This window comes from Bradyrhizobium sp. (assembly GCF_035935975.1).
In the GTDB taxonomy this organism is placed as follows: Bacteria; Pseudomonadota; Alphaproteobacteria; order Rhizobiales; family Xanthobacteraceae; genus Bradyrhizobium.
This window is the reverse complement of sequence record NZ_DASYWN010000064.1, coordinates 57,046-171,060: the sequence shown is the minus strand read 5'-3', so window position 1 is coordinate 171,060 and position 114,015 is coordinate 57,046. Positions and strand designations below refer to the sequence as shown.

The window sequence follows — 114,015 nt, the reverse complement described above, 5'->3', positions numbered from 1 at the left end:
GATCTGGTCGACGCCGATCTCGGAGATGGTCAAAAAGTCGTCCTTGCGGGTTGCCAGCGATTCTAGCCGTTCCTGTAAGCCCTCCTTCAAACGCTCGAGGCGCTTGCGCGAGACGCGGTCGTCGCTCTCCACTTTCATCAGGAGCTGCTCGTAGAGCTCGAGTTCGTCCTGGATCATCTGCTGCTCGAAGGCCGAGGGCACGCTGATGAAGCGGAACGCCGAATGGGTGATGATGATCGCGTCCCAGGTCGCTGTCGCGGCGCGCGACAGGAAGCGGTGCCGCTTGTCCTTGGTGAAGTTGGTCTCGTCGGCGACAAGGATGCGCGCGTTCGGATAGAGCGCGAGGAACTCGCGCGCCGCTTGTGCCAGGCAGTGGCCGGGCACAACGAGCATCGCCTTGGCGACGAGGCCGAGCCTGCGCTGCTCCATGATTGCGGCGGCCATCGTCATAGTCTTGCCGGCGCCGACGGCGTGGGCGAGGTAGGTCGAGCCCGCGGCGATGATGCGCCAGATGCCGCGCTTCTGGTGCTCATAAAGAACAAAGGCGCCAGAGGCGCCGGGCAACTTCAGGTGCGAGCCGTCGAACGCTCTGGGCGCGATGTTGTTGAAGCGGTCGTTGTAGACGCGCGCCAGCCGGTCGGTACGATCGGGATCAGACCAGATCCAGCGCTGGAAGGCATCCTTGATCCTCGAGAGCTTAGTCTTTGCTGCTTCCGTGTCGACGACGTTGAGCACGCGCCGCTCGCTGTCGCCGTCCATGATGGTGTCGAAGATCTGCGGCACGCGGCTGTTCAACGCGTCGGCGAGCAACTCGCCTGCGTGCCGGCGGTCCGTGCCCCATTCCGACGTGCCGGCTGCCATCCATCCGAGCTGGCGGGCTTCCACGGTCCACGACGCTAGTTCCGGCATGTGATGGATCCTGATCTCGGCGTCCATCGTCTCCTTGACGAAGGCGACGATGTCCGCCACCGGAATCCACGGCGCACCGAGACGCGCCGTGATGTCGGAGGGCCTGAGGTCGGCAGGCTGCACGGCTTGCAGCGCCGTGACGTTGCTCGCATAGGCCGGGTCGAGCGCGGCTGCGGCCTCCGCCTCCTTGAGCTTGTCGCGGACGCGGCCCGAGAGGTACGAGTCGGCCGTCTGCCACGAGCCGTCGGTGGGGTGGCGGAAAACGGCGCTGCCGAGTTCGGCGACGACGTGGTCGCGGTCGCGGTGCAGAAGCTCGGCGATGTGCTCGATGTCGACGTGTCCGCGCTCGTTGAGCACGACGGCCAGCGCGTCGGCCGCGCTGCTGATGACAGGCGCAGCCGGTGGCGCGATCACCCGCTCGGTGAAGACCGGGCCAGGCTTCGCGGTGTTAGTCTCAAGGTCATAACCCTCAATCGAGGCGACGAGCCAGCAGTCGGGGTCATCGAGGAAGGGCTGGATGTTCGGCCGGCGATGCGTCTCGCGCACCTCGCCAGTCTCTTCGTCTTCCGTCATGGAGACGGTCGTGAAGTTAATCGGACCGAAGTCGCGGACGAAGTTCGACCAGGCGATGCGCAGCCTGACCTGCGCGTCTTTCCACGGCTGGTCGAGCTCCTGCGCCTTCAACACCTCACGGACTGCATCGCGGACCGGGATCAACTTCCGAATGACGCGAACATGCTTCTCGGGAATGCCCTCGGCCATGCGCCCCTTACGGGCCTTCACGGGGACAGGCACGCCGTCGAGGACTTGCATCAGGCCGTGTGCCCTATCGAAGAAGTAGCTGCCCTCGCGCACATACCGATCGGACGGCAGATCTAGGACGCTCTGATTATCCGCATCCCCCAGATCGTACTCAATCACATCGGGCTCGCCGTCGTAGCGGCCTTCGGGAAGGAGACTGACTAACGCCGCCAGCGCCGCTTCAAGATCCTCGCTCTCGCGCGGCAGGCAAGTATAGGTCTCGCCGAACGGGCCTGAGGCAAGAGCGTGCGTGCCAAGCACCAATTTCGGGTGCTTCGCGAACCAACGGTTCACGCGGATCGCGCTCTCGTCTTCTGTCGCGGGCCGCAACTCGTCGAGGTCAAGCCAAGAGGGATCGCCCTTCGCTTCGCCGATCTTGCGCTTGCGGAAGAACAGGATGTCGACGACGACGTCGGTACCGGCGCTGGCGCGAAAACTCCCCTCGGGCAGCCGGATCGCCGCAATCAAGTCGGCCGACTTCGCGATATGCTCGCGCGCCGATGCATCCGCCTTGTCCATTGTGCCCGAGCTCGTGACGAAGGCGCCCAGCGCCCCCGGCTTCAGAAGGTCGATCGCACGCGCAATGAAATAATCGTGCAACCGCAGCCCCATAGACCGATAGGCGCGGTCGGAACGCACGGTGCGGTCGGAGAATGGCGGATTGCCGATGGCGAGATCGAAACTCGCCGGCAATTCGGTGCGCGCGAAGTCTCCGGTCACGATCCGCGCCCGCGGCTGCAACAGGCGCGCGATGCGCGCCGTAACGGGATCCAGCTCGATACCGGTGACGTCCGAGACCTCACGAAGTCCTTCCGGCATCAGCGCGGGAAACAGGCCGGTGCCGATGCCGGGCTCGAGCACGCGGCCGCCGCGCCAGCCGAGGCGCCGCAGGCCTGCCCAGATCGCACGGACGATAAACTCGGGCGTGAAGTGCGCATATTGGGTGCAGCGCGCGAGCGAAGCGTGGTCGAGATCGCCGACGGCATCCTCCAGCTCCGCTCCGATCGCCTCCCAGCCCTTGCGGAATTCCGCCTCGCCCGAGCGCCGGAATACGAAGTTGGCAAGATCGGAGGCTCCGAATCCGATGAAGCGGATCAGTTGCTCCTGCTCTTCGACAGTCGCCACACGCCCGTCGGCCTCGATCGACGCGGCGAGCCGGATCGCCACGATGTTGTCGCGGGCACGGTTCTTCCATCCCTTGGCCAGGGCGCGCTCGCCCGCGAGATGGAAGTTCGTCCTGCGCCCTCGAGGAGCGGATGAAGCAGAGCGTGTGACCGCCATGACCGGAAGCGCCGGAGCCGGCGTCGACGGATCTGGATCCTCGCTGTCGTCCGGGTCATCGGTGATGCCGCCAGCAAAGGCGGTAACGCCGAGGCCGGACGAAAGGGCGGTCTTGTTGAAGAGGTCGAGGGTGAAGGGATCGTCTTGAGCCATTGGAAATTGTCCTTGAGATGAGGGCACGTGCCGTCGTCCCGCCGAGCTGCCTCGGCGGGGGGCGGGTGGTCACGGTGGATAGGGATGGGATGCGCTAGCGCACGATGAGCGACAGCGAGATGTCTGTCTCGCTCAGCTGCACCCGCAGATGGGTGTATCGAAAATCACGATTGATGAGCGCCATGAACCGCTCGGCCTCGATGAACTCGATGCTGTCATCGCCGCCGAAATGGCGTCGCTTGTAATCGAACCAGTCCGGATTGCCGACCGGATGACATTCCTCGGAATAGACCACGAGCGGTCGATCGCCGTCACCGAGCTTGCCGTTCGACATGATGTAAACGCCCTTGTCACCCACAAGCCAGAGCCCGGGCTTCTCGCCCTTACCCGGTTTTTGGCCGTAATAGGGATTGCGGAACCCGCCGTTGGCGGCGGCGTCGGACTTTCCGCGTTCGATAACCCTGCGGACAGCGGGGATGGGGAATGTGAACATTGCGCTCTCCCTCACGCCGCGATCGCGTCGGGCAGGTAGCGCAGGTGCACCGGCAGCTTCGCTGAAATCTCCGCCTCGGTGAGCTCGTCGAGCAGCTTCAGCAAGGTGCCGCGCTGACCGCCGTAGAGCAGCACGGTGCGCCTGCCACGTAGATGATCGGCCCATCGCTCGCCAGCGTAGCCGCGGTAGTCCTCGTGCGTGCACGACCAGATGTGCTCGAGCCGCTCTTCGCGCGTCATCGCCATCACGGGCCGCGATTCTCGTTCGACGATCGCGGTCCGCATCCGGTCGGGTGAAGAGCGCTCCGAGAGATTGCAATAGCCGTGGAAGTGACGGACGCGACGGCCGATCGTCAACGCGAAGAAAACGCTGGTAACGCTGGCGGTGAGAAATTCGCGCATCGCGAACATCCCACAACGCATCCAAAGCGGTGGCAGGAGGTCGAGCATGTGCTCGTATTCGCCTTGGCCGATCTCAAACCATTCGCCCGAATAGAGCGCGGCCGCGTCGACTTCGGGGCGGTTCGGCCGCTGCGCGTGGCGATCGAACATGCGGAACATTTGCCGACGGTCGGCGATGCCCTGGTAGACCTTACGGATCGGAGAGGGGATCATGGGAGGGCTCCTTTCAGCCTCGTCGGACTGAAGCGCGGCTCACCCTTTCGGCTCGCCATCTTCTTCAGCCCTTGACCCCTTCTTCGCGGCCGCCTCTCCGGTCCGGAGGGTCAAGGGCCGCGTAGCGGGCGAAGCCTCCCTTGACGCGCCGGCCGGGCATGCGGCACGTCATTTTTACTTTCTGATTTCCCGCCTCTCTCTCGCGCTTTTCCTTTATCCGTCCGCTCGGTCCGCCTGCTCGGCCTGGCGCAACGCACGACCGAGTTCTCCCGGACATCATGGTCATCATTGATTGGCCGCAAGCAGCCCATGGACCGTTCCGGCGAGCAGACCTCTTAGATCTTCGTTCCAGTCAACGGCTTGCGGTCGTGATCGCGTACATTCAATGCCAGTTTCGCCGGCAATTCTGCGAATACGCTCGGCGTAGACGTCACCTTGCCGATTGTTATCGGTCGCAGCCACAAGCCGAACGTTAGCACGCTCAGCCAAACTGCGGATGGCTTGCTCCGTGGCCGGCGACCAGCCGCCACCAGTGCTGACATACAGCGTGTGGGAGCGCTGGAACTCGATTGCCGCCAGGCTCATGGCATCGATTGCAGCCTCGGTGATGCAAATCCGCGCGGCGCCCGTCGGCCCGAAGCGAAAGAGTTCTTTGGTCCCGGCGGTGGCGAAAGCGCGCCAGTGCGGACCACGCTCTTCCCAACCAATGATGTGACCGGCAACATCATCATGTGCCGCCCACATGCTACCTTGCGGGCCCTCCCGCAACCGGCCTTGAGCAACCGCGGCGGCGATAATGGTGTCGGGAATGCCGCGCTGTTCGGCGAGATAGTTCCAGGTCGCCGAGCCATGCCTTGGCGGTCGCCGGCGGGCCCATCGGCTGACGATGGATGCCGTCGCCGCCGGTTTGGGTGCTCGCGTCCAGACCGGCGCGGTCATAACGAAGCCGACAAGCGCGGCGACGCGATCGCAGGCTTCAGGGAATCCGCTCGCGCCAAGGTGCTCTGCGAGATCGAAGACATCCCCTTTGGCAGGCGACAACGGATCGAACCAGCCGCGTCCTTCGTGGATGACGATGATAATGTCGGCACCGCTCCGGTATTTGAGCGCCCGCCGGGTACTCTCCTTCAAGTCGATTTTCCACCCCTCGTTCTCGAGCACGGCGGCGCAAGCCACCTTGCTGCGCAACTCTTCGATGTCCTTCTTTTCCATATTTCCCTCCGAGCGCGCTCGACGCATCACCCGGCCCTTTCTTCAGTTGTCTTCTGATCCGCGTAGCTCGGATTGGGGCCGGCCGGCCGCGAAGCCTTGCCGGAGGCAAGGGCGCACTGACAGCGGTCCAGCACATGGGATTCCGGGTGCGGCGGAGCCTCCCTTGCCGCCGGCAGGGCGCCAGCGGCACACCGGTCACCCGGCTCAATGAGCCGGGGACCATGGGTCGTACTCGTGCACGATGGCATCCTCTTCGCCGTCGTATTCGCTTGAAACCATGACGCCGAATTCGTCCTCGACCTGGAAGAGAACCACTGAGACCATCAGGGTGCGGGCGAGATCGAAAGCGTGATCCTGAGCGAGGGTGAGATTCTGCGACATCGTGCGGCTCCCGTTTGCGGCGGGGACCATCCCCGCTCGACAGGCGCCGATGTGTTCGGGAGCGGCCGCGGTCACCTCGCAGGCGAAGCCGAAGAGGTCGCACGCTTGCGTAGCGAACCCCTCGCGGGTTGATCGTAGAAGGCCTCGCCCGAACCAAGGAAAGCCCATTCGAGAGCGGGGTGTTCCTCCTTCCGGAAGCGAGATGCCGAACGTCAGAGCTTCACCGGGGACGCTCCGCAGCACGTGGTCTTTATCAATCGAAGACAGGTATTTGTCAGCGAGGTAGGGTCAGCCAAGTTGCGGCGAGTATTGTTCGTTGAGCCGGTAGAGGTCGCATGTCGAGCTCGCAAGATCAAAGAAACGGGTGAACTCGTCCTGAAAATACAACAGCTCCGACCAGCTTTTCGCGCAACGGTCTACCTCTTGCGTCAGGGATGGACGCCCGCAAGGGGGAAGACCGCTTGCGGGCTTCAGCGAAGCCGCCAGCCCGGCCCGCAAGGGCGACGCCCTCACGCTTCCTATATTGATTTGGCCACTCACCCTCTGTCGTCAATCCGTTGTCCGCCCCCTCTCAACCGATAAAAGGCCTTAGAATAGTGGGTACGGGATACTGAACCGCGCGAAGCCGGCCTAACGGCTCGATCTGGCACATTCAGAGCAACCCTTGCCGGAGGGCGAGCGCTACGGCATGCGGAAGAGTCAAAGCAGAAAGATTCCGTCTCGCATTGTCCAGGTGAAACTTCACCCCGCGAGGGCTAACGCCAAGCAGATCGGCGATATCCTGCATGGTCTTTCCGTCAGACGTCCAAGCGAGACACTGTCGCTCTCTTTGACTGAGCGGAATGTTTGCTCGAACGCTAGCATTAGTGAGCTCAATCCTGGCGCTGACGTGCGCATGGTAGTTGAGCCCCAACATGTGAAGAACTTCGTGCGACGACGCAATGAACCGATCGAGCGCCAGGCTGCGATCGTCGACCGCTAGTGTAAATGCGGCGAGTTGATTTTTCCCTGTGGGTATCCTGATCGTTAGCCCCGTTCTAATCCGAAAACTCATCGCGTCGTGGAACATTCGGCGCTCCTTTGCAGAGCTTGCACTCCTCGCCTCACGGCCATCCCAAAATGCCAGCCGATCATTGACTCGTGACCTCTGAAGCACAGGATCGATCTTATCGTAGCCCTCCTTGAAATAGTGCTCAGTCCAACTCTTTGGATATGAGGAGATTAGGCGAGAGCTATCTGCATTGCGTTCCAGATAGGCAAACCATCGAAATCCCAAAGCGTGTGCAGTTCGTTCCGCTACGCGGCGAAAATCGTTCTCAGTGATTGCGGTGTGAAGGCAATCAAAGAACTCATTACACGCTCTCTCAACGTTTTTCATCGCGCCCCTGTTGGTATGTTCCGTGCGATCTTGACGGATCGTTCCCGTATTACGTGTGCGGTGTATCGAGCGGTTGCGGCAACTTTTGGGCGATCCACGCCACTTTAGAGAGCCTGTCAGAACTGACAGATCAACATCGTGGTCGCCGCTGCTTTCTTGGCTCCCAAGTTAATGATTCGTAGCTTTGGGGACCAAGATGAAAGTCGTCGCGCTCTCGCGCTCTGCTCTTTTGAATCATTCTGATCTGACTTTCGGAATGCACCGCCTACGTCGGCGCGTCTTCCGCGAACGCTTAGACTGGGATGTGTCGGTTTCGAACGGACTTGAGATCGACCAATACGACGCGCTATCGCCCACATATCTTTTGGTCGTCGATCAACGGCGTGTCGTCGGCTGTGTTCGTCTCCTGCCAACCACCGGATGCAACATGCTGGCCAATACGTTTCCGGTTCTGCTGGACGGCCGGGATGCTCCGAACAGTACTACGATCTGGGAAAGCTCAAGATTCTGCGTCGACACCCAGACTTTGGAAAGTCCGACTACAAATGGGCTGAAGAGCGCAACGTTTCTCCTCTTCGCTGCGATGATTGAGTGGGGGCTGCAGCGCCACCTCCATGCAATCGCAACTGTTACCGATTTGCGCATGGAGCGCATCCTGCGGCGAGCGGGATGGCATTTGGACCGCCTCGGCTCTCCCAGGCAAATCGGTAGCACCATGGCTATCGCCGGACTGTTGCCTGTCACCGAAGCGGCACTCCGAGCGGTTCAAGTAACGGGGAAGATCCGCGAGCGTGCGATCATCACGCCATCAAACACCGCGCTCGCAGCATAGCCGTCACATCTCATCCTTCTCTGATACTAGTTCAAGGTTCCAGAATGGATCCGACAGCTTTCGCGGCAATGATCGAACGGTGCGCTCCAACGGCGGCCTACATTCAGCCGTTGACCGCAATCGTAAAGCAAGCAAGCGCCTTTGAGCCGCTACTCATCACCATTGCCCAGCGCAAACCGGTCCCAATTCAGGCATCCGACCGCAGCGAGGCCATTGAACTTGCGACCGAGGCGTTATCGAGCGGCCAAGCCACCCGAACCGGCCTCGCTCAACTCGATGCCAAGGACATGCGGGAAGCAGGCCTTACGGTCACCACGACGTTTGACGCGTGTAAGCACATCGCCGGCTTGAGCAGATTGTTCGAGGCCCGGCTGCGAACCGCACAGGCGACGAAAACCAATCACGACGAGGCGATTGCCAGCGTCATAGCCAGCTTCACAGCCGCTGCTACCGCATCGAAGCCCCCTACGAAGCCGACTGCATCCGCCACGATTACTGCCCCTCCGGGCGCTGACGTGGGGACGATGGACACATCGGCAGGACCCAGCACCGCGCCACGCTGGGACGTCTATCGCGCGGGGATCGGCGAGACAGCGCTCGTCTACAAGCGCTGAAATGCGTCACTTCACCCCAACCGGAATCGCGCATCCCAGCCTTTCCAACAACCCTGCAATTGGAGCTCATGTCATGATTTCTCGTCTTAAGGATTCCGGTGCCCTGCTGGTCATCGCCGTCGTCCTCAGTGTCGCCCTCGTTGAGCCCGCTATGGCGCAAACGGCAAACATTGAGGGCGTGTTGCAAAATATCGTCAACATGCTCACCGGCAACGTTGCACGCCTGCTGGCCACGCTGGCCGTGATCATCGTCGGCATCGCCTGGATGTTCGGGTATCTGGATCTGCGTAAGGCCGCCTATGTCGTGCTCGGAGTCGCCATCACCTTCGGCGCCTCCGAGGTGGTCTCGACCTTGACCGGTGGTCGCTGATGATCGAGGCCACGCGTCTGACGGAAGACACGTTGTTCCTCGCGTGCACGCGCCCCGCCATGATCGCCGGCGTGACCGTGGAAGCGATGGCATTCAACGTCATGTTTTCCTGCATCCTGTTTCTCGCCGCGGGAAGTATCGTTTACGCCCTGATCGCGCTCCCGATCCATGGGCTCTGCAGGGTCATCTGCCAGCGAGATCCCAACATGTTCAGAATTCTGCTTGCCTGGCTGGAGACACGCGGCCGCGCCCGGAACTCTAAACTCTGGGGCGGATCATCCTGCACGCCGCTTAGGCTCATCCGCCGGCATCAGGCGACGGACCTCGGCTATGCGTAAGTCAGCCGCGAAAGCCCGGGAGATCGAGCCCACCACCTACTTACCCTTCAGTCGCCATGTGACCGATACGGTCATCAGCCTCACGACCCGGGCCCTGCTCACGGTCATCCGGATCGACGGTATCTCGTTCGAGACGGCCGAAACAGCCGATCTCAACGACTTGCATGCCAAGCTGAACCTGACGTTACGCAACATTGCCGATCCGCGGTTGGCACTTTGGACGCATCTGGTGCGGCGGCGTACGGCGGCCTATCCGGAAGGCATCTTCCGCTCGCCCTTTGCCGCTGATCTCAATGCCGAATACCGCGATCGGCTTCGGACGGAAGCGCTGTTCCGCAACGATCTCTACCTGACGCTGGTGTTTCATCCCGGGCGCGGGGCAACGGATGTCGCGGCCGACTTCTTCAAGCGTCTCGGCCGACGCACCCAAGGTGCCGCCGAAGTCGACCAAGATGCCCTGAAGCGACTGAACGATGCGACGCGCGATGTCGTCGCGGCGCTCGACCGTTACGGCAGCCGTGTGGCCGGACTGATCGAGCGCGACGGTATCGTTTTCTCGGAGCCGATGGAGCTGCTCCACGGCATCGCATCCAGCGAGTGGATACCGATGCCTTTGCCACAGGGACCAATTGGACCGGCGCTTTACTCAAACCGCATCATCTTCGGTCGCGAATCCCTCGAGATCCGAGGCGCAGGCGGATCGCGCTTCGCCGGCATGTTCGGGCTCAAGGAGTATCCAGCGTCCACGCGGCCGGGGCTGCTCAATACGCTGCTGTCCGCACCGTTCGAGCTGGTCCTCACGCAATCCTTCGCATTCCTGTCGAAGGCCGACGCCAAGACGGTCCTGACGCGGAAGCAGAATCAGCTGGTGTCCGCGCAGGACCCGGCGGCCTCGCAGATCGACGAGCTCTCGGATGCCCTCGACGATCTCGAATCCAACAGATTTGTGTTCGGCGACCACCATTTGTCGCTTCTGGTCTATGCCGACACGCCTGCGCAGCTGCAGAACCAGATGAGCGTGGCCCGGCGCTCCCTGGCGGATGCAGGCGCCGTTGTCGCCCGCGAGGATCTGGGACTCGAGGCGGCCCACTGGGCGCAGCTTCCCGGTCTGTTCAAGTACCGGGCGCGCTCTGGCGCCATCAGCTCGCGCAATTTCGCAGCGTTCTGCCCGTTCCACACCTATCCTACCGGCAAGCCGGCCGGCAACCATTGGGGCCCGGCGGTCGCGATGCTCAAGACCGCGTCGGGCTCGCCATTCTACTTCTCGTTCCACCATGGCGACCTCGGCAACACATTCATTTGCGGGCCGTCCGGATCGGGCAAGACCGTCGTTCAGAACTTCCTGCTCACCCAGGCCGAACGGCTGGGCGCCACTTATGTCTTTTTCGACAAGGACCGGGGTGCTGAGATCTTTGTCCGCGCCACCAGTGGAACGTATCTGACACTCCAAAACGGCACTCCAACCGGCTGCGCTCCGCTCAAGGCCATGGAGCTGACGCCGGCAAACCTCTCGTTCCTGGGCCAACTCATTCGGCAACTCGTTACGCCAGGCAATCGTCCGCTCTCCGTGACCGAGGGCGAGCGGATCGATTCCGGATTGCGCGCGCTCGGTCAGCTGCGACGGGCTGAGCGTTCGTTCGGAGCCCTGCGCACGTTTCTGGGCCAACAGGATCGCGAGGGCATTGGCGCGCGGCTGGAGCAATGGTGCCGGGGCGCACCCTTCGGCTGGGTGCTCGACAGCGAGCGCGACGAGATCCAACTGGACGCGCGATCCATTGGCTTTGACATGACGAGCCTCCTGGACCATCCGCCCGTCCGCACGCCCCTCATGATGTATCTCTTTCACCGTGTCGAGCAGCTGATCGACGGCCGGCGGCTGATCATCGATATCGACGAATTCTGGAAGGCGCTCGGCGACGACGCATTCCGGGATCTCGCCAACAACAAGCTCAAGACCATCCGCAAGCAGAATGCGCTGATGGTGTTCGGCACGCAATCTCCGCGCGACGCGCTCGCGTCCTCGATCGCGCATACCATCGTCGAGCAGTGTCCGACCCAGATCTTCCTGCCCAACGCGCGGGGCACGCGCTCGGACTATGTCGATGGCTTCCATCTGACGGACACAGAGTTCCGTCTGATCAAGGAGGAGCTCTCCCCCGAAAGCCACCGGTTTCTGGTCAAGCAGGGCCACAACTCGGTCGTGGCGGAGCTCGACCTTCGCGGCTTCGACGACGCGCTGGCCGTGCTGTCGGGACGCACCGAGACCGTCGAACTGCTCGACGGCATTCGCAGCCAAGTCGGCGACGATCCGGCGCGCTGGCTGCCCCTGTTTCATGCACAACGAAAGTCCGCCAAATGATCCGTCAACGCACTCGATCCGCCTCTGTCCTACTGTCCCTCCTGGCGACGGCGATAGCTTCGCCTGCCGCGGCTGACATCGTGTTCGACCCCAGCGTCTTTGCACGGCAATTCGATCAATTGATGGAGATGAAGAAGCAGGTCGATACCCTGACCTCGCAGCTCGCTGTGGCCCAGGACCAGCTCAAGCAGGCCAAGCAGCTTTACGACAGCTTCAACAAGCTCACGAACGCAAACGACATCGGAGCGCTCCTCAACACGCCGCAGTTCCGCAAAGTGCTGCCGCAACAGTTTTCGGACATCGAGCGCCTGACCTCGGGGCAGGGGAGCGGTAACTTCGCAGACGCAATCGACCATTACCTGTCGCAGAACCGCTACTATTCCGGCAACAGCGGCAACTCGTATTACCAGAGTGAACTCGACCGGATCGCGCGTCAGACCGGGGCGAAGCACTCGCTCGGCCAAGCCGTCTACGACACCGCGTCCCAGCGAATCGATGCGCTCGAGGAGCTCAGAACACGCATCAGCTCTGCCACGGACGTCAAAGACGTTCTCGATCTGTCGGCTCGCCTGCAAGCGGAACAGGCTCTCCTGCAAAACGACGTGCTGCGGATGCAGGGGCTGGCGATGATCCAGCAGGCGCGCACGGATATAGATCGGCAGCGCGAGCGGGAAAAAGACCAGCAACTCACTGATGAGATACAGGCGGCGCTTCGATGAAACGAACAACTTACATCTTGTTGCTCACGGCAGCGGGTCTCCTAACAGGCTGCAACGAGGCTCCCAAGATCGAAACAAGGACGGTGGGTTGGTATCTCGATCACAAAAACGAGCTTGAGGCCACGCTCAACGCCTGTGGCGAGAATCCCGGAGACCTCGGCAGCACCCCGAACTGCGTCAACGCGAATGAAGCGCGAAATAAACTTACCGTCCAACAGATGGAAGACGCGCTAAAATAAGGATTGCCGCAATGGCCATAAACGTCTTCGACAGTTTTTTGAGGGAGTTCGAGCAGCCGATCACGACCTTTGTGTCGACATCGGTGTCGAATCTGGCCTCGTATATCGACGGTCCGCTCCGCGTCGGCGTGACGCTCTACGTTGTTCTCTATGGCTTTGCCGTGATGCGCGGATCGATCTCCGAACCGATCATGGAGTTCGCCTGGCGGGCAATGCGGATCGTTCTTGTGGTCCTGCTTGCGACCAATTCGAGCGCGTTCCAACAATACGTGACGAATCTGTTCTTCGACAACCTCCCCAAGGAGATTGGCAATGCTTTGGCCGGTTCTGGCTTAAATACCCATTCCGGGGCGCCATTTGATCAGTTGCTGACCAAGGGTATCGACGTCGCCAACAAAATCTATAAGCAAGCTGGTCTAACCAACATCGCGCCTGCGCTGGTTGCGGCCATTCTTCTAGTGTTTGTGGCGGTTGGTTCATTTCTACAATTTGCGATCCTGCTCTATGCCAAGGTCGGGCTTGGCGTCGTCATCGCACTCGGTCCGGTCTTCATCGCGATGGCTCTGTTTGAAGCGACGAGGCCCTTCACGGAGGCCTGGCTTCGGCAGGTCGCGAATTTCGTGATCCTGTTGGTCCTGGTGGTGGCTCTTGTCGGCCTCATGCTGACGACCGTCACGGGGTTCATCGACCGCTTCGGGAACAACGCGGGAACAGCCGGCGAGATGGTCGTGGCTGCGGTTGCGATCAGCGCGGTGCTCGGGCTGTCCGGCTACATATCTCTTCAACTCCCAATCATTGCAGGCGGTCTCGCTGGCGGCGGTGCTTCGCTTGCAAGCCGCCTGGTGACAAGCCCGCTGATTGCCAATGCTACGGCCGCGGCCAGCGGTGCTTATGCCGGTGCCCGCTGGTCAGCCAGCCGGGGCCTCGCTGCCGTGCGAGCAGGCCGCCAGGGCGGCAGCCTTCGTCGTACCCGATCGCAGGGGAGCTCGGCCACATGAACAGGAAGGGCGCATTCTCACGCACGCTGCCGAAGGTGCTGATCGTTTCCGTGATCGCGTGCCAGCTTGGCGGCTGCGCAAGCTGGTCGAAGGCGCCACCATCATGCGACGGCTCAGTCCGCCGGCCGCTCAATCGTTCGCTGTGGGACTGGGAGAGTGGAACGCCGCTGGCGGTCCCCGAACAGGTTGCTCCACCAGCCGCGTCCGACCCACTCATCCGGAAGCGGGATGCCAGTTCTTCAGCGCCGTCTACGCGGCTTCACGCTACCGGCAGCCACGTCGACATCGCCGCCTCCTACCACGCTTGCGGCAAGGAGGCGTGAGATGGTTGGCCCTGATGACCTAAAGACGTATTTCGACAACGCGCGCCGGTGGGAACAGGATCTGTTGCTGTCGGCTCACCGCTCGCGACGAACGGCATGGTTCATTGCGGCAGGCGCCTGTGCACTGGCGATCGCCGCAGTGGGAGCCGTTGCGGCGCTCGCGCCGCTGAAGACGGTCGAGCCCTTCGTTGTTCGGGTGGATAATGCCACTGGCATCGTCGACACGGTTTCAGCCCTCACGGCAACGCCAGCGCGCTACGACGAAGCCGTGACAAAATATTTTCTCGGACGCTACGTGCGCGCGCGCGAGGGTTACAGCTATCCCGAGGCGGAAACGAACTTCCGCACGATTTCCCTGCTTTCGGGGTCAGGCGAGCAGGCGCGTTTCGCGGCCTGGTATCGAGGGTCCAATCCGGAGAGTCCGCAAGTAGTCCAGGGACGGTTTGGCGTCGCCACCGTCCGGATCAAGGCGATTTCGCTCCTCGCCGACAATGTTGCCTCCGTTCGTTTCATGAAGGAAATCCGAAAAGGTGAGGAGACCCGCACCACCCATTGGGTCTCGACGCTCACCTTTTCCTATGCCAATGCGCCGATGTCCTCCGCCGATCGCCTGGTCAATCCCCTCGGCTTTCAGGTTTCGGAATATCGCGCCGATCCGGAGGTCGTGCCATGAAACGTCTCATCTTTCCGATCGTCTTGTCACTTGGACTTGCAGGCCCGGTCCTGGCGCTGCAACAGCCGTCACCGGGCCAACATGACGCCCGGGTGCGCACCGTCACTTACGACCCCACCAATGTGGTCCGTGTCAACGGCGTTATCCGCGCCTCGACCCAGGTCATGTTCGGCGATGACGAAGAGGTCGCCCATGTCGCGATCGGCGATTCAGTTGCATGGGAAGTTGCGCCGGCCGGCTCCATCCTGTTTCTCAAGCCGCGCGAGAAACATCCGCCGACCAATCTTCAGGTCGTCACCACCCGTGCCGATGGACGAAAGCGTTCCTATCAGTTTGAGCTGTCGATCGCCGAGACCACGCTGGCCGACAGCTACTTTGTGGTTCGGTTCGCCTATCCTGGCGATGAAATTGAACGACGCCGCGCTGAAACAGCCGCCCGGAGCGCTGAGCGGGAAGGGGCCCTGATCGATCAGACCTTCGACCTCCACCACGCCTATGGTGCGCGAAACTGGCGCTTCTCGGCACAGGGGTCGGTCGATCTCGAGCCCGAAGCCGTCTTCGACGATGGCAAGGAGACCACATTTCGCTTTGCGGGTAACCGCGAAGTCCCCGCCATTTACCTGATCAATTCTGATGGATCGGAAAGCCTGGTGCCGAAGGACGTCCGCGGCGAACTGGTGGTCGTCCACGCAACCGCGCGCGAATTTCGGCTGCGCAAGGGCAACATCGTGCTCTGCATCTTCAATGAAGCGTTCGACCCGGTCGGAATCAATCCAGGGACCAACACCACGAGCCCTTCGATCAAGCGGCGCGCCAGGAAGTCAGCTCCAACCGTAAAGCCCCGATAGGCCGACCAGAATGACCGAGCTTCACAACGAGACAATTGATGGCGATCGTGGCATCACCCCGGTCGGCCAGGCCGACCACGCACGAACGACGATGCTCAAGCGCGGATTTGGCGCACTCGGGCTCACCGCATTCGCCTTTCTCATCATATTGAGCACGTGGAAAGGCGATAAGCCTGTCACCGAGTCCGCCCGCAAACTCATGATCCGTCAGGCCGCAGCGTTCGAGCCGGCCACGGAAGCGCCGGGAGCTCCACTCACCACAGCTTCAATTCCGGCTGCAGCGCCACCTACCGCACCGGCGGTCACCCCGCCCGTGCCGGACCAGATGCTCGAAAGCGCACGTCGTGCACCGGTCCTGGCTTACAACCGGCCGGTCTCGGCCGGGCGCGCAACCCACAACGGCATGACGGGGACTGGTGCTGCCGATCCCTATGCCTTTGGACGGGCGGAGCCGCCGAATGAGCTGGCCGACAAGCTCAAGCCCACACCGATCGAAGGCGTCCGCGCAGCGCGGCTTCCAAACCGTAACCTTCTGGTCACGCAGGGCACGTCCATCCCGTGTGTGCTGGAGACGGCAATGTCCTCTGACGTCGCCGGCTTCGTGTCCTGCGTCGTGATCCGCGATGTCATCTCCGATTCTGGCAACGTCGTGCTCATGGAAAAAGGCACCCAAGTGGTCGGCGAATACCGCGGCAATGTCCGGCGCGGCTCAAAGCGCATGTTCGTTCTGTGGTCCCGTGCCAAGACGCCTACTGGGGTCATCGTCGCGCTCGCGTCGCCCGCTACAGACGCGCTTGGTCGGGCTGGGTTCGACGGCGATATCGACACACATTTCTGGGAGCGATTTGGATCAGCACTGTTGCTGTCGATCGTGGGCGATGCCGGCTCCATCGGGCGTCAGCAGCTCCAGGACAGCTCGATCCAGATCAACAATACTTCTGGCTCAGCGAATACCGCGGCCGGCATCGCCGTCGAGCAATCGATCAACATTCCGCCCACGCTGAACAAGAACCAGGGCGAACTGGTCAATATCTTTGTGGCGCGGGACCTTGATTTCTCGTCAGTCTATCAACTGAAGCGAGTTGAAACACGAAGCCAGATCTTCGACCGCACGGTCGGGGGCACAGTCGTCGGGCCGGCCGAGGTCACGAAATGACACAGGCCGCATCAATCGAGCGGGATGGCGGCCGTTTGGTGCTGGCCCGCTATCTCGAGCCGTTGAACCGTTATCTGGCTGACGAGTCCCTTACCGAGATCGTAATCAACCGTCCCGGTGAAGTCTTTGTGGAAGGTCCCGAGGGCTGGACCCGCCACACGGAAGCAGCTCTCACATACGACTACCTTTCACACCTCGCAACAGCGGCCGCCGGGCATACTCGCCAGGACATTGGACCAGAATTCCCCGTGGTGTCGACAAGTCTGATCGGCGATGAGCGCTGCCAGATCGTGGTGCCGCCGGCCGTCCCGGCTGATCAGGTCAGCTTCACCATCCGCAAACCGTCGAAGCTCACCATGAACTTGGCCGCTCTTGAGCGGACCAGGCTGTTTGATGAGGTCCGATCAGCCGGTGACGAGCTGCATCCCGACGAGCACCGGTTACTCGCTCTGAAGGAAGCCGGTCTCTGGCGTGAATTCCTGGAGCTTGCCGTCCAGACGCGTCGCAACATCCTCATCTCGGGGGCGACCGGATCAGGAAAGACGACCCTGTCCAAAGCCTTGATCGCGGCCATTCCGACGCATGAACGGCTGATTACCATTGAAGACACCATCGAACTCGCGATCCCGCACGAGAATTCCGTCCGACTGCTCTATGCCAAGGACGGGCACGGCGTAGCCAAGATCGGGCCTCGCGAGCTTCTGGAATCAACCTTGCGCATGCGGCCCGACCGAATCCTGTTGCAGGAGCTGAGGGACGGCACGGCCTTCTTCTATCTCAGGAATGTCAATTCCGGGCATCCGGGGTCGATCACGACGGTCCACGCGGATAGCGCGCGGCTTGCCTTTGAGCAGTTGACCCTTCTGGTGAAGGAGAGCGCGGAAGGGCGAGAGCTCCATCGCGACGATATCCGCTCGCTGCTGCTGCACCTGGTCGATGTTGTAGTCCAAATGCAAAAGCGCAACGGCCGCTACCGCATCTCTGAGATCTATTATGATCCCATCCGCAAACGCGATCACGCCCATTAAAGCTGCACGTGGCACTGCGCTCGCGCTTTGTGCCGGGGCGGTCTTTCTGCTGGTCGCCTCAAACGTTCTGCTGCTCGGGCTCAGAGTTCACGATGGCGGATTTCACTGGTTCGAGATCGCGAGCGGCTGGCCCCGATACGGCACCGACCCACGGTTCGACCGCTGGCTGACGCTCTCCACCCTCGCCGGCACCATCGCGGTCTTTGGCCTGCTCGGTATCCTCCTCCGGCAGCGCCCCTTGCCGCTTCACGGCAAGGCACGTTTCGCGACCGAGCGAGAGATCAAGGGTGCGGGTCTGCGGTCGAAGGAAGGCATCCTGCTTGGTCGCAAGGACGGCGCGATGCTCTGCTTTGGTGGATCGGAACATGTCCTGGTCTATGCGCCGACCCGAGCAGGCAAAGGGGTCGGCTACGTGATTCCAAATCTGCTCAACTGGGCAGATTCGGTCGTCGTTCTGGACGTCAAGAAGGAGAACTGGCAACGATCCGCAGGCTTTCGTGCGGCCCACGGACAGACCGTCCATCTGTTCGATCCCCTCGACGAGAACGGCTGTACAGCAAGGTACAACCCATTGGGCTACGTGCGGAGCGATCCAGCCGACCTTTATGATGACCTGCAGCGAATCGCGGTCATGCTGTTTCCGGCCGAGAGTCGGGGCGATCCGTTCTGGTTTGAGGCCGCGCGGACTGCGTTTGTGGCGATCGGCGGCTACATTGCTGAAACCCCCGGATTACCTTTGACCATCGGCGAGATCCTGCACCAGCTCTCCGCTGTTCCCGATCTGAAATCGCATTTTGAGAAGATCATCGCTGCGCGACGATCGAGCAGTCCTCCCTTGTCACGCTCCTGCATCACCGCTTTGAACGACTTCCTTTCGGCTTCCGAAAACACCATGAACTCGGTGCGAAAGACGGTGACGGCAAGGCTTGGCCTGTGGCTCAACCCCCGCATCGATACTGCGACGTCAGCCAATGACTTCGACTTACGCAAGCTGCGGCAACAGCCCATGTCGATCTATCTCGGCGTCACGCCGGACAATCTGGAGCGCATGGCGCCTTTGCTAAACCTGTTCTTTCAGCAGGTCGTCGATCTCAACACCCGCGAGCTGCCGGAACATAATTCGACGCTTAGTCGCAAGGTTCTTCTCTTGCTCGACGAATTCCCAGCCCTTGGCAACGTAAATGTTCTGGCGAGATCGGTCGCGTTTGTTGCCGGATACGGCATTCGCCTTCTGACAGTCGTCCAAAGCCCAGCGCAGCTACGCGCGATCTACGGCACTGACGTCGCTCGCAACTTCATGACGAACCACGCCGTGGAGGTCGTCTTCGCTCCGAAGGAGCAAGACGTGGCAAACGAGCTTTCCGAGCGCATTGGCTATGATACGGTGAAGGCGCGCAGCCAAAGCGGGCCAAAGGGCTTTTCGGCACGATCCATGAGTCAAACGGTGTCAGAGCATCGGCGCGCTCTCATGCTGCCCCAGGAGCTCAAGCTTCTGCCCAGGTCCAAAGCGTTCATCCTAAGCACTGCGATTCCACCGCTAATCGCCGACAAGCTCGTATACTACGAAGACAGGGCCTTCCTGCAGCGACTGCTGCCAGCCCCGATTCAGGCGATGCCGAAGGGGCTTTCGAATGCCTTGCTTGATGCCGAAATCAAGGAGCTTCGCTCCGAGGTTGCGGAGCTTCGCGCAATATTTCGATCGCGACCGATGACCGACGAGGAGGTGGCCGAACCCTCGACGATTCCTGACGATGTCAGTTTCGACTTTGGCGGGGTCGATGTGGATCTCGAAGGCTTATCCGAAGAGGACCTGAAAGCCTGGACCCTGAAATACATCGACGCTCAGGTCGTTCCACCGCCGCCGCAGACCCGCCGAAAGCAGAGGGGTGAGCATCATGAACGACAAGCATGACGCGAGCCAGGAATTCAGTCTGGAGCGGCAACGTCGCGCGGGGCCCGCGTCCGCCCGAGAAATGGGGGAAGACGAGTCCAAGGCAACAGCTCCCAACCAGCCTTCATCCGCGGAGGTCACCGATACTGCTTTCCCGGACCGTATCCGTCGAAAATATTACGTGGTTGCCAGTCGCATCGAAAAGGATGGATCCGACCGCGAAGCGCGGCTTTATGCCGATGAGCGGAAAGAATACCTCGCGTTCAAGACCACTGAGGATCGCCTGGTCACCCGCCTAGCTGCCGCCGAAGTGATCCGGGACATGGTCAGCGTTGCACAACATCGCCGGTGGGAGGCACTGCACGTCCGTGGTTCCGTCGAGTTCCGGCGAGAGGCGTGGCTCGAGGCAAGCGCGCGCGGAATGGAGGTACAGGGCTATCAGCCAAACGAGCTTGATCGCCAGGCGCTCGCTGACCGACGAGCCGCATCGGATCGAGCCCACGCCCGGACCGATGGTGCCAAGGCTCGCTCGGCCTCCAACAGGTCAGTGCAGGCGGATAAGCTCGATTACGACCAGGGCGTTTCCGGACGTCTCCTGGAAGTCGGTTTTGGCCCGTATCGCAACCGCGCCGACGCGGAGCCGTCAACTTATGCAGCCATCGAGCTGGATGATGGCCGGCGACATCAAGTGTGGGGCGTCGGCGTTGTGCCGGACGTCGCAGATAGTGGCGCGAGGCCGGGCGACCGCATCTCTCTACGAAGGGATGGCGTCGAACCTGTCATCAGGGCGATCAAGTCCATCGATCCTGAGACAGGTACCGCTAGTGTTGAACGGCGCCAGATGTGGCGCAACATATGGAATGTGACGGTGGAGGAACGCGGTGCAGCCCGACCGGTGCCAACGCATGATTCCGACCTGCTCGCGGCCCAATCCCAGATTGTCGCCATCAACAGGCTTGTCGAACGCGCTCTACCGAACGATGAGAAAGCTCGACAGAGCATTATGGCCTTCGCCAAGGGGCGCATAGCCCAGCATCTGCAAAAAGGGCAATCATTTGCGCGAGCGATGGTCATTGAGCCTCTCCGCGATCGTCATGAACGGCCCGCTCGCCCGAAGGAGCAGCCTTTCCAGAGTCAAAGCGGCGAACGTATCAGGTTGCGGGAGCAAGAGCGCTAAGCGCTCAATCATCCGTCGCGCAGCGGCAAGCCCCGCGTCTCAAGGAAAACTATGCGCGTCTCAACTTCTCGCCTTCGGAGCTGCGGTAGTCGGCAGATCGAGCTTTCCCATCCACCGCAAATGGCTTGCCACGCTCCTTGACTCTGGTCCAATCGACAATCGTTTAATGCGAACCACGTCTCGCAATTTGACCTTGATCTTGCGGCCGATGTCGCGGATGATCCGGCTGCGCAGGATGCGCAACTGCTGCTGATGCCGCCTGAACTGTTTGGCATGGATGTAGCGGCGTGCCATCATCGCCGCGGCTTTGGCCGCGCGAGAATAGGATTGCCGCAGCCTGATGCCGTGTCGTCGCGCCAAGCGGTTCAGCCCCCCGGATCGCCGCATGCAGGAGCTTGGCATCGGTTGGAGAGGCGATGGCCTTCGGCTGCACCGTCGTGTCGACCGTGACCCGCTTGAGGTCCTGGCTGCGCAACGCGCCAGCCTGATGTGCCACCCGCAGGCTCTCGGCCAGCAACACTTCCAGCTTATCGCCGAGCCGTTTGCGCCAATGGCTCAGGTCCGAGCGCTCGTGCGGGAAGGCATGCTGGAAGACTTCTTCGCCGGTGAAGAACTGAAAATACGGGTCGTGAACCCAGCGCTCGCACACGCCCTCATCGCCGCAACGCTTCGGCCAGCGTTGATCCCGTTGCCTGATGCTCGTCCGACGCACATCTGCTCACTTGGCGTCCCCAATAGACAGCACAGGCCCACTCGACAGCCGATATGGCTCATGGGCCTCCTGGCCGCGCATCAGCGATGCGCTCATTGCAGCCGCATTTGGACCGATGCGATATTTCTGGTCCTGCGGCAAATACTCCAATTGACCTATTCGGGTGAGAGTAAGTGTCAGACGAGAGACGGTTGATCGCGGCAAGTCGCAGCGGTCTGCGATTTCGCGATTGCCGAGCCGAGTTGCGGGACTCGCGAAACAGCGCAGCACGTCGAACGCGCGCGACACGACTTGTATGACGTCTGTCCCGTCTGCAAGGAATGGTCCTTGTAGTTTTTGAGATCCACGCGCCATTTAACACATCCCCGGCTTACACAAGTGCTCCCAGATCGACGCTACTTTCCAAGAAATTTTGTGTTCTTGTCGACGTTTTTAGCTCCAAGAGTGAGCACTGTCTTGACGCCATGCGGCATATCATGAGTCTCGAAGAGGAGCGGGGCGATGTCCAGGCAGAGGTTGTCGGCTGATCGCACGCCTGTGTCCTGCTGAGCGCGTACGAGCTGCTTGGTCACCCAATGCGCCTTTGTCGGCCCGCACGACATTTGTTCTGCAAACTTACGCGCTTCGTCGTGAACTGCACCATCGTCGACGACATAATTGATGATATTCCAGCGCTCAAACGTTTCAGCGTCATACCGCTTCGTTGTGAAGCAAATCTCTTTCGCACGGGCTGATCCGCATCGCTCGGCAAGGCGCTGAGCACCGCCCAACAGGGTAGACGTACCAATCTTTGCTTCGATCTGTTGAAATTTGGCCGAACGTCCAGCGAACACAATGTCGCCGCAGAGGATCAGTTCCAAGCCTGCTGCAACGCAAAGTCCTTGGACCGCAAAAACCACAGGCATTTGCAGATTCTCGATGCCCTGGATCACGAGCGGAAATCCACGGGTAAACTGCGATCTCATCTCCCGCGCGGTGCGGCCGTTGAAGTCATTTAAATCAACCCCTGCGCAGAAATCATTACCGACACCCTCAATGAGGAGCGCTCTTACATCTGACGCCGCGGCCTTGCTAACGGCCTCGCCGATCATTTCGAGCAACTCGAAATGCAGGAGATTCGCGAACACGTTCCAGAAACGTATAATGCCAAGGGAGCCAACTTGTTCGAAAGTTGCACCAAACTTCTCAGTGTTGTTCATTTTCGTATTCCATATTTGTGATGGCGGGAGACCGGCGGATCACGGGATGGCCTTTTTGCCGACGGCCTTCCCGCCTATCCTACGGGCGATTGTGAGTTGATCTCGATCGAGGCGTCAGGCCGGTCTTTTTGCGAAAACGAGCTTTGCCGAGAAGAACAAAGTACCGATGTTTCCGAATTCGGGAAACTTGGCGGACATTGCATCAACCAACTCGCGCTCGGTGGTGGCCGTTTTGGATATCGCAGCGAATAACTTGATGTAGGAGCGGGACTCTTCGATGATCCTGTGAGCGTCCGTGTCGGGCAGCTCATGCTTTTTGTGTCCTGCGACGATCGCCTTGGGTTTAAGCTTTTCTATTTTGTCAATGCTGTCGAGCCAAAGGTCCCATTCTTTAGGGCCGCCAAGTCCCAACATCATGTGGATCTTGTTGTAGACGACATCACCTGCGACCACAGTATCGATTAAAGGAATATGCAAAACCGTCGAGTTTTCGATGTCGCCTTGCCCAACCTCAACTATCCGAAGCTCCTGACCTTCGAGTGAGAGCGGACCAGAAACGATCTCAGGCATCGCGGTCGGATTGACCGCTCGGTCACCAAACATGGCCCGCCACTGTTTGGCCGCCTGAACTTGCGTCTTGCTGATATAGTCGACCACGCCGGCGGTTGCGACGGCGCGCGCGGTCGGGAATCGCCGCAAAAGATCGCCGATGCCGTACCAGTGATCCGCATGGCCATGGGTTATATAGATCGTCGTGAGGCGCTTTCCGCTCTGCTCGATCAAGTCGCCAAGTGCCTCGACGTCCGAGCGCATGTGCTGTGCATCGACTAGAACGGCGTCGCGCTCGCCAATGATAACGGTTGAGCTTGTTGGTGAGAATGTCCCTGGCGTGCTGTCGAATTTATGGGATGGACTGACGTACACCTTAATCGCAAAATTGGATGCGGCCACGTTTTTTCTCCTGATTTTGGCTTGTGTCGAGTGCTCTAAATCGACAGCGGATTTCGTAGTGCCGCCTTGCTCCCATCGTCCGCGACGAACGGCAGCATGTCGTGTAGACCGGTAATGCCCACGCCTGTGGGCTCCGGTCCGCATTGGTTCGCAATCAAGTGCTCGAAAGGCGGTATTCGCGAAACTGTTCCCTTAGCTCGGTCTTTTTGATCTTACCGGTAGCGGTATGTGGGATGGCGTCGACGATCGCGACATCGTCGGGCACCCACCATTTCGCGATCTTGCCCTCCATGAAGCGGAGAATATCCGGACCCTTCGTCTCTGAGTTCGGTTTGAGCTGAACGATGAGAAGGGGCCTCTCATCCCATTTGGGATGGCGGACGCCGATAACAGCGGCTTCCAGCACATCGGGATGACTGACAGCCAGATTCTCCAGGTCAATCGAGGAAATCCACTCTCCACCGGACTTGATGACATCTTTGGAACGGTCTGTGATCCGCATATAGGCGTGCTCATCGAGCGTGGCGACGTCGCCGGTATCGAAGAAACCCTCGTCGTCAAGGATATTGTCAGTGACGCGATAGTAAGCTTTAGCGATCGCTGCCCCGCGGACTTTGAGACGTCCAAACGTCTTGCCGTCCCTTGGCAGTTTGCTGCCAGCTTCGTCCGTGATCTTCATCTCGACCAGGAACGGCGCGAAGCCTTGGCTGGAGAGGCGGTCGATCCTGTCCTTGCCGGCGAGATGTTCGAAAGGCGGCTTGAGCGATCCGATCGAGCCGATTGGGCTCATCTCAGTCATACCCCAACCCTGACCAGCCGGAATCCCCATGCGTTCGAATGCCTCTATCATGGCGGGTGGCGGGGCTGCACCGCCGATCGTAAGACGCTTGAGATCAGGTAGACGCAGGCTGTTGGCCTCCATATGCTGCTGAAGCATCAGCCACACGGTCGGAACGCCGGCGGTCATCGAGACATTTTCGTCCCGCAGAAGTTCGTAGATCGATGCGCCATCCATCCTCGCGCCCGGAAACACCAGCTTGGTGCCGGTCATCGGCGCGTGGAACGCCAGTCCCCAACTGTTGGCATGAAACAGCGGAACGACCGGCAACACGGTATCGGTGGACCGCAGGCCGATTACGTCGGCCTGCGCGACCATCAACGAATGCAGAACGTTGGAGCGATGCGAGTATAGGACCCCCTTGGGATCTCCGGTCGTTCCCGACGTATAGCAAAGCCCGGCGGCCGTGTTCTCATCGAATGATTTCCACTCAAAATCGCCGTCGGCACCGTCGATCCAGTCCTCATAGGCGACTGCCCCGCGCAGGGCCGTTTCAGGCATGTGCGCGCGGTCGGTGAGAATCACGAACTGCTCGATCGAGGTGAGCTGGGACTCCAGCTTCTCCAATAGAGGCACGAAAGTGAGATCCGTCAGAAGAATCCGATCCTGTGCGTGATTGGCGATCCACGCGATCTGTTCGGGGAACAAGCGCGGATTGATCGTATGGCAGATGGCCCCGATCCCCATGATGCCGTACCAGATCTCGAGATGGCGCCATGTGTTCCAGGCAAGGGTTGCGACGCGATCTCCCAATCTGATGCCGTCGCGGTCGAGCCGCTGTGCGACCTTCAGAGCCCGTGTGCGGATGCCACGATAGTCGGTGCGGTGGATCGGACCCTCTACGGAGCGCGTCACGACTTCCCGTGTCGGGTGGCATGTTGCTGCGTGATCGATGATACGGTGGCACAGTAACGGCCAGTCCTGCATCAAACCCAACATTTCGAAATCCTCGCTCTCAATGAGATGACACTTCTCGGAAGACACCAGGAGCTCGCAAGGCGAGAGACGGGTCAATCGGGAAGGGCTAGATGGTTTTCTTTTCGCCCGTGAAACTCGGACAAAACTGTTTCGAATAATCCCTGCTGAAGCGTGTCATCTAAAACTCTTCGATCGGCTGCGGTCGTTCGAGCGTGTCTTTTCCGAATACCGGGCAGCAGGAGTTCACGTCCATAGCGATTGTCGGCCCGTTCATCGCGCTTTCTGGTGACGTGGTGTCGACCTTGGTCCAAACTTTCGCTCCGCCCCGGTCACATCTCCTTTGGAGCGAGGTTGAACGGTGACAAAGAGTATCCAGCCGCGATGAGCCAGGACTTACTTCCGCAGCAGATTAACCACTCATCAGCAGCCCTCCCAGTCACTGCGACTTTCCGCAGCTTTTGCCGCCTTGCGACCGAACAGAAAAGAGCTAGCAGGGAAACTCCTCTATTCCATTTCAAAACTTGAATAGGGCCTATTCAAAACCCGCCATCGGAATTACGGAAAACTGACGTTCAAAAATGAATAACCCCATCGACACGTTTTTAGTGGCGGCCGTCTCCCACTGGCTGCTCTGATGAGCGCCGACATACGAGAACTCTGACGACGGCACTGCTTGAGGAGACGGAGCATTCAGAGAGCCATGCGCCGTTTTGCGCCCCGAGATCTGCAAGGTCATTGAAGCAATGTTATGGAAATGTTCGCGACTAAAGAGGTTCTGGTAGTCACGTAACCAAGGAAGCTGGCTTGAAGCTCCCAGAATCCGGTCAACGGGCCGCTGCCGACGGAGATCCGTATAATCGTCGTCAGTGCCAACGACCTCGGGAGGGCAACCCACCCTTCGTACTAAAGGGCTCCACCGTATTCCGCCGAAGATCGCACATCCGTCGCGGCGTCATTCAATGAAAAGGACGACAAGCCATATGGGAAGCATCAAGAAAGCACTCGATCTGACGGGCAGAACCGCGCTCATTACGGGAGGTTCGCGCGGGCTTGGCCTTCAAATTGCCGAGGCGCTTGGCGAGCAGGGAGCACGAGTCGTCCTTTCGTCACGCAAGGCGGGAGATCTGGAGGAGGCTCAAGGGCATCTTGCCAAGCTCGGCATTAAGGCTGAGTGGATCGCCGCGGACAATTCTAAGGATGACGAGGCCAAGCGGCTCGCGGACGAGGCGATCGCGAAGCTCGGCAAGGTCGATATTCTTGTCAATAATGCCGGCGCGACGTGGGGAGCCTTGACGGAGGATCACTCCATTGAAGCATGGGACAAGCTCATGAACCTCAACGTCCGGGCGCTGTTCGTGCTTAGCCAGCGGATCGGCAAGAAATCCATGATTCCGAATCAGTACGGGCGAATCGTAAATGTCGCCTCCGTCGCTGGCTTATTTGGGAACAGCGGCGAGATGCAGACGATCGCTTACAACACCAGCAAGGGAGCAGTGGTGAACTTCACCCGCGCTTTGGCCGGAAGTTGGGGACGTCATGGCATCACGGTCAACGCGCTTGCGCCAGGGTTCTTTCCATCGAAAATGACGAATGGCGTAATAGCGTCCGTAGGCGTCGACAAATTGACCGAGGGAGTACCGCTCCGTCGCCTCGGCGACAGCGACGATCTCAAAGGCGCCGCCCTCCTGTTCGCGAGCGATGCAGGCAAACACATCACCGGGCAGATATTAGCAATCGACGGCGGTTTAACGGCCGTCTTGTCGTCATCCTGATCGAGCGAGACCGTCCCATAGACAGACTATTGCTTCAGGGGCAGCAAGTCGTGCCCATCGGCAGTTTCTCAATCTGCGAGAGGACTGGGACAGCAGTCTGCAGCGATGCAGAATTAGCTGTCCAAGCTGCACGTGAATGTCAGCCAATCCACGGCCGGTTGCCCGCTTTCAACGAGCTTCGGTTGGTCGGCGAAAACCGATAAAGTCAGATGTTCAGGAGCCTTGGCCGACGGCTACCAGTCATAATTGGATTGCGGACATGGTCGTGTCGGCCAGAGAGCACGTAGACCCCGCGGAGATCCAAAGCGCGATTTTCGGCCGTCAGGCGGTGGCCGACGTCGCGGTGATGGGGTACCCGACGATCGGCGGCGCGAAGCAAAGAAGGCGGTGATTGTCCTCAAGCTGGGCCAGGAGGCGCAGAGCATCGAAATCTTGGACTACGCCTGCGAGCGGGTAACAGGGTACAAGATTCCTATCTTGCGGAGGCACTCCCACGCCATCCGACTAGAGAACTCCTGAAACGGCCACTAGGGGAAACGTACCGGAAGGGGTTTGAACGGCAGGTAAACTGACGCCGAAGGCCGGCCAGCAGTCGTCGGCTGTGGAGACCGACGTGAACGAAGCGAACTGGGATCTTTTGAGGCTCTTCTTTGCCGTCGCTAACACGGGCAGCGTCAACGCCGCGGCCCGGCAACTCAATATGAGCCAGCCCACGCTCAGTCGGCGGCTCAAGGAACTTGAGCGCTATGTCGGCGCGCCCCTTTTCTTTAGGGTGCCGTCCGGCGTCCTGCTGACGCAAGAGGGAGAGGATCTGAAGCGCGCGGCGGCTAGCGTCGTCGGATCATTCAGCAGCTTCCACCAGGACTGGCGGCTACGCGTAGGACCGAGGACAGACGTAGTCAAGATTTCAGCAACGGAAGGGATGACCAAGCACTGGCTGCTGCCACGGGTACACAGGCTTTATGAACTTCATCCGCATATTCGTCTCCACATAAATTCGACCATCGAGCAGCAAGATCTGACTAACAGTGACCTCGATTTCGTGATCCGCATGGGACATCCGGGCGACAACGAGTTGATCGGACGTAAGATCACGACGGTTGGCTTCAGCATCTACGCGTCCGAGGCCTATCTTTCCCGCCGAGGGCAACCCAAGAGTGCAGGAGAGCTCAAGGGTCACGATGTGATCGGCACCTCCGGAGATTTTTCAGGTTTCCGAGGGGAGCGGGTAGGTCGCATGCCGCTGCTTACGATCTTCCTGAAGGCTGCCGAAGCCAGCAGAACCCTGCGGCTAATGCCGCTCGGCAACCATTATTTCGCAGCCCGCGAGGGATTAGGCCTTGCTTTCCTGGCGACCCCGTTCGCGATGGCGGAAGGCCTGGTCCCGGTTCTCCCGGAGGAATCGATGGCAATGGATGTTTGGCTACTGCGTCGCCGCGAAAGCGATCTTCGCAAGCTGACGCGCCAAGTGGGCCGCTTTTTGGAAAAAGAATTCGCTGCTTCCAAGGCATGGTTCGCCTCAGGGGAAACCGTGGGTAAACAGCCTACGTGTAAACAATAAGCTGCGCCCTATTTCCTTCGCGGGGCGAACATGCTCACGCCTATTCAGGCATGGATAGGGTCAGTCGGCGCGTTCCAGCCCCTCCGGTCACGCCCTGTCCCAGTGGCTTATAGTCGGAGCCCCTTGGGGTCCGGGCGGTCTTCGCCGCCCTCAAGGTATTTTCACTGTTTCGGGCTACGTGTCGAGGTTATCGGTATGTGGGAGTTAAATGAGGCGTGCTGCAGCAAGCTCGGGATCGCTCCAGCTTAGTTGAACCTGAACGGAGGTGGCATTTGGTCGGCTATTTCCATGGGATGTAGGCGCGCGGTGGGTCGAAAGAAAGCGCCTTGCCTAGCCATGTGGCCGCAACGATATACCGCCAGAGCGAGCTGTTCCCCTCATTGTGCGGGGACGTTTCATTCCGAAAAAGGGAAAGCCGACGGCAGATTCAATGCAGGTTGGATGATTTGATTTCTCAGCGAAATCACACGCCTCTTGATGAGCGGCCTCATCGAAGTCCGTTTCTACGTCAAGCTTAGAAATGTCTGCCCGATCAATTGCAACTAGGGGCGTTGCTACTCACCGATTTGGACCAACTCGCAGGGCGATCTTTGGCAACGATCTACCCTACCATGGCGATAGCCTGGGAAGTTGTCATGCGATGATCGCGCGAGCATTGGACATTCGTGAGCGTCCGGCTGCCGATTTTGAGCAATACTTTTCTTTTGCTCTCTCTGAGTTGACAGTTTTGTCTCGTGACCCGTAGGAGAGTCGGGCTTGGGGCGCGAGCCAGGCTCAACGGAACCTTCAGATGAGAAAAGTGCTGGCGGCAAAGCTGCATGGCATCCACGTTACGGAGGCCAGTCTTCACTATCACGGCTCGATCACACTCGATCCGGATCAATGCCATGAGGCGGGGATTCTGCCGATGGAATTCGTGGAGATCTGGAACAAGAACTCCGGGGCGCGAATTTCGACCTACGTGATTTTTGGTGAACCGGGCTCTCGTTGTTGTGTCCTCAACGGCGCTCCCGCGCACACCTGCCAAGTCGGCGACCAGATTATCGTCTGCAGTTCAACGTACGTGAATGGGGCGGAAATCGTTCGGCCGAAGCCAAGAATTCTCGCCTTCGATCGCAACAACCACATTACCGATCGCATGACCAATTCCGTTACTCGGGATGGCGCGGAGCGCTATTGCTTCGAAATCCTGGGTGAGGCAGGCGACGTGAAACCCATACCTCTCCGAACCTCGAACTAACGTCGACCGACGGGATAGGGATCGAAAATGAGCCACACCTCGGAAGCCACGGTCGAGCGGGTGACGCTTCCAATGCTGCAGCGGTGGAAGGAGGAGGGGCGGCGCCTCGTGATGACGACCGCCTATGATGCGGTCACCGCACGTATTGCCGATCCCATCGTGGATATGATCCTTGTCGGAGACAGCGTCGGCAACGTCTGTCTCGGATTCGACAATACGCTGCCGGTCAGCATGGCGATGATGAATCACCACGTTGAGGCCGTCGCGCGCACAAAACCTCGAGCCTTGCTCGTGGCGGATATGCCCTTTCTGAGCTTCCACCTTAGTCCAGAGGACACGATACGCAACGCCGGAGGCTTCTTGCAGCGTGGCGCCGACGCCGTGAAACTTGAGGGCGGAGCCAAGCGTGTCAAAATGATACGTGCCTTGGTCGACTGCGAGATTCCCGTGGTGGGTCATCTCGGCCTTACCCCGCAGAGCGTCAATGCAATGGGTGGATTCAAGGTGCAGGGCCGCAAGGCTGGTGACGCCTTACTCCTGCTCGACGACGCCCATCGACTGCAGGAGGCCGGCTGCTTTGCCCTGGTCCTGGAAGGCATCCCGGCCGAGCTCGCTGCGCGAGCGACAGAAACGCTGACGATACCTACCATCGGGATTGGTGCGGGTCCTGGTTGCTCGGGGCAGGTGCTGGTGTTCCACGACGTGCTGGGCCTATCTGAAGGCCATCGCCCAAAATTTGTTCGCACCTACGCCGACGGCTTTTGGGTGTTGCAGGAGGCGCTGTCGCGTTGGGTTGCCGATGTCCGCAACGGTACGTTCCCGGCATCGCAAGAGTCCTATCGGCTTCCCGAAGGCATAGGTGAAACGATCGCAAACTGGCAACCAAATCCGATGTGAAGCAAAACAATGCAGACAATCACGACGGTCGCTGAGCTTCGCCGAGCTCTCGCAGAGGCTCGCAGAGCCGACAAACGGGTCGGATTTGTACCGACAATGGGCTATCTGCACGACGGCCACTTGGCGCTAATCGAGACCAGCCGAGCGCAATGCGATGTCACCGTGGTTAGCATCTTCGTCAATCCCACTCAGTTCGGGCCAAACGAGGATCTCAGCACCTATCCGCGCGACTTCGAGCGCGATGAAAAGCTGTGCCGCGATGCCGGTGTGGCGATCGTCTTCGCGCCGGGTGCAGAGGAACTCTATCCTGCTCAATTCGAGACCTTCGTCGAACCGGGCGAGCTCGCAAAACCGCTCTGCGGAGCATTCAGGCCGGGACATTTTCGTGGAGTCGCGACGGTCGTGTGCAAGCTGTTCAATATGGTGCAGCCGGACGCTGCGTTTTTCGGGCAGAAGGATTTTCAGCAGTGCGCGGTGGTGCGTCAGATGGCCATCGATCTAAATCTTCCGATCGAAATCGTTACAGTGGCGACGGTTCGAGAAGCGGACCGTATCGCAATGAGCAGCCGCAACCGGTACCTCAGCGAGGAAGACCGCGGGCGAGCCCTCGCCATCAGCCGAGGACTATTCGCCGCAGCGGAGGAGTTCCGCTTGGGAGAGCGGAACGTGGACAGGCTGATCGCAGTCGCCAAGGGGCATTTCCAAAAGGTCGATCGGCTGCAGTACCTGGAGCTCGTCGACGCCGATACGCTCAAGCCCGCCGTAAGTCCGCTGCACCGCGCCGCCGCATTGTGCGTGGCAGCCTATGTCGGATCGACAAGGCTTATCGACAACGTGATACTTCAGCCAACTCCGTAGCGGCGATAATTTGCAGCATCCGCTCGATGCCAATCCGCCAAGGGTTCGAGCTCACCCGCGAGAAGGTCAGTCCCGGCGGCAGAACCCATGATCGGCTTGATCAGTGCTGGGCCTGGTCAGACCCGTACTCTCAGTAAGCTTCAACGCGGGACCGGCGGAATCGCAAGGATCTCCTCCGGCGCCTACGGAGCCAACCTCCGTATCAGCATGTGCGCGACAGGCTGCGGCATCCTATCGAGCGAGCTGAGAATGTGCGGCAGCAGTTTCAGCTTCATGCCAGCAAGCGCCGGCGGTACGATAGCTTCTATCAGATGCGGTCCGCGCGTTGACAGCGCCCGTTCTAGCGCGCGCGTGAACGCTTCGGGATCCATCGCCCGCACGGCAGGAACGCCCATCCCCTCTGCTATCTGGGTGAAATTCAGAACGGGATTACTGAGGTCGAGCTGCGCCTTCGCCTGAGGCCCGATCTCAATCGCGCCCACGCGCTCCAGTTCGACATTAAGTACCGAATAGGAGGCGTTGTTGAAGATGATTGCGGTGACATCAAGGTCTTCACGCGCAATCGTCCACAGCGACTGGATCGTATACATCGAGCTTCCATCGCCGATCAGCGCGAGGACAGGCCTGTCAGGACATGCGATCGCAGCGCCGACAGCGTTTGGAAGGCCTTGTCCGATGGCGCCGCCTGTCAGAGTCAGCAAGTCATGACGGGGCGCGCCGGCGGTGTATTTGGAGAGCATCAGACCTGAGGTGATTGCCTCGTCCACCAAAATTGCATTGTGAGGCAAGAGATGGCCGACCGCCTTGCAGACTTTCTCCGCGGTGAGCTTTTTGCCGCGCGGCGCAGCGGGACGAACGGCTGGCGCGAGCGAGAGCGCAGCATTATCGGCCCCTGACGACACCGCAAGCTTCCTAAGGCTTGCAGCGGCATCTTCTTGCGGCGAAGACAACTCTAGGACGACGCAGGTTTCAGGCGACAGACAACTCTTCTTGTCAGGATAGGCGAAAAACGATACCGGAGCCTTCGCGTCGACTAACACCAGTCGGTCGAAGCCTTTCAACTGCAATGCCGCCATTTCCGCCAGGTACGCGAGCCGTTCGACGGGCGGCAACCCGGCCCCGCGTTCGATGCGCGCGGGAAAGGTCTCTGAGAACAGCTTCACGCCGCAATGACTGGCGATGCGGATGGCGCTGTGCAACGCGCTTTCGCGAAGCGCATGTCCGCCCAGCAGCATCGCCGTCCGGCCGCCTGACCGGATGGCTTCCGCCACGGCTTGGACGACGGGATCCGACGCCGCCGAAGGACGCTCGACGTGTGGAGCGGACTCGACAACCCCGCCTTCGCCCCAGGAGACATCGGCCGGAAGTATAAGCGTCGCCACCTGGCCTGGAGGCCCATTTGCTGCCAGGACGGCGTCAACAGCGTCCCGACAGAGCGCTGGCGTGCTCCTTGACGTTCGGACAAACCCTGGAGAAACATTTCGCGCGACCGTCTCAATGTCTGATTGCAGTTGCGCGTCATATCTTGCGTGATGGGTCGCATGATCACCAACGATATTGACAATGGGGACCTTGCCCTTGCGCGCATTGTGCAGATTGGCGAGCCCGTTGCCGAGACCGCAGCCTAGATGCAGCAGCGTTGCCGCCGGCTTGCCCGCCATCCGAGCGTAGCCGTCGGCAGCGCCCGTCGCCACGCCCTCGAATAGGCACAGAACCGCGCGCATCCCCGGGGCAGAATCGAGCGCCGCGACGAAGTGCATTTCCGACGTGCCGGGATTGGTGAAACAGACATCAACACCGGCGTTGACTAAAGTTTGCATCAGGGCCTGCGCGCCATTTGGCATGTCTCACCTACATTATAAGAGGCGGTGAGGCTGTCGCGAGCAGCGCCGCCCAGAGTTATACTAGCAACGCACCGCTGAGCACCTAGCCCAATGGAGCAGACCTAGTGTCTCGGGCCGCGGATGAGTGCGTCAATGCCGGACGCTCGGGAAATACAACAGCCGGCGGCGTAGGGCGTGCCCATCGCCACGAGAACGGCCGTCAGACGGCGCTTTTGAACTTCGGCATGACGTGGCCTAAACGCGCGTTCATTTCCCGCACCAGCGTCTCCAGGCCTTTCAAGGGGCGCGCGCTCACCTCAAAGTCGACGATTTTTCCGTCGTCGTTAAACGTGATAAAATCCACCCCTCTGATCCTGCTTTCGCCAATTTTAGCGCTGAATTCCAACGCCACGCTCAGTCCATCACTAGAGGCCGCCTTGCGATGATAAGCAAACTTCTCAAGCAAGAGCACAACCGTGCTGAGGGCTAGAACGACTGCCTCTGCGCTGCGGAATGGACTAAATGCCGAAGGCGAGTGGAACGCCGCGTCTGGATGAACAATCGAGGGCAGCTCGCTGAGATCGATCGCCTCCATCATTGCAAGCCACTTGGCAAGCGAAGCCGAAGCGGCAGGGCGCAGATTGAGCGATCCAGTCATATTTTTCTCCACGTCTAAGTTTGAGTTAAATCGATCTGTACGGTCGTGGGCCCACATCAGGCGGGCATCATTTTGGGCATTAAACCGGACACGGAACCGCGGGATCCTCGCCGATCAGAGATATTCCATACCGCAGTGAGTTCTCGTGCGCAGACGATTATTGGAGCAGCCAGCTCGAACACTGTCACCACCAAATTTATGTAACGGCTAGTCATTTCTGAGCATCCAAATTCGCGAGACTAGAGGCGAATCCTCTCGCTTTCGTCCGCCTTAAGTCCAGACTGCGAAGTGCCGGGAGGGCAGCTCTCGACGGATTGCATTGAACAAGTCCGTTAACCCGCGATCTAAAAACATAACCTGCTCAGCGCCCAGGTGGTTGACTGCGCCTAAGCGGGGCTGGAGCGTGAGCAACGGGATCAACGTTGCGATCTTGCGTCAGGCAAAAGCGCACGCAGCGTTGGTGGACATCAGGGTCGCGTATTGATGCCGGTCGAGCCTGCCCGGCCGGTCATTCATGTTGGCTACGACGGGCGATCTCTCTGTAACGGCGGCTCGCCTTGGTCGTCATCAGGGGCAATTCTGCGGCAAGAAACTCGATGAAGGCACGGACTGCCGGCACCAGGCCTCGCCGCGATAGAAAGACCGCGTGCAATTGATGCGTGGGGACGTGGTGATTTGGCAGCAGCACGACGAGACGTCCGTCGGCAATCGCTTCGGCGCAAAGATTGAAGGGCAATTGTACGACGCCGCCCCCGCCGATCGCGATCTGGCTAAGGAGGTACACATCATCGGTGACGAGTGCCGGGACATATTCGATGTCGGCAGAGCTGCCATCAGGTCCGGTCACGCGCCAGCGCGGGCGCTCGCCGGCTGATCCTCCAGGCCCCACTCCCACCACGCCGCGGAGCGAGGCAATCGTCGGGAAAGGACCTCGCTCCGCAACAAAGGAGGGACTTGCCGCTAGCACCTGATCGCTGATGCCGAACGTCCGCACCGCCAGATTCGAATCCTCCAAAGCCGTCCGTATGCGAAATGCGACGTCATATCCTTCCCCGATCACGTCGACTCGGCGATTGGTCAGGTCGAGCTCGAGCCTGACCTCCGGCTGTGCGCGCAGGAATTTGGCGAGAATGGGCGCAAGAAAGATGTGCGCAACACCCACGGGGCAACTGACACGCAAGCGCCCGGAAGGACGCGCACTCGCATGCTCGGCGACTTCGAAGGCGGAATGCGCCGCCTGCGTCAGCACCTCGCAATGGGCATAGAAGGCTGAGCCGACATCGGTGACGTGAACGGCGCGGGTGGAGCGCTGCAGGAGCCGTACGCCGAGCCGCTGCTCGAGCTCAGCCACCCGCCGGCTGACGCGAGATTTTGGAATGCCGAGGGCGCGCCCCGCCCCGGAAAAGCTGCCGTGGACGACGACTGCAGCAAAAAGGGCCAAATCGTTCAAGTCTTTCAATGAAATATCCAAGGTCTGGGTATATTTGGATTGTACCAAAAATAGAACAATCAGTACCGATTTACACTGCTAGTGAGATTAGTTCCAAGGGCCAGTTTCATCGTTAGGCCAACACCTCTTGGAGTAAAGTCGTGAAAATCCTTCATCTCGATTCCAGCATTCTGGGCGCTGCCTCAGCGTCTCGGAGCCTCAGCGCCTCTGTCGTCGAAGAATTGAGGCGCCATCATCCTGATGCGACCGTCACCCACCGCGATCTCACGATCGAGACCATTCCCCACCTCACCGGGGCCATTGCAGCAGGGTTTCGCGACACGGGTATCAAGGATTTTGATGCGGCCACACGCGCCGAGCATGCGCGCTCTAAAGCCTTGGTGGAGGAGTTTCTAGCTAGCGACATCATTGTCATCGGGGCGCCGATGAACAACTTCTCGGTCCCCAGTCAGCTTAAGGCCTGGATCGATCGCGTCGCGCAGGCCGGACGCACCTTCCGATACACTGAAAACGGGCCTGTCGGTCTCTCGGGAGGCCGGCGTGTCGTCGTCGCCTCGACCCGCGGCGGCATGTACTCAGCCGGTCCGGGCGCAGTGATGGATTTCCAGGAGGCCTACCTCAAAGCGGTGTTCGCCTTTCTCGGCATCACCGATGTGAACTTTGTCCGTGCCGAGCGCCTGACGAAAGGTGGCGAGATCCGCACTCAATCATTGGAAGCTGCGCAAGCGGCCGTCGCGAATTCCGTGAAGCCGAGCGAAGCCGCCTGACGCACAAGTGGGCCGTCCGCCAGCCCAGAAGTTCTTGCACTATCACACCAGAAATTCATGCTCTATATCGTCGTATTGACCTACATTCGTCCCGTCGAAGAAGTCCACGCGCATCTCGATACACACCGGAATTGGCTGGTCGAATATGCAAAGAGGGGCAGCATCATCGTCGCAGGCCCGTTGGAAGATAGCTCTGGCGGCGCGCTTCTGGCTTGCTGCAAGGACAGCGCGGAGTTGAATGGCATGCCGGCGAAGGATTCCTTTCATGTGCACCGGCTCGTCGATTACCAGGTCAACGCCTTTACGGGTGCGCTGCGCGCCGACGCCTTCCCACCGGAATGGTCGCCTGCCGCAAAGGCTGTGAAAGGATTGCGGTCATTGGGTAGCTGATGGCTTAGGTATGCATGAGCCGTCTGGTCCCGAGCGAGATGCCGGACTGCGGACCTTTACCTGCGGCTGCACATGTGATTCGAGCTACAATCGTAGACGGTGAAGCGCTGCGAGTCGCCGATATGAGTGGAGAGCTACGAACCTGCTGCCGAAGCCATGCGGCGCTCTTCGGGTGAAGGACCGTCGCGTACTCATTGCCATCTCCCGGGTTCTGCAATCTGCAGCGCCCCTGGCATGATCTGCCGAAGGTGCTTGTCCCGTGTACTACATGGCAAAACGCCTCGTTAGGTGGCCGCGGGCTGGCGTTTGGGTCGAACCATAGACGCACCTGCCGCTGCCCGAAGACGGCACCGCCTAGATGCTCGACACCTCCATTGTCCGCGTCCATCAGCGTTGAGCCTGCATCGCCAGGAATCATCGCCAATCGACGGAACGGCCGCGCGGCGGCTTGACGAACACAATTCATGTGGTGGTCGATAGCAACGTCTTGCCGTTACGGCTTGCGTTGGGCCTCGGCGAGGCGATTCTTCAGCAGGATTAAACAATGTCGTCGGATGGCGCCGCGTTACGACAGGCTTTCAGCCAACCATCCTGCGTTCGATCAGCTAGCGTCAATTAGTCAATGGAAGCGCGGTACGACTCGGCGATAGCCGTGTTCGCCAACTCCTTTCACTCTCGTGCCCCTTGCACGCGACCTTGGCACATTCCGGGAGAGATTAGGCGCATCACGATCTGTCGCTGTTCGCATCCATCGCTGAATAGCCATTCTTCAATATTTTGTTTCGCGACAGGGTTACTGCGTGCTGCAATCGCGTCCTATCATGTCGGCTACGTCCAGTGCGAGGATTGCTCCCAATCGCGCATGGTGAGCAACTCGCAAACGATGACTTTGTTCTGCGCCCTCCCTAGGTGGAACGATTGGGATGCAAGCCCGCAATGGGAAAGCGGCGCTAGCTAGCTTATTTGTAGGAACGGTTATTTCGAAGACAGCTTACTTAGCCCAGCCTGCGCGTTGGTCGGTTATTCGGGAGATGCCTATGAAACGTCGAACCCGATTGGGGATTGATCGCGACGAGGCACGCTCGCGGATCCTTGGCATCGCCGAGAAGCACATTCGGGGAATGGGTTATCACAAGACAACAATAGCCAACATCGCGTCGGAACTCGGCATGAGTCCCGCGAACATCTACCGTTTCTTTCGGTCCAGCAATGCGATCAAAGAATTGATTTGCGACCGGATCATAAATGAGTTGGTTGACATCGTCGGCACAATTGCGCGTACAAAGGCGCCCGCTACCGACAGGTTGAAGCAGTTCCTAATTGAGGTTCATCATCATAAGAAGATGATCCTCGTCAAACACAAGCACGTGCACGATCTGACGGTCGCGGCAACCCACGAGAACTGGGGCGCCATCAAGAACCACACTGAAAAGGTGCTGACGCTACTCGAGTCGATCATACGCGACGGCATCGAGGCCGGAGAGTTCGAAGTTAAAAACGCCGCTGAAGCCGCCCGAGGCGTGAAGTTCGCATTCATGCCGTTCTTTCATCCGATTTTGCTCGAGCAGCATGTGCAACACGGCGATGATATCGAAGCGGACTTACACGATCAGATCCGCTTCGTCCTGAGAGCTCTCCGCAAGAGTGAGTAGGCCATCCATAGCTTTGGCGGAACGCTCTGCGGTTACGTCTCCTGCATCGGGAAAGGGACAAGAGCGGCAGCAGGGTGCTCTTTGATTTAGCCACAGCGAGTACTGGTTGCCTCGATAACTTCTTTGGAGCCCCGCGTTATAGCGCGATAACGCGGGCTTCCGCGCGGCTTAGTCCGGTTGCATTTCCTATGATTATGCTGCTCACACCGACGTCGCATGCTTTATGAACTCCAGCAGTACTGCGCTCACCTCGCTGGGACGCTCCTGCTGTGTCCAATGTCCAGCGTCGGCGATGAGATACTTCTTCCATAGGTTCGGCACAGTCGTTTCCAGGCGGTCAACGTCTTCGTGCGTCATCGTCAGAACGGCGTCGCGCGTTCCGCTTAGAAAGAGCGTTGGTTGCCGAATCTTCGCACCATCCAAAAAGGCAGTGAGCTCCCAATTGCGATCGAAGTTTCTGTACCAATTGATCGGACCACGGAAACCGCTCCTGGTAAACTGCTCCACGAAGAAATCAAGGTCCCTTTCAAGTAGCCACGCGGGGAGGGCGGACGGCCGCACGAGGTTGTCGACGAACCGCTTCTTCTTGTCGAACACGACGAAGTTCGATTGCGGATGCGTTGTGCCCGCTTCGCCTGCTAGAGTGTAGAGAATTCCTAACAGACTATGGCGAATGTCCTCTTCGAGTTCCTTTTCAATGACGCCTGGTCGTTGAAAGTAATGCTGGTAGAAGTGCTTGTCCTGCGCGGCAAGCTCGAAGCGAACGGCGGGACGAAGCTTGCGGCGGGGCACATAGGGCACGCTCAAGAGGCCAATGGCTCGGAATATATCCGGACGCAGCAGGGCGGCATTCGCTGCGACGATAGATCCCCAGTCGTGCCCGATCAGAATCGCGTCCTCTTCTCCCAACGCGTGCGTGAGTCCAACGAGATCGCCGACGAGGTTTAGGATGTTATAGTCGTCGATCGCAGCAGGTGCGTCCGTCAGGCCGTAACCTCGCTGATCGGGCGCAACGACCCGAAAGCCCCCGGCGGCCAGCACCTCGATCTGGTGGCGCCAAGAGTACCAAGACTCGGGCCAGCCATGACAAAGCAGGACGAGAGGGCCCTGCCCAAGCTCGACGTAGTGCATCCTGATGCCGTTTACGAAGGCAAAGTCATGCCGAAGTGCTATCATCTCAGTCCATCTCCAGGGGGCGTGCGAAGCTGACAAGGCATTCGGTCGATTGGACAAACTAGAGCGCCGTCATCGCGCCCGGCGAGAACGCCCGAAGATCGCCGAACCGGCCGTCGCGGATCTTTGCCGCCCATTCAGGATCGGAAATCAAAGCCCGTCCGACGGCGACGAGATCGAATTCCGCTCGCTGCAATCGCGCCTCGAGGTCGCCGAGGTCCCCCACTTCAGCAGCGCCACCCTTGTACGACTCGATGAAGTCAGCCCCCTTCAGTCCGACGCTGCCGACGGTGAGCGACGGTTTTCCTGTCAGCTTCTTGCACCAGGCGGAGAGATTGAGGTCGGACCCTTCGAATTCAGGCTCCCAGTATCGGCGGGTAGAACCGTGAAATATGTCCGCTCCGGCGTCGACTAGCGGCGTCAGGAAGGACTCTAGCTCGGCGGGCGAGCGGACGAGCTTCGCGCTGAAGTCCTGCTGCTTCCATTGCGAAAAGCGGTGAATGATCACGAAGTCGTCGCCCACGCGCCTGCGGATCGCGCGGATGACGTCGGCCGCGAAGCGCGTGCGTTGCACGAAGTCGCCGCCGTACCCGTCTTCGCGGCGGTTTGTATTCGCCCAGAAGAACTGATCCACCAAATATCCATGAGCGCCATGAAGCTCCACAGCGTCGAAACCGATTTCCTTCGCAGTCGCTGCCGCCGCCGCAAAGGCATCGATAGTATCCGCGATGTCCGCGTCGGTCATGGGCTCGGCGATCGGCTTGCCCGAACCGGAAAGCCCTGAAGGTCCGTCGGACTTGCCTTCGGGGCGTGGTCCCGTGCCGGGCTTTCGTACCGTGCCTTGATGCCAGATCTGGGGTGCAATCTTGGCACCGGCTTGGTGCACCGCGTTGACGACCTTCTTCCATCCCTCGATGCTCTTGGGAGCATATAGATTGGGGATGTTGACATCGTTGGAGCTTCCGGCGCGGTCGATCGTCGTGCCCTCAGTGATGATCAAGCCCACTCCGCCTGCGGCCCTCTTGCGATAATAGGCCACCACGTCATCGCCTGGTGTCTCGTCCGGGCTTTTCGAACGCGTCATCGGCGCCATCACCACGCGATTGCTCAAGTTGAGCGACTTGAGGCTGAACGGCTCGAACAACGGGCTGGGGGTCATCGACTTTCTCATCCATACTGGTTTGCGTCGGCAGACAACGTCACGGTTATCGTGCGGTACGGGGTCCGACGCCAATTCAATTCAGAACAACCCTGCTTCAGATTGGAGGAGGGAGCGCATCGGTGCGAGTTGCGCACCTCGGATCAGCGCATACTACAGATTCCGATCGGGCGCTCGCGAAAATGCCGGCGCTCTCTTGGCGATGAATGCGGCGATGGCTTCCCGATGATCGTCGGATCCGGCACAACGCACCATCCGCTCCGCCTCGCCATCAAGGGCGGTGTGGAAATCGGTCAATAGCGCCTCGTCCAGATTGTCCTTCATCAGCGCGTACGCCCCGACCGGACCGTGCGCGAGCGCCCGCGCGAGATCAAAGGCCGCCTGGCGTACCTGGTCGTCCGGCACGACCCGGTTGACCAATCCGAGCGCCTCGCAGCGCCGCGCATCGACCTTCTCGGAAGTGAACATCAGTTCGCGCGCGCGCGCCGGACCGACGATCCGGGTCAGGAGCCAGCAAATTCCGTAGTCACCGCTCAGGCCCACCTTGGCATACCCTGTGCTGACGAAGGCCGACTCAGCGGCGATACGAAGGTCGCATGCGAGTGCGATCGAGAGGCCGGCTCCCGCGGCGGGCCCTGGGAGGGCCGCTACGGTTGGCTTGCGCAAGCTCACCAACGCCCCCGTCAGCCGGCGCTGGCGGTCGCGCAAAAGCGCGACCTTCTCTTCCGACGACACCTCCTTGCGTGACGCGTTGTCGCCCATGCCCTTCACGTCCCCGCCCGAGCAGAAGGCCGCGCCCGTTCCGGTCATCATCACGGCGCCGACGTCCGCGTCTTCGCCACATTTCGCGATCATGGTCCGTAGGGCCGGCGACAGGTTGTCAGATAGCGAATTCCGTGCGTGAGGACGATTGAGCGTGATTACGGCGACCCTTGCCCGGACCTCGCAAAGCAGCTCGTCTGTGCCTGTATCGATCTTTCTGACGGCTTCGGTCATCACCAAGTCTCCTTGAAAGGGCGAACTTCGGTCAGGAAGGACCGGGCCGATCGCAGCTGATGGACGACGTGCCAGGCTTCGTCGGCAATAGCCGCAGGTTGAATGAAGAAATCGTCAGGCTTGTCGGCATACCGCTTGCGCGCCCAAGGCACATCGATGACCGCGTCGATCAGGAGATACGAAACGTGGATGCCTTTGGGGCCGACTTCCCGCGCGATGGATTCGGCCAATATACGTTGAGCCGCCTTGGTCGGAGCAAAGCCGGCGATACGCACCTTGCCCCGCAGCGCGGAAGTATTCCCGGTACAGGGCATTGCGCCTTCGCCGGCGGCCTCCATGAGCGGCGAAGCCCAACGCGCGAGATGCAGCAGCGCCATGACGTTGACCTGGAAGTTTCGCTCGAGCCTCGCCGGCTCTACCTCGGCGAAGCTCCCGAAGGCGCCGCCGACCGCGTTATGAACGACCACCTTCGGACCACCGAACTCTGCCACGATCTCATCCAGGGCGGCCAAAAGCCTGGCGCTATCTGTCACGTCACAGGAAACGGCGATCGTATCGGGCAGCTCCTCGTGGAGCACAGAGAGACGGGTGGCGTCTCGCGCGAGCATCACGACTCGATAGCCCCCCTCGTGGAATCTCCGAACGACGGCGGATCCAGTGCCCGGCCCGACGCCGGTAACGACTGCCAAAGGCCTCATGGTCATCGCCGGTCTCTTCGGTTCTCTTATTGAACTTTAGCCGAGCGCCCGGTGGGTTCGTCAAGCGGAATCCTATCGAGGATCGCTCAGTGCCCCGTTTCCATCTTCGAAGCTGTGTTGGAATACACAATCGACATAAGCTAACAACCACAAGAGCGAGGTGCGCGAAACGCTCTCAATGACGGAAAGAGCGTCGTTAACAAGGATCCGGATTAACAGTTCTAAACTCGAACCATTGAGATCACCGAAACAGGAGGGGATCGGGAGTGACCGAAGCGGTGCAGGTAGACGCTAGCGGCGGAATTCTCACCGTTACGCTCAAGCACCCAGAGAAGAAGAGCGCGCTCACCAGCGCCATGTACGCAGCGATGTCAGACGCGCTTGAACGCGCTGAGGTCGATCCCAGCGTGCGTGTCGTCCTGTTCCATGGAGACGGCGATAGCTTCACGACCGGAAACGACATTTCTGAATTCAGCGCCGCATCGGCCGGGAAGTCGAATGAAGAGCGGCAGTCGACGAGGTTCATTCGCAATCTAACGCGGGCGGGCAAACCGCTGGTGGCTGCCGTGCAGGGCAATGCCGTGGGCGTCGGAACCACGATGCTGTTGCATTGCGACCTTGTTTTCCTGGCGGACACCGCTCGGCCTGCGAAATCATTGCTACGCGTCCGGCCGGATCGCTGAGCTACACGAAGCAGCTCATGCGAGACGGTGCCACTATGATGCAGCAGCTCGAGCGCGAGCTTACCATGTTCAGCGAGCGCCTCTTGAGCGCCGAGGCGAAGGAGGCCTTCCAGGCGTTCGCAGAACGCAGAAAGCCCGACTTCTCGAAGGTCGGCGGCTAGGACGACCTAGCTATTCTGCGGAGCTCGTCGTATTCAAGGATGGCCTTGCGAGCCGCCAGCAGAAGTTTGTCCGAGGTCTCCTCGTCCTTCATGACGCGCGAGAGGGTCACTGCTCCGACAATCATGCTCATGACCGCCATGGCGAAGTCGTCCGCCTTGTCCTCGTCGGCGAGATCCTTGATGTTCTCGAAGTACTTTCCGAGTCTATTCGACATGATCGACCGCGCGCGAGTGTCCGCACGCGCCACATCGCCAGCAAGGGCCGAAATCGCGCATCCGGTGCTCGGATTGTCGCGATGGGCCTTGCTGAGGTAGCTGTTCAAGAACGATTTGAGCGTGCGCGGACCTTTCAACCTTCCGCTGCGAAGCGAGGACTCCTCGCCGTCGCGCAGCGCCTTTTCGAGTGCTTCAGCGATCAAATCGTCCCGAGACGAGAAATGCCCGTAGAACCCGCCATGCGTGAGTTTCGCGGACTTCATCAGATCCCCGATGCTCACGCCGGATAGCCCCAGTTCCCGGAGCTGAAGCGCCGCCGCGTCCAGGATCCGCTGCCGGCTCAGCGCTTTGTCGGCTTGAGAATGACCCACGTTCCGAAGTCTCCAAAAAACTAACGCTTGACGGTCTGGATGATAGTCGTCATCCTGATTTCTAGATGATGGATCTCATCCAGATTGCTTTCCGGAAGATAGGGTTGTTCGCGGCCGATGCCAATCACTTTTGGCCGCACCACTCCGGAGAGTGGTCAACGCTAACAGGGAGAAGACGCCGTGGGAGCAGCTCTACCGGGTTCTGACGTTGACGAGCTCTCGCGCGGTCCGGCCCATTTCGTCACGTCGATTGGCTCGAGCGCAACATTCCCGCGTTAGGAAAATCTTCAACACAACGAAACGGAGAGAGCAATGTCGGACAAGATCGAAACGGTTGGACGCGTTTATCATGAAACGAATGGTCACGTTCTGAAGATCGTGATCGATAATCCCACGAAGAAGAACTCCTTTAGCCCCGAAATGATGGCCGAGCTGTCGGAGGCGATGACGGTGCTCGACCGCGACGAGACTTTATGGGCCGGCGTCCTCTGCGCGAACGGCTCGGACTTCACCGCTGGTCTGGACATGCCGAAGTTCTTCGGACCAAAGGCGACTGTGAAGCCGCGCAAGGAAGGTAACATCGACCCCTTCGGTCTCGCCAACCGTTGTCGTAAGCCGATCGTTACAGCCGTTCAGGGAATCTGCTTCACGATCGGCATCGAGATCTCTCTTGCCGGCGACATCGTCGTCGCAGCCGAGGATACGCGCTTCTGCCAGATGGAATCGAAGCGCGGCATCGCACCGCTGGGTGGCGCGCACTTCCGCTATTTGACGCGCGCGGGTTGGGGGGATGCCATGTACCACCTATTCCTGTGCGACGAGTTCAACGCCCAACGAGCCTACAAGATCGGCCTCGTTCAAGAGGTCGTTCCCGTCGGAAAGCAGGTGGAACGAGCCATGGAGTTGGCTCAGTTGATCGCCAAGAATGCCCCCATTGGCATCCAGATCACCAAGGAAGCGAGCTTAAAATTCATAGAGGCGGGAGAGAAGGCCGCGGTCGACATCATTCCACAGATCCGCGACCGGGTCATGAACAGTGAAGACATGAAGGAAGGAATCCAGTCCTTCGTCGAGCGTCGCGCCGCTGTGTTCAGGGGCCGCTGAGACCTTCCCTCGCTATTCTGGAGTTGTACGATGGTCGCCTACAAGGCACCCGTTGATGAGTACATGTTTGTCCTGCATGAACTCCTGAGGATTCAGGATTTCGCACATGTACCCGGCTTCGAAAACGTCAGTGAGGAGCTCACGCGACAGATCCTTGAGGGAGCGGCGACCTTTTGCGAGGAGGTTCTGCAGCCTCTCAATCAGGTCGGCGACGAACAGGGATGTGTCCTCGAGAATGGTGTCGTGCGGACTCCGGATGGGTTTGCGGCGGCCTATCAGCAATACTGCGATGCGGGGTGGAACAAGCTTGCGGCGCCGGAAGAGCACCGCGGAGGAGGCCTTCCGGGTGTCGTCGCGCTACCGGTATCCGAGTTCTCGGTGTCCGCGAATGCAGGGTTGGCGCTCTACTCGGGCCTGACGAACGCTGCTCACGATACGCTCGCGCGGTCGGGAGCGGCGTGGATGCAGGAGCACATCAGGCCGCAGATGATCGAGGGGAGGTGGACTGGCACCATGTGCCTGACTGAGCCGCACTGCGGCACTGATCTGCGTCTGATGAAGACCAAGGCCTACGAACAGCCGGACGGCACCTATGGGGTAACGGGTACAAAGATCTTCATCTCTGGCGGCGACTATGACCTGTCCGAGAACATCATTCACCTGGGTCTGGCGAAACTACCGAATGCGGAGGGGACGTTCGTCGACGATCTGTCGACGGTGAATTTCTTCATGATTCCGAAGTTTTCGGTCGATCCCGCCACGGGAAAGATGCTCGGCCGCAACGGCGTCTGCGTGGGCGGCGTCGAAAAGAAGATGGGGATCAAGGGCAACGCGACCTGTGTCCTGAACTTCGAAGACGCGGTCGCATATCGACTCGCCGGCCGCGACCAGAAGTCCGGCGCTCGGAGCTCGTCGGCGGGAATGGCGGGAATGAGCGGGCAGGGCGCGCGCCTTGTGATTTCTTCACGCAAAGCCGCCGATCTCGAAGAAGCGAAGACGCATCTATCGGAAGTCGGCATCGAAGTGGACTATGTCCGTGATGCAGCCGGCCACGAGCCTCGACACGGATATCGACGTGATCTTGCCGGGAATCCGCATCAAGACCGCGAGCGACGACTATCAAGCGTTGGAGCAGATGCAATCGACGCGCTTCTCCGGAGGGGTCTGGCGGTTGTTCCGCGGAGTCATCGGCAGCCGCGATTAAGCAAAGCGGCGGTGCGTCCGCAAGGCATCGCTCGCCGAACGGTAAGAGGAGCCATTGTATGGCAAAAAGCATCGGCCTAAGGGACTACGCGGCCCGCAAGGGCCAAGCGGTCGGAACTTCACGCTGGTTCGAGATCGACCAGAAGCGGATTAACGAATTCGCGGAGGTCACCGAGGACCGTCAGTTTATCCATATCGACCCTGAAAAGGCTGCAAAGACCCCGTTTCTGGGAACAATCGCGCATGGATTTCTGACCCTGTCAATGCTTCTGCCTATGGCAGTCGACGCTCTTCCGGACATTAGCGGTCGGATCATGAGCGTGAACTACGGTTTCGACAAAATCCGCTTCGTGACGCCGGTTCCCTCGGGAAGCAGAATTAGGGCTCACTTCAAGCTTGTCGACGTGACCCAGCGTGGCCCTAAAGAAGTTCTCACTAGGTCGGAAGTCTCCGTGGAGATCGAGGGGATCGAGAAGCCCGCGCTGATTGCGGAGTGGCTTGGCATTGCCTATTTCACCGAACCTGTGGAGATCTGATTGCTGCTCGAACTGAATAGGGGATTCCCAAACGTGACTTACTCAGGCGCGAATGCTCGCGTTCAACTTCAGGGCACACGATCGAAGCGAACCTCCCGCGCTCGATGATTCCCGGGCGTCCTCAGCCCTCGGTTGAGGACGTTCTTCTTTTCGAAACGCCATCATTCAATATTGAATAAGCGTTCGTCCATCTATCGCCTGCCGGATGACGGACCCGCCATCCAAGGTGAATAAGGCAACTGCCGATTGGAGGAATTAATGTATCAAATCATCAAACCCGAGAACGAGCAGATAGTCACGAGTTTCAAGACGCTCGCGGACGTGCCGCGGCTTCATGCCGCCGCTTCTAGCCGCTCGGTCGCAATCTCCTTCGAAGGTCGTAGCACTACGTACGGGGACCTGCAGGAGGCTTCCAGCCGGGTAGCGAACGGGCTTCGGCAGATGGGTGTCTGTCCCGGGGACCGGGTGGCTGTGTTGGACAAAAACGTCGACCGGTTTTTCGAGATTTGGCTGGGAGCCGCGAAGTGCAATGCTGTTATCGTGCCCGTGAACGCCAGGCTGGCGCCGCCTGAAATCGCCTACATCGTCAAAGATTCGTCGGCAAAGGTCCTGTTCATCGGCGAGAGCTTCGTGCCTCTTGTGGACCAGATGCGCGGCGAGCTGCGGACTCTGAAGGCTGTGATCGCCATCAACGAAGACTACGAAACCTGGAGAAATAGGCAAGATTCGAGCGATCCAGTGACTGTTGGCGTTCCAGACGATGTCTGCATGCAACTCTATACAAGCGGCACCACGGGACACCCGAAGGGCGTCCAGTTGACCAATCGGAACATCCTGTCGGGAGTGGCCGATACGCTCGTGGCCTGGGGGCATTGGTCTTCCCACGACGTCGCTCTCGTCGCGATGCCGCTGTTCCACATCGCCGGCTGTGGCGCAGGCATGCTCAGCCTGATCGCTGGTCTGAGGGTGGTGCTCGTTCGGGAATTCGTTCCGCAGCAGGTTATTTCGCTAATCGAGAAGGAGCGGATAACCGTCTCATTCCTGGTGCCGGCGATGATTAAGTTTATCTTGGAGGACAAGAGCATCGCGAACACCGACGTGTCGTCAATCCGTTGCATCGTCTATGGCGCGTCTCCGATTCCTCTTGCGCTCCTTCACAGCGCTTTGTCGCGATTCGAGGCCACGAGCTTCATCCAAATCTATGGGCTGACGGAAACGACCGGCGGTATTACGGTTCTGTCCGCCGAGGATCATCGCAGACCTGACGGAGCTCACATGATGTCCTGCGGTCGGCCGATCGCGGGGGTAGAACTGCGAATCGAGGGCGCGGATGGCGTGGCGGTCAAGACCGGCGAGGTCGGAGAAATTCTCTGCCGTACGGTAAAAAACATGAAGGGCTATTGGAACCGCGATGCAGACACCGCGCGGACGCTGCGCAACGGTTGGTTGAGGACCGGCGATGTCGGTTACATCGACGCGGCCGGCTATCTGTTCATTCACGATCGCGTCAAAGACATGATTGTGTCGGGTGGAGAAAACATCTACCCGGCCGAAGTCGAAAGCGCGATCTTCGGCCACCCCGCTGTGGCGGACGTCGCGGTAATCGGCGTCCCCGACGCACGGTGGGGCGAAGCGGTGAAGGCAGTGATCGTCCTCAAGCCAGGGCAGAGCGAGGATAGCGTCGAGATCCTGAACTATGCGCGCGAGCGGATAGCCGGGTACAAGGTCCCGAAGTCGATCGACTACGCCGAGGCGCTACCTCGCAATCCAACCGGAAAGATTCTGAAGAGGGAGCTCAGGGAAAAGTACTGGAAGGGGTACGAACGTCAGGTAAACTGAGTCCGCGGGCTGACCGGTAGTCGTCAGCTGTGGAGGCCGACTTGGGCGAAGCAAATTGGGATCTTTTCAGGCTCTTCTTTGCGGTCGCCAATAGCGGCAGCGTGAATGCCGCGGCCCGCCAACTGAATATGAGCCAGCCGACGCTAAGCCGGCGGCTCAAGGAGCTCGAGCGCTACGTCGGCGCGCCTCTGTTTTTCCGGGTGCCATCGGGTGTCACGCTGACGCAAGAGGGCGAAGAACTCAAACGCGCTGCGAGCGGCGTCGTCGACACGTTCAGCAGCTTCCATCGCGATTTGCGGCTACGCGTCGGACCAAGATCAGCGGCGGTCAAGATTTCAGCAACCGAGGGCCTGACAAAGCACTGGTTGTTGCCTCGCGTGCATAGATTGTACGAGCTCCATCCGAACATTCGCCTGCACATCAACTCGACCGTCGAACCGCAGAATTTGGCCAACAACGACCTTGACTTCGTGATCCGCATGGGTGATCCCGGCGAGAACGAGCTCATCGGCCGAAAGGTCACGGTGATAGCATTTGGCATCTACGCCTCCGAGGCTTATCTCTCGCGCCGTGGGCAACCAAAGACCGTCGGGGATCTCAAGGGGCACGATGTGATCGGCAGTTCCGGAGACTTCGCGGGATTTCGGGGGGAACGCGCCGGCAGCATGCCACTGCTGACCAATTTCTTGAGGGCGGCCGAAGGCAGCAGGATGCTGCGCCTGATGCCCATCGCTAATCACTATTCCGCGGCCTGTGAGGGATTGGGTCTCGCATTTCTAGCCGCACCCTTTGCGCTCGCGGAGGGTCTGATTCCTGTTCTTCCGCAGGAATCGCTGGCGATGGACGTCTGGTTGCTGCGCCGGCGCGAAAGCGATCTTCGCAAATTGACCCGCCAGGTACGCCGCTTTCTCGAGAACGAATTCGCAGCCTCCAAGTCGTGGTTCGCTTCGGGCGGAACGGCGCGCAGACAAATCAAACGCAAGGCCTGACCGAACCGCTGAGTTCGTTAGTGACGTGTTCGTCTTATTCACAATTGAATAGGGGCTAACCAGATGCACTCTGGCTGCCCAAGGTCACGGCCTATACCAACGATTGGAGTTGGAGCCGGCGCCTAGCAAACGCTCGCGGAACGGGGACCGGAGACCGTCTATGAGAGAAGCAGTCATCGTATCTACGGCACGCACGCCGATCGGCAAGGCTTACCGAGGTGCGTTGAACAACGTGCCGAGCCCCACACTCGCCGCTCATGCGATCCGCGAAGCCGTAAAGCGTGCCAACATCGAGCCCGATCTGATCGACGATTGCATCTTGGGCTGCTCGATTCATCAAGGATACCAGACCACGATCGGACGCTCGGCGGCGCTACGGGCGGGGCTGCCAGTTAGTGTTCCCGGTCTTTCGCTCGATCGCCAATGCGCGTCGGGGCTGATGTCGATTGCGACCGCCGCCAAGCAAATCATCGTCGACAGGATGGAAGCAATTGTGGCCGGCGGCGTGGAATCCATCTCGTTGGTCCAGACCGAAGACGCGTGGTTCGAACGGGACCCCGAGCTGCTTGCTATGCACTCGAACGCGTTCATGCCCATGATCGACACTGCGGAGACCGTCGCCCGGAGATATGGGATTTCGCGCGAGGCGCAGGACGCATTTTCGCTGGAGTCCCAGAAGCGGACGGCCGCGGCGCAGGCCGCGGGGCGGTTCGCGGCTGAGATTGTGCCGATAACCGCGCGCCAGAAGCTGGTCGACAAGGCGACCGGAGCCGCCATCTACGAAGAAGTGACACTGTCTAAGGACGAAGGCAACCGGCCGGAAACCACGCTCGAAGGGCTTGCCATGCTCAAGCCCGTAAGAGGACCGGATGCGTTCATCACTGCCGGCAACGCCAGCCAACTATCCGACGGCGCGTCGGTGAGCGTCGTGATGGAGCGTAAAGCAGCGGAAGAGCGTGGTCTAAGGCCCCTCGGTCGCTACGTGGGCTTGGCGGTCGCAGGTACCGAACCAGACGAAATGGGTATCGGCCCAGTCTTCGCCGTTCCCAAGCTGCTTCGGCGTTTTGGGCTTCGGGTCGACGACATCGGTCTTTGGGAGTTGAACGAAGCATTTGCAGTCCAGGTCATCTATTGTCGGGACAAGCTCGGCATCGATCCGAGCCGACTGAACGTGAACGGGGGCGGTATTTCCGTTGGACATCCCTACGGCATGTCAGGCGCTCGTCTGGTCGGCCATGCGTTGCTTGAAGGCAAGCGCCGCGGCGTGAAGCACGTGGTCGTTACGATGTGCGTCGGTGGCGGAATGGGTGCCGCCGGCCTGTTCGAAGTCCTGTAAGAACAGACGCCGATAGATGGCAAGCGCGCTGGGGTCGGGCATCGGTGGCAGTCTGCTTTCCGACGCTCCCGATACCTCGCTCTGTAGCGCGTTCGAGGGAACGCGCAACAACTTAAAAAGGCCGTCATCTCAACACGAGAACCGGCTCCCCGCTGCAAATACTGAGGCATCGATCATCGGTCGGCCCAAGCCGAGCCGACTATTACCTGGTCAAAAAACATAGAGGCCCAGATGCAATCTCCCGTCACCGTTCAGAAACACGGCAACATCGCGGTGCTGCTCGTCGACAACCCTCCCGTGAACGCGCTGGGAGCCGCGGTCCGGAACGGATTGCGGGACAACCTGGAGCAGATCCTTAAGGACGACCAGTACGCAGCCGTGGTTCTTGCCTGCGCCGAAAAGACCTTCATCAGCGGAGCCGACATCCGCGAATTCGACCAGACCATGCATGGGGCGAGCATCGACGAGATCAATCACCTTCTCGAGAATCCAACGAAGCCGACGGTCGCATCCATCCACGGCGTCGCCTTCGGCGGCGGACTCGAGGTCGCGATGGGATGCCATTTCCGGATCGCCGCGAAGGACGCGAAGCTCGGACAGCCCGAAGTCAAGCTCGGCCTCATCCCCGGAGGCGGCGGCACACAACGTCTGCCGCGCGCGATCGGTCCGGAAAGGGCGGTTCAACTGATCGTCACGGGTGATTCCATCGGGGCAGGCGAGGCCCTGAAGCTCGGCTTGATCCAGGAGATTTTCACGGCCGATCCGATCGCTTGCGGCGTCGCCTTCGCTCAGAAGATCCTGCAGGAACAGCGGCCGCTGAAGCCGCTGCGCAGCGACGATACCAAGTTGGCGGCCGTACGCGCCGATCGGAGCATCTTTACGAAGGCGGCGGCGGAAGCGATCAAGCGCAACAAGGATCTTGAGGCGCCGGTGGCCTGCATAGAAGCGGTCGCGTGGTGTCTCGACGTGCCGTTCGACGAGGCCATAAAGCGCGAGTGGAATCTCTTCACGCGCCTGCGAGCGGGTGACCAGTCGAAGGCCCTGCGCCATGTCTTCTTCGCCGAGAGAAGCGGCAACAAGATCGAAGGGGTAGGCGCGGAAGTCCGTCCCCGAAAAGTGCAGTCGGTCGCGATCGTTGGCGCGGGAACGATGGGGCGCGGCATCGCAATGTCGTTCGCCAATGCCGGAATTCCAGTTAGGCTCATCGATGTCGCGCCCGGCGCACTCGAGCAGGGAGTGAAGAACATCGCCGACACCTATGCCTCGTTGAGCGCAAGAGGCTCGCTCTCTTCAGAAGACGCCGCAAAGCGAACGCGTCTGGTTGTCGGCGGAGGGAAGCTGGAGGATGCGTCCGAAGCCGATCTGATCATCGAGGCGGTATTCGAGACCATGGACATCAAGAAGGAAGTGTTCTCGAGGCTAGACGCTATTGCCAAACCCGGTGCAGTTTTGGCCACGAACACCTCCTATCTGGATGTGGACGCCATCGCAGCCATGACGAAGCGCCCAGGCGACGTCGTCGGCATGCACTTCTTCAGTCCAGCGAACATTATGAAGCTCTGCGAGATCGTCCGAGGGCGTGCGACCTCGCCCGACGTTCTCGCGACGGCTGTCGGCGTGGCCCGACGGATCGCAAAGGTTCCCGTTGTCGTCGGCGTATGCCACGGATTCGTCGGAAACCGCATGCTCGAGGTCCGGATCCTCCAGGCTCGGAAGATGCTCCTCGAAGGGGCGACGCCGCAGCAGGTCGACGCGGTCGCGAACAAGTTCGGCATGATGGGACCATTTGCCATGGTAGACATGGCCGGCCTCGATATCGGCTGGCGCTCGCGCAAGGACAGCGGCGCGAAGTCGCCAGTCGAAGATGCGCTCTGTGAGGCCGGGCGCTTCGGTCAAAAAACGGGTGCCGGCTACTACCGATATGAGAAGGGGTCGCGATCGCCGCTACCCGATCCGGACGTTGAGACGCTGATCGTCGCCACCAGCCGCAAGTTGAACATCGCACGCCGCTCGTTCTCGGACCAGGAAATCCACGAACGCCTGATCTACCCGATGATCAACGAAGGGGCACGCCTCCTCGAGGAGGGTATGGCGGCGCGCGCATGCGACATAGATCTCGTCTGGCTCTACGGCTACGGCTGGCCGACCAGGACCGGCGGTCCGATGTACTACGCCGATCAGATCGGCCTCGCCCAAGTGACTGAGCGGCTCGTCTACATGTCCGGCGTGGATGGCGACAAGACGTTGTGGCCTGCTCCCAGTCTTGAGCGTCTCGCGATGTCGGGCGAAGGGTTCGGCTCCCTCGCGAACTCATCTTCGCCGATGACCCTTCACAAAGCGAAAGAGGGAAGTTCAAGATGAGTTTCGTAATCGCCACATTGACAGTCAAGCCGGAAGCGAAGGCTGAACTTCCCACAGCCTCGAAGGACGCGATTGCCGCGACTCGGCGAGAGACGGGCTCCGTCTCCCGCGAGCTTTTCGAGAGCACCGTCGATCCGAGCAAGTTGACGTTCATCGAAGAGTGGGAGTTGCCTGATTGCCTTCCGCTCCATTCCAAATCCGATCACATGCGGGCCTTCGGCCGCGTGGCAGTAAAGTGCTTCGCGGCCCCGGTGCAGGTCCAGATCATCACGCCGGAACAAGTCGAGAACCGCGAACCGCGACCGCAGTGCGACAGACCACTGAAGGAGAGGCTATAAATGAAGACGCGTATTACAGAACTCTTCGGGATCGAGCGCCCAATCATCCAAGGCGGGATGCACTACGTGGGGTTCGCCGAGTTGGCGGCTGCCGTCTCCAATGCGGGCGGTCTGGGGCTGATCACTTCGCTGACCCAGCCATCCCCGGATCACCTCGTCGCCGAAATCCGCAAGTGCCGGGAGATGACGAACAAGCCGTTCGGCGTAAACCTCACCTTCCTGCCCGCGGTCAAGCCGCCGGACTACCCCGGCTATATCCGGGCGATCATCGACGGCGGAATCAAAGTCGTCGAGACAGCGGGCAACAACCCACAAAAGTGGATGCCGATCTTGAAGGAAGCCGGCATCAAGGTCATCCACAAATGCACCTCGGTCCGACACGCGCTAAAAGCCGAGTCGATCGGCGTCGATGCGCTGAGCATCGATGGCTTCGAGTGCGGCGGACACCCGGGCGAAGACGATGTCCCGAACTTCATCTTACTCCCTCGCGCCGCGGACGAACTGAAGATTCCATTCGTGGCGTCGGGCGGCATGGCCGACGGTCGCAGTCTCGTCGGAGCACTTGCCATGGGGGCGGACGGCATCAACATGGGAACGCGTTTCATCGCGACTAAAGAGGCGCCGGTACATCCGCGTGTGAAGGAGGCGATCCTGGCCGCGAACGAGCTGGACACGCGCCTCATCATGCGACCGCTGCGCAACACAGAACGGGTGCTCAAGAATGCGGGCGTCGAGCGGCTCTTGCAGAAGGAGCGTGAACTCGGGGCCGCCATCACGTTCTCGGACGTCGCCCCGGAAGTCGCTGGCGTCTATCCGAAAGTCATGAAGGACGGGGAGATGGATGCGGGCGGCTGGAGTTGCGGCATGGTAGTCGGTCTTATCAAGGATATTCCGACCGTCAAGGAACTGCTCGATCGGATCATGGTCGAGGCGGAGACGATCATTCGCCAGCGACTCGACTGCGCACTGCAATAGCTCATAACCGGTTGAAGTAATTTTCGAGAGAGGTGACGCATGAACGCCCCGCTGACCGTGAGCGACAAGGGACATGTACGCAGGATTATCCTAAGTCGGCCAGAGAAGAAGAACGCGCTCGATCAGGCCCTGGCCTGGTCGATCGTCGAAGCAGTGGACGCTGCCGCGAACGACGATAACGTCTGGATCATAAGCATCACAGGATCAGGGGATGCATTTTGCTCAGGTATTGATCTAAGCGATACCGCGCAGTTTTCACCGTTCACGCCGCAGACGGCCCAGTTAGACGATCTCGGCTGGGTTGGACACTTTCTACTGTCCATGCGCAAACGTTGCGACAAGCCGATTGTGGGTGGAATTAACGGGGTGGCAGTGGGGGCGGGTCTCGGTCTGGCGATGGCAACCGACATGCGGTTGATCAGCAGAAGTGCACGGTTGATGGCCGGCTATACACGTATCGGCGGTTCGCCAGACGCCGGCCTGACGATTACTCTTCCTCAGGCCCTTGGCTATGAGCGAGCGATGCGCTTTATGGCGGAGAATCTCACGCTTAGGGGCGAGCAGGCGGTTGAATGGGGCCTTGCCGGAGAGGTCGTCGATGACGACAAGTTCGCTGCCAGGCTCGACGCCTATTGTGACGAACTTTGTTCCTGGTCGCCGATAACTTTGAGGCTCCTGAAGCGAGGTTTGACAAGAGGGATCGAATGCATCGACATGGAGAGCCAGCTCCGCTTCGAGTTGGCCAACATCCGTCGTGCATTCGCGAGCGAAGACGCGAAAGAGGCTCGCCGCGCCTTCAAAGAGAAGCGGCCGCCGAATTTTATCGGAGCGTGAGGGCTTTGCTGCAGGACGGACGTAGTGGATCGCGGGATTGCGCCTAACGCGGCCGAACTCGCCGCAGTCGGCAAGCTGCGAAAAGCACGATCGCAGCTCGCTCTCGAAATCGCTGCACTCGACGCAGCCATCGGAGAAGCATGGGGTGATGATCTGCAGCAGATGATATCGATCGTTGAAGGCAAGCGACTGATATTGCGGATCTTGAATGACGCCCTAAACCAACTGCCTGGAACGTAAGACAACTGTGCGGACAACGCCGACTTTGCGCGGCGAAATCGTCGCTGGTCTAAGGATCGACCTGCGTAGGTCCACGTGTCGAGAACGGGACAGTGAGTTTGAGATACACCCTTCAGATGATGCAGAGGGACGGTCGAAACGGATAAGTTGGCTCTAGCTAAATCTCGACTTTGCACCCTTTCTGTGCCGGTTGTGCCGAACCCTCGATTGGCCCAGATCGATGGGGCGTGCCGGCGAGCAAAGGAAGAATGGCGCGTTCTCCCTGATCAAAAGGCGCAACAATTCTCGAAGCGCATGTAGAGGACGACAGCAACGCAAGACTTGAGTGGCAACCTCGAACCAGACCGCGCTCACGCCGGCCAGGCCTGGCCGCCGCCGTCGATGCGCAGCACCTGGCCCGAGACGAACGCGCCCATCGGGCCTGCGAAGAACTCGACCACGCGCGCGACCTCGTCGACGGTCGCGATGCGGTCGAGCGTGCCGGTCTCGACCATCCGGTCCGGGTCGACCGCGCGGGTGCCGAGGAAGCGGCCGGTGCGGGTGTCGCCGGGCGCGATGCAGTTGACGGCGATGTCGTAGGCGCGGAGCTGGTCGGCGAGGCAGCGGGTGTAATGCGTCACGCCCGCCTTGGCCACCGCGTAGATCGAGCCGTTGGTGCGGCCCTTGAAGGCCGCGACCGAGCCGAGCGTGACGATGCGTCCGCGCCGCCGCTCCATCATGCCCTTCGCCACCGCCTGGCAGGTCAAAATCGTCGACAGCAGGTTGCGCTCCAGCACCGCGCGGACGTCGGCTTCCTTGATGTTGACCGCGTCGTTCGGATCGGGCTTGCCGCCGGCCGCCGCGATATCGCCGCCGGCATTGTGGACGAGGATGTCGATCGGACCGAGCGCCGCTTCCGTCTCTGCGATCACGCGAGCAATCTCGTCGGCCTTGGTAAGATCGCCAAGCACGCGCTTGGTGCGCACGCCAAACGTCTCGCCTATCTCCGCGGCGACGGCGGTGAGCGTGGTGCCTTCGCCATATTCGGCCGGGCCGTTCTCGCGCATGCCGTGGATCGAAACGTCAGCACCGAGAGCTGCGAGCTTTTCCGCAAAGGCGCGGCCGAGGCCGCGTCCCGCGCCCGTCACCAGCGCCACCTGGCCAGCCAAGATCTTCGTTCCGCCATGTGAAGCCATGATCTTCTCCTGTCAGTCGGCCGCGAGATCGAGCCCGATCGCGAGCGCCTGCACCAGGCACATCGGCGCCACCAGCGTGCGTAGCGCCGGCTCCGGCATGTCCTGGATCTCGAACACGACACTCGCGCCCTCGGCGATCGGGCTCAGCAGGCTGTCGGTGATCGAGATCGTCGGCACGCCGCGCGCGACGAGCTCGGGGAACAGGCGCGCCGTATCCGGATAGTAATTTCGGAAGCTGATCGCGACCAGCGCATCGTCCACGGTCGCCGCGTGCGACTGCTCGTGAATGCTGCCGCCAGTGCCGTCGAGCAGCACGACGCGCCGTCCGAGCTTGCGCAAGACATAGGCGAGGTGGGTCGCGACCGGAAACGAGCCGCCGAGGCCGAGCAGGTAGATGTCGCGCGCTTTGGCGAGGATCGCGGTCGCAGCTTCCAATTCGCGCGTATGCACCGACTGGCTCAACGTCACCAGCGCCGACTGGGCCTCCGAGACGAAGCGCGACAGCACTGCAGCCGGCTTGCGGCCGAGCACGGATTTTTCCTCGCTCTTCATCCGTGCGAGCCGCGCCTTGTAGCTCGGCGCGACGCCGGCCACGAGACGCGAGCGGAACACCTGCTGCATCTCGGTAAAGCCGCCGAAGCCGAGCGCATGCGCGAAGCGGACGATCGCCGACGGCGGCACGCCGGAGCGTTGCGCCACCTCGGCGACCGTGCCGAGCGCGACGTCGGTCGGATGATCGAGCACGAACTCCGCGATCTGCTGCAGGCGGCCGGACAGCGCGCGGTGCCGCTGCGCGATCGCGCCGCGCAGTTCGTCGTAACTCATGGCGCCTTGTGCCTTGTTCATCGCCTCGCCTCTTCCGGATCGGTCGCCTGTTTAACGGTATTTCGGCATTTGGATCAAATATTCCACTTTACATCGAAAATGGAATGAATATTCTAATCACACAACAACAAAAGATTTCGGGAGCTGGAGGAAACGATGAAGAAGCATCAGATCTCACGGCGAAGCGTTCTGAAGGGCAGCCTGATGGCGAGTGTCCTCGGCGGCACCGGCAGCTTTTTTGGACCGTGGAAGGAGAATCATGCCTGGGCGCAAGGCGCGGCGAAGCCGATCAAGCTCGGCCTGACCTGCGATGCCAGCGGCCAATACGGCAACAGCGGCCAGGACGATTTCCGCGGCATCAAGATGGCGATCGACGAGTTCAACGCCAAGGGCGGCGTGCTCGGGCGCCAGGTCACCTTCATCACGGCGGATACCGAAACCACGCCCGCCACCGGCAGTCGCGTCGCCGAACGCTTCATCACCCGCGAGGACTGCACGATCCTGATCGGCGCGCTGCATTCCGGCGTCGCCAACGCCATCACGCAGGTCGCGAACAAATATGGCGTGATCTACCTCAACACCAATTCGTCGGCACCGAGCGAAGCCGGCGAAAACTGCTCACGCATCAAGTTCGTCTGGGACGGCAACGGCACCAATTTCTCAAAGGCCTCGGTCAAGAATGCGGTGGATTCCATCGGCAAGAACTGGATGCTGCTGACTAACGACTACGTCTGGGGCCACACGACGTCTGCGGCTACCAAGACGCAGGTCGAAGGCGCCGGCGGCAAGATCGTCGACAATCTGCTGGTGCCGCAGAACACCCGCGATTTCACGGCGTATCTGCTGAAGATCCAGCAGGCCAAGCCCGACGTCGTGGCGACCGCTATCGGCGGCGACGACATCAAGGCGCTGCGCGAGCAGGTGGCGCAGTTGAAGCTCGACGGCAAGCCGGCCTGGATCAACAACCAGCAGGACTGGCCGGATGTGTGGGGTGCGCCGGACAGCCTGTTCGGCGTGTTCGGCACCACCTGGTATCACAAGCTGCCGCTGCCCGGCGTCGCCGAGTTCGTCAAGAAATGGCAGGTCGCCAACAAGGACGGCCCGATCCCGGTGCCCGGCAACGTCTCCTACAACGGCTACATGGCGACGCGCGAATTGCTGCGTGGAATCGAGCGGGCAGGGTCGACCAACAACGTCAAGATCATCAAGGAGCTCGAGAACCTGAAGGTCTCGGCCACCGACCGCATGCAGCATTTTGACGCCTACATGGATCCGGTGACGCACCAGATGCAGCAGACGATCTATCTGGCGCGACGCAACGCCAAGCCTTCGGACAACACCGACCTGTTCGAGATCATCAGTTGGACCGAGCCGAAAGCGGCGGCCGACGATGCTGCGCCGACCAAGTGCAAGCTCACGCCCTATGAGCAGGTGCCGACCGTCGATTCCTGACGGCGGTTCGCCACGTCGCAGTCACGGCGGCGCGCCTGTCGCGCCGCCAGCCCGTACTTGCGAGACCAAACCCTTGTTCGACCTTCTTCCGCATCTTGTGAATGGGCTCACGCTCGGCTTGTTGTTCGCGCTGATCGCGCTCGGCTTCATGCTCATCGTCGGGCTGATGGAGCAGATCAATCTGGCGCACGGCTCGCTGTTCGCGCTCGGCGCCTATGTCGCCATGCAGCTCACCGGGCCGCGCCCGCCCTTGCCGGCCGATGTCGCAAAGCTGTGGCTGGCGCTCCCGCTCGGCTGGCGCTACGCAGCGACGCTCATCGTCGCGCCCATCATCGTCAGCCTCGTCGGCATGCTGATCGAGTTCTGCATGCGGCGCACCTACGGCAAGGATCCGCTCTACGGCCTGCTGCTGACCTTCGGCGCGGCGATGGTGATCGAGGAGCTGATCCGCCTGGTCTGGGGCACCCGCGACTATGTGCTCCAAGTGCCGTCCGCGATCAATGGCGGCTTCCTGTTCGGCGACCTCATCTGGTCGAGCTATCGGTTCTACGCGGCCGGCATCGCCGCCGGGATCATCGGCCTCGTCTGGCTCCTGATCGAAAAGACTTCGTTCGGAGCCACCGTGAAGGCCGGCGCCCATGACAGTGAGATCGTCCGCGCGCTCGGCATCAACCTGTCGCGGCTGCGGCTCCTCGTGTTCGTGTTCGGCACCATGCTCGCGGCGATCGCCGGCATCATCGTCGCACCGATCTGGGGCATCCGTCCGCATATGGGCGTCGATGCCGTCATCCCCGCATTCCTGGTGATCGTGCTCGGCGGCGTCGGAAGCTTTTGGGGTGCGGTCACGGCCGGCCTCCTGGTCGGGCTCTGCGTCGGCCTGGCCGGTGCCTACGCGTCCGAATGGTCGCTGCTGTCCATGTACATCCTGCTCGTTGCCGTCGCGACGTTCCGCGCCCGCGGCCTCTGGGGCAAGAAGAGCGTGCTCGAGGTCTAGGGAATGATTGCCGATAAGACGACCTCATCCGACGCGTCGCGTCTCGTTACGCCGACGATGCTGGTGCTCTTTCTGGTGCTTGCAACGGTGCCGCTCTGGATCACCCGGATCGGGCTCTATCCCTATCTGGGGATCGAGATCTTGATCTGGTCGCTCTACGCGCTGGCGTTCAACCTGGTGCTCGGCACCGCCGGCCTGCCGTCGTTCGGCCACGGTGCCTATTTCGGCATCGGCGCCTACGCGTTCGGACTCTGCCAGTTCGACATCGCCGCCAATCTCTGGATCTGCCTTGCAGCAGGAGCACTCGCGGCAGGACTCGCCGGCGCGCTGGTGGCGATGTTCATCTCGCACCGGCGCGGCATCTACTACGCTTTCATGACCATCGCCTTCGGCCAGATCTTCTGGACGCTCGCGATCAAGTCGCATCGCATCACGGGCGGCGAGGACGGCCTGCTCAAGATCAAGCGGCTGCCGGCGGATTTCGGCCTTGTCTCCTTCGATCTCACCGACAATGTCGCCTTCTACTATTTCGTGCTTGCTGTGTTTGCGGTCGGCGTCGCCGTCCTCTGGCGACTGGTGCATTCGCCCTATGGCCGCGTCGTCGCCGCCATCAAGCAGAGCGAGATCCGCGCCGCCCATCTCGGATATAATGTGTGGCTCTACAAGGCCTCGATCTTCACGCTCTCGGCCGCCCTGTCGGGCTTTGCCGGCAGCCTGTTCGCGATGGCGCAGCTCGCCGCGTTCCCTGATGTCATGAGCCTGCATCAATCCGGCTACGTCGTGATGATGACGCTGGTCGGCGGCGGGCTCGTCAGCTTCTGGGGCCCTGTCATCGGCGTGTTCCTGTTCCTCACCGCGCGCGATGTGATCGGTGCGCTGACCAACGCCTGGATGCTGTATTTCGGCCTCTTGTTCATGGCGATCGTGCTGTTCCGTCCTGAAGGTATCGCGGGTGCGATCTCGGCCGCCCTGCAGCAGCATTCGCTCCATGCGCTGCGCCGGCGCGGCACGTCCGCGATGCGGCTGCTGTTCGGAGGCGGACGATGAGCATGATCGAGGCCGCGGGCGTTCACGTTCGCTTCGGCGATCGCGTCGTGCTGGAGAGCGTCGATCTCGCGGTCGGCGAGGGCGAGTTCCACGGCGTGATGGGGCCAAATGGCGCCGGCAAGACCACCTTCTTCAATGTCCTCACCGGCCGCGTGAGACCGAGCCGCGGCCGGGTCCTACTCGGCGGCGAGGATGTCACGGGCCTAAGCCCGCACCGCATCGCGGCCAAGGGCATTGCCCGCTCGTTCCAGATGATGACGCTGTTCGACGAGTTTTCCGCCCGCGACAACGTCATGATGGGCTTGCCCGCGTTTCGCGCCCGCGGCCTCGATATCGTCAGTGCCGCCGCCGGTGACCGCAGCTTCACCGAGCAGGCCTCCGATGCGCTCGCCGCGGTCGGGCTCGCCGACAGGGGCGACATCCGCGCGAAAGATCTCTCCTATGGCGATCGCCGTGCGCTGGAGATCGCGGTCGCGCTGGCGCAGGCGCCGCGCGTGCTGTGCCTGGACGAGCCGACCTCCGGCCTCGGCTCCGACGGCGTGCAGCGGCTCGCAGCACTCGTTGCGCGCCTGAAGGGCAAGCTCACCATCGTCGCCATCGAGCACGACATGGAATTCCTGTTCTCGCTCGCTGACCGCATCTCCGTGATCCATTGGGGGCAGGTCGTTGCGCGCGGCACGCCGCATGAGCTGCAGCAGAACGAATGGGTGCGGCGCTCCAATCTCGGGAAGTTCGCATGATCCTCGAAGTGGACGGGGTCGATACGTTTTACGGCGAGACCCAGGCGCTGTTCGGCGCTTCGCTCGCCATCGAGCACGCCAAGGTTTTCGCGCTGCTCGGGCCCAACGGCGCCGGCAAGACCACCATGTTGCGCTCGATCCTCGGGCTAACGCGGCCGCGGCGCGGCGCGGTGCGTTTCGACGGCCACGACGTCACGCGCAACCCGACCCACGAACTCGCGCGCGCCGGCATCGGCTGGGTGCCCGACGACCGGCGGCTGTGTCCGACCCTGTCGGTGGCGCGCAACCTGGCGATCGCGCAGAAGCGCACGCGCTTCCGCTATTGGAGCGTCAAGGAGGCAAGCTCTATCTTCTCGCCGCTGGAATATCTGATGGAGCGTGACTGCGAGAATCTGTCGGGCGGCGAGATGCAGATGGTGGCGATCGCACGTGCCCTGGTCGGCTCGCCCGGGCTGGTGCTGTTCGACGAGCCGAGCCAGGGGCTGGCGCCAAAAATCGTCGGCGACGTGCTGGCGACGATTTTGCGCATGAAGGACGAGGGTATCGCCTCGCTGGTCGTGGAGCAGAATGCCGAGATAGCATTGTCGGTGGCAGACCACGCCGCCGTCATCGACCGCGGCCGGATCGTCTGGACCGGCGAGGCCGCAACGCTGCGCGACGATCGCGGCCTTCGTCAGCGCCTGCTGGGAGTACAATAAAGTGTCCGCACCGCTGCTCGTTCTCGACGGTATCCGCAAGGTCTACACAAGGGGCCGCGTCATCCGCCGCCCGACCTTCACGCTGGAGGCCAATCTCTCGCTGGACGAGCCCGGCATCGTTGGCGTCGTGGGGCCGAACGGCGCCGGCAAGACCACGCTGTTCGAGATGATGACCGGCTCCAACGCGCCCACCTCGGGCCGCGTGCTGGTCGCAGGCACCGATATCCATGGCGTCAAATATCGCGAGCGTGACCGGCTCGCGATCCACTACCACCAGTCCTATCAGGTCCGGCGCTTTCGCAAGCGGGTGCCTTCGGCCTTCCTCGCGCCGTCACCGACCAAGACGCCGCTGGTCCACCTGTTCGACGAGCCGCAGTTCAATCTGCAGGACGGCTATATCGGCTTCATGCTGGATTTCTTCCGCAAGCTGCGTGACGAAGGCAGGCTCGTCATCCTCTGCATGCATCCGACGGCGAGCTGGCACCTCGACATCCTCGCGGAGATCGCCGGGCAATTTCTGTTCGTGGCCGGCGGCGGGGTAACACGCATGGCGGATTTCCGCTCGCTGGTCGCCGAGCCGCGCTTCCGCGCCTATCTCGGGCCGGAGATGACGCGGGCCGCGGATGCAATTTGTCACGGCAGCATTGCCAAGCAATTTGACGCGTGAGACGGCGGCCCGCTTCGTGCTAGAGGGTATCCGCAGATGGGGTCCCATCGTCCACCAGCCAATCCAACGCAAAACACGTCACAGGGAGAGACAATTGGCTTATTCGAACACGCAGCTTTTCATCGGCGGCAAATGGCGCCCGGCGCAGTCGGGCAAGGTCATCGAAGTCCTCAATCCCGCCACCGAAGAGGTGATCGGCACCGTCGCCCATGCCGGCAAGGCCGACCTCGACGAGGCGCTGGCGGCAGCCGCCGCCGGCTTCAAGGTCTGGCGCAACGTCGCCCCGTTCGAGCGCTGCCGCATCATGCGCAAGGCCGCCGCGATCATGCGCGAGCGCAATGACGAGATCGCGCCGCTCCTCACGATGGAGCAGGGCAAGACGCTCGGCGAAGCCAGGATGGAAGCGATGGCCGCCGCCGACGTCATCGAATGGTTCGCCGAAGAAGCCAAGCGCGCCTATGGCCGCCTGATTCCGGCGCGCGGACCCGGCATCTACCAGCTCGCGATGAAGGAGCCGGTCGGCCCGGTCGCGGCCTTCACGCCCTGGAACTTCCCGATCAACCAGGTCGTGCGAAAACTCTCGGCCGCACTCGGCGCCGGCTGCTCGATCATCGTCAAGGCGCCGGAAGAGACGCCGGCCTCGCCTGCGCAGCTCATCCGCGCCTTTGCGGACGCAGGCGTGCCCGACGGCGTCATCAACCTCGTCTATGGCGTGCCGGCCGAAATCTCCGAATACCTGATCCCGCATCCGGTGATCCGAAAAATCTCCTTCACCGGCTCGACCAATGTCGGCAAGCAGCTCAATGCGCTCGCCGGCCTGCACATGAAGCGCGCCACCATGGAGCTCGGCGGCCATGCGCCGGCGATCGTGTTCAAGGACGCCGACGTCACCTCAGCTGCGAAGATCCTGGCGGCTGCAAAGTATCGCAACGCCGGCCAGGTCTGCATCTCGCCGACCCGCATGCTGGTACAGGACGACGTGTTCAATGAGTTCGTCGACAAGTTCGTCGACGGCGCAAGGGCGTTCAAGGTCGGCAACGGCCTCGATCCCGATTCCAAGATGGGCTCGCTCGCCAATCCGCGCCGCGTCACCGCGATCGAGGGCATGGTGCAGGATGCCGTCGGCAAGGGCGCCAGGCTCGAGACCGGCGGCAAGCGCGTCGGCAACAAGGGCTATTTCTTCGAGCCGACCGTTGTGAGCGACGTGCCGAAGGACGCGCGCGCCATGAACGAGGAGCCGTTCGGCCCGCTCGCGCTGATCTCGCGCTTCTCGACCTTCGACGAAGTCGTCGAGGAAGCCAACCGGCTGCCGTTTGGCCTCGCGTCCTACGCCTTCACCTCATCGACCAAGACTGCGACCGCGATCGGGTCTGCCGTCGAAGCCGGCATGATGTCGATCAACAGCTTCGGTCTCGCGCTGCCCGAGGTGCCGTTCGGCGGCATCAAGGATTCCGGCTACGGCTCGGAGGGCGGAACCGAGGCGATGGAAGGCTATTTCAATACCAAGTTCATCACGCAGACCGGCGTGTAGGTCGCTGGTCGTTCGGATGGCGGTGTTCTTGGCGTTGCGGCGTCTATTTTATGGCGCTTCGGCCTGCGGCATTCGCGAATGCGCCTTTGACGAAGACTGATGCACGATCGGTTGTCTGCTAAAGCGCGAAGAGATTTGAATGATTTGTCATCGCGCGTCTGGTTATTGTTCGCGCATGATCCTTTCGGAAAGATGCTTCTCATTTCTTCGGATCATGCTCTAGGTGCCGCAACGCCAATGTACTGGCGCGCAGCTGCACTTAGGGTGAAGTCCGGCGAGCCGCTATTGCGGTCATCTCCAGCTCAACGCCCAAACCGAGATACGCGACGCCGATCACGGCGCGTGCCGGCAGATGAGCACGTGCGAAATGTGCCATCCAGGCGGAGTTTAGGGCTTCCTTCTCGTCGAGATTGGTCAGGTAGATGGTCACCTGCAAAACGTTGGACAGGTCCGACCCGACGCCCTCGAGTAGGCGCGATAGTTGGCCAAGTATATCGTTTGCCTGGCCGGCCATATCGAGACCCGTGTCCTCGGCGACGATCCCGCCGATGTAGAGCACGCCGTCATGCTCGACAACTTCGTGAAGCAGTCCCTCGTAGGGTGCGAACCGATTGATCATGATGCTGACGATGATGCGGACACGGACGCGCCATATGGCACGTTCTTGCCGCCATATCTGCGCACGCGGATGTTCGCCTGCTCGGCGTGACCCACAAATCCCTCGAGGTTGCAGAGGCGCGAGCAATAGGCACCCACCTCAGCGGCGGCCTTATCGGTAAGGACGCGCTGATAGGTCACGGTCTTAAGGAATTTTCCAACCCAGAGACCGCCGGTGTATCGAGCGGCAGTCCGCGTCGGTAGCGTGTGGTTTGTTCCAATGACCTTGTCGCCGAATGCGACATTCGTGCGCGGTCCGAGGAACAATGAACCGTAGTTGGTGAGGTTCTCGAGGAAGTAGTCGGGATCGCGTGTCATGACCTGGACGTGCTCGGACGCGATGCGATTGGCTTCGCGCACCATCTCGGCGTCATCGGCGCAAACGATGACCTCGCCATGTGCTTCCCACGCCTTCCGGGCAATGGCGGCGGTCGGAAGAACGCCAAGCAGTCTTTCGATTTCCGCGAGCGTTTCCCGAGCCAACTTCTCGGAAGTCGTCAGGAGGATCGCCGGGGAATCGGGGCCATGTTCGGCTTGGCCGAGCAAGTCCGTCGCACACAGCTCTCCGTCCGTAGAGTCATCGGCAACGACCAGTGTCTCAGTCGGCCCCGCGAACAGATCGATACCGACCCGGCCAAATAACTGCCGTTTGGCTTCGGCCACGTATGCATTGCCCGGTCCAACCAGCATGTCGACGGCCGGAATGGTTTCGGTGCCGATTGCCATCGCGCCGACTGCCTGCACGCCGCCAAGACAATAAATCTCATCGGCGCCTGCAAGCCTCTGAGCCGCCACGATCGCAGGGGCCGGGCGGCCTTGATAGGGCGGAGCGCAGGTCAGGACACGCTTCACTCCTGCAACTTTGGCGGTGATGACGGACATGTGGGCCGAAGCGAGCAGGGGATACTTGCCTCCCGGTACGTAGCAGCCGACGGCGTCGACCGGGATATTCTTGTGGCCCAAGATGACCCCCGGCAGGGTCTCCGCCTCGACATCCTTCAGGGCGGAACGTTGAATCTCGGCGAACTTGCGAACTTGCTCCTGCGCAAACCGGATGTCATCGAGATCCTGGTGCGACAACTGGCTGATGCACTCTGCAATTTCTGCCTCGGTAAGCCTGAAATCGGTCCGGTCCCAGCCGTCGAACTTGCGCGATGCATCGCGCACGGCAGCATCGCCTCGCGACGCGATGTCCGCCAACAGGGTTTCCACGGTGGCCCGGATGTTCGCATCCTCTGCCGCCTGTATGCCGGCATCCCGTCCTGACTTCACAATCTTTGGCATATCGGCTATCCTCCCGCCGATGGTCTGACATGTCACATCTGACATGTCAATAGAGCGCGGGGACGTGTCTTGGACGAAGCAAACGAAGGTCAGATCAAGGATCAGTTCTACGAGACCTTGAAGCTTGCGATTATCTCCTGCGAACTGCCGCCGGGCGAAGAGCTGTCCGAGGGCTATCTCGCTGCCCACTATGGTGTCGGCAAGGCGTCGGTTCGGCATGCCCTATCCCGGCTGGGCCAGGACGGCTGGGTTACGAGCAGACCGCGTAGCGGCCATGTCGTGGCGCCGATGACGATGGAGGACGTGGTAGATATCTTCGCCATGCGTGAGATCGTCGAGCCCGAGTCTGCGGCGCGCGCAGCCGGCAACATCTCGGAAGCGAAACTCAGGCGTCTGAACAAGGCCTGCGCAAATCCTTATCGCGTCAGCGACATCGCTGCGAAGCGCCGGTTTCTGCTTGCCAACCGCGACTTTCACGTGGCGATCGCGGACGCCAGCGGAAGCTCCCGGCTGGCGAAATCGGTGACCAAGCTGCACGACGAATCCCTGCGCATCCTCTACTTGACTGCCAGCGAGTCGGAGTTGTCGGACGACTGGTCGCGTGGACACGGCCCGATGATCGAGGCCATCGTTGCAGGTGATCGACTAGCAGCGCATAGAACGACGCTCGACGGGATCAGGCGCAGCCAGGACCGCGTTATGGCGGTCTTCGCGGCTGCGCCAGAACTGATTACGGGGCGGCGGACCCTGAGGATCCCGGCGCGCCTGGCGGCGGCCAGATCGTAGCCCTCAGTCGACGGCGGCGGTCACCTTGATCTCGACGAGGTGGCGCTCAGATGCGAGCGGTGCGCCGACCGTGGCGCGCGCGGGAGCCTGACCTTCCGGCATCCATTCTTCCCAGATCGCATTCATCTTCGGTGCGTCCTGCATCGATTTAAGCCAGATCTGCGCCGAAAGGATCTTCGTCTTGTCGCTGCCCGCCTCCTGGAGGAGGGCATCAATTTTCGCAAGCGTCTCCTTGGTTTGTGCATCGACCGAGGCGTTCAGGTCGTCGGCGACCTGTCCCGCTAGGTATGCAATTCCACGGTGAACGACGAGCTTGCTCAGGCGCTTGTTGGTGCTGCTGCGGTGGATCGTCATGGCGCGTTTCTCCTTCGATTGCCAATAGACCGTCAGGCCAAGCCGGCATTGACATGTCAGAACTGACATGTCAATGGTAAGAGGGAAGTAGGCTTGCATGACCGAGGAAAGGGAGGGCCATGAGCAGGAATAAGCAAAAGAAAGCTTTATCACGTCGTGCATTTCTGGGAGGCGCGGCAATCGCCGGTGGGGCAGTGTTCGCGCCTTCGATCTGGGGCCTGAGGGCGCAGGAAAACCGACGTATCGTCTTGCGCGACCCCGGTGGCCCTTACACACCCGGATTCACGGTCGCATTTTATGAGCCCTTCAAGAAGGCTACCGGCATTGAAGCAGCCGGTATCGTCGGCCAACATGATCCGATTGCCTACATCAAGAGCATGGTCGAGACGAAGAGCTACGTCTGGGACGGCGCTCTTCTGAACAACATGTCTCACGATGTGCTGATGGACCCGAAGTCCGGCATGTTTCTCGAGGAGCATCGGGCCTCGGCGGGCGGCATCCCGGAGCGCTACGTTACCCCGAGCTTCATGCCCGTACTGGCGCTTCAGACCGTGTTTGCCTATCGCGACGATGCCTTCACAGGAAAGAAGGCTCCCGGTTCGTGGGCCGATTTCTGGAACGTAAAGGACTTTCCGGGCCGGCGCGCGTTGCGCAAGGCGCCGCAGGATACGCTCGAGCAAGCCCTTCTCGCTGATGGCGTTGCTGCCGATCAACTCTACCCGCTGGACCTCGATCGCGCCTTCAAGAGCCTCGATCGTTTGAAGAAGGACGTGCAGATCTGGTGGACCGGCGGCGCTCAGACCTCGCAAATGCTTAAGACGCGCGAAGTGGATCTCTGCCCGACATGGAACGCTCGCGCTCAGGCGGCGATCGATGAGGGGGCGCCGGCGAAGGTGGTATTCAACCAGGGGCTTCTCGGCACCGAAGGCTTCTGTGTCATCAAGGGCGGACCCAAGGCCGATCTCGTTCGCGAATTCATCGCCTTCACGCGGGATCCCCAGCGCCAGGCGGCATTCACCAAGGATCTGTCGTACGGACCTGTTCATCCCGACGCCTACAAGTACATCGACGCCCAGCGCGCCAAGGTTCTTCCGACCTCGCCCGATAACCTGAAGACCGCTGTCCAGATCAACACCAAGTATTGGGCCGGCGTACAGAGCGCCGTGCAGGAGCGCTTCAACTCGTGGCTACTGGGATGACGGGAGTTCATTTGGCAAAGCCTATCAAGCTCGCCACGCGCAACGTCGGAAAGACCTATGGTCCGGTCGTTGCGCTCCAGGGGGCCTCGTTCGATCTCACTGAAGGCGAGTTCCTGACGCTACTGGGACCCTCCGGCTCGGGAAAGACCACCCTGCTCATGATCGTTGCGGGGTTGGTCATGCCGACTTCGGGGCAGGTCATGATCGATGGTCGGCCTGCCACCAATGCGCCTAGCTACGATCGGGACATCGGCATGGTTTTTCAGAGCTATGCGCTGTTTCCCCATCTGACTGTCGCGGAGAACGTGGCCTTTCCGCTGGAAATGAGAAAGCTGCCGAAGGAGGAGATCGAGCAGCGCGTGCGCGCGACGCTTGACCTTGTCCGCCTCGGCCATCTCGCGGACCGTTTGCCGGCGCGCCTGTCCGGTGGCCAGCAACAGCGTGTGGCGCTCGCTCGCGCCATGGTCTATCGGCCTTCGATCATTCTGATGGATGAGCCGTTGGGTGCGCTCGACAAGAAGCTGCGCGAGCAGATGCAAGAGGAGATTCGTCGGCTTCACCGGGAACTCGGCATTACCGTGCTTTATGTGACGCACGATCAAGACGAGGCGATGGGTCTTTCTGATCGTATTTGCCTCATGAACAACGCGCAGATCGAGCAGATCGGCACCCCTGACGAATTGTATTTCCGGCCGCAGACGGCGTTTGCGGCAAACTTCATCGGCGAATCCAACCTGCTGCCCGTCTCGATCATCAACTCGGCGGGCGACAGGCGCGAGCTCAAGAGCAAAGCCGGGACGACCTTCCATGGGTGCGCGGTCGACGGCAGTCCTGTCGATGGCGAAGCCCTCCTTGGGATTCGACCGGAAAGGCTGAGGCTGCTCGCCGGCAACGATGTCGCTGACAACCAGCTGATCGGCAAAATCCGCGAGAGCGTGATGCTAGGCGCGCTGACACGAGTCTCGATCGACGCAGAAGACGGCGGTCGGCTGACGGCTCTTCTCCTGACGGCTGGGAATTGCCGGCTCCGGCCAGGCGACGCGGTTCGCGTTGGCTGGGAAACCGGCGCAGGAATTGTGCTTCCAAGAGCGGCGTGAGGTCCGAATCCCGTGACCATCCTATCCGAAACAACGCCTTCCAAATCCCTTGTTATCTCGCCGCGTCGCGAAAACGTCGGCGGTTGGGTACTTCTGATTCCGATAGCGGTTCTGTTGGGCGGCTTTTTCCTCTATCCAGTGGCCAGGCTTCTAGGACTCAGCCTGTTTGATGGTTCAGGCCATTTCACACTGCTTCAGTACAGCCGGCTATTCGGAACTCCGGTGTACCTGTCGGTGCTGTGGACTACGCTGCAGATCGCGTTCTGGACAACCATTGTCTCACTAATTGCCGGTTACCCGGTCGCCTACGCGATCGCGCGAGCCGACGGGCAAAGTCGCGCGCGTCTGATGCTTTGGGTCCTTCTGCCGTTCTGGACAAGCTTCCTTGTCCGCACCTTCGCCTGGATCGTGCTGCTGGGGCGGACCGGTGTCGTCAACGATACGCTGCTCGGGCTGGGGCTCACGCAAGCGCCGCTGGATCTGATCTACAATATGGCGGGCGTCCTGGTCGGCATGGTTCACGCCTTGATGCCGCTCGCAATCCTGACGCTCGTGCCGGTGATGGAGAAGATCAACCGCGATCTCGAGCGGGCAGCCTCCATCATGGGAGCGCGGGGAGGGGCGACCTTCTGGCGCATCTATTTTCCGCTGTCCTTCCCCGGCGTCGCCGCGGCTGGGTTGCTCGTATTTATCTCCGCCCTCGGCTTTTTCATCACGCCGGCGCTTCTCGGGTCGCCGAAGCAGACAATGATCGGGCAGCTCATCATCCAGCAAATTCAGGAGATGATGAACTGGTCGTTCGCGGGCGCCATCTCGGCGCTGCTCATCGTCGCGACTTTGATAATCTTCCTGCTCTACGATCGCCTTGTCGGCATGTCGACGCTGGCGGGCGAGGCGAATGAGAGTTCACGATCCTCGACCGGTTCGAGCAAGATCAGCAAGGCTTGTCTCGCGCTGGCTGGACGCTTGTCGGACAACATAGGTTCATCGTTCGGCGCGATCGGCATCAGGGGCGGGCCTTCGACGGTCGGTCGGGGGGCGCGGGTCTTCGTTCTGCTGTTTCTTTCGGTTCCAGCCCTCTTCCTGATCCCGGTCTCGTTCTCGAAGGGCGCCTTCATCGAATGGCCGCCGGCATTGTTTTCGTCCCAGTGGTATGTCTCGATTGCCGAGTCCTCACAATGGTTGCAGGCAGGAGCGAGATCCTTCGTAGTTGCGGGACTGTCTGCATTGTTGGCCCTCCTGATTGGGACACCCGCTGCGTTTGCACTGAACCGGTTCGATCTGCCCGGCAAGTCGGGTGTGCTCGCTATGATCCTGGCGCCGTTGATTGTGCCTCGCATCGTCACCGCAGTTGGTCTGTTCTATCTCTTCGCGCAGCTCGGTTTGATCGGAACCACCTTGGGTCTGATCATCGGGCACGCGGTCCTTTCCGTGCCCTATGTGACCATCACCGTGATGGCGGTCCTTCGGCATCACGACTGGCGACTCGAGCAGGCGGCGTCGACGATGGGGGCTCGCCGGACCGCCACGCTCCGCCGCATCACGCTTCCGCTGATCCGGAATGGCCTCATAGCGGCCTATTTGTTTGCGTTCGTCACCTCCTTCGACGAGTTGACGGTCGCTCTCTTCGTCACCGGCGGCCTGTTCGGGACGCTTCCGAAGCAAATGTGGGACGACGCCCTTCTCAAGGTGAGCCCCACACTAGCTGCCGTTTCGGTCGTCCTGTTGGTTCTGATCACGGCATTCGTCATGATAGCCGAGCGACTCTCTCGCGCCCGTAGCGCTTAAGGCAATGTCCGTGCAATCAAGTCATTACGCAGAACAAACCGTTTTCATCATTGGAGCTGGAGCAGTCGGATTGAGCGCTGCGATCCAGCTCAGGCGACGGGGATTAGCCGTCACCGTGGTGGAGGAGGGGCAGCCGGCGGCGGGCGCGTCATACGGCAATTCGGGCATGCTTGTGGCTGACACCGCCATGCCGACGTCTCAGCCGGGCATGATCTGGAAGGTGCCAGGATGGCTTGCCGATCCCTTGGGGCCGCTGACGGTCAAGGCCCGCTATCTACCCAGGGCTTTGCCGTGGCTGTTGCGCTACCTGCGCTCGGGCACGCGCAGCCACGTATTTCATGCCTCTAGGGCTTTGCGGGCGCTTCATCGATCGACCTTCGAGGGCTGGCGAGAAAATGTCGGGGCGAATGCGATGGATCGCCTGACGCGACGCGATGGTCAGGTCTACCTGTGGGAAGGACTAACCGAGCCGCCGCCGCGCAGCCTTGAGGATGAAGTGCGAACTTTTCTGGGAATCGAGGCGGAAGCGCTTGGAGCTGACCAGATCCGGCAGTTCTTCCCGGGAATCTCGTCTGATGTGTCGTACGGCTTGCTTATCCGTGGCAACGGTCACACCGTAAATCCGGGAGCCCTCATCCGAGCACTCGCAAGTCAATTCCTCAGTGAAGGCGGCGAATTGGTCCAGGAGCGCGCCGTCAAGCTATGGCGCAACGAGACCGGCCGCTGGACAGTCATGACCAATCTCAACAACTATCAGGCGGATCTGGTGGTGGTGGCCGCCGGCGCCTGGTCCACGAGATTGCTTGAACCGCTTGGCGTGAAAATCCCGTTGGAGAGCGAGCGAGGCTATCACGTCATGCTGCGCAATCCTTCGGTTCGCCTCGGCATGCCGATCCTCAACAAAACCAGCTATTTCGGCGTGAGCTCGATGTCGGAAGGCCTTCGGGTGTCAGGAACGGTGGAGATCGGAGGATTGGATGCGCCGCCATCGTTGCAGCGGGCAGAAAATCTCATCAAGCTGGTGACGCGCCTGTTTCCGCAGCTGACGTATGACGAGACGGCCTATTGGATGGGCCACCGTCCTTCAACTCCGGATGGGCTTCCGGTGATCGGCCCGATCAACGATCACCAGGGTCTACACGTTTGTTTCGGGCATGGGCACTCGGGGCTGACCGGCGCGCCCATGAGCGGCCGGCTGCTTGCGCAACTTGTAACGGGCGAAAAGCCTGCGATTGATCCGACGCCATACGCGCCGGCGCGCTTTGCCTGATTTGGGAAAGATCGCAAGTCATTAGAACTCATCCGAGGGAGAAAGCAAATGGCCGTCCCTGAAGCCAATGAGAGAACGCTCATCTGGCCGCAACTTCCGCATTCAAATCGCCAGGCGATCGATAGCCGCTTTGAAAAGGGAGCAGCCTATGTTGCCGGCGAGTTCTGCCCGATCGAGGAGGCAACGTTGCCTCTGCTCGACTGGGGCTTTCTGCGGTCGGACGCTTGTCAGGAGACCATCTCGACGTGGAACGGCCAGTTCTTCCGGCTACAGGATCATCTCGATCGCTTTGAGCGCTCTTTGAAGCGATTGCGAATGGAATCGCCGGAGACAATCGGCCGCATTCGTGAAATCGCACACAGGCTCGTGGCCATTTGCGGCTATTCGAATGCCTACGTTCAGATCATCATGACGCGCGGGCGGCCACCGATAGGTAGTCGCGATATCAGGCTTTGCAAAAACCGCTTTCAGGCCTTCTGCATGCCGTACATGTGGCTTGCGAAGCCCGAAGTGCAGCAGAAGGGTCTTTCGCTGTTCATCAGCAGACGTGTGCGGGTTCCCTCCGTCTCAGTCGATCCGTTCGTCAAGCACTACCACTGGCTCGATTTCGAGATGAGCTTGTTCGACGGCTTCGATGCCGGAGCCGATACCGTCGTTCTGGTCGATCTGAACGGCAAAATCACGGAGGGCCCTGGGTTCAATTTATTCGCCGACATTGATGGCCGACTCGTGACGCCATCGACCGGTGTGCTGGATGGCATGACTCGTCGGACCACGTTGGAGTTGTGCGAGGAGATGGGAATCGCTGCCGCCGCCGGTTCGATCTCCGAGACGCAGCTCCTGCAATCGAATGAAATCTTCCTCACCAGCACCGCTGGTGGGATTATCCCGATCACGACAGTCGGCGAACTGACCATTGGAGACGGTCTACCTGGACCGAAGACGGTTCAGCTCCATAGGGCCTACTGGTCGCGGCGGGCTACCGGTTGGCTCGGCGAACCGGTGAGGTACGACATTTCGCCGTAACTGAATCCGGTCAGGTTGCCAGACCGGCGTTTGCTTCATTTCAGGGAAAGAAGTCATCGCGACGTTCGGGTGACCCGAGGGCGCCATGGTACGAAATGGAGAGATCTTATGCCGCAATTGCCGAGTGCCGATTTCCTTCACCGTCTGGCAGACGTCGCCGATCGCGAAACCCTGCCACGCTTTCGAAGCGAACTCGCTATCGATACAAAGTTCAAGGAGGGTTACGCGTTCGACCCGGTGACGGAGGCTGACCGGCAAGCTGAAATTGCCGTCCGAACCGCAATCACCGCTGAATATCCTGATCACGCGATTTTGGGTGAAGAAACCGGTCTAACCGGGGATGGTCCTTTCCGCTGGGTGTTGGATCCGGTGGATGGGACGCGCCCGTTCATTTGTGGGCTTCCTGTTTGGGGCACGCTGATTGGCCTGACCGTCAACGGGCGAGCCGAGCTAGGCCTGATGAGCCAGCCCTTCACGGGCGAGCGTTTCTGGGCCGACGCTGATGGGGCGTGGTACGAGCGTCAGGGCAAGCGGCAGCGACTGTCCACGCGAGACGTTGGCACGTTGTCAAACGCAATCCTTCATACGACTTCGCCTGAGCACTATCACGGGGATTTAAAGTCAGGATTTGATCGCTTGGCGGGTTCCGTCAGGATGACCCGCTACGGCGGCGAATGCTATGCGATGGTCATGCTCGCCGCCGGCCGCGTTGACCTGGCCATCGAACCTTCGCTCCAGCCCTACGATATCGTAGCGTTGATTCCCATCATCGAAAGGGCGGGCGGAGTTGTTACGCGGATTGACGGCGGGCGGGCGGAAGAGGGCGGGCCGGTGCTGGCTTCGGCGACTCCTGAACTGCATACGGCGGCTCTTCAGCTTCTCAAAAACTGAGTTGAGCCAATCCGTTTGAGCGGTGTTGAAGTCAAAATGCTCTGCCGCGGTGAAGGGGCCATGCAAGCGGAGAGTTATGTCTCCCATCGCGGCCCAAACACCACCGGCGTTCGCCGCCGTGCGCAACGTTCCCTCCTCGCCGGCGCGTCAGTTCATCCAAAGCCCCCCGGTGACATTTATCGCTTGGCCCGTCATGTAACAGGCTTCGCCCGATGCCAGAAATGCGACAACTTTCGCAACGTCGTCTGGCAGGCCGACCCGTCCTAGCGGAATCTCGGATTCTCGCTCCTTAGCCGTGCGCAGTCCGGCTTCGCGAGATCGTTTGTCCGCCATTTCTCTCATGCCGGTCTCCATGATCGTGCCTGGGCAAACAGCGTTGACGGTGACGCCGGCCGGGGCCAGCTCGGCGGCGAGCGATTGCGTGAGGCCGATCACGGCAAACTTGGATGCGCAGTAGGCGCTATATTGCGCTTTGCCGATCTTGCCGAACCACGAGGCCATGTTGATGATGCGGCCGCTTCCGCGTGCAGTCATGATCGGCGCGACGATACTGCAAAGCGAAAAGACGCCTTCCACATTCACACGAAAAACGGCGCGCCACTCATCGAGCGTCAGCTCACCAATTCTTCCAATGGCGTTGATGGCGGCGTTGTTGATGAGGATGTCCACGTCCCCAAGGTCTGCCCTAAATCGGTCATATGCGTCTCTCAGCGCCGCGGCGTCGCCGACGTCCGCGCGATAGAACATGGCTTCTTTGCCGAAGCGCGAGGCTTGATCGAGGGTCTGCCGGACCTGGACGTCGTCGATATCAAAGATTCCGACCCGACATCCTTCTTCGGCCATGCGGATGGCAACCTTTCGGCCAATGCCCGTTGCTCCGCCCGTAATCAGCACCCTGCGCCCCTCTAACCCATACATCTACAATCTCCGTTCGCTCAAAAATTAGGCGTTTTGACAAAATTCGCCGCTTGACCGCTATCGGGCATAATGATGTAAAGGTTTACTGTAAAGGTTTACATTAAAGAGAGGAGGGATTGCATGTCTGCTCGGTCAATTAGCCGGAGAGGGGCACTGAAATATCTGGTCGCCGGCGCCACGGCAGGCTTGGTCGTCTCGGCGGGCTCTCGCGTAGCTCAAGCGGCTCCTCTGACCCTCCGCTGCGCGACTGTCCTGACGAACGATCCTGAGAATTCGGCAGCCGCGATGTGGTTCGGCAAGTTCGACGAGCTCGTCGGGCTGTATTGCAACAACGAAGTCAAGGTGCAGCTTTTCCCAGATAGTCAGCTGGGCAAGGAGTCCGATGTCGTAGCGTCGATCAAACTCGGTGTAATCGACATGTCGATAGGAGGGTCTTCGGTCTGGGGCACCGTGGTGCCTGAAATCGGAATGCTCGACCTGGGCTACATTTTCCGCAGCTGGGACGGCGTGCGGGAGGCGCTCGACGGGCCGACAGGCGAGGCGCTTTCCAAGCTGCTGCTCGAAAAGGCCGGTGCCCAGGTTCTGGGATGGCACTACAGCCCAGGCGTCCGAAACGTTCTTGCCAAATCGCCGTTCAACACTCCCGCTGAACTGGCGGGCCGCAAAGTTCGCGTCTTGCCGGTCCCGAACTTCATTCAGACGTTGAAGTTGATGGGAGCCGTTGCCACCCCGCTTCCGCTCGGAGAGGTCTACACCGCTCTGCAAGCTGGGGTCATGGATGGCATGGAGCACGACGCGCCGACCGTTCTCGCCGGCAAGTACTACGAAAGCGCGAAGTACTACACGCTGACCAACCACATCTTCAACGCGTTCAATCCGCTCATTTCGACGCGATCGCTGCAAAAGATTCCCGCGCAACATCGCGAGGGGTTCCTTCGAGCAGGCAAGGAGGCGGCTGCGCATGCGCGCGGGCTCGCTCTCAAGGCCGAGACCAAAGCGCTCGGCGAACTGAAGACTCGTGGACTCGAAGTGAGCGACTGCGACCGCGAGGCATTCCGGAACATGGTCAAGCCGCTCTGGGCAGAATTCGCCACCAAGAACCCATCCATGAAACCGTATCTCGACAGCATCGTGTCTCGCAGTTCGTAAAAATGGGGGCTGCAATGGTGGATATGGACGCGGCGTCCGTCGCGACATCTGCTTCGACGAACTGGACCAGACTGCTCGTCCATGCGGTCGATGGACTGAGCGCCCTTCTACTGGGCGTCAATCTAGTGATCGTCCTTGCGTCCGTTTTCTACCGTTACTTCCTTCATGATCCCTTCGAGTGGGCGGACGAGGGGGCGCGCGCCCTTCTCGTCGCGCTCACCTTTGTCGGCGCTGCTTCGGGCATCAGCCGAGAACAGCACGCGGGCATCGAGGCCGTGCTCGCCCGACTGCCCGTGGCCTGGCGAGAATATGCAAAGGCGCTCGGATGTCTCGTCATCATCGCGGTTTCCGCGGCCCTGGCCATATACGGCATTCTTCTGGCGCGCACGGTCGGTAGCCAGGAGACCGCTGCGGGCTTTCCGCAGGTGATCTTTGTCTATCCGGTCGCCATCGGCGGGATATGGATGGTGATCTTCGGGATGATCAAACTCTCCGGATATCGGCTGGTCACAATCTCGAAAGCCTTTGCCGGCGCGATCGCCCTATCCCTGCTGGCCTGGAGTATCAGTCATGTCATGCTGGCCGACTTGCCCTGGGTGCCGCTTGCCCTGATGGCCGGCGCTTTCATCGTGTCGCTGTTGGCAGGCATTCCGATCGCCTTCGCGCTCGGGTTCTCCTCGCTGGTCTATCTGTGGACCAACGACAGCATCCCGGTCGAGATTTTCGCCCAGCAATCGGCGGCCGGCGTCGACAATTTCGTCCTTCTCGCAGTTCCTTTCTTCATCTTGACCGGCTACATCATGGAAGTGAACGGCATGTCCGTGCGGCTGATCGAGATGATTCAGCGTGCGGTCGGTCAGGTCAGGGGCGGGCTCCACATCGTCATGGTGTTGAGCATGATCGTTTTCTCAGGGATTTCAGGCTCGAAGCTCGCCGACGTTGCGGCAGTCGGGTCTGTCCTCGTTCCGGCTGCGCGCAAATCGCGCCAGAATCCCAGCGACGCCGTCGCGCTGCTGGCGGCATCGGCAGTCGTCGCCGAGACCATTCCCCCGTGCGTCAATCTCATCATCCTAGGCTTCGTTGCAAACATCTCCATTTCAGGTCTGTTTCTCGCCGGCATTGTGCCTGCCATCGCGCTCTCTGCCGGCCTCATCGTTCTGTCGATGCTGATGGCTCCCAAGCAATCCAGGGTTGATCTCAGGATTCACCCTGAAGTCAGCAGAAGGGATCTGTGGTTGAGCGGGGTCGCCTGTATTGGCATGTTGCTCGTCATATTCGTCGGCTACCGATCCGGCTTCGCGACGGCGACCGAGATCTCGGCCTTCGCGGCTTTATATGCGCTGGTCGTCGGTGGCGTCATTTTCCGCGATATGAGTCTCGGCAAGATCTATCGTGTTCTGGTTAAATCAGCAGGCCTGGCGGGCATGGTCCTGTTCATCATCGCTCTTGCCCAAACGCTTGCTTTCATCCTGACGATAAACCAGGTACCTCATGCAATCGCGGAGGCATTGATATCCATGGGTCAGCACTACGGCCGATGGTCGTTCGTCGTGTTTGCGATCTTGACCCTGATTGTCATGGGAGCCGTGCTGGAAGGTGCTGCCGCGCTCATCATCTTCGGTCCGATGCTGGTTCCGGTCGCCACCCAACTTGGATTAGATCCTCTTCATTTCGGTACGCTTCTCGTCCTTTCGATGGGCGTGGGCCTGTTCGCCCCGCCGCTAGGTCTTGGTCTCTACGCATGCTGTGCAGTCGGGCAAGTCAGTATCGAATCCGTGACGCGTTCGATCGGCAAGTACTTCGCTCTCGTGTTTCTCGGCATCTTGCTCGTGGCGTTCGCGCCCGAAATCACGCTCGCGTTGCCGAGGCATTTCGGTCTAACCCACTAAGGAGACGCGACGTGGCCACTTACGGAAAAGGCGATGAGACCGGAGGCGCTTTCATGGTCCTCGGTCCAGAGGAAGGACAGAACTTTTGGCAACCTGTCCCTTCAAACGGACACATCTCTGTGAGGGTTGCTCCGAAAATGGTCGAGATGGAGCATCCCATTGGCCTCGGCACACAGACGTTGCCGCCAGGTAGCTATGTTCGCGAACACGTGCACGACAGAAGTGAGGAGGTTCTGCATTTCATCTCGGGAACCGGAAAGGCGGTCGTCGAGGGCGTCGTTCATCACGTCTCGCCGGGAACGACGATCTACGTCGGTAAGAACCGGAGACACAAGTTCATAAACGACGGCGAGACCGAGTTGCATTGGCTTTGGCTCATCGTCCCCAACGGCTTGGAGGACTTCTTTGAAGCTATCGGCCGATCCAAGGCAGCCGGTGAAGCGCCACCCGCGCCGTTTCCGCGTCCGGAGAATGTTTTAGAGATCGAGCGCCAGACCGTGTTCGGCCTTCCGATTGCCGACAAGGGCGCTGGCCTATGATGTTTCTGAACGCCCGAGACGGTTGCCGTCTATGTGTCGAAACGACCGGGTCTGGCAAGGCAATCGTGCTGATCCCAGGCTTGGGAGGCGCGGCAAGTTTTTGGTCGGCCATGGCGCCAGGATTTGCTGATGGGCGCCGCGTGATTTCTTACGATCACCGCGGCGCCGGCAGGAGCGACAGGCCGGACGGGGCCTATGAGATCGAAATATTGGCTGAAGACCTGATCGACATGCTGGATGCGCTCGGGATCGAGCGCGCAGACCTCGTCGGTCATTCCACCGGGGGCGCGATAGCGCAGGTCGTCGCGCGCAATCACCCGGCCCGTGTCGGGAAGATCGTCCTGTCCGCCACCTGGCACCGACCGGATACTCGCTTTCAAACACTGTTTCGTCTGCGGCTCGAGGTTCTCGAGTCGTTGGGACCGGAGAGCTACGCACGATTGACACAGGTCATTGGATTTCGTCCCGACTGGCTCGTGAGCCATCCGGAACTGGTCGAGCAGGCGGCGGCCCGGGCGCGCGCCGATCTGGAACCCATCAGCGTTTCCTCATCGCGCATCCAGATGCTGCTCGCGTTCCAAGGCGTGGACGACCTCGCGCATATATCCCAAGAGACCCTCGTTCTCGGCGCGACCGATGACATGATCGTCGCCTATGCCCAGTCTGTCGCGCTCGCAAACGGAATCCCGAGCGCCACGTTGCTGCCGTATGACGGAGGCCACTTCTTTCCTAGAGTTTATCCGGATCAGTTCGTGCGAGATGTGCGCTCCTTCCTGGACGGTGCTCTATGACCGCGGAGCGACGCCTTGCTTTGATCGGCTATGGCGCCATGGCTCGCGCGACCATGGCTGGACTTACGCAGAGGCAGCCATCGCTACCCGCAACAGCGGTGCTGGTCCGTTCGAGCCAATATGCTTTGCAACGTGGTATTGCAGCCTTTCGGACTGTCGACGATCTGATCGCGTGGAAGCCGGATTTGGTGGCTGAATGTGCAAGCCAACTCGCGGTAGCGACAAATGTACCCGCGCTTTTGGCCGCTGGGATCGACGTCATTATCGCATCGATCGGAGCGCTTGCCGACCGCGGCGTGCTGCAGCGGATCGAAGCTGCTGCCGCTTCCGGAGGCGCGAGATTTCATCTGGTTTCCGGCGGTGTGGGAGGGCTTGATTGCCTAAGCGCGGCGAAACTGGCGGGCCTTGACGCAGTGACCTATGTCGGCAGAAAGCCGCCGCGGGCCTGGCGGGAGACGCCGGCACAAGCTGCGTTCGATCTCGAAGCAATGGCGAAGGCTACCGTCATATTCGAAGGAACTGCGCTGGATGCCTGTCGACTCTTTCCAAAGAACGCCAATGTGACGGCGGCGATCGCGCTTGCCGGTATCGGTTTTGAGCGGACCACAGTCCGCCTCGTTGCCGATCCTGATACGATCCTTAACAGGCATGAAATCCGCGCACATGGCCGGGCCGGCGAGATTGAAGTCCGCCTTTCGAATGAAGCGTTGCCCGACAATCCCAAGACTTCTTGGCTGGCGTCCTTGAGCGTCGAGCAGGTGGTCAGACGGGAACTCCTCTTGAGTCGATGAAAGATCAGCAGATCATGCGATTGAAGAATAAAGTTGCCATCATTACTGGGGCCGCCGCCGGAATCGGCGCAGCGACTGTCAAACTGTTCGCTGCGGAGGGTGCGCGTGTCGTGGTCGCCGACTGGAATGAGGCCGGCGCTCGCGCACTTGCACAGGAAATCGGTGAATCTGCATTCCCGATCGCGGTCGACGTTCGCAATTCCGCGGCCGTCCGATCGATGGTATCGGCTTGCGTCGAGCGATTCGGAAAGCTTGATGTTCTCGTCAATAATGCGGGCAAGGGGGCGCTCGGAACCGTCGTGACAGCGAACGAGGAAGAATGGGACGATATCGTTTCGATCAACCTCAAGAGTATCTTTCTGTGTTCGAAATTCGCCATCCCGATCATGGCTTCATCCGGCGGTGGCGTAATCGTCAACACGGCGTCGAATATTGCTCAAGTCGGTATCAAGGATCGTGCGGCCTACGTCGCGGCCAAGGGTGGGGTCGCTTCGCTGACGCGCGCCATGGCTCTCGATCATGCCGCGGAAAATATTCGCGTGAATGCCGTTTGTCCCGGTGTTATCTGGTCGACCTATTTCGACAAGATGCTGCAGGAAGTGCCTGATCCCGATGCCTTCATCGCGGGATTGAAAGCGAGGGCGCCGATGGGGCGCGTGGGACAGCCCGAGGAGATTGCTTCCATGATGCTGTGGCTGGCCTCGGAAGAATCGTCATTTGCGACGGGCGGCATGTTCACGGTCGATGGGGGTATGACCGCCTGGTGAGGAAGGAATGCTCGCGCTCAAATGTACGGATTAGCTTGCATTGGCCGCCGTCCAGAGGCTGCCATCCTTGATTTCGACGGCGTTATCTTGCGGTCGGTCGAAATCAAGGCTCAAGCCTTTAGTGAGATCTATCGCGGCGAAGAGCCGGCCAGGATCGCCGAGATCATGGCGTATCAACATGCACACGGAGGGGTGAATCGCCGAGAGAAATTTCGCTACTTCGAGCGTGAGGTCTTTGGTAGAGTTGGCGATGAAGGCGCGATCGAGATGCTGTCGGCGCGCTATACATCCATCGTCCACGAAGCGGTAGTTCATTGCCCCTGTGTCGACGGTGCGCTGGACTTCATTATGTCGAATTTTCGTCGGATCGCTCTCCACGTAGTGTCTGGCACGCCGGAGAACGAGCTTATCGACATCACCGAACGACGTGGGTTGAAACCGTATTTCCGAACGATCGTCGGCTCACCCGTCCAGAAACTGGAGGCGTTTCGTCGCATTATCGAAACGAGCACGCTAGCGGCCGACCAAGTCGTTGCGGTCGGCGATTCCCGTACGGAACAAGCGGCGGCTGAGAAACTAGGCATACCGTTTGTAGGCATCGTGGACTATAGTAAGCCCAACCCGTTTCCGAATTCCGTGCCCGTTTTGAGCGACCTCGAAGGTCTCGCGGACTTATTGCACCTATGAACGAAGAGCCGACCGAAGAGATCCGGACCGACCTAATCGAGGAGGAATCGGCAGCGAAGTCGCCATCAAAACGAGGCGTGTTTCGCGTGGCTGAAATGGCGGGCGTTTCGATAGCGACCGTTTCGCGGACCTTCAACGATCCGCAAAGAGTGAGAAAAGATGTCCGGACGCGGGTCTTGGAGGCCGCCACCGCCGCAGGCTACGTGCCCAACTCGGCCGCGAAGGCCCTGCGCTTGCAGCGAACGCGCGTGATCGGCGCAGTGATACCAACGCTCGATCATGCGATTTACGCAAAGCTCGTCAACGGCATGCAGGCTCGGCTTGCGGACGACGGCTACACTGTCATCGTCCTCTCAGTTGGGTTCGACAACAGCAACGTTTTCGAAGCAGTGCGTCGTATCGTCGAGCGAGGTGCGGAAGCCTTGATGATGGTCGGTCGCGTCGTCGATGAGAAGCTGCGCCACTTTCTCGAAACCAAACAAATACCCTTCGTTCAAACCTATTCATTCGTGCCGGGCAGCGATGAGCTGTCAGTCGGAATCGACAATTTTTCGGCAATGCGCGATATCGTTGATCATCTGCTTGATCTCGGGCATACGAATCTCACGATGATTGCCGGCCCAACAGCGGGAAACGATCGTCAAATAAGTCGCAGGGCGGCTTTTCAAGATAGTCTTAAGAAGAGAGGAATTACCGTTCCTCGTCCGATCATCGAGAAGACATATCGATTTGAAAGTGGCATTCAAGCGCTAAAGGAAATCCGAGACTTTTTCCCTGAAACTACGGCAATCATTTGTAGTAGCGACATACTGGCGTTCGGCGTCTTACACGCCTGCCGGCTGGCTCGAATCGATGTTCCAAGTGACATATCCGTAACCGGATTCGATGATTTGGATTTCGCGCAATACCTTTGGCCGCCGCTCACGACGGTGGCCATCAGGTCGGAAGAGATGGGCCGCATCGCGGCTGAGCGAATCGTCGCAATCCTCGATGGGGACACAGTTCAGTCGGAGTGCCTGGCCACTCAGCTTATTGTTAGATCCTCGACCGGCCGTGCGCCTGTTCGCTAGGCATCGCGTACCCTCATGATCCTATACCTTGCGGATGCCCTCGCCGCCGAGTTGCGCTACGACCCAATCTGCAAAAGCTCGCACCGCGGACCTTTGGCGGCTGGCGCGCGGGTAGATCAGACGGTGACCGACATAACGAATATCAACTGCACGTCCTGCCAATGGGGCCACCAATCGTCCGCTCGCTAGTTCGCGTTCGGCAAGAAGCGTAGATTCTAGCGATACTCCCAATCCCTCCGCAGCCGTCGCAATCGCTAGAAAACTCCGGTCAAATCTCATGCCATGAAGCGCAGGAGCTTCCAACCCGTTCGCGGCGAACCATTGATGCCACTGAATCTGCTTCACATCGGAGCGAATCAGCGTCTGGTCGAGAAGATCGGCCGGCTTTCTTATCGATTTAGCGAGAGCGGGAGAGCAGAGAGGGGTGACCGTTTCCTCGGGGAGAGGAACGACCTCAACGCCTTCGGCGCGTGGCGGCCCATAAACAATATCGATATCGAAATCGTCGTTACTGAAACGTGCGTAGTCCGTGCTTGCTGCTAATCGAACCTCGAGCTTGGGGTAAGCGGCGAGAAATTGTGCAAGCCGAGGTGCCAGCCATTGCGCCGCAAAGCTCGGCGCGGAATGCACGCGCACCAATTGCGGTCCGCGCGCGGCGACTTCCTCAAGGCCGCGGCGAAGCTGATCAAACGCAGCGCCGGTATGACGCATCAAATTCTCGCCGGCCGGCGTGAGCCGCACGGAACGCGCGCTGCGCTCGAATAGAACGGTCCGAAGCGTGCCCTCGAGCTTGCGGATGGCATGACTGACCGCACTCGGCGTCAGGTGAAGCTCATTCGCCGCATCGCGAAACGATCCGGTGCGGGCCGCGGCTTCAAAAGCACGTATTGCCGATATGGGGATGTTGGACAACATACCATAAGTGAACCAGATTCATCGATCCGTGACAACTGTGCGCTTGTCCGTCGGTACTGCGCAGGTCATTTCTTGTCTCGCGAATGAAGAACAATGTGCGGGAGGAACTGATGCTGCTCAGCGGTAAGACGGCCATCATTTCGGGCGCGGCTTCGCCGCGCGGGATCGGGCTCGCCACGGCCCGGCGGTTCGTTGCCGAGGGCGCTCGGGTTGCCATTCTTGATATCGACGGCGGCGCTGCGGCGGATGCTGCGGCATCCCTAGGAAAGTCCCACATCGGGCTCCGCTGCGACGTTGCCGACAAGTCGTCCTGCGAAGAGGCGGTCGCCAGCGCGGTTGAAGCGTTCGGGAGCGTCGATATTCTCATCAACAATGCCGGCATCACCCAGCCGGTGAAGCTCCTGGATATTTCGGCGGCCGATTGGGACCGCATCCAGGACGTCAATCTGAAGGGGGTTCTGTTCCTCTCGCAGGCCGTGATCCCGCACATGCGTGCACGCAAATCCGGGTCGATCGCCTGCATGTCGTCGGTCTCGGCCCAGCGCGGCGGTGGAATTTTCGGCGGCCCGCACTATTCCGCTGCGAAAGCCGGCGTGCTCGGTCTCGCCAAGGCGATGGCCCGCGAGTTCGGTCCCGACGGCATCCGCGTCAATTGCGTCACGCCCGGCCTGATCGGTACCGATATCACCGCCGGCAAGCTGACGGACGAGATGAGGGTGAAGATCCTGGAAGGCATTCCGCTGAACCGTCTCGGCACCGCAGAAGACGTTGCCGGCATCTACACCTTCCTCGCCTCGGATCTGTCTGCCTACGTCACCGGCGCCGTGATCGACGTCAACGGCGGCATGCTGATCCACTGAACCAGCGAGACAAGGTCGAGACCGAAGGAAACGCCTGTGAACACGCTGACCAACACTCCCAAGCTGGCGGACCGCGCCTACAACATTCGCCGCAACGCGCTGCGCATGGGCGAGGTCCAAGGCCAGGGCTATATCGCGCAGGCCCTGGACATCTCCGACGTCCTCGCTGTGGCCTACTTCCACGCCATGCGCTACCGGCCTGAAGATCCGTCCTGGGAGGAGCGCGATCGCTTCCTGCTGTCCAACGGGCACTACGCCATCGCGCTCTACGCGGCCTTGATTGAGGCGGGGATCGTCCCTGAGGAAGAACTTGAAACCTACGGAAGCGACGAGAGCCGTCTGCCGATGTCGGGCATGGCCTCCTACACGCCCGGCATGGAAATGTCGGGCGGCTCGCTAGGACTGGGCCTCAGCATCGCGGTCGGCATGGGCCTCGGCCTCAAGCGCAAGACATCGGCAGCCCGGGTCTACACGTTGTTCTCCGATGGCGAACTCGACGAAGGCTCGGTCTGGGAAGCCATCCAGTCGGCAGGCCATTACAAGCTCGACAATCTCATCGGCATCGTCGATGTCAACAATCAGCAGGCGGACGGGCCTTCGACCCAGGTGATGGCGTTCGAGCCGCTGGTCGACAAGCTCGAGGCGTTCGGCTGGTTCGTGCAGCGCATCGACGGCAACGATCTCGATGCGGTGGTGGCCGCGTTCGATGCCGCCAAGTCGAATCCCGCGGCCAAGCCGCGCATGATCGTTGCCGACACGCTGATGGGGAAGGGCGTTCCCTTCCTCGAGCAGCGCGAGAAGAACCATTTCATCCGCGTCGAGCAGCATGAATGGCAGCTCGCGCTCGAGGCGCTGGCCGCCGGGAGGCAGGCATGAAGACCGTCAGACCAGCACCACAGCCGGGCAAGCCCCGTCTGACCACCTCGGCCATGATCGCCTCGATCGCCACCGAGGGACAGAGAACGAGGTCGGCGCCCTTCGGCAACGCGCTCGTCGCGCTCGCGCGCAGCCGGCCGGAGGTGGTCGGCATGACCGCCGATCTTGGCAAATACACCGACCTGCACATCTTCGCGAAGGAATTCCCGGACCGCTATTATCAGATGGGCATGGCCGAGCAGCTGCTGTACGGCGCGGCCTCCGGCTTGGCCGCCGAAGGGTTCATGCCGTTCGCGACCACCTACGCCGTGTTCGCATCGCGCCGGGCCTACGATTTCATTCACCAGACGATCGCGGAGGAAGACCGCAATGTGAAGATCGTCTGCGCGCTGCCCGGCCTGACCTCGGGCTATGGCCCGAGCCACCAGGCCGCCGAGGATCTCGCGCTGTTCCGCGCCATGCCCAACATGACGGTCATCGATCCCTGCGATGCCCACGAGATCGAGCAAGTCGTGCCGGCCATTGCAGCGCATAGCGGGCCGGTCTATATGCGCCTGCTACGTGGCCAGGTCCCGGTCGTGCTGGACCAATACGACTACAAGTTCGAGCTCGGAAAGGCCAAGCTGATCCGTGACGGCAAAGACGTCCTGGTCGTCTCGTCCGGCATCATGACCATGCGCGCCCTCGAGGCCGTACAAAGCCTGAAGAACGATCGCATCGATGTCGCGGTGCTGCATGTTCCAACTATCAAGCCGCTCGATGCGGAGATGATCTTGCGTGAAGCCGGCAAGTCCGGTCGCCTTGTCGTCGTCGCCGAAAACCACACGACGATCGGCGGTCTCGGCGAGGCGGTCGCCGCACTGCTGATGCGTTCGGGCGTCCACCCGCCTTTCCGTCAGATTGCATTGCCGGACGAGTTTCTTGACGCCGGCGCGCTACCGACGCTGCACGACCGCTACGGGATCTCCACCGCGGAGGTCGCGAGGCAGATCAAGCACTGGCTTTAGCGCACCTGCGTTAAGCGCCGACCAGACCAAACCAGTGAAGGGGCTCCGCCCGCCGCATGTTGCGGCGGCGGGTGATGGCTCTTGCCCAAATGCCGGCGGCCGAGAGCCGGTGAAGAAACAGACCGCAAAGCTGCGCCGTGGAAGGCGGAGCAGCCGGCACCATTCTCAAATATTAGTTCAGGAGGAAACTATGACTGTCGCGAAGTCCGCAAAGATCAGCCGCCGCTCGCTCCTAATGGCCGCCACGGCCGTACCTCTCTGCGGGATTTTGACCCGCCCGGCATCGGCCGCCGAGTTCGTCTACAAGTTCGCGACCGGACAGGATCCAACGCATCCGGTGAATATCAGGGCGCAGGAAGCCATCGATCGCATCAAGGAAGCGACCAGCGGCCGCATGGAGATCAGGCTGTTCCCGGCCAACCAGCTCGGCTCGGACACCGAGCTCTTGACTCAGGTTCGCAGCGGCGGCGTCGAGTTCTTCAACCAGTCGTCCTCGATCCTCGCCACGCTGGTGCCGAGCGCCGGCATCGTGAATACCGGCTTCGCCTTCGGCGACTACGACAGCGTCTGGAAAGCGATGGACGGCGATCTCGGCACCTACATCCGGGCGCAGATCGCCAAGACGCCGATCATGGCGGTCTCCAAGGCGTGGGACAACGGCTTTCGTCAGGTGACGTCCTCGGGTCGCGAAATCCGCACGCCGGATGATCTCAAGAACTTCCAGATCCGTGTTCCGCCTGCGCCGCTTTTGACCTCGCTATTCAAGGCGCTCGGCGCGGGTCCTACGCCGATCAATTTCAACGAGGTCTATTCCGCGTTGCAGACCAAGGTCGTTGACGGCCAGGAGAATCCGTTGCCGATCATCGCGACGGCGCGGCTCTACGAGGTGCAGAGCACGTGCAGCCTGACCGGACACGTCTGGGACGGCTACTGGATCCTCGGCAACAAGCGCGCCTTTGAGCGACTTCCCAAGGAAGTGCAGGAGATCGTCACGCGCGAGCTCGACCTCTCCGCCATCGATCAGCGCGCCGATATCGCAAAGCTCAGCCAGTCTCTGCGCAACGATCTCTCCGCCAAAGGCCTCAAATTCGTCGACGTTGATCGTGCCGCCTTCCGCCAGGCGCTGTCCAAAACCAGCTTCTATTCCGACTGGAAGACCAAGTTCGGCGAGGAGGCGTGGTCGCAACTCGAAAAAGCCGCAGGCCAGCTATCATGAGCACCGCCAGCGATACGTCGCATGTCGATGCCGGTATGGCGGCCGGCCAGTCTCAAGCAGGCTCGCGCAGCTGGGTGATCACGGCCAACGCCGTGCTCGGCCATGTCGTTGCGATCCCGGCAGCATTGCTCGTGCTAGCCGAGATCGCCGTATTGTCCGCCGGGATCGTCGGCCGATACGTGTTTCGCTCGCCGATCGTATGGTCGGACGAGTTGGCGGGGATCCTTTTTCTCTGGCTCGCGATGCTGGGATCGGTGATTGCGTTCCAGCGTGGCGAGCACATGCGGATGACCGCCATCGTCGGCGTGCTCCGTGCCGAAACCCGTGCGTTCCTGGATGTGGTGGCGGCCGCGGCATCGCTGGCATTTCTTGCTCTCGTTGTCTGGCCGGCCTATGAATTTGCGGCCGACGAGGCCTTCGTCACGACACCGGCACTCGAGATCGTCAACAGCTGGCGCGCGGCGGCGTTGCCAATCGGCATCGGCTTGATGCTGATCGCAGCGGTCCTCCGGTTGATCCGGATCGCGAGTCTGCGCAGCCTGCTGGGTTCGGCCACGATGGTCGCGGGTATCATTGCGGCGTTCATTCTGCTCGCCCCCTTCTTGAAGCCGCTTGGCAATTTGAACCTTCTAATCTTCTTCGTTTTCGTTGTGGGAGCGATGGTCTTCGCGGCCGTGCCGATCGCGTTCGCGTTCGGACTTGCCACCGTCGGCTATCTCGCCTTGACGACCAGCACGCCCGACGTGGTGATGATCGGACGAATGGATGAAGGAATGAGCCACCTGATCCTGCTCGCGGTGCCTCTCTTCGTCTTTCTCGGCCTGCTGATCGAGATGACGGGTATGGCCCGCGCCATGGTCACCTTCCTGGCGAGCTTGCTAGGCCATGTCCGCGGTGGGCTGCACTACGTCTTGGTTGGAGCGATGTACCTGGTGTCGGGGATCTCCGGCTCCAAAGCGGCGGATATGGCTGCCGTGGCTCCGGTCCTGTTTCCCGAAATGCGGCAGCGCGGGGCCAAGCCCGGCGATCTCGTTGCGCTCCTGGCTGCGACGGGGGCGCAGACCGAGACGATTCCGCCCTCGCTGGTTCTGATCACGATCGGCTCGGTGACCGGTGTATCGATCTCGGCCCTGTTCACCGGCGGGTTGCTGCCGGGCGTGGTGCTCGCGGTCATGCTCGCGGCCATCGTGTGGTGGCGATACCGCCGCGAGGACCTGTCCCACGTTAAAAGGGCGACCGGGCGGGAGATCGGCCGCGCTTTTGTCATCGCCATTCCGGCCATCGCGCTGCCATTCGTGATCCGGACCGCGGTCGTCGAGGGTGTCGCGACGGCAACGGAGGTCTCGACCATTGGTATCCTGTACTCGGTCTGTGCGGGTCTCCTCATTTACCGGCAGTTCGACTGGCGCCGCATTTATCCGATGCTGGTCGAGACGGCCTCGCTGTCGGGGGCGATCCTGCTCATCATCGGCGCGGCGACGGGCATGGCTTGGGCGCTGACCCAGTCGGGATTTTCTGCCTCGCTTGCAAAGTTCATGACTAGCCTTCCCGGCGGCGTCCCTGTCTTCCTGGCCGTCACGATCGTGACTTTCGTCATCCTGGGCAGCGTGCTGGAAGGGATCCCGGCCATCGTGCTGTTTGGTCCGCTCCTGTTCCCGATCGCGCGGCACGTTGGGGTACACGATGTCCACTACGCGATGGTGGTCGTTCTCGCCATGGGCATCGGCCTGTTCGCGCCGCCGTTCGGCGTCGGCTATTACGCGGCCTGCGCAATCAGCCGCATTAATCCGGACGAGGGCATGAAACCCATCGTGGGCTACATGATCGCGCTCTTGATCGGAACACTGATTGTCGCCGCCGTACCCTGGCTGTCGATCGGATTCCTTTGACGAATGGCTGAACGCCTTGCGGGGTACCGCCAGGCATCTCGTTAGGCGAATTTTGGCAGGTGCAGCGGCAGACCTTCGCAGGGCATATCGATCTCTTCAACCTGGCCCTTGCCGACTTCAGTGACGCGCAGCTTCTTGCCTTCGAGCGCAAAGGCACAATTCGTCGGCTGGTGCCCATCCAGGATCAGACGATCGGCCACCTCGCCCCGACGGTCCAGGACCGTGACGTTCTTCTGGTTGTAAACTGTGCAATAGAGCCTTCCATCCCCGCCGAAAGCCATTCCATCCGGCCCCTTGAAATCGGGATTGGTATCGGGTTGCAGGACGTTGCCGAAGACAATGCGCTGCGGCGAGGTCTTGCCGAGCACGTCATAACGGTAGATCTCGCCGGTAAAGGACGCATTGGCATAGAGGTGATTGTCGGGGCCGAATGCGATGCCGTTAGTGAAGCGGATCTTTCGATCGAGGACGCGCAGAACCTTCATGGCTGCCGGATCGATCTCATACACGCGGCCGTCCCAATGGAGGTCCATAAATCCATCGACGAAGGCCTGTCCGTTGATGAAATCCTCGGCTGCCATGCCGGAATCGGTCATGTAGAGCAATCCGTTCGGACCAAAGCAGAGGTCGTTCGGGAACAGGAAGCGCTCCGCGCCTTCGCCCTGCATGCGCCGGATCTCGTTTCCGCCTTCGTCGATGCAGATCAGCGCCTGCAGGCCCGCTTCCGCGATCCAGATCCGGCCGTGGCCATCTGTCGTCAGTCCGTTCGGACGGCCGCCGGTCGTCCGGATCACCCTGCGATTGCCGCGAGAGTCAAGCCGCGTGACGCAGAGGGTCGAGGCAGACATCTCCGTGACGTACATCGATCCGTGCGGCAGGCACACCGGGCCCTCGGGCGCTCCGATTTCGGTGGCAAACAGTCTCGACGCCATTGTTTTCTCCCGTTCTCGAATTGTCGGCGCTCTTTAGGCGATGACCATGCCGCTGGCCGGATCGATCAGCACCACGCGATTGAGGTCGATGGCGAGATCGATCCGCTCGCCGTGACTGCCGACGTCGTGAGCCTGCAACTCGGCAACCGCATCCACACCGCCGATCTTGACAGTGGTGAACGTACGGGTTCCCGTCGGCTGAATGAGATCTGCGACGGCGGAATAGGGGACGACTCCGTCGCGGAGAGGTCCGCTGCCAGCACGGCTGAAATGCTGGGGACGAATGCCGACGAGAACTTGTTGTCCATCCGCGCTGCTCAGTGACTTGGCCTTTGCGCTCGGAAGCTCTAGACCCTCGCCGGACTGAAATGAAACTGCTGCTCCGCCGCTGTCCCTTCTGAGGATCGCTGGTATGAGGTTGATAGAGGGAGAGCCGAGGAAACTGGCTACAAAGCCCGTGCGTGGCTGTTCGAACAGCTCGAGCGGAGGGCCTTGCTGCTCGATCTGTCCGTCGCGCAAGAGCACGATGCAGTCCGCCAGCGTCATCGCCTCGACCTGATCGTGGGTGACGTAGATCATCGTCGTCGTGATCTCGTGATGCAGGCGCTTGATTTCGGTCCGCATCTCGTCGCGCAGCTGAGCGTCGAGATTCGACAGCGGCTCGTCGAACAGGAACAGGTCGGCCTTGCGGACTATGGCCCGGCCGATGGCGACCCGCTGGCGCTGTCCACCGGAGAGCTGACGTGGATAGCGCTGCAGGAGGCTGCCGATCCCGAGCATCTCGGCTGCTTCGCCGACCCGCTTCCTGATTTCAATCTCGGGAGTCTTGCGGGCGTGCAGACCGAAAGCGATGTTCTCGTTGACGGTCAAATAGGGGTACAGCGCATAATTCTGAAACACCATCGCAATGTTGCGCTCGCGCGGGCGCAGATCGTTGACCACTGCACCGCCGATCGCGATGGTTCCACCGTCCGGATCCTCAAGACCGGCGATGGTTCGCAAGAGAGTGCTCTTGCCACAGCCTGACGGCCCTACAAGCACTGCGAATTCGCCATCAGCGATGGTGAGATCGACCCCCCGAACCGCATGCACGTTGCCGTAATATTTGTGTATCCCGGACAGCTTGACGCCAGCCACTCTGCTCTCCCTAACCCTTGACCGCGCCTAAGGAGATACCGCGCACGAGATAGCGCTGCATCACCGAGACGGCGACGAAGATCGGCAGCGTGCCGAGGACCGACATAGCCGCAATCTTTCCCCAGAAATTGGATTGTCCGCCAAAGTAGTGCGTCAGCATGACCGGAAACGTGATGACTTCGGTGCGGGTGAGCACCAATGCGAAGAGAAAGTCATTCCAGGCGAACACGAAGGTGAACACCGACGTCGCCATGAGTCCCGGACGCACCATTGGGAAGACGACCTTCCAGATCACTTCCCATCGATTGAGGCCGTCGACGAGCGCGCTTTCCTCTAGCTCCATCGGAACGTCGACGATGTAGCCGCGCATCATCCATATCACATAGGGAAGATTGAACGCCGTGTAGAGCAGGATCAGCCCGAAGTAGCAGTCGACCAGACCGAAATTGACGTAGATCAGAAAGATCGGAAAGACGACCGCAATCGGCGGGATCATCCGCTGCGAGATGATCCACATCGCGAGGTTCTCGCCGCCGGTCCCGAAACGGGCGAGACTGTAGGCGCAGAGCGTCCCCAGAACGATCGCGATGCCGGAACTAAGGCCAGCAACGATCAGGCTGTTCAGAATGGCAAGGACGTCGCCATCTTTGAACAGGACGTAGTAGTTCGAGAACTGGATCTGCCCCGGGACCCATACCGGCGGCACATGATAGATCTCGTCCGGGGTCTTGAACGAAATCATGAACAGCCAATAGACCGGAAACAGAAACAGCAGGGTCACGACGCCAGCGCCGAGATAGCGAAGCGCCAGGATGCGGAGCTTTCTCGCCGGAAGCTTGGCAACGCTCATCGCGCAAGCTCCATGCGTTTGAGAACCAGGGTGGTAATGATCGTGAGCAGGGCAATGACCAGGAAGGAGATCGCGGCCGTATAGCTGGTCTCGAACTGCGAGAAGCCCTGCACATAGGTGTAGAGCGAGATGGTCTCGGTCATGGAACCCGGCCCGCCCTCGGTGAGGGCCCAGATGATGTCGAAGATGCGGACGAGGTCCAGGCCCCGGATCAGGCAGGCCACGGCGACCACGGGCGCGATCGCAGGCAGAACGATTGCGCGGAGGACGCGCAGGTACGACGCACCATCAATCTCCGCAGCTTCGAGCTGGGATTGGTCGACATTAGAGAGCGCCGCGAGCAGCAGCAGGAACATAAAGGGCGACCACTGCCAGACCTCACAAATGATGATCGCCGGATAGACGTAAGCGGGATTGACGGTCCACAAAATTCGGACCGGCTCGCCGGCGATAGAGCTAAGGATCTCACCGACCGGACCGAAACGGACGTCGAACATGAGGCGCCAGGTCGCTCCCGCAACGATCGGAGAGATCACCGTCGGAAGCACCAGCAGCGCGACAAAGATCTGGCGTCCGGGCATGCGATCGATGAAGAGCTGCGCCATTAGAAAACCGATCAGCAGCTCCAGGGGTAGGGCGACTGCCGTGATGATAGCCGTATGACCTAGCGACGCCCAAAGGCGAGCGTCCCTGAACAGCTCCGCATAGTTCAGGAGGCCGACAAAGGACGTGTCGCTCTCGGTCATCGTGATGTGCTGGAAGCTCACGATCAGCGAGTAAAGGAGAGGAAACAATCCGACGAGGAGAAGGATCAGAATGGCCGGCGCGACGATGAGATAGGGCAGGCGGTCCTCAAGCATGCGCCCGAAACGGCTAGGGCGGCGTTGCTCGCTGCGGTCGAGACTTGCGGAAAGCGTCATCATCAGTCCAGGAAGTGGTACCGCACGAGAGGCCTACACCTCCCGTGCGATCTCCAAGCCAGCTATTGCGGATAGGCGCCGGGCTTGGCTGCCCAGACCTTGTAGACGGCCTTTTGGTTGTCCACGCCGACCTTTTCGGTGATGGCATCGAATTGCTGCGCCATGCGGTCGAGAATGGCCTTCGGGTCTTCGCCCGCCCAAAGGCTCGAGATCGCCTTGGTCATCGCCTCGTCGTACTTGTCCTGTTGCAGCAAGGAGAGGTCGAGCAGGCCCTTCTCGCCGGACGTCTTGATGGTGTCGAGATAGGCAGGTGCATCAGGCCAGAGCACCCGGTATTTCTCGCTCGCGTAGTGCGAGAGGCGGAACGGATCGCGCAGCGTGTAGGGGAGCTGGACGCGCTCGAGGCTCGTCCTCTTGCTGTTCAGCCATTGGATGAAGAGATAGGCCGCTTCCTTGTTCTTGCTGGTGGCCGACACCGATAGATCGAAGCCGACGCCGAGCTCCGGGCGACCGAGAGGCGTGAGCGCATAGCCGACCTTGCCTGCGACTTGCGATTTCGGCACCCACTTCAGCGCTTCTTCGCCCGAGCCGTAGCCCGCGGCCCACCGTCCATAGGGCGGCCAGGAGATCGTCATCGCGGTCGTGCCCTGGAGAAACGCGGCAAGATTGTCGACGAAGTTCCACTGCTCCACGCCGGGCGGCATGAATTTGTTCTCCGCCATCATCTCCTTGAACACCTTGAGGCCGACATCTCCATTCACCGTCGCCTTCATGGTGTCCGCATTGAAGAACTTGCCGCCCTCCATGCGGAAGCGCTCCTGGAACATGTATTGCGGGTACGGCGCGGTGCGGAAGAAGCCGGCGCCGTAGACCTTGGGCGCCATCTTGTCGGTAATGAACTGGCCGATCTGGTCGAATTGCTTCCAGTCCTTAGGCGGAGCCAGCTCGTAGCCGAACTTGGCCTTGAACTCGTCCTTCATCTTCGGATCCTCGAAGATGTCCTTCCGGTAGTAGAGCAACATCACGTCGCCGTCGTCCGGGAAGCCGTAGATCTTCCCGTCATACTGCATCTGGTTGTCGCGGTAGGCGGCGGCGATGTCCTGCAGCTCGTCGCGATAACCGAACTTGTCGACATACTTATCGAGAGGCTCGAGCGCGCCTGCGCGCGCTAAGTCGGGCATCCAGGACGGAATGACGTTCAGCGCGTCATAGGCACTGGCACCCGATTTGAAATCCTGCATGATCTTGGTGAACATCTGGTCGGTGGGCACTTCGACCACCTTCACCTTGATGCCGGTGAGCTTCTCCCATTTGGGACCCGAATAATTCAGCGGGTCCAGAGATTGGAGGCCGGCCTCCCAGACAATGCTGATCGTCGTGCCCGCATACTTCTTTGCGGCTTCGACTGCGACGTCGGCAGCATCCTTTTCGGCGGCCGGCGCAGAGGTGGCAGTGAGCGACGCTAGAACGGCGGCCGCGTTGAGAAACGTCCTGAACTTCATCCTTCTTCCCCCTCTCCTGCGCGCCCTGAAGGCCGCTATGCGGCTTTGAGCGCTTCTCCCGTAATTTTTGCGTCGATCAGCCTGCCGCTGGTCGGCTGGGACGAGCGGTCGAACAAACCAATTCACCTAGGATTGCTGCTCGGGCGCAGTGCTGAGGGGCTTCGCCCTTCCCAACCTAACGCCATCGGCGTTCGCAGAATGCACGCATCTCCCCCAAAAGACATCGAAAGCTTTGATTTTGGGACTAGTCTGCGTTGTGATTGAACTGGCGGGCAAATGAGAATTTTGCAAGCATCAGTGAGCTACATTCACCTGTGCTGACCCCCAGCACTTGCAGACGTGGGCCAGCTCCAGTCCCTCAGCTGTCTACTTGCTGGCGCGTAGTCCGCCGCGGCGTCCGCTTCGTCCTTACGATCTCCCGTTTTAGGTCGCGGAAGCATTCTGACGTGAGTGAAGCTTGAGCGTTGCTTTGACGCGGCGAGCTTCAACGCACGTTCGGCGTTCGAGGCAAACGATTGGAGCTCGATCCCCATGCCCCCCAGAAGGATCTGCTCGGACGCTGATCGCGTGAACCAGGGGTCCGCCATAGCAGATCGCGCATCGCGTTCGCGAAAGCGTCCTCGCCGATGTTTGCTTTCGCTGGCGTGTCGGTCGAGAGGCTGATCCTCAAGTCTACCAGCTAAACGCGCGCCGAATTGATCGACACCCGCCCCGTGCTGCGATTTGACCGGGTCGCCGCAACGCGTGGACGTCAGCCCGAAGCCTCGAAGAGCATCCCTTTAATCATACACAGCCGTAAGACCGGAATGCACTGGCCGTAGAAGCGCCGGGTGCCGTTAGTTCATTAATCGAATTTACAAGCAGGATCTGCTTCAAGGGCTGCTCGTTGTTCGTAGGATCAGCTTGTAAACACAATGCAAAAGCCAACTTTCGCTGCCACAGACACGCGTACGTCATTGGCTGGCGGCTTCCTGTGACCGGCAAGCAGTTTCTCAGCCGGCGATCTTATAATCATCTAAGGCTTGACCAGTTCTTAAATAGAACTGTATGTTCGGGGCAAGATGGCCGGTTGCGGCTGCGGGCTTGGTTCGGCGGCGATCAGCAGCGACGCCGCGAAGGCGAAGGCAGCGAGGTGCCTGAGCGGGTGAACGTCAAGGGAGGACAGGGAATGTGGGCGAAATGCAAGCGTCTTGCTGTTCTAGCTTTACTATTTAGCGGGCCGGCTATTGCAGCCGACGAACCGGGCGTCAGCGCGACCGAAATCAAGATCGGTGGGGTATTTCCGTTCAGTGGACCAGCGTCATCGATCGGCCTCGTGGGCAAGGGCTTGATCGCCTACATTCAGTCTCTGAACGATCGCGGCGGCATCAACGGACGCAAGATCAACTACGTCGCCTACGACGATGCATACAGCCCGCCGAAAGCGGTGGAGCAGGTCCGTAAGCTCGTCGAGAGCGATGAAATCGCCTTCATGTTCGGGCAGCTCGGCACGCCCGCCATTTCGGCGACCGCAAAATATCTGAAGTCGAAAGGTGTGCCCAGCATCGCAATCGTGAGCGGATCATCCAAGTTCACCGACGCCGCGGCTTACCCGCTGATCACGACCGGCCTCGTCAGCTACGACACTGAAGGAAAGATCTACGCCAAGTACCTGACCAAGGCCCTGCCGAACGCCAAATACGCGATCCTCTACCAGAACGACGACCTCGGCAAAGACTACGTCAATGCCTTCAAGGCGTTTCTCGGCGGGGACTACGATCGCAGGGTTATTACTGCTTCCTATGAGGTATCCGAACCCACCGTCGATTCGCAAATCACCAATCTGAAGAGCTCCGGTGCCGAGGCCCTGTTCATCGCAGGTACGCCGAAATTTGCCGCGCAGGCGATCCGGCAGGCCTCCTTGATCGGCTGGAAGGCGTCGGTCATCATCAACTTCCCGTCTGGTTCGGTCGGCGGTACGCTCACGCCCGCCGGTCTCGACAAGTCGGTCGGCGTGATCGTCGGAACAATCAACAAGGACGTCGTGGATCCCAAGTGGAAAGACGATCCCGGCATGCAGGCCTACCGCGCCTTCCTCGATAAATACTTGCCTGGCGTCGATATCACGAACGGCAGCTATCTGACCGGCTATCAGCAAGGCATCCTGCTCGAACAGATCCTCAAGCAATGCGGAGATGATCTGTCCCGCAAGAACGTCGTGGCGCAGGCCAAAAACTTGCGGGATTTCGTCGTCCCGACGGCGCTGCCGGGAATCAAGGTCAACACCAGTGAGACCGAGAACATGATCTGGACCCAGATGCGTTTGCAGCGATGGACCGGCGCCACCTGGGAGGCCTTCGGAGAAGTGCTGGACGCCAGGTCCGAGTGAGCGCGCAGCGGAATTGTAACGGACGCGCCGATATCCACAGCGGACGCCGGCGCTTGGTGCGATGTGACGCATGCGGCGCGCGGAATGGTCCGGCAAGTCAGGAGATCATGTCATGTCGACGACGGCACTGAAGTTTGCGCCGCGGGAACTCCGCATCGAGCGCCGCTCCGATGGCACGCTGGTCTTGAGCTCGCCCATTGAATGGAAGCCTTGCGACTGGCGCATCACCGATTGCCTGCCCGGTTGGGCGGACTCCGTTCCGGACCGGGTTTTCCTCGCACAGCGCGACACGAAAGGCGGATGGGACCAGATCACCTATGGCGAGGCATGGTCGCAGGTTCAGGCGGTCGGCCAAAGCCTGATCGAGATGGGCGCCAAGCCGGCCGACAGACTGGCGATCCTGTCGGGAAACTCGATCGAGAACGCGGTGATCTCGTTTGCGGCGATGTCGATCGGAATCATCCTGGCGCCGATATCGCCGAATTACACGCTGATGCCCGGCGGCCTTGCGCGTCTCAAGGAGGTCGCTGAAGTGCTGCGGCCGGATTTCGTGTTTGTTCAAAGCGGTCGCGAGTTCTCCGCCGGCCGCGCCATTCCCGAACTGGCAGCCGCGACTTGGATCAGCGTCGACGGTGCTCCCGACACGGTTCCTTTCCGCGTCCTGACTGGCCGAACCGGCCATGAGGAATTTGACCATGCTTCCCGCGCCGTCTCTTGCGACCATGTTGCCAAGATTCTGTTCACGTCGGGTTCGACAGGCTCTCCGAAGGGAGTGCTCAACACCCACCGCATGATGGCAAGCTCGCTCCAAATGGGCAGTCTGCTGGTCTCGCCTCCGGCAGCGCCGATCCAGGTGGAATGGTTGCCGTGGCACCACACCATGGGCAGCAACGTCATCCTTCACGGCATCCTCAAGAATGGTGGCACGCTCTATATCGATGACGGCCGGCCGATGCCGCAGCTGTTTCACAAGACGCTCGCCAATCTCGCGGAGATTTCGCCGACCGCCATGTTCAATGTCCCTGCCGGTTACAATCTGCTTTGCGACGCAATCGAGAAGGATCCCGAGCTCGGCGCCGGCGTGTTCAAGCGGATGGATCGCATGACCTACGCTGGGGCTGCAATCTCGCAAGGCACGCTGGAGAAGCTGTATCGGTTGACGTCGTCGATCACGGGGCGGAGGATTCCGGTGATGTCGGGCTACGGCACGACTGAAACCGCGCCGACCATCAGTACGACGCATTGGGCGACGGACCGGCCAGGGGAGATCGGGCTTCCGGCGCCGGGACTCCAGCTCAAATTGCTCCCGATCTCCGACACGTACGAGGCCAGGGTCAAGGGGCCCAATGTCACGCTTGGTTATCTCGGCCGTCCGGATTTGACGGAAAGGGCCTTCGACGAAGAAGGCTTCTACCGAATTGGGGACACGGTCTCGTTTCTGGATCCGGAGAAGCCTGAGCGAGGGCTGCGCTTCACCGGGCGGATCTCGGAGAATTTCAAGCTCGCGAACGGCACCTGGGTCGCGATCGGGACTATGCGCGCGGCCGTTCTGGCCGCAACGGGTGGAGTCCTGCTGGATGTCGTCATTGCCGGAGAAAATCGCGAGGCGTGTGCACTGCTCTGCTGGTTGAATCCGACAGAGGCGGCCCGGATCGCGGCGGCTCCGGCCGGGGATCTGACCTGCGACCCTCTCGTCATTCAGGTCCTGAAGGATCGCTTTCGGAGCTACAACGAGACGGTCGGAAGCAGTGAAAGGATCTGCTCCTTCATCCTCTTGAAGGATCCTCCGTCAATGGCGGCAGGAGAGATCACCGACAAGGCCTATGTCAACCAGCGCGCCGTAATGAAAGTCCGCTCGGAACAGGTTGAACGTCTCTACATGCGCGAGGCGCCCGAAGATGTGATCCGGATATAGGAACGACATCGGCTGCCCGCGCATGGCAAGACATCACGACCCGCGCACCTCAAGCGGCGCGAGAGCGCGCCTTGGTCTTCGAGGTCGCAGGCGGCGGGCTTGCCGGAGTGCTGCGGGCGCCCGGGCCCGGATGCGTGTGAACCTCCTTGGCCGACAGTGGCTCGCCGCACTCGGAGCACACCATGACCGGATCGAAGTCCTTGCCGCACTTGCGGTGCTGGTGCAGCAACGGCCTGCCACGCTCGTCGACCATGTGGGTATCGCCCCAATGCACGATCGCCATCATGATGGGATACAGATCGAGCCCTTTTTGCGTCAGGATGTATTCGTGGCGCTTGGGCGATTCCTGGTAGGGAATCCGCCGCAGGATTCCCTGCCGCACCAGCTTTTTCAGCCTTTCGGCCAGCAGGTGGCGGGTGATCCCGAGCGCCGACTGGAAGCCCTCGAACCGGCGGGTCCGCAGGAAGCATTCGCGCAAGATCAGAAGAGTCCAGCGATCGCCGATCACGCCGATGGTTCGGGCCATCGAACAAGGCTCTTCCTCGAGTTCTTTCCACTTCATTCACACACTCCAGCGGCCCGCATGCGTGCCTCGAATCGTCCCGGAAGCCAGGGTGGCCTTCCCAACATTCTAGATAGGTACTGAAATCCAAACAATAGGCTTCCAAGCGGGTACATATCAGGCTAACCGAGCGAAGAATTGACAGTTCTCTTTTAGAACTATAAGATTGAAGCAAAGTAGGCTGGCGCTGCGAGGCCGGCACCTGCTCATGCTACCGGAGGACGTCGACATGACCCTGAAAGTTGAATTCCAGTTCGATTTCGGCAGCCCAAATGCCTATTTGGCGGAACTGGCCATTCCAGGCATCGAGCAGCGCACCGGCGTCAAGTTTGACTACGTCCCGGTGCTGCTTGGCGGCATCTACAAGGCGACCGGCAATATGTCGCCATTCGACTCCCTTCGCGGGATCAAGAACAAGCCGGAGTACCAGGCGCTCGAGACCCAGCGGTTCATCCGCCGCCACAACGTCACGAAATTCCGCCAGAACCCGTTCTTCCCGGTCAATACGCTGATGCTGATGCGCGGCGCCGTCGCGGCGCAGTTCGAAGGCGTGTTCGAGCCCTATTTCCGGGCCGCTTACCACCACATGTGGGAAGAGCCGAAGAAAATGGACGATCTCGAAATCTTCAGGAGTGCATTCATCTCCTCCGGCATCGATATTGATAAGCTGATCGCCCGTGCGCAGCAGGACGACGTCAAGAAGAGGCTCATCGACCTGACCAACGATGCGGTCAGCCGGGGAGCGTTCGGTTCGCCGACCTTCTTCGTCGGAAAGGAGATGTTCTTCGGCAAGGACCAACTCCGCGACGTCGAAGAGTCCATTCTCGAGCAGACCAGGCTGCCTCTTTCCCAGACGGCCTAGCGCCGAGAGCGAAGCCCGAGGAGGGCCGCGTCACTGAACAGCCTCGTCCGCCCGAAGAGAACCGAGGATGCACGAATGAGCCGAGCCCGCGAAGAAATCGTTGCCGCCTTGATGCTTGGAATGGCAGGCAGCGTGCTGCTGATCGCTGTCACACTTATCCTCCGCTGAGAAGGGAGAAGCCCATGCCCGGACCGCTTGATGGCGTTCGTGTCCTCGATCTGACGGGCGTGGTGTCAGGCCCGTTTGCGACCATGTTTCTGGCCGATCAGGGGGCGGACGTCCTGAAGATCGAGCCGATCGGCGGAGACATCACCCGTCGCAGCCGCGCCACCATCGACAAGGATGGCGAGTTCTCTGCGCTCTTCATCTCGTCAAATCGCGGCAAGCGTTCGCTGTCGATCGACGTCAAGAGTGCCTCCGGGCGCGAGGTGCTGACCCGGCTGGTCGCCCAGGCCGATGTCCTGGTGCAGAATTTCCGGCCGGGCACCATGGAGCGCCTCGGGCTCGGCGTCCAGGACTTGCGTCGGCGTCATCCGCGCCTGATCTACGTTTCGATCAGCGGCGTCGGAGACACCGGTCCCTACGTCAAGAAGCGGGTCTACGATCCCATCATCCAGGGTTTGTCCGGCTTTGCCGATATCCAGTCGCAGCCGATCACGAACCGGCCGCAGATGATCCGGACCATCGTGTGCGACAAGACCACCGCCGTGTTCACCGCACAGGCCGTGGCGGCGGCGCTCTATGCGCGTGAGAAGACAGGGCGGGGCGACCATATCCAGATCGCGATGCTGGATGCGATGATCTCCTATCTCTGGCCGGAAGGCATGATGCAGTACACCGTGGTCGGCACCGAGGCGAGCGCGCCCGATCCGAATGACCGGCCGGATCTCGTGTTCAAGACCAGCGACGGCTACATCACCGTCGGTACCATCTCCGATTCCGAATGGCAGGGCTTCTGCAGCGCCTCGGGTGATCCCGAGCTCGCGAGCGATCCACGCTTTGCGACTCCATCGGGGCGCTCGGTCAATGCGACCGCGCGGATCCACAAGATGGCGGAATACATCGGTCAGCACACCACTGCCAAGTGGCTGGAGCGCCTGGATGCGGCGGACGTGCCGTGCGCGCCGATTCTGCGGCGCGGCGAGATCATTCACAACGAACAGGTAGTCGCGCGCGGCATCATCGCAGAGTTCGATCAACCGAAGGTCGGTCGGGTGCGGCAGCCGAAGCCCGCGGCCCGCTTCGAGGTCAATCAGGCCGCGATTGGCGGACCGGCGCCTCGGGTCGGCGAACATTCACGTGAGGTGCTGGCCGAGCTGGGATACGACGACCATGCGATTGACGAGATGATCGCGGAACGGAGCGTGCGGGCGGCCGTATGAGGTTCGAAGGTGGAGACCGCGGCCGGCGGGGCGTATCTCAAGTCCGCGCCGGCGCAGGCGTGACCGGTGCAGCCGGAGCATTCGCGGCGTTCGCGCTCCGATAAGCCTCCCGCTGATGGATGCGTTCAAGATAGGGGTGTGCATTGTCGCAAATGCCGACCCCGTAAGCGATGGCCCAGTCGAGGCAGGTCGTCAGCAGGATGTCGGCGCTGCTGAAGCGTTCACCCATGAGAAACTGCCGTCGATCGGCGAGGGCGACCTCAACGTGGCGCAACTGCCCGCGGAAATATTCCGCGGCCTGAGCCACCACCTCGGGCGCAACGCCGTAGATGTGTCCCAGCGCATCGGCGCGGTGGCGGCGCATGACGTAAAGGCTGGTGGAATCAAGCTCGGCCACGATGAAGAAGCACCACTCGAGCCATGCGGCGTACTCGCGCGGCGCTTCCGGAATCAACGAGCGCTCCGGCGTGGAATACATGCGCGACAGATAGGCGACGATTGCGGCGCTTTCCCCGATGCAGAAGTCACCGTCCTGCAACAATGGGACCTTCTGGCGGGGATTGAGCTTGGTGTATTCGGCGGTCTTGGTCTCGCCCGTTCGTGGCCCAATCGGCTTGATTGTGTAGGACAGACCAAGCTCGTGCATGGCCCAGTGGGCGCGGACCGTGCGGCTCGTGCCGGCGCCCCACAGCGTGAGATCGGGTGTCCCGCTCATTACCACTTCTCCACCGATGGGCGAAGATCGAACTCGTGGGTCCAGCCGTCGCGGCTCTGCTGATGGGCAAACCAGTAGGCTTCGGCGATCGAGGATGTCTTGGTCAGGCTATCAGGCGGAATTTCGCTCGCCTCGATGCCTCTTGCCTTCATGCGGTGATGGATGGCTTCGCTGTCGACGCCGGCGTCGATGATGAGATGGACGACGTGGATATTCTTCGGCCCAAGCTCGCGCGCCATGGCCTGGGCAACTGCGCGGAGCCCGAATTTCGCCGATGAGAACGCGGCAAAGCCCTGGCCGCCACGCACACTCGCGGTCGCGCCGGTAAACAGGATGGTGCCGCGCCCGCGAGGCGCCATCACCCGGGCCGCTTCGCGCCCGACAAGAAATCCGGCGTAGCAGGCCAGCTCCCATGCCTTGAAGAACAACTTTTCCGAGGTCTCGACGAGGGGCTTGTTGACGTTCGATCCGGCGTTGAACAGGCAAACCTCGATCGGCCCGATGTTGTTTTCAACGTCGGAGAACAGCTTCTGAACCTCGACCTCCTGACGCGCATCGACGCTGAAGGCGTGGATGCGGTGGCCGGCGGCGGTGAGTTCATCGACGAGCGCCTGCGATTTGGCGGCATCGCGCCTGCAGATGCAAACCGTATAACCGCCGGTGGCAAAGCGCCGCGCCACCGCGGCGCCGATCGCATCGCCTGCGCCGACCAGGATCGCGACGCCGTGACGATCTTCCATGATCGCTCCTCCATAAAGTTCTTATTTGATACTTATGGTAGTCGCTCCCATCGCCTTTGTAAACGAGCTTCCAATCGACAAGCGTGCCACGCCCGAAGTGAAGCAAACCACGGTCGCGGCCGCCGCCCGCCCGGAAACGGCAGCATGGCTGCCGTAACTCGCGAAATCGCGATTCCGAGGAAGTTTGCGATTGACGAGTTCTAAAAAAGAACTGTAATCTAACGACCTGTCACGGTGCACTGGTGGCACGGTTCATTCGGGAGGCGACGATGGCGACCCTGATATGGTCGATCTCGTGGGCGGCCGGATGGATTGTTGTCCACGCATGCCGCATCGGGGCGGGCGCCGCGGCACCCGCAACGCAGCTTCAGATCTAACCCAACCAACCGGGAGACGACCCGTGCAAAAGAGAAACGCGACCGTTGCCGTGATTGGTGCCGGCGACTACATCGGCGGCGAAATCGCCAAGAAGTTCGCCGCGGAAGGCTTCACCGTCTTTGCCGGTCGCCGCAACGGGGCGAAGCTCGAGCCGCTCGTCAAGGAGATCGAGGCCGCCGGCGGCGAGATCCATGCGCGCTCGCTCGATGCGCGCAAGGAGGAGGAGGTCATCTCCTTCCTCAACGATGCCGACAAGCATGCGCCCCTGGAAGTCTGCATCTTCAACATCGGCGCCAACGTCAATTTTCCGATCCTCGACACGACAGAGCGCGTCTTCCGCAAGGTCTGGGAGATGGCCTGCTATTCCGGCTTTCTCGCCGGCCGGGAAGCTGCGCGGCTGATGCTGCCGCGCGGCAAGGGCAACATCTTCTTCACCGGCGCGACCGCGAGCCTGCGCGGCGGCATCGGTTATGCCGCCTTCGCCAGCGCCAAGTTCGGCCTGCGGGCGGTGGCTCAGGCGGCCGCACGCGAGTTGGGGCCGAAGAACATTCACGTGGCGCATCTCATCATCGATTCCGGCGTCGATACCGAGTGGGTGCGCCAGCGGCGCCTCGAAGCACTCGGCCCGAACGCGCTCGACAATCCCGACCTGCTGATGCCGCCGTCCTCCGTCGCCGACTCCTATTGGCAGCTCTATCAGCAGCCACGAAGCGCCTGGACCTTCGAGCTGGAGATCCGCCCCTTCGGTGAGAAGTGGTAGCAGGGCCGCGCGATGGAGCTCGATCTTTCCAGAGAGGACGCCGCATTCCGTGACGAGGTGCGCGCTTTCATTGCGGAGAATTATCCGCAGGAAATGCGCGTCCCGAACCCGGAGACCGATCTGACCAAGGAGCAGTCGCTGCTCTGGCACCGGATTCTCTACAAGAAGGGCTGGATCGCCCCGCTCTGGCCCAAGGAGTATGGCGGTCCGGGTTGGTCGATCACGCAGCGCTTCATCTTCGAGCAGGAGACCTCACGAGCCGGGACACTGCCGCCGCTGGCGTTCAGCGTCACCATGGTCGGCCCCGTCATCTACACTTTCGGCAACGAGGCGCAGAAGAAGAGATACCTGCCGCGGATCCTGTCCGGCGAAGATTGGTGGTGTCAGGGCTATTCGGAGCCGGGCTCCGGCTCGGACCTCGCGACGGTCAGAACCAAGGCAGTGCGCGACGGCGACCATTACATCGTCAATGGCCACAAGACCTGGACCACGCTCGCCCAGCACGCCGACTGGATTTTCTGCCTGGTGCGGACCGATCCGAGCGCGAAGCCGCAATCGGGAATCTCCTTCCTGCTGATCGACATGAAATCGCCGGGAGTAACCGTGCGGCCGATTATCACGATCGACGGCAGTCACGAGGTCAACGACGTCTTCCTCGAAAACGTCCGCGTGCCGGTCGAGAATCTGGTCGGCGAGGAGAACAAGGGCTGGACCTACGCCAAATTCCTGCTCGGCAACGAGCGCACCAGCATGGCCGGCATCGGCCGCTCCACCCGCTACATCGGCAAGCTGAAGCAGATCGTGAAGGCCGAGATATCGGCCGACGATCCGGCGCATCTCGAGTTTCTGCGGGACATCGCCCGCGTCGAGCTCGACGTGCTGGCACTGGAGGCGACCGAGCTGCGCGTCGTCGCCCAGATGGCGCGCGGCATCGATCCCGGTCCGGCGGCCTCGCTGTTCAAGATCCGCGGCACCGAGATCTTCCAGGCCATCACCGAGCTCACCCACCGCGCGATCGGCAATTACGGACTTGCCATCCGCGAGCACCCGGCCGGCGCCAACCATTTCATGCCGGGTCCCGCCCACGCTCACACCGCGTCGGAAAAATATCTGAACGCGCGCAAGCTCAGCATCTACGGCGGATCCAACGAGATCCAGCGCAACATCATCGCCAAAGCCGTGCTCGGGCTCTAGCTGCGGCGCATCGGGAGGATCGGATGGACATCCAGTTCACGGAAGAGCAGGAGTTGCTGCGCTCCAGCGTCCAGCGCCTGCTGCGCGATCGCTACGATTTCGACGCGCGGCGCAAGATCGTCGCGAGCGAGGAAGGCTTCAGCCGGACGCAGTGGGACGCCTTCGCCGAGCTCGGCCTGCTCGCTGCGCCGTTCTCCGAGGACGCCGGCGGCCTCGGCGGCGGTCCGTTGTCGACCATGATCATCATGCATGAGTTCGGCCGCCACCTGGTCGTCGAGCCTTTCGTCGAGACCGTGGTGCTGGCCGGCGGGCTGATCGAGCACGCGGGTACGCCCGAGCAGAAGCAAGCCTTCATTCCTGAGATCATCGACGGCAGCAAGCTTTGGGCGCTGGCTTGGGCGGAGAACGGCTCCCGTTTCGAATTTGCCCATGTCGCAACGCGGGCGCGGCGCGAGAAGGACGACTACGTTCTGAGCGGCGAGAAAACCATGGTGATGGCCGCGCCCTGGGCCGATCATCTGATCGTCTCGGCGCGAACCTCCGGGGATCAGCGTGAGCGCGGCGGCGTCAGCCTGTTCGTCGTCGACCGCCGGGCCGCAGGCCTCGTTCTCCAGAGCTTCAAGACCATCGATGGCCGGCGCGCCGCCGAGATCAGTCTGCGCGAGGTTCGCGGGCAGTTGCTGGGAAGGGAGGGCGAGGGCGTCGCTGCGCTGGAAGCTTGCCGCGACCGCGCCATCGGCGCGCTCTCTGCGGAAGCGGTCGGCGCCATCGGCGAGCTGAATGCCGCCACGCTGGAATATTCCAAGACCCGCAAGCAGTTCGGCTCCACCATCGGCTCGTTCCAGGTACTCCAGCATCGGATGGTCGACATGTTCATCGCGCATCAGGAAGCGCTCTCCCTGATGCAACATCTCAACCTCAGCCTCGGCGCGGCGGCTCCCGGCCTCTCCCGGCTCGCCTCCGGGGCGAAGTCGAAGATCGGTTACGCCGGCAGGTTCGTGGCCGACCAGGCGGTGCAGATCCACGGCGGCATGGGCATGACCGACGAGCTCAACGTCGGGCACTATTTCAAACGCATCTCCTCCATCAACATCCAGTTCGGCGATCCCGCCTTCCACCTGCTGCGCTACACGCAGCTGGATGCAGCCGCGTAAACAGAAGAGGCCAGCATGACGACTGACGCAGTTATCGTTTCCACCGCCCGGACCGCCGTCGGCAAGGCCTATCGTGGCGCGCTCAACAACACCGACGGCCCCACCATGGCCGGCCATGTGATGGCCGAAGCGGTGAAGCGCGCCGGCATCGCGCCCGGCGAGGTGGAGGATGTGGTGATGGGCTGCGCAATGCAGCAGGGCACCATGGTGATGAACGTGGCGCGCAAAGGCGCGATCCGGGCCGGGTTGCCGGTCACGGTCGCGGGCACCACCATCGACCGGCAGTGCGCGTCCGGCTTGCAGGCCATCGCCGTGGCCGCGCGATCGGTCATGCTCGATGGCGTCGAGGTCGCGATCGGCGGCGGGATCGAGTCGATCAGCCTCGTGCAAAACGAGCACATGAACAAATTCCACGCCGTCGATGACGAACTGATGGCGATGAAGCCCGAAATGTACATGTCGATGCTCGATACCGCGGAGGTCGTGGCCGAGCGCTATAGCATCGGCCGCGACAAGCAGGACGAATACAGCCTCGAATGCCAGCGCCGTGTCGGCGCTGCGCTGCAGGCCGGCCGTTTCAACGACGAAATCGTGCCGTTCACCACCAGGATGGCGCTCGTCAACAAGGACACCAAGGAGGTCACCTATGAGCAGGTGACGCTCGCCAAAGACGAGGGCCCGCGCCCCGAGACCACCGCGGAGGGCCTCGCCAAGATCAGGCCGGTGTTCGAGGGCAAGACCATCAGTGCGGGCAATGCCAGCCAGCTTTCCGACGGCGCTTCGGCCTGCGTGATCATGAGCGACAAGATCGCGGCTAGGAAGGGCCTCAAGCCGCTCGGCATCTTCCGCGGCTTCGTCGCCGCCGGCGTTGAGCCGGACGAGATGGGCGTCGGCCCGGTCGCCGCGATCCCACGCCTGCTCAAGCGCCACAATCTGAAGATCGACGACATCGACCTTTGGGAGCTCAACGAAGCCTATGCGGTGCAGGTGATCTATTGTCGCGACAAGCTCGGCATCGATCCGGACAAGCTCAACGTCAATGGCGGCTCGATCGCGATCGGGCATCCGTACGGCATGACCGGCTCGCGGCTCACCGGCCACCTCTTGATCGAGGGGCGGCGTCGCAAGGCGAAATACGGCGTGGTGACCATGTGCATCGGCGGCGGAATGGGCGCGGCCGGTCTGTTTGAAATCGTGCATTGATCAGAAACAAGGAGCCTACCGTGAAGACAGCGATCACTGAACTGTTCGGCATCGAACATCCGATCATCCAAGGCGGAATGCACTACGTCGGCTTCGCCGAAATGGCGTCCGCCGTATCCAACGCCGGCGGCCTCGGGCTCATCACGGGTCTGACGCAGCGCACGCCGGAGCTTCTGGCCAAGGAGATCGCGCGTTGCCGCGACATGACGGACAAGCCGTTCGGAGTGAACCTGACGTTCCTGCCGACGTTCAGCGCGCCGCCCTATCCCGAATATATCGCGGCGATCAGAGAAGGCGGCATCAAGATCGTTGAAACCGCCGGGCGCAGCCCCGAACAGTACATGCCGGCGCTGAAAGCGGGTGGCATCAAGGTGATCCACAAATGCACCTCCGTGCGGCATTCGCTCAAAGCCGAGCAGATCGGCTGCGACGCCGTCAGCGTCGACGGCTTCGAGTGCGGCGGTCACCCGGGCGAGGATGACATGCCGAACATGATCCTGTTGCCGCGTGCAGCCGAGGAATTGAAAATCCCGTTCGTTGCCTCCGGCGGCATGGCCGACGCGCGCAGCCTGGTTGCGGCGCTGGCAATGGGCGCGGCCGGCATGAACATGGGCACGCGCTTCATCGCCACCAAGGAAGCGCCGGTGCACCAGAACGTCAAGAATGCGCTGGTCGCTGCCTCCGAGCTCGACACCCGCCTCGTGATGCGCGCGCTCCGCAACACCGAGCGGGTGCTGAACAACAAGGGCGTCGAGCATCTGCTCGAAATCGAGCGCGAGAAGGGCAAAAGCCTCAAGATCGACGACATCCATGATCAGGTCGCGGGCGTCTATCCCAAGGTGATGGTGGACGGCGAGATGGATGCTGGCGCCTGGAGTTGCGGCATGGTCGTCGGGCTCATCCACGACATTCCGACGGTGAAGGAACTGATCGACCGCATCATGGCGGACGCCGAACAGATCATCCGGCAGCGCCTGACTGGTTTTCTCGACGGCACCGGGCAACGGCCGGCTGCGGCTCGGGCAATTGCCTGAGCCCCTAAGCAAGGGCCTTGCGGACGTTCCGACGAGGTTATGCGCAACGCATGGTCATGTCGTGCGTCGACCGTTGTTGAGCTCGACGGGCCGAATGGACTCCCTTCGGCAGATTCGGAGGCACTTATGGACCAGTCCGACTTCCACTACTACGAGCCTTCGAAAGGCCATGGACTCCGACATAACCCCTTCAATGCGATCGTCGCGCCGCGTCCGATTGGCTGGATTTCATCGCGCAATGCGGCCGGTCAATTAAACCTCGCGCCGTACAGTTTCTTCAACGCCTTCCTGTACGACCCTCCGATCATCGGGTTTTCCTCTATTTCGTGGAAGGATACCGTCAAGAACGTCAGTGAGACCCGTGAATTCGTATGGAATCTGGTCACCATGGATCTCGGCGAGCGAATGAACTTGACGGCGCAGCCGCTCGATCACGGCGTCAGCGAGTTCGAGGCCGCTGGACTGACACCGATACCGGGGCGCCACGTTGCCGTGCCTCGGGTAGGCGAGAGTAAGGCCGCCATGGAATGCAAGGTCGTCGATGTCTCTCAGTTGGCCAATGCACGCGGTGAAAAGGTCGAAGGATGGTTCGTGCTTGGCGAGGTCGTCGCAGTCTACATCGACAAATCGTTGATCGAGGACGGCGTGTACAACACGGCGCTTGCGCGTCCGATACTGCGCGCCGGCCGCGGTGGAGACTACCTCGAGGTCAGGACTGAAAACATGTTCGAGATGAAGCGACCGCCCGGCAGCAGCAAACCGGAATTCCACGGTACCTGATTCCGTGGGAAGAAGGTGCAATTGTCGGGCCGGCGAAGCTTTGCCGTGCTTGCCCGACGGCGTAGGCCGCGCTTCACAAGCTGATGGGTAACGGAAGAGACACGCGCGCGGAGCCAAAAGCTAGTTAAGATCCTGGACCCCACGCCCATAGGCCAAGAGCCAGCAGGAAGACCGCGCTCATCACGACGCCCAGCGCTAACATTGCTTCATGGGACACCGTGGCAGGAAGCGATCTGCCGATTGCGGCGTTCATCATCTGGGACATTGCGATCATAGTCAGCGCCATCGGTCGGCCAGTGCCGGCCCTCGGAACAGATCGCGGGCGATAGCGCGAGACAGCACGGACGTCACGGAAGCGCCGGCGGCCTGTACGACGCGGCCGACCAGTAGATTCGGTAGGTCGGTTGCTAGGCCGCACCAGACGCAGCCGAAGAAACACACAACAAATCCGATCAGTACTGGCCAACGTCTTCCGTAGCGATCTAAGAGCGGTCCGACCAGGAGCTGGCCTAATCCGAACACCGCAAGAAAGGCGGTGATAGCGGATGTGACCGCCGCACTCGTGGCAATTCAATGAGATCACAATCTGCGGCCAAGACGCAAAGGACGGCGATGGGCCGGGCGCCGGAGGTGGAAATGTCCCGCGGCGCGGTGTTGATCAAATCAGCCAGGGGATCTTTCGCGTGAGTAGATCAAGACGAGTGACGCGCTTCGCGTCGCTCGTCCAGTCCGCTTTTGTCCGCCCAAGGGTGTTGTCAGCGGGCGACGCGCTCGATCGCTATGGCGGTAGCTTCGCCGCCGCCGATGCAGAGCGACGCGACGCCGCGCTTGAGGTTTCGCGCTTCGAGCGCGTGCAGCAGCGTCACGATCAGCCGCGCGCCGGTGGCGCCAATGGGATGACCTAGCGCGCAGGCGCCACCGTTGACGTTCAGCTTCTCTCTCGGAATGCTGAGATCTTTCTGCGCCGCCATCGCTACAACGGCAAATGCCTCATTGATCTCGAACAGATCCACATCGCCAACGTTCCAGCCGACCTTGTCCAATAGCTTGCGAATGGCGGGGATCGGGGCCGTGGTGAACCACTGTGGTTCCTGGCTGTGGGTGGCATGACCCTTGATCTCTGCGAGCACCGGCAGACCGTCGCCATCTGCCAGCGAGCGTTTCGCCAAGATGAGCGCAGCAGCGCCGTCAGCATTGGCGGATGAGGCGGCGGGCGTGATGGTGCCGTTGGCGCGAAACGCGGCTTTCAGCGCGGGGATTTTGGCGGGATCGACCTTGAGCGGATGTTCGTCATTGGAGATGATCCGGGGCCCGCCTTTCTCGGTCAGCGTGATCGGAGCAATCTCGGCCTTGAACGCGCCGCTCTCAACCGCCTTTCGGGCGCGGGTCAAGGTCTCGATCGCATAGTCGTCCTGATCCTTGCGGGTGAATTGATAGGCCTCTGCCGTGGCCTCGCCAAAGTCACCCATCGAGCGTCCGGTCTCGTAGGCATCTTCCAGCCCATCCATCAGCATGTGGTCGATGATGCGGTCGTGGCCCGCGCGATAGCCGCCGCGCGCCTTGGCCAGCAAATAGGGCGCATTGCTCATACTTTCCATGCCGCCAGACAGAACGATCTCGGCGGAGCCCGCATTGATGATGTCGTGAGCGAGCATGGTGGCCTTCATGCCGGAGCCGCAGACCTTGTTGATGGTGGTAGCGCCGGTGGCATCCCGCAATTTGGCGCCGCGAGCGGCTTGGCGTGCTGGCGCCTGGCCCTGTCCGGCCGGCAACACGTTGCCCATGAATACCTCATCGATTCGCTCGGGCGCCAGCTTGGCTCGCTCCAGAGCCGATCCGATCACATGGGAGCCGAGCTTGTGGGCGCTGAGTGGCGAGAGCTCGCCCATGAAGCGGCCGAGCGGCGTACGGGCTGCGGAGAGGATGACAACGGGATCGGAAGCGGCGGCCATGGCGAATTCTCCTGTTGATCGCGGTTGTTATATGACGATAATCATATAACACGACCGGCATTGCAATGAAATATTCCCGTCGCCTTCAAAGCGTGGCCTAGAATCGCTGTGGATGGGAATGGATCGTGCAGCCGGGCAACCAGCAACTGCACGGAGGGGAGATGCGTTACCTAGGAGACCATAGGCGCCAGACCCACAGCCGGATCGTTGAAAATGCCTCTTACGGCTTGCGTCAAAACGGTGCCGAAGCACTTAGTGTTGTCGAGTTGATGAAACTCGCAGGTCTTACGCACGGCGGGTTCTATAACCATTTCGATTCCCGTGCCGCGCTTGTTGGCGAGGCAATCGCGTTTGCCATGGACCAGACGGTGGAGCGGTGGAAAAAGCTGGCGAACGGGAAGGCAAACGAGGATCGCTTCAAGGCCTTGATCGCCGATTATCTTAGTTCACGTCACCGCGACAATCCTCGGCAGGGCTGCGCGCTTCCATCCCTGGCCGCTGATGTCGCCCGATCGGGCCCCAGTGAGCGGCGAGCCCTTGCTTCCAGGCTGGAGCAGATGATCGATATCCTTGTCCAAATGATTCCTGCACAGGATTCCCATCAGGCGCGCAAAATCGCGACGGGTGCCGTTGCGACCATGGTCGGATCGATCGTGCTGTCGCGTGCCGTCGGCGCCGGGCAGCTTTCCGATAGTATTCTCGACGCCGGACGGATGGCTGCCGACGGGCGGTTTCACAAGCGGCAGCGCAGAACAGCAAAGGCGACGACCTGCGACAAACCATAATTCGGGAGGCGGCCATGACGGCCGGCAAGTGGCTTAAGACGGCCTGCAACCTGTGTTACGTAAACTGGCCCATCGAATTTCGGGTCAACGATGTGCGACGCGACCGTTCAGACCCGAAGTTGCAAGGCTATCTCTGCAACAAAGCGGCGCGTATTCCCTATTATGCGCATCACAGGGATCGGCTCACGACCCCGCTGCGGTGCATTTGCGATGGCGTGTCATGCCAAGTCCGGACTGACGCAAAGCATGGCAAGAGAATTGATGCCGCAGGGGATCCATGTGGCGAACGTGCCGATCGATGCCGCGATCGGATGGACTCAGGAGGACGGGACCCGCGCGCACCGGTTGGCGGGAGCAACC

The 114,015-nt window shown here is 60.8% G+C and carries 111 protein-coding genes and 2 pseudogenes (2 of these 113 cut by a window edge); 76 read left to right on the top strand and 37 right to left on the bottom strand.

Going from position 1 to position 114,015, the window contains the following annotated elements:
- From VGR99_RS39990 to VGR99_RS39965, 6 genes are all read right to left on the bottom strand, one after another.
- Positions 1-3,144 carry the 5' portion of an Eco57I restriction-modification methylase domain-containing protein gene (locus VGR99_RS39990; protein WP_326905449.1) on the bottom strand. It extends 1,953 nt beyond the left edge of the window, so the window shows 3,144 of its 5,097 coding nt (coding positions 1-3,144); it begins with the start codon at positions 3,142-3,144; the stop codon falls past the left edge of the window.
- Between the two features lie 94 nt (positions 3,145-3,238).
- Positions 3,239-3,637 carry a DUF3085 domain-containing protein gene (locus VGR99_RS39985; RefSeq protein WP_326905448.1) on the bottom strand — a complete coding sequence of 133 codons (399 nt, stop codon included), beginning with the start codon at positions 3,635-3,637 and terminating at the stop codon, positions 3,239-3,241.
- A gap of 11 nt (positions 3,638-3,648) precedes the next feature.
- The gene (locus VGR99_RS39980; RefSeq protein WP_326905447.1) at positions 3,649-4,251 is read right to left on the bottom strand and encodes a DUF1419 domain-containing protein; all 603 of its coding nucleotides are present in this window, start codon (positions 4,249-4,251) and stop codon (positions 3,649-3,651) included.
- A 285-nt stretch (positions 4,252-4,536) separates the two neighbouring features.
- Entirely contained in the window at positions 4,537-5,463 is a 927-nt protein-coding gene (locus VGR99_RS39975) for a DUF3991 and toprim domain-containing protein (RefSeq protein WP_326905446.1), read from the bottom strand.
- Positions 5,464-5,667: 204 nt separating this feature from the next.
- Positions 5,668-5,844, bottom strand: coding sequence for a hypothetical protein (locus tag VGR99_RS39970; protein ID WP_326905445.1), 177 nt, complete (start codon positions 5,842-5,844; stop codon positions 5,668-5,670).
- A 652-nt stretch (positions 5,845-6,496) separates the two neighbouring features.
- Positions 6,497-7,222, bottom strand: coding sequence for an autoinducer binding domain-containing protein (locus VGR99_RS39965; protein WP_326905444.1), 726 nt, complete (start codon positions 7,220-7,222; stop codon positions 6,497-6,499).
- Between the two features lie 196 nt (positions 7,223-7,418).
- Between VGR99_RS39965 and VGR99_RS39960 the strand changes: the two genes are divergently transcribed.
- The 15 genes from VGR99_RS39960 (at position 7,419) to VGR99_RS39890 (ending at position 20,787) form a co-directional block, all read left to right on the top strand.
- Positions 7,419-8,054: an acyl-homoserine-lactone synthase gene (locus VGR99_RS39960; RefSeq protein ID WP_326905443.1), complete on the top strand. Its 636-nt coding sequence runs from the start codon at positions 7,419-7,421 to the stop codon at positions 8,052-8,054.
- 44 nt (positions 8,055-8,098) lie between these two features.
- Positions 8,099-8,668, top strand: a complete 570-nt coding sequence (locus tag VGR99_RS39955) for a type IV secretion protein (RefSeq protein ID WP_326905442.1) — start codon at positions 8,099-8,101, stop codon at positions 8,666-8,668.
- A 73-nt stretch (positions 8,669-8,741) separates the two neighbouring features.
- Positions 8,742-9,038, top strand: a complete 297-nt coding sequence (locus VGR99_RS39950) for a TrbC/VirB2 family protein (RefSeq protein WP_326905468.1) — start codon at positions 8,742-8,744, stop codon at positions 9,036-9,038.
- Entirely contained in the window at positions 9,038-9,376 is a 339-nt protein-coding gene (locus VGR99_RS39945; protein ID WP_326905441.1) for a type IV secretion system protein VirB3, read from the top strand. Before VGR99_RS39950 ends, VGR99_RS39945 begins: the two co-directional genes overlap by 1 nt.
- Positions 9,369-11,735, top strand: a complete 2,367-nt coding sequence (locus VGR99_RS39940) for a VirB4 family type IV secretion/conjugal transfer ATPase (protein WP_326905440.1) — start codon at positions 9,369-9,371, stop codon at positions 11,733-11,735. The genes VGR99_RS39945 and VGR99_RS39940 overlap by 8 nt, the downstream gene beginning before the upstream one ends.
- Complete coding sequence (gene virB5 / locus VGR99_RS39935) at positions 11,732-12,454, top strand: P-type DNA transfer protein VirB5 (RefSeq protein WP_326905439.1); 723 nt, start codon at positions 11,732-11,734, stop codon at positions 12,452-12,454. The genes VGR99_RS39940 and virB5 overlap by 4 nt, the downstream gene beginning before the upstream one ends.
- On the top strand, positions 12,451-12,693 hold the full coding sequence (locus tag VGR99_RS39930; protein WP_326905438.1) for an EexN family lipoprotein: 243 nt from the start codon (positions 12,451-12,453) through the stop codon (positions 12,691-12,693). Before virB5 ends, VGR99_RS39930 begins: the two co-directional genes overlap by 4 nt.
- Before the next feature lie 11 nt (positions 12,694-12,704).
- Positions 12,705-13,691, top strand: coding sequence for a type IV secretion system protein (locus VGR99_RS39925; protein ID WP_326905437.1), 987 nt, complete (start codon positions 12,705-12,707; stop codon positions 13,689-13,691).
- Complete coding sequence (locus VGR99_RS39920) at positions 13,688-14,014, top strand: type IV secretion pathway protein (protein WP_326905436.1); 327 nt, start codon at positions 13,688-13,690, stop codon at positions 14,012-14,014. The genes VGR99_RS39925 and VGR99_RS39920 overlap by 4 nt, the downstream gene beginning before the upstream one ends.
- 1 nt (position 14,015) lies before the next feature.
- The gene (locus VGR99_RS39915; protein ID WP_326905435.1) at positions 14,016-14,687 is read left to right on the top strand and encodes a virB8 family protein; all 672 of its coding nucleotides are present in this window, start codon (positions 14,016-14,018) and stop codon (positions 14,685-14,687) included.
- Positions 14,684-15,535, top strand: a complete 852-nt coding sequence (gene virB9 / locus VGR99_RS39910) for a P-type conjugative transfer protein VirB9 (RefSeq protein WP_326905434.1) — start codon at positions 14,684-14,686, stop codon at positions 15,533-15,535. The genes VGR99_RS39915 and virB9 overlap by 4 nt, the downstream gene beginning before the upstream one ends.
- A gap of 10 nt (positions 15,536-15,545) precedes the next feature.
- Positions 15,546-16,691, top strand: coding sequence for a type IV secretion system protein VirB10 (virB10, locus tag VGR99_RS39905; RefSeq protein WP_326905433.1), 1,146 nt, complete (start codon positions 15,546-15,548; stop codon positions 16,689-16,691).
- On the top strand, positions 16,688-17,719 hold the full coding sequence (virB11, locus tag VGR99_RS39900) for a P-type DNA transfer ATPase VirB11 (protein WP_326905432.1): 1,032 nt from the start codon (positions 16,688-16,690) through the stop codon (positions 17,717-17,719). The genes virB10 and virB11 overlap by 4 nt, the downstream gene beginning before the upstream one ends.
- Positions 17,685-19,631 carry a type IV secretory system conjugative DNA transfer family protein gene (locus tag VGR99_RS39895; protein WP_326905431.1) on the top strand — a complete coding sequence of 649 codons (1,947 nt, stop codon included), beginning with the start codon at positions 17,685-17,687 and terminating at the stop codon, positions 19,629-19,631. The genes virB11 and VGR99_RS39895 overlap by 35 nt, the downstream gene beginning before the upstream one ends.
- Entirely contained in the window at positions 19,615-20,787 is a 1,173-nt protein-coding gene (locus VGR99_RS39890) for an LPD7 domain-containing protein (RefSeq protein ID WP_326905430.1), read from the top strand. Before VGR99_RS39895 ends, VGR99_RS39890 begins: the two co-directional genes overlap by 17 nt.
- 192 nt (positions 20,788-20,979) lie before the next feature.
- Here the strand turns inward: VGR99_RS39890 and VGR99_RS39885 are convergent.
- From VGR99_RS39885 to VGR99_RS39860, 6 genes and pseudogenes are all read right to left on the bottom strand, one after another.
- Positions 20,980-21,445, bottom strand: a pseudogene (locus VGR99_RS39885) (transposase); the annotation flags it as partial.
- Between the two features lie 102 nt (positions 21,446-21,547).
- Positions 21,548-21,853, bottom strand: a pseudogene (locus VGR99_RS39880) (helix-turn-helix domain-containing protein); the annotation flags it as partial.
- A gap of 41 nt (positions 21,854-21,894) precedes the next feature.
- Positions 21,895-22,698, bottom strand: coding sequence for an enoyl-CoA hydratase/isomerase family protein (locus tag VGR99_RS39875; RefSeq protein WP_326905429.1), 804 nt, complete (start codon positions 22,696-22,698; stop codon positions 21,895-21,897).
- 114 nt (positions 22,699-22,812) lie between these two features.
- Positions 22,813-23,649 (bottom strand): MBL fold metallo-hydrolase, encoded by an 837-nt coding sequence (locus VGR99_RS39870; RefSeq protein WP_326905428.1) that lies wholly within the window; start codon positions 23,647-23,649, stop codon positions 22,813-22,815.
- 154 nt (positions 23,650-23,803) lie between these two features.
- The gene (locus VGR99_RS39865; RefSeq protein WP_326905467.1) at positions 23,804-25,426 is read right to left on the bottom strand and encodes a long-chain-fatty-acid--CoA ligase; all 1,623 of its coding nucleotides are present in this window, start codon (positions 25,424-25,426) and stop codon (positions 23,804-23,806) included.
- 511 nt (positions 25,427-25,937) lie between these two features.
- The gene (locus VGR99_RS39860; protein WP_326905427.1) at positions 25,938-26,141 is read right to left on the bottom strand and encodes a hypothetical protein; all 204 of its coding nucleotides are present in this window, start codon (positions 26,139-26,141) and stop codon (positions 25,938-25,940) included.
- A gap of 244 nt (positions 26,142-26,385) precedes the next feature.
- Between VGR99_RS39860 and VGR99_RS39855 the strand changes: the two genes are divergently transcribed.
- From VGR99_RS39855 to panC, 6 genes are all read left to right on the top strand, one after another.
- Positions 26,386-27,177, top strand: a complete 792-nt coding sequence (locus tag VGR99_RS39855; RefSeq protein ID WP_326905426.1) for an SDR family oxidoreductase — start codon at positions 26,386-26,388, stop codon at positions 27,175-27,177.
- 259 nt (positions 27,178-27,436) lie between these two features.
- Positions 27,437-27,568, top strand: a complete 132-nt coding sequence (locus tag VGR99_RS39850; RefSeq protein ID WP_326905425.1) for a hypothetical protein — start codon at positions 27,437-27,439, stop codon at positions 27,566-27,568.
- Between the two features lie 222 nt (positions 27,569-27,790).
- Positions 27,791-28,738 (top strand): LysR family transcriptional regulator, encoded by a 948-nt coding sequence (locus tag VGR99_RS39845; protein ID WP_326905424.1) that lies wholly within the window; start codon positions 27,791-27,793, stop codon positions 28,736-28,738.
- Between the two features lie 790 nt (positions 28,739-29,528).
- A complete protein-coding gene (gene panD / locus VGR99_RS39840) occupies positions 29,529-29,978 on the top strand; it encodes an aspartate 1-decarboxylase (RefSeq protein ID WP_326905423.1) in 450 nt (149 codons plus the stop codon).
- A gap of 27 nt (positions 29,979-30,005) precedes the next feature.
- Positions 30,006-30,875 carry a 3-methyl-2-oxobutanoate hydroxymethyltransferase gene (panB, locus tag VGR99_RS39835; RefSeq protein ID WP_326905422.1) on the top strand — a complete coding sequence of 290 codons (870 nt, stop codon included), beginning with the start codon at positions 30,006-30,008 and terminating at the stop codon, positions 30,873-30,875.
- A 9-nt stretch (positions 30,876-30,884) separates the two neighbouring features.
- On the top strand, positions 30,885-31,733 hold the full coding sequence (gene panC, locus VGR99_RS39830) for a pantoate--beta-alanine ligase (RefSeq protein ID WP_326905421.1): 849 nt from the start codon (positions 30,885-30,887) through the stop codon (positions 31,731-31,733).
- A 182-nt stretch (positions 31,734-31,915) separates the two neighbouring features.
- Here the strand turns inward: panC and VGR99_RS39825 are convergent, their stop codons facing one another.
- The 3 genes from VGR99_RS39825 to VGR99_RS39815 form a co-directional block, all read right to left on the bottom strand.
- Positions 31,916-33,577, bottom strand: coding sequence for an acetolactate synthase large subunit (locus VGR99_RS39825; protein ID WP_326905420.1), 1,662 nt, complete (start codon positions 33,575-33,577; stop codon positions 31,916-31,918).
- Positions 33,578-33,776: 199 nt separating this feature from the next.
- The gene (locus tag VGR99_RS39820) at positions 33,777-34,214 is read right to left on the bottom strand and encodes a nuclear transport factor 2 family protein (RefSeq protein WP_326905419.1); all 438 of its coding nucleotides are present in this window, start codon (positions 34,212-34,214) and stop codon (positions 33,777-33,779) included.
- Positions 34,215-34,722: 508 nt separating this feature from the next.
- Positions 34,723-35,673: a LysR substrate-binding domain-containing protein gene (locus tag VGR99_RS39815; protein ID WP_326905418.1), complete on the bottom strand. Its 951-nt coding sequence runs from the start codon at positions 35,671-35,673 to the stop codon at positions 34,723-34,725.
- A gap of 131 nt (positions 35,674-35,804) precedes the next feature.
- Here VGR99_RS39815 and VGR99_RS39810 point away from each other — a divergent pair, with 131 nt between their 5' ends.
- From VGR99_RS39810 to VGR99_RS39795, 3 genes are all read left to right on the top strand, one after another.
- The gene (locus VGR99_RS39810) at positions 35,805-36,431 is read left to right on the top strand and encodes an FMN-dependent NADH-azoreductase (protein WP_326905417.1); all 627 of its coding nucleotides are present in this window, start codon (positions 35,805-35,807) and stop codon (positions 36,429-36,431) included.
- A gap of 57 nt (positions 36,432-36,488) precedes the next feature.
- Positions 36,489-36,821, top strand: a complete 333-nt coding sequence (locus VGR99_RS39805) for a YciI family protein (RefSeq protein ID WP_326905416.1) — start codon at positions 36,489-36,491, stop codon at positions 36,819-36,821.
- 1,037 nt (positions 36,822-37,858) lie between these two features.
- Positions 37,859-38,473: a TetR/AcrR family transcriptional regulator gene (locus VGR99_RS39795; RefSeq protein ID WP_326905415.1), complete on the top strand. Its 615-nt coding sequence runs from the start codon at positions 37,859-37,861 to the stop codon at positions 38,471-38,473.
- Positions 38,474-38,674: 201 nt separating this feature from the next.
- Here VGR99_RS39795 and VGR99_RS39790 read toward each other — a convergent pair whose 3' ends face one another.
- From VGR99_RS39790 to VGR99_RS39775, 4 genes are all read right to left on the bottom strand, one after another.
- On the bottom strand, positions 38,675-39,649 hold the full coding sequence (locus VGR99_RS39790; protein ID WP_326905414.1) for an alpha/beta hydrolase: 975 nt from the start codon (positions 39,647-39,649) through the stop codon (positions 38,675-38,677).
- Positions 39,650-39,707: 58 nt separating this feature from the next.
- The gene (locus VGR99_RS39785; protein WP_326905413.1) at positions 39,708-40,805 is read right to left on the bottom strand and encodes an NADH:flavin oxidoreductase; all 1,098 of its coding nucleotides are present in this window, start codon (positions 40,803-40,805) and stop codon (positions 39,708-39,710) included.
- Between the two features lie 153 nt (positions 40,806-40,958).
- Positions 40,959-41,801: an enoyl-CoA hydratase gene (locus tag VGR99_RS39780; RefSeq protein WP_326905412.1), complete on the bottom strand. Its 843-nt coding sequence runs from the start codon at positions 41,799-41,801 to the stop codon at positions 40,959-40,961.
- A complete protein-coding gene (locus VGR99_RS39775) occupies positions 41,801-42,505 on the bottom strand; it encodes an SDR family NAD(P)-dependent oxidoreductase (RefSeq protein ID WP_326905411.1) in 705 nt (234 codons plus the stop codon). Before VGR99_RS39775 ends, VGR99_RS39780 begins: the two co-directional genes overlap by 1 nt.
- 260 nt (positions 42,506-42,765) lie before the next feature.
- On the opposite strand from VGR99_RS39775, the gene VGR99_RS39770 reads away from it, so the two are divergent.
- Together VGR99_RS39770 and VGR99_RS39765 are read left to right on the top strand one after the other, a co-directional pair.
- Positions 42,766-43,182 (top strand): enoyl-CoA hydratase-related protein, encoded by a 417-nt coding sequence (locus tag VGR99_RS39770; protein WP_326905410.1) that lies wholly within the window; start codon positions 42,766-42,768, stop codon positions 43,180-43,182.
- A gap of 17 nt (positions 43,183-43,199) precedes the next feature.
- Entirely contained in the window at positions 43,200-43,343 is a 144-nt protein-coding gene (locus tag VGR99_RS39765) for a hypothetical protein (RefSeq protein WP_326905409.1), read from the top strand.
- On the opposite strand, the gene VGR99_RS39760 is transcribed toward VGR99_RS39765, so the two are convergent.
- Positions 43,340-43,930: a TetR/AcrR family transcriptional regulator gene (locus VGR99_RS39760; RefSeq protein WP_326905408.1), complete on the bottom strand. Its 591-nt coding sequence runs from the start codon at positions 43,928-43,930 to the stop codon at positions 43,340-43,342. The genes VGR99_RS39765 and VGR99_RS39760 overlap by 4 nt on opposite strands.
- Before the next feature lie 312 nt (positions 43,931-44,242).
- Here VGR99_RS39760 and VGR99_RS39755 point away from each other — a divergent pair, with 312 nt between their 5' ends.
- The 11 genes from VGR99_RS39755 (at position 44,243) to VGR99_RS39705 (ending at position 55,685) form a co-directional block, all read left to right on the top strand.
- Positions 44,243-45,034 (top strand): crotonase/enoyl-CoA hydratase family protein, encoded by a 792-nt coding sequence (locus tag VGR99_RS39755; protein WP_326905407.1) that lies wholly within the window; start codon positions 44,243-44,245, stop codon positions 45,032-45,034.
- A 30-nt stretch (positions 45,035-45,064) separates the two neighbouring features.
- Positions 45,065-46,318 carry an acyl-CoA dehydrogenase family protein gene (locus VGR99_RS39750; protein ID WP_326905406.1) on the top strand — a complete coding sequence of 418 codons (1,254 nt, stop codon included), beginning with the start codon at positions 45,065-45,067 and terminating at the stop codon, positions 46,316-46,318.
- Positions 46,297-46,773 carry a MaoC family dehydratase gene (locus tag VGR99_RS39745; RefSeq protein ID WP_326905405.1) on the top strand — a complete coding sequence of 159 codons (477 nt, stop codon included), beginning with the start codon at positions 46,297-46,299 and terminating at the stop codon, positions 46,771-46,773. Before VGR99_RS39750 ends, VGR99_RS39745 begins: the two co-directional genes overlap by 22 nt.
- Before the next feature lie 258 nt (positions 46,774-47,031).
- Positions 47,032-48,612 carry a fatty acid--CoA ligase gene (locus VGR99_RS39740; RefSeq protein ID WP_326905404.1) on the top strand — a complete coding sequence of 527 codons (1,581 nt, stop codon included), beginning with the start codon at positions 47,032-47,034 and terminating at the stop codon, positions 48,610-48,612.
- Positions 48,613-48,653: 41 nt separating this feature from the next.
- Positions 48,654-49,601: a LysR family transcriptional regulator gene (locus VGR99_RS39735; RefSeq protein WP_326905403.1), complete on the top strand. Its 948-nt coding sequence runs from the start codon at positions 48,654-48,656 to the stop codon at positions 49,599-49,601.
- A 160-nt stretch (positions 49,602-49,761) separates the two neighbouring features.
- Complete coding sequence (locus tag VGR99_RS39730; protein ID WP_326905402.1) at positions 49,762-50,937, top strand: acetyl-CoA C-acyltransferase; 1,176 nt, start codon at positions 49,762-49,764, stop codon at positions 50,935-50,937.
- A gap of 231 nt (positions 50,938-51,168) precedes the next feature.
- The gene (locus tag VGR99_RS39725; protein WP_326905401.1) at positions 51,169-53,298 is read left to right on the top strand and encodes a 3-hydroxyacyl-CoA dehydrogenase NAD-binding domain-containing protein; all 2,130 of its coding nucleotides are present in this window, start codon (positions 51,169-51,171) and stop codon (positions 53,296-53,298) included.
- Complete coding sequence (locus VGR99_RS39720) at positions 53,295-53,636, top strand: putative quinol monooxygenase (RefSeq protein WP_326905400.1); 342 nt, start codon at positions 53,295-53,297, stop codon at positions 53,634-53,636. Before VGR99_RS39725 ends, VGR99_RS39720 begins: the two co-directional genes overlap by 4 nt.
- Positions 53,637-54,611, top strand: a complete 975-nt coding sequence (locus VGR99_RS39715; RefSeq protein ID WP_326905399.1) for a nitronate monooxygenase family protein — start codon at positions 53,637-53,639, stop codon at positions 54,609-54,611. It abuts the gene before it with no gap.
- Positions 54,612-54,650: 39 nt separating this feature from the next.
- Positions 54,651-55,445, top strand: coding sequence for an enoyl-CoA hydratase/isomerase family protein (locus tag VGR99_RS39710; protein WP_326905398.1), 795 nt, complete (start codon positions 54,651-54,653; stop codon positions 55,443-55,445).
- A gap of 24 nt (positions 55,446-55,469) precedes the next feature.
- Positions 55,470-55,685 carry a hypothetical protein gene (locus tag VGR99_RS39705; RefSeq protein WP_326905397.1) on the top strand — a complete coding sequence of 72 codons (216 nt, stop codon included), beginning with the start codon at positions 55,470-55,472 and terminating at the stop codon, positions 55,683-55,685.
- A 350-nt stretch (positions 55,686-56,035) separates the two neighbouring features.
- On the opposite strand, the gene VGR99_RS39700 is transcribed toward VGR99_RS39705, so the two are convergent.
- Both VGR99_RS39700 and VGR99_RS39695 read right to left on the bottom strand, forming a co-directional pair.
- A complete protein-coding gene (locus tag VGR99_RS39700; RefSeq protein ID WP_326905396.1) occupies positions 56,036-56,860 on the bottom strand; it encodes an SDR family NAD(P)-dependent oxidoreductase in 825 nt (274 codons plus the stop codon).
- A gap of 12 nt (positions 56,861-56,872) precedes the next feature.
- Positions 56,873-57,706, bottom strand: coding sequence for a MurR/RpiR family transcriptional regulator (locus VGR99_RS39695; RefSeq protein WP_326905395.1), 834 nt, complete (start codon positions 57,704-57,706; stop codon positions 56,873-56,875).
- A gap of 135 nt (positions 57,707-57,841) precedes the next feature.
- Here VGR99_RS39695 and VGR99_RS39690 point away from each other — a divergent pair, with 135 nt between their 5' ends.
- The 7 genes from VGR99_RS39690 (at position 57,842) to VGR99_RS39660 (ending at position 64,814) form a co-directional block, all read left to right on the top strand.
- Positions 57,842-59,137, top strand: a complete 1,296-nt coding sequence (locus VGR99_RS39690; RefSeq protein ID WP_326905394.1) for an ABC transporter substrate-binding protein — start codon at positions 57,842-57,844, stop codon at positions 59,135-59,137.
- 73 nt (positions 59,138-59,210) lie between these two features.
- Positions 59,211-60,131 carry a branched-chain amino acid ABC transporter permease gene (locus VGR99_RS39685; protein WP_326905393.1) on the top strand — a complete coding sequence of 307 codons (921 nt, stop codon included), beginning with the start codon at positions 59,211-59,213 and terminating at the stop codon, positions 60,129-60,131.
- 3 nt (positions 60,132-60,134) lie between these two features.
- Positions 60,135-61,178: a branched-chain amino acid ABC transporter permease gene (locus tag VGR99_RS39680; RefSeq protein WP_326905392.1), complete on the top strand. Its 1,044-nt coding sequence runs from the start codon at positions 60,135-60,137 to the stop codon at positions 61,176-61,178.
- Positions 61,175-61,918 carry an ABC transporter ATP-binding protein gene (locus VGR99_RS39675; RefSeq protein ID WP_326905391.1) on the top strand — a complete coding sequence of 248 codons (744 nt, stop codon included), beginning with the start codon at positions 61,175-61,177 and terminating at the stop codon, positions 61,916-61,918. Before VGR99_RS39680 ends, VGR99_RS39675 begins: the two co-directional genes overlap by 4 nt.
- A complete protein-coding gene (locus VGR99_RS39670) occupies positions 61,915-62,616 on the top strand; it encodes an ABC transporter ATP-binding protein (protein ID WP_326905390.1) in 702 nt (233 codons plus the stop codon). Before VGR99_RS39675 ends, VGR99_RS39670 begins: the two co-directional genes overlap by 4 nt.
- A gap of 1 nt (position 62,617) precedes the next feature.
- Positions 62,618-63,283, top strand: coding sequence for an ATP-binding cassette domain-containing protein (locus VGR99_RS39665; protein ID WP_326905389.1), 666 nt, complete (start codon positions 62,618-62,620; stop codon positions 63,281-63,283).
- A gap of 94 nt (positions 63,284-63,377) precedes the next feature.
- The gene (locus VGR99_RS39660; protein ID WP_326905388.1) at positions 63,378-64,814 is read left to right on the top strand and encodes an NAD-dependent succinate-semialdehyde dehydrogenase; all 1,437 of its coding nucleotides are present in this window, start codon (positions 63,378-63,380) and stop codon (positions 64,812-64,814) included.
- 259 nt (positions 64,815-65,073) lie between these two features.
- Here VGR99_RS39660 and VGR99_RS39655 read toward each other — a convergent pair whose 3' ends face one another.
- Positions 65,074-65,433: a RidA family protein gene (locus VGR99_RS39655; protein ID WP_326905387.1), complete on the bottom strand. Its 360-nt coding sequence runs from the start codon at positions 65,431-65,433 to the stop codon at positions 65,074-65,076.
- On the bottom strand, positions 65,430-66,755 hold the full coding sequence (gene hisD, locus VGR99_RS39650) for a histidinol dehydrogenase (protein WP_326905386.1): 1,326 nt from the start codon (positions 66,753-66,755) through the stop codon (positions 65,430-65,432). The genes VGR99_RS39655 and hisD overlap by 4 nt, the downstream gene beginning before the upstream one ends.
- Positions 66,756-66,824: 69 nt before the next feature.
- Here hisD and VGR99_RS39645 point away from each other — a divergent pair, with 69 nt between their 5' ends.
- A complete protein-coding gene (locus VGR99_RS39645; protein WP_326905385.1) occupies positions 66,825-67,541 on the top strand; it encodes a GntR family transcriptional regulator in 717 nt (238 codons plus the stop codon).
- Positions 67,542-67,544: 3 nt separating this feature from the next.
- Here the strand turns inward: VGR99_RS39645 and VGR99_RS39640 are convergent, their stop codons facing one another.
- Positions 67,545-67,895 carry a RidA family protein gene (locus tag VGR99_RS39640; protein WP_326905384.1) on the bottom strand — a complete coding sequence of 117 codons (351 nt, stop codon included), beginning with the start codon at positions 67,893-67,895 and terminating at the stop codon, positions 67,545-67,547.
- Positions 67,896-68,014: 119 nt separating this feature from the next.
- Here VGR99_RS39640 and VGR99_RS39635 point away from each other — a divergent pair, with 119 nt between their 5' ends.
- The 6 genes from VGR99_RS39635 to hisN all read left to right on the top strand — a co-directional run bounded on the left by VGR99_RS39635 (position 68,015) and on the right by hisN (position 75,166).
- A complete protein-coding gene (locus tag VGR99_RS39635; protein ID WP_326905383.1) occupies positions 68,015-69,094 on the top strand; it encodes an ABC transporter substrate-binding protein in 1,080 nt (359 codons plus the stop codon).
- A complete protein-coding gene (locus VGR99_RS39630) occupies positions 69,091-70,191 on the top strand; it encodes an ABC transporter ATP-binding protein (protein ID WP_326905382.1) in 1,101 nt (366 codons plus the stop codon). The genes VGR99_RS39635 and VGR99_RS39630 overlap by 4 nt, the downstream gene beginning before the upstream one ends.
- Before the next feature lie 12 nt (positions 70,192-70,203).
- Positions 70,204-71,979 (top strand): ABC transporter permease subunit, encoded by a 1,776-nt coding sequence (locus VGR99_RS39625; protein ID WP_326905381.1) that lies wholly within the window; start codon positions 70,204-70,206, stop codon positions 71,977-71,979.
- Between the two features lie 4 nt (positions 71,980-71,983).
- Positions 71,984-73,249, top strand: coding sequence for an FAD-binding oxidoreductase (locus tag VGR99_RS39620; RefSeq protein ID WP_326905380.1), 1,266 nt, complete (start codon positions 71,984-71,986; stop codon positions 73,247-73,249).
- Positions 73,250-73,297: 48 nt separating this feature from the next.
- The gene (locus VGR99_RS39615; RefSeq protein ID WP_326905379.1) at positions 73,298-74,275 is read left to right on the top strand and encodes an aminotransferase class IV; all 978 of its coding nucleotides are present in this window, start codon (positions 73,298-73,300) and stop codon (positions 74,273-74,275) included.
- 108 nt (positions 74,276-74,383) lie between these two features.
- Positions 74,384-75,166: a histidinol-phosphatase gene (gene hisN, locus VGR99_RS39610; RefSeq protein ID WP_326905378.1), complete on the top strand. Its 783-nt coding sequence runs from the start codon at positions 74,384-74,386 to the stop codon at positions 75,164-75,166.
- Between the two features lie 147 nt (positions 75,167-75,313).
- On the opposite strand, the gene VGR99_RS39605 is transcribed toward hisN, so the two are convergent.
- The gene (locus tag VGR99_RS39605) at positions 75,314-76,084 is read right to left on the bottom strand and encodes an SDR family NAD(P)-dependent oxidoreductase (protein WP_326905377.1); all 771 of its coding nucleotides are present in this window, start codon (positions 76,082-76,084) and stop codon (positions 75,314-75,316) included.
- Between the two features lie 120 nt (positions 76,085-76,204).
- Between VGR99_RS39605 and VGR99_RS39600 the strand changes: the two genes are divergently transcribed.
- From VGR99_RS39600 to VGR99_RS39565, 8 genes are read left to right on the top strand one after another with little or no spacing between them, the layout of a single operon-like run.
- Positions 76,205-77,233 (top strand): TRAP transporter substrate-binding protein, encoded by a 1,029-nt coding sequence (locus tag VGR99_RS39600; protein ID WP_326905376.1) that lies wholly within the window; start codon positions 76,205-76,207, stop codon positions 77,231-77,233.
- Positions 77,234-77,247: 14 nt separating this feature from the next.
- A complete protein-coding gene (locus VGR99_RS39595) occupies positions 77,248-79,122 on the top strand; it encodes a TRAP transporter large permease subunit (RefSeq protein ID WP_326905375.1) in 1,875 nt (624 codons plus the stop codon).
- 11 nt (positions 79,123-79,133) lie between these two features.
- Positions 79,134-79,661 (top strand): cupin domain-containing protein, encoded by a 528-nt coding sequence (locus VGR99_RS39590; RefSeq protein ID WP_326905374.1) that lies wholly within the window; start codon positions 79,134-79,136, stop codon positions 79,659-79,661.
- Positions 79,658-80,452, top strand: a complete 795-nt coding sequence (locus VGR99_RS39585; RefSeq protein WP_326905373.1) for an alpha/beta fold hydrolase — start codon at positions 79,658-79,660, stop codon at positions 80,450-80,452. The genes VGR99_RS39590 and VGR99_RS39585 overlap by 4 nt, the downstream gene beginning before the upstream one ends.
- Positions 80,449-81,243: an aspartate dehydrogenase gene (locus VGR99_RS39580; protein WP_326905372.1), complete on the top strand. Its 795-nt coding sequence runs from the start codon at positions 80,449-80,451 to the stop codon at positions 81,241-81,243. Before VGR99_RS39585 ends, VGR99_RS39580 begins: the two co-directional genes overlap by 4 nt.
- Complete coding sequence (locus VGR99_RS39575; protein WP_326905371.1) at positions 81,240-82,010, top strand: SDR family oxidoreductase; 771 nt, start codon at positions 81,240-81,242, stop codon at positions 82,008-82,010. Before VGR99_RS39580 ends, VGR99_RS39575 begins: the two co-directional genes overlap by 4 nt.
- A gap of 21 nt (positions 82,011-82,031) precedes the next feature.
- Positions 82,032-82,697: an HAD family hydrolase gene (locus VGR99_RS39570; protein ID WP_326905370.1), complete on the top strand. Its 666-nt coding sequence runs from the start codon at positions 82,032-82,034 to the stop codon at positions 82,695-82,697.
- Entirely contained in the window at positions 82,694-83,767 is a 1,074-nt protein-coding gene (locus VGR99_RS39565) for a substrate-binding domain-containing protein (RefSeq protein WP_326905369.1), read from the top strand. Before VGR99_RS39570 ends, VGR99_RS39565 begins: the two co-directional genes overlap by 4 nt.
- A 21-nt stretch (positions 83,768-83,788) precedes the next feature.
- On the opposite strand, the gene VGR99_RS39560 is transcribed toward VGR99_RS39565, so the two are convergent.
- Positions 83,789-84,682, bottom strand: coding sequence for a LysR substrate-binding domain-containing protein (locus VGR99_RS39560; protein ID WP_326905368.1), 894 nt, complete (start codon positions 84,680-84,682; stop codon positions 83,789-83,791).
- 110 nt (positions 84,683-84,792) lie between these two features.
- Here VGR99_RS39560 and VGR99_RS39555 point away from each other — a divergent pair, with 110 nt between their 5' ends.
- From VGR99_RS39555 to VGR99_RS39535, 5 genes are all read left to right on the top strand, one after another.
- Positions 84,793-85,542 (top strand): glucose 1-dehydrogenase, encoded by a 750-nt coding sequence (locus VGR99_RS39555; protein WP_326905367.1) that lies wholly within the window; start codon positions 84,793-84,795, stop codon positions 85,540-85,542.
- Positions 85,543-85,578: 36 nt separating this feature from the next.
- Complete coding sequence (locus VGR99_RS39550) at positions 85,579-86,418, top strand: transketolase (RefSeq protein ID WP_326905366.1); 840 nt, start codon at positions 85,579-85,581, stop codon at positions 86,416-86,418.
- Positions 86,415-87,425 (top strand): transketolase family protein, encoded by a 1,011-nt coding sequence (locus tag VGR99_RS39545; protein ID WP_326905365.1) that lies wholly within the window; start codon positions 86,415-86,417, stop codon positions 87,423-87,425. Before VGR99_RS39550 ends, VGR99_RS39545 begins: the two co-directional genes overlap by 4 nt.
- Before the next feature lie 190 nt (positions 87,426-87,615).
- Positions 87,616-88,641, top strand: coding sequence for a TRAP transporter substrate-binding protein (locus VGR99_RS39540; RefSeq protein WP_326905364.1), 1,026 nt, complete (start codon positions 87,616-87,618; stop codon positions 88,639-88,641).
- A 35-nt stretch (positions 88,642-88,676) separates the two neighbouring features.
- Positions 88,677-90,530 carry a TRAP transporter large permease subunit gene (locus VGR99_RS39535; protein ID WP_326905466.1) on the top strand — a complete coding sequence of 618 codons (1,854 nt, stop codon included), beginning with the start codon at positions 88,677-88,679 and terminating at the stop codon, positions 90,528-90,530.
- Between the two features lie 41 nt (positions 90,531-90,571).
- On the opposite strand, the gene VGR99_RS39530 is transcribed toward VGR99_RS39535, so the two are convergent.
- Genes VGR99_RS39530 through VGR99_RS39510 form a run of 5 tightly spaced genes read right to left on the bottom strand, consistent with a single transcriptional unit; the run spans position 90,572 to position 95,871 of the window.
- Entirely contained in the window at positions 90,572-91,462 is an 891-nt protein-coding gene (locus VGR99_RS39530) for an SMP-30/gluconolactonase/LRE family protein (protein ID WP_326905363.1), read from the bottom strand.
- 33 nt (positions 91,463-91,495) lie between these two features.
- Entirely contained in the window at positions 91,496-92,599 is a 1,104-nt protein-coding gene (locus VGR99_RS39525; protein WP_326905362.1) for an ABC transporter ATP-binding protein, read from the bottom strand.
- A 10-nt stretch (positions 92,600-92,609) separates the two neighbouring features.
- Positions 92,610-93,449, bottom strand: coding sequence for a carbohydrate ABC transporter permease (locus tag VGR99_RS39520; RefSeq protein WP_326905361.1), 840 nt, complete (start codon positions 93,447-93,449; stop codon positions 92,610-92,612).
- On the bottom strand, positions 93,446-94,372 hold the full coding sequence (locus tag VGR99_RS39515; protein ID WP_326905360.1) for a sugar ABC transporter permease: 927 nt from the start codon (positions 94,370-94,372) through the stop codon (positions 93,446-93,448). The genes VGR99_RS39520 and VGR99_RS39515 overlap by 4 nt, the downstream gene beginning before the upstream one ends.
- 59 nt (positions 94,373-94,431) lie before the next feature.
- Complete coding sequence (locus VGR99_RS39510) at positions 94,432-95,871, bottom strand: sugar ABC transporter substrate-binding protein (protein WP_326905359.1); 1,440 nt, start codon at positions 95,869-95,871, stop codon at positions 94,432-94,434.
- 1,168 nt (positions 95,872-97,039) lie between these two features.
- Between VGR99_RS39510 and VGR99_RS39505 the strand changes: the two genes are divergently transcribed.
- A complete protein-coding gene (locus VGR99_RS39505; protein ID WP_326905465.1) occupies positions 97,040-98,239 on the top strand; it encodes an ABC transporter substrate-binding protein in 1,200 nt (399 codons plus the stop codon).
- Positions 98,240-98,309: 70 nt separating this feature from the next.
- The gene (locus tag VGR99_RS39500) at positions 98,310-100,154 is read left to right on the top strand and encodes an AMP-binding protein (RefSeq protein WP_326905358.1); all 1,845 of its coding nucleotides are present in this window, start codon (positions 98,310-98,312) and stop codon (positions 100,152-100,154) included.
- A 49-nt stretch (positions 100,155-100,203) separates the two neighbouring features.
- On the opposite strand, the gene VGR99_RS39495 is transcribed toward VGR99_RS39500, so the two are convergent.
- Positions 100,204-100,716 (bottom strand): helix-turn-helix domain-containing protein, encoded by a 513-nt coding sequence (locus tag VGR99_RS39495; protein ID WP_326905357.1) that lies wholly within the window; start codon positions 100,714-100,716, stop codon positions 100,204-100,206.
- A gap of 229 nt (positions 100,717-100,945) precedes the next feature.
- On the opposite strand from VGR99_RS39495, the gene VGR99_RS39490 reads away from it, so the two are divergent.
- The gene (locus VGR99_RS39490) at positions 100,946-101,578 is read left to right on the top strand and encodes a 2-hydroxychromene-2-carboxylate isomerase (RefSeq protein ID WP_326905356.1); all 633 of its coding nucleotides are present in this window, start codon (positions 100,946-100,948) and stop codon (positions 101,576-101,578) included.
- A gap of 182 nt (positions 101,579-101,760) precedes the next feature.
- Positions 101,761-102,960 carry a CoA transferase gene (locus VGR99_RS39485; RefSeq protein WP_326905355.1) on the top strand — a complete coding sequence of 400 codons (1,200 nt, stop codon included), beginning with the start codon at positions 101,761-101,763 and terminating at the stop codon, positions 102,958-102,960.
- 37 nt (positions 102,961-102,997) lie between these two features.
- On the opposite strand, the gene VGR99_RS39480 is transcribed toward VGR99_RS39485, so the two are convergent.
- Together VGR99_RS39480 and VGR99_RS39475 are read right to left on the bottom strand one after the other, a co-directional pair.
- Positions 102,998-103,675: a glutathione S-transferase family protein gene (locus VGR99_RS39480; RefSeq protein ID WP_326905354.1), complete on the bottom strand. Its 678-nt coding sequence runs from the start codon at positions 103,673-103,675 to the stop codon at positions 102,998-103,000.
- Positions 103,675-104,415, bottom strand: coding sequence for an SDR family NAD(P)-dependent oxidoreductase (locus VGR99_RS39475; RefSeq protein WP_326905353.1), 741 nt, complete (start codon positions 104,413-104,415; stop codon positions 103,675-103,677). The genes VGR99_RS39480 and VGR99_RS39475 overlap by 1 nt, the downstream gene beginning before the upstream one ends.
- Before the next feature lie 400 nt (positions 104,416-104,815).
- Between VGR99_RS39475 and VGR99_RS39470 the strand changes: the two genes are divergently transcribed.
- From VGR99_RS39470 to VGR99_RS39445, 6 genes are all read left to right on the top strand, one after another.
- The gene (locus tag VGR99_RS39470) at positions 104,816-105,553 is read left to right on the top strand and encodes an SDR family oxidoreductase (protein WP_326905352.1); all 738 of its coding nucleotides are present in this window, start codon (positions 104,816-104,818) and stop codon (positions 105,551-105,553) included.
- Positions 105,554-105,565: 12 nt separating this feature from the next.
- Positions 105,566-106,747: an acyl-CoA dehydrogenase family protein gene (locus tag VGR99_RS39465; protein ID WP_326905351.1), complete on the top strand. Its 1,182-nt coding sequence runs from the start codon at positions 105,566-105,568 to the stop codon at positions 106,745-106,747.
- A 23-nt stretch (positions 106,748-106,770) separates the two neighbouring features.
- Entirely contained in the window at positions 106,771-107,901 is a 1,131-nt protein-coding gene (locus tag VGR99_RS39460) for an acyl-CoA dehydrogenase family protein (RefSeq protein ID WP_326905350.1), read from the top strand.
- A 15-nt stretch (positions 107,902-107,916) separates the two neighbouring features.
- Entirely contained in the window at positions 107,917-109,104 is a 1,188-nt protein-coding gene (locus tag VGR99_RS39455; RefSeq protein ID WP_326905349.1) for an acetyl-CoA C-acyltransferase, read from the top strand.
- Between the two features lie 20 nt (positions 109,105-109,124).
- Positions 109,125-110,138, top strand: coding sequence for a nitronate monooxygenase family protein (locus VGR99_RS39450; RefSeq protein WP_326905348.1), 1,014 nt, complete (start codon positions 109,125-109,127; stop codon positions 110,136-110,138).
- A gap of 126 nt (positions 110,139-110,264) precedes the next feature.
- On the top strand, positions 110,265-110,918 hold the full coding sequence (locus VGR99_RS39445; RefSeq protein WP_326905347.1) for a flavin reductase family protein: 654 nt from the start codon (positions 110,265-110,267) through the stop codon (positions 110,916-110,918).
- 276 nt (positions 110,919-111,194) lie between these two features.
- Here VGR99_RS39445 and VGR99_RS39440 read toward each other — a convergent pair whose 3' ends face one another.
- Positions 111,195-111,440, bottom strand: a complete 246-nt coding sequence (locus VGR99_RS39440) for an MFS transporter (protein WP_326905346.1) — start codon at positions 111,438-111,440, stop codon at positions 111,195-111,197.
- A gap of 233 nt (positions 111,441-111,673) precedes the next feature.
- Positions 111,674-112,870, bottom strand: coding sequence for an acetyl-CoA C-acyltransferase (locus VGR99_RS39435; protein ID WP_326905345.1), 1,197 nt, complete (start codon positions 112,868-112,870; stop codon positions 111,674-111,676).
- 125 nt (positions 112,871-112,995) lie between these two features.
- On the opposite strand from VGR99_RS39435, the gene VGR99_RS39430 reads away from it, so the two are divergent.
- Positions 112,996-113,655, top strand: a complete 660-nt coding sequence (locus VGR99_RS39430; protein ID WP_326905344.1) for a TetR/AcrR family transcriptional regulator — start codon at positions 112,996-112,998, stop codon at positions 113,653-113,655.
- A gap of 261 nt (positions 113,656-113,916) precedes the next feature.
- A protein-coding gene (locus VGR99_RS39425; protein WP_326905343.1) for a hypothetical protein crosses the window boundary here: on the top strand, positions 113,917-114,015 show its 5' portion. 120 nt of this gene lie beyond the right edge of the window; the window shows 99 of its 219 coding nt (coding positions 1-99); it begins with the start codon at positions 113,917-113,919; its stop codon lies beyond the right edge, outside the window.

Bases quoted from the DNA above. Each gene is read 5' to 3' on its own strand.
- VGR99_RS39985 (WP_326905448.1), bottom strand. From the start codon at position 3,637: ATGTTCACATTCCCCATCCCCGCTGTCCGCAGGGTTATCGAACGCGGA.
- VGR99_RS39980 (WP_326905447.1), bottom strand. From the start codon at position 4,251: ATGATCCCCTCTCCGATCCGTAAGGTCTACCAGGGCATCGCCGACCGT.
- VGR99_RS39975 (WP_326905446.1), bottom strand. From the start codon at position 5,463: ATGGAAAAGAAGGACATCGAAGAGTTGCGCAGCAAGGTGGCTTGCGCC.
- VGR99_RS39970 (WP_326905445.1), bottom strand. From the start codon at position 5,844: ATGTCGCAGAATCTCACCCTCGCTCAGGATCACGCTTTCGATCTCGCC.
- VGR99_RS39965 (WP_326905444.1), bottom strand. From the start codon at position 7,222: ATGAAAAACGTTGAGAGAGCGTGTAATGAGTTCTTTGATTGCCTTCAC.
- VGR99_RS39960 (WP_326905443.1), top strand. From the start codon at position 7,419: ATGAAAGTCGTCGCGCTCTCGCGCTCTGCTCTTTTGAATCATTCTGAT.
- VGR99_RS39955 (WP_326905442.1), top strand. From the start codon at position 8,099: ATGGATCCGACAGCTTTCGCGGCAATGATCGAACGGTGCGCTCCAACG.
- VGR99_RS39950 (WP_326905468.1), top strand. From the start codon at position 8,742: ATGATTTCTCGTCTTAAGGATTCCGGTGCCCTGCTGGTCATCGCCGTC.
- VGR99_RS39945 (WP_326905441.1), top strand. From the start codon at position 9,038: ATGATCGAGGCCACGCGTCTGACGGAAGACACGTTGTTCCTCGCGTGC.
- VGR99_RS39940 (WP_326905440.1), top strand. From the start codon at position 9,369: ATGCGTAAGTCAGCCGCGAAAGCCCGGGAGATCGAGCCCACCACCTAC.
- virB5 (WP_326905439.1), top strand. From the start codon at position 11,732: ATGATCCGTCAACGCACTCGATCCGCCTCTGTCCTACTGTCCCTCCTG.
- VGR99_RS39930 (WP_326905438.1), top strand. From the start codon at position 12,451: ATGAAACGAACAACTTACATCTTGTTGCTCACGGCAGCGGGTCTCCTA.
- VGR99_RS39925 (WP_326905437.1), top strand. From the start codon at position 12,705: ATGGCCATAAACGTCTTCGACAGTTTTTTGAGGGAGTTCGAGCAGCCG.
- VGR99_RS39920 (WP_326905436.1), top strand. From the start codon at position 13,688: ATGAACAGGAAGGGCGCATTCTCACGCACGCTGCCGAAGGTGCTGATC.
- VGR99_RS39915 (WP_326905435.1), top strand. From the start codon at position 14,016: ATGGTTGGCCCTGATGACCTAAAGACGTATTTCGACAACGCGCGCCGG.
- virB9 (WP_326905434.1), top strand. From the start codon at position 14,684: ATGAAACGTCTCATCTTTCCGATCGTCTTGTCACTTGGACTTGCAGGC.
- virB10 (WP_326905433.1), top strand. From the start codon at position 15,546: ATGACCGAGCTTCACAACGAGACAATTGATGGCGATCGTGGCATCACC.
- virB11 (WP_326905432.1), top strand. From the start codon at position 16,688: ATGACACAGGCCGCATCAATCGAGCGGGATGGCGGCCGTTTGGTGCTG.
- VGR99_RS39895 (WP_326905431.1), top strand. From the start codon at position 17,685: ATGATCCCATCCGCAAACGCGATCACGCCCATTAAAGCTGCACGTGGC.
- VGR99_RS39890 (WP_326905430.1), top strand. From the start codon at position 19,615: ATGAACGACAAGCATGACGCGAGCCAGGAATTCAGTCTGGAGCGGCAA.
- VGR99_RS39875 (WP_326905429.1), bottom strand. From the start codon at position 22,698: ATGAACAACACTGAGAAGTTTGGTGCAACTTTCGAACAAGTTGGCTCC.
- VGR99_RS39865 (WP_326905467.1), bottom strand. From the start codon at position 25,426: ATGTTGGGTTTGATGCAGGACTGGCCGTTACTGTGCCACCGTATCATC.
- VGR99_RS39860 (WP_326905427.1), bottom strand. From the start codon at position 26,141: ATGACCTTGCAGATCTCGGGGCGCAAAACGGCGCATGGCTCTCTGAAT.
- VGR99_RS39855 (WP_326905426.1), top strand. From the start codon at position 26,386: ATGGGAAGCATCAAGAAAGCACTCGATCTGACGGGCAGAACCGCGCTC.
- VGR99_RS39850 (WP_326905425.1), top strand. From the start codon at position 27,437: ATGGTCGTGTCGGCCAGAGAGCACGTAGACCCCGCGGAGATCCAAAGC.
- panD (WP_326905423.1), top strand. From the start codon at position 29,529: ATGAGAAAAGTGCTGGCGGCAAAGCTGCATGGCATCCACGTTACGGAG.
- panB (WP_326905422.1), top strand. From the start codon at position 30,006: ATGAGCCACACCTCGGAAGCCACGGTCGAGCGGGTGACGCTTCCAATG.
- panC (WP_326905421.1), top strand. From the start codon at position 30,885: ATGCAGACAATCACGACGGTCGCTGAGCTTCGCCGAGCTCTCGCAGAG.
- VGR99_RS39825 (WP_326905420.1), bottom strand. From the start codon at position 33,577: ATGCCAAATGGCGCGCAGGCCCTGATGCAAACTTTAGTCAACGCCGGT.
- VGR99_RS39820 (WP_326905419.1), bottom strand. From the start codon at position 34,214: ATGACTGGATCGCTCAATCTGCGCCCTGCCGCTTCGGCTTCGCTTGCC.
- VGR99_RS39805 (WP_326905416.1), top strand. From the start codon at position 36,489: ATGCTCTATATCGTCGTATTGACCTACATTCGTCCCGTCGAAGAAGTC.
- VGR99_RS39795 (WP_326905415.1), top strand. From the start codon at position 37,859: ATGAAACGTCGAACCCGATTGGGGATTGATCGCGACGAGGCACGCTCG.
- VGR99_RS39790 (WP_326905414.1), bottom strand. From the start codon at position 39,649: ATGATAGCACTTCGGCATGACTTTGCCTTCGTAAACGGCATCAGGATG.
- VGR99_RS39785 (WP_326905413.1), bottom strand. From the start codon at position 40,805: ATGACCCCCAGCCCGTTGTTCGAGCCGTTCAGCCTCAAGTCGCTCAAC.
- VGR99_RS39780 (WP_326905412.1), bottom strand. From the start codon at position 41,801: ATGACCGAAGCCGTCAGAAAGATCGATACAGGCACAGACGAGCTGCTT.
- VGR99_RS39775 (WP_326905411.1), bottom strand. From the start codon at position 42,505: ATGACCATGAGGCCTTTGGCAGTCGTTACCGGCGTCGGGCCGGGCACT.
- VGR99_RS39765 (WP_326905409.1), top strand. From the start codon at position 43,200: ATGCGAGACGGTGCCACTATGATGCAGCAGCTCGAGCGCGAGCTTACC.
- VGR99_RS39755 (WP_326905407.1), top strand. From the start codon at position 44,243: ATGTCGGACAAGATCGAAACGGTTGGACGCGTTTATCATGAAACGAAT.
- VGR99_RS39750 (WP_326905406.1), top strand. From the start codon at position 45,065: ATGGTCGCCTACAAGGCACCCGTTGATGAGTACATGTTTGTCCTGCAT.
- VGR99_RS39745 (WP_326905405.1), top strand. From the start codon at position 46,297: ATGGCAAAAAGCATCGGCCTAAGGGACTACGCGGCCCGCAAGGGCCAA.
- VGR99_RS39740 (WP_326905404.1), top strand. From the start codon at position 47,032: ATGTATCAAATCATCAAACCCGAGAACGAGCAGATAGTCACGAGTTTC.
- VGR99_RS39730 (WP_326905402.1), top strand. From the start codon at position 49,762: ATGAGAGAAGCAGTCATCGTATCTACGGCACGCACGCCGATCGGCAAG.
- VGR99_RS39725 (WP_326905401.1), top strand. From the start codon at position 51,169: ATGCAATCTCCCGTCACCGTTCAGAAACACGGCAACATCGCGGTGCTG.
- VGR99_RS39720 (WP_326905400.1), top strand. From the start codon at position 53,295: ATGAGTTTCGTAATCGCCACATTGACAGTCAAGCCGGAAGCGAAGGCT.
- VGR99_RS39715 (WP_326905399.1), top strand. From the start codon at position 53,637: ATGAAGACGCGTATTACAGAACTCTTCGGGATCGAGCGCCCAATCATC.
- VGR99_RS39710 (WP_326905398.1), top strand. From the start codon at position 54,651: ATGAACGCCCCGCTGACCGTGAGCGACAAGGGACATGTACGCAGGATT.
- VGR99_RS39700 (WP_326905396.1), bottom strand. From the start codon at position 56,860: ATGGCTTCACATGGCGGAACGAAGATCTTGGCTGGCCAGGTGGCGCTG.
- VGR99_RS39695 (WP_326905395.1), bottom strand. From the start codon at position 57,706: ATGAACAAGGCACAAGGCGCCATGAGTTACGACGAACTGCGCGGCGCG.
- VGR99_RS39690 (WP_326905394.1), top strand. From the start codon at position 57,842: ATGAAGAAGCATCAGATCTCACGGCGAAGCGTTCTGAAGGGCAGCCTG.
- VGR99_RS39680 (WP_326905392.1), top strand. From the start codon at position 60,135: ATGATTGCCGATAAGACGACCTCATCCGACGCGTCGCGTCTCGTTACG.
- VGR99_RS39675 (WP_326905391.1), top strand. From the start codon at position 61,175: ATGAGCATGATCGAGGCCGCGGGCGTTCACGTTCGCTTCGGCGATCGC.
- VGR99_RS39670 (WP_326905390.1), top strand. From the start codon at position 61,915: ATGATCCTCGAAGTGGACGGGGTCGATACGTTTTACGGCGAGACCCAG.
- VGR99_RS39655 (WP_326905387.1), bottom strand. From the start codon at position 65,433: ATGATCAATCGGTTCGCACCCTACGAGGGACTGCTTCACGAAGTTGTC.
- hisD (WP_326905386.1), bottom strand. From the start codon at position 66,755: ATGCCAAAGATTGTGAAGTCAGGACGGGATGCCGGCATACAGGCGGCA.
- VGR99_RS39640 (WP_326905384.1), bottom strand. From the start codon at position 67,895: ATGACGATCCACCGCAGCAGCACCAACAAGCGCCTGAGCAAGCTCGTC.
- VGR99_RS39635 (WP_326905383.1), top strand. From the start codon at position 68,015: ATGAGCAGGAATAAGCAAAAGAAAGCTTTATCACGTCGTGCATTTCTG.
- VGR99_RS39630 (WP_326905382.1), top strand. From the start codon at position 69,091: ATGACGGGAGTTCATTTGGCAAAGCCTATCAAGCTCGCCACGCGCAAC.
- VGR99_RS39620 (WP_326905380.1), top strand. From the start codon at position 71,984: ATGTCCGTGCAATCAAGTCATTACGCAGAACAAACCGTTTTCATCATT.
- VGR99_RS39615 (WP_326905379.1), top strand. From the start codon at position 73,298: ATGGCCGTCCCTGAAGCCAATGAGAGAACGCTCATCTGGCCGCAACTT.
- hisN (WP_326905378.1), top strand. From the start codon at position 74,384: ATGCCGCAATTGCCGAGTGCCGATTTCCTTCACCGTCTGGCAGACGTC.
- VGR99_RS39605 (WP_326905377.1), bottom strand. From the start codon at position 76,084: ATGTATGGGTTAGAGGGGCGCAGGGTGCTGATTACGGGCGGAGCAACG.
- VGR99_RS39600 (WP_326905376.1), top strand. From the start codon at position 76,205: ATGTCTGCTCGGTCAATTAGCCGGAGAGGGGCACTGAAATATCTGGTC.
- VGR99_RS39595 (WP_326905375.1), top strand. From the start codon at position 77,248: ATGGTGGATATGGACGCGGCGTCCGTCGCGACATCTGCTTCGACGAAC.
- VGR99_RS39585 (WP_326905373.1), top strand. From the start codon at position 79,658: ATGATGTTTCTGAACGCCCGAGACGGTTGCCGTCTATGTGTCGAAACG.
- VGR99_RS39580 (WP_326905372.1), top strand. From the start codon at position 80,449: ATGACCGCGGAGCGACGCCTTGCTTTGATCGGCTATGGCGCCATGGCT.
- VGR99_RS39575 (WP_326905371.1), top strand. From the start codon at position 81,240: ATGAAAGATCAGCAGATCATGCGATTGAAGAATAAAGTTGCCATCATT.
- VGR99_RS39570 (WP_326905370.1), top strand. From the start codon at position 82,032: ATGTACGGATTAGCTTGCATTGGCCGCCGTCCAGAGGCTGCCATCCTT.
- VGR99_RS39565 (WP_326905369.1), top strand. From the start codon at position 82,694: ATGAACGAAGAGCCGACCGAAGAGATCCGGACCGACCTAATCGAGGAG.
- VGR99_RS39560 (WP_326905368.1), bottom strand. From the start codon at position 84,682: ATGTTGTCCAACATCCCCATATCGGCAATACGTGCTTTTGAAGCCGCG.
- VGR99_RS39555 (WP_326905367.1), top strand. From the start codon at position 84,793: ATGCTGCTCAGCGGTAAGACGGCCATCATTTCGGGCGCGGCTTCGCCG.
- VGR99_RS39545 (WP_326905365.1), top strand. From the start codon at position 86,415: ATGAAGACCGTCAGACCAGCACCACAGCCGGGCAAGCCCCGTCTGACC.
- VGR99_RS39540 (WP_326905364.1), top strand. From the start codon at position 87,616: ATGACTGTCGCGAAGTCCGCAAAGATCAGCCGCCGCTCGCTCCTAATG.
- VGR99_RS39535 (WP_326905466.1), top strand. From the start codon at position 88,677: ATGGCGGCCGGCCAGTCTCAAGCAGGCTCGCGCAGCTGGGTGATCACG.
- VGR99_RS39530 (WP_326905363.1), bottom strand. From the start codon at position 91,462: ATGGCGTCGAGACTGTTTGCCACCGAAATCGGAGCGCCCGAGGGCCCG.
- VGR99_RS39520 (WP_326905361.1), bottom strand. From the start codon at position 93,449: ATGAGCGTTGCCAAGCTTCCGGCGAGAAAGCTCCGCATCCTGGCGCTT.
- VGR99_RS39515 (WP_326905360.1), bottom strand. From the start codon at position 94,372: ATGATGACGCTTTCCGCAAGTCTCGACCGCAGCGAGCAACGCCGCCCT.
- VGR99_RS39510 (WP_326905359.1), bottom strand. From the start codon at position 95,871: ATGAAGTTCAGGACGTTTCTCAACGCGGCCGCCGTTCTAGCGTCGCTC.
- VGR99_RS39505 (WP_326905465.1), top strand. From the start codon at position 97,040: ATGTGGGCGAAATGCAAGCGTCTTGCTGTTCTAGCTTTACTATTTAGC.
- VGR99_RS39500 (WP_326905358.1), top strand. From the start codon at position 98,310: ATGCGGCGCGCGGAATGGTCCGGCAAGTCAGGAGATCATGTCATGTCG.
- VGR99_RS39495 (WP_326905357.1), bottom strand. From the start codon at position 100,716: ATGAAGTGGAAAGAACTCGAGGAAGAGCCTTGTTCGATGGCCCGAACC.
- VGR99_RS39490 (WP_326905356.1), top strand. From the start codon at position 100,946: ATGACCCTGAAAGTTGAATTCCAGTTCGATTTCGGCAGCCCAAATGCC.
- VGR99_RS39485 (WP_326905355.1), top strand. From the start codon at position 101,761: ATGCCCGGACCGCTTGATGGCGTTCGTGTCCTCGATCTGACGGGCGTG.
- VGR99_RS39480 (WP_326905354.1), bottom strand. From the start codon at position 103,675: ATGAGCGGGACACCCGATCTCACGCTGTGGGGCGCCGGCACGAGCCGC.
- VGR99_RS39475 (WP_326905353.1), bottom strand. From the start codon at position 104,415: ATGGAAGATCGTCACGGCGTCGCGATCCTGGTCGGCGCAGGCGATGCG.
- VGR99_RS39465 (WP_326905351.1), top strand. From the start codon at position 105,566: ATGGAGCTCGATCTTTCCAGAGAGGACGCCGCATTCCGTGACGAGGTG.
- VGR99_RS39460 (WP_326905350.1), top strand. From the start codon at position 106,771: ATGGACATCCAGTTCACGGAAGAGCAGGAGTTGCTGCGCTCCAGCGTC.
- VGR99_RS39455 (WP_326905349.1), top strand. From the start codon at position 107,917: ATGACGACTGACGCAGTTATCGTTTCCACCGCCCGGACCGCCGTCGGC.
- VGR99_RS39445 (WP_326905347.1), top strand. From the start codon at position 110,265: ATGGACCAGTCCGACTTCCACTACTACGAGCCTTCGAAAGGCCATGGA.
- VGR99_RS39435 (WP_326905345.1), bottom strand. From the start codon at position 112,870: ATGGCCGCCGCTTCCGATCCCGTTGTCATCCTCTCCGCAGCCCGTACG.